At 61.9% G+C, this 106,593-nt stretch carries 128 protein-coding genes and 1 pseudogene (2 of these 129 running past the window's edge); 58 read left to right on the top strand and 71 right to left on the bottom strand.

Annotation, left to right across the window (positions count from 1 at the left end; translation table 11 throughout):
* The 5 genes from ACIP90_RS01190 to ACIP90_RS01170 all read right to left on the bottom strand — a co-directional run.
* Positions 1-1,440: the 5' portion of a DUF5671 domain-containing protein gene (locus ACIP90_RS01190; RefSeq protein ID WP_400576024.1), read on the bottom strand. It extends 300 nt beyond the left edge of the window; 1,440 of the gene's 1,740 nt are visible here — the first part of the coding sequence; its start codon is at positions 1,438-1,440; its stop codon lies beyond the left edge, outside the window.
* Positions 1,437-1,901, bottom strand: coding sequence for a hypothetical protein (locus ACIP90_RS01185; RefSeq protein ID WP_400576022.1), 465 nt, complete (start codon positions 1,899-1,901; stop codon positions 1,437-1,439). The genes ACIP90_RS01190 and ACIP90_RS01185 overlap by 4 nt, the downstream gene beginning before the upstream one ends.
* Before the next feature lie 8 nt (positions 1,902-1,909).
* Positions 1,910-2,098 carry a DUF1918 domain-containing protein gene (locus ACIP90_RS01180; RefSeq protein WP_400576020.1) on the bottom strand — a complete coding sequence of 63 codons (189 nt, stop codon included), beginning with the start codon at positions 2,096-2,098 and terminating at the stop codon, positions 1,910-1,912.
* Positions 2,099-2,181: 83 nt separating this feature from the next.
* Positions 2,182-2,535 (bottom strand): TraR/DksA family transcriptional regulator, encoded by a 354-nt coding sequence (locus ACIP90_RS01175; RefSeq protein ID WP_400576018.1) that lies wholly within the window; start codon positions 2,533-2,535, stop codon positions 2,182-2,184.
* Positions 2,528-3,052: an NUDIX domain-containing protein gene (locus tag ACIP90_RS01170; protein WP_400576017.1), complete on the bottom strand. Its 525-nt coding sequence runs from the start codon at positions 3,050-3,052 to the stop codon at positions 2,528-2,530. The genes ACIP90_RS01175 and ACIP90_RS01170 overlap by 8 nt, the downstream gene beginning before the upstream one ends.
* Positions 3,053-3,084: 32 nt before the next feature.
* Between ACIP90_RS01170 and ACIP90_RS01165 the strand changes: the two genes are divergently transcribed.
* Positions 3,085-3,594 carry a metallophosphoesterase family protein gene (locus ACIP90_RS01165; protein WP_400576015.1) on the top strand — a complete coding sequence of 170 codons (510 nt, stop codon included), beginning with the start codon at positions 3,085-3,087 and terminating at the stop codon, positions 3,592-3,594.
* Positions 3,595-3,644: 50 nt separating this feature from the next.
* On the opposite strand, the gene ACIP90_RS01160 is transcribed toward ACIP90_RS01165, so the two are convergent.
* The 3 genes from ACIP90_RS01160 to ACIP90_RS01150 all read right to left on the bottom strand — a co-directional run bounded on the left by ACIP90_RS01160 (position 3,645) and on the right by ACIP90_RS01150 (position 4,839).
* Positions 3,645-3,821 (bottom strand): CsbD family protein, encoded by a 177-nt coding sequence (locus ACIP90_RS01160; RefSeq protein WP_400576013.1) that lies wholly within the window; start codon positions 3,819-3,821, stop codon positions 3,645-3,647.
* Positions 3,822-4,132: 311 nt separating this feature from the next.
* A complete protein-coding gene (locus tag ACIP90_RS01155; protein ID WP_400576012.1) occupies positions 4,133-4,579 on the bottom strand; it encodes a DUF1810 domain-containing protein in 447 nt (148 codons plus the stop codon).
* Between the two features lie 8 nt (positions 4,580-4,587).
* Positions 4,588-4,839, bottom strand: coding sequence for a hypothetical protein (locus tag ACIP90_RS01150; RefSeq protein WP_400576011.1), 252 nt, complete (start codon positions 4,837-4,839; stop codon positions 4,588-4,590).
* Between the two features lie 377 nt (positions 4,840-5,216).
* Between ACIP90_RS01150 and ACIP90_RS01145 the strand changes: the two genes are divergently transcribed.
* Positions 5,217-6,581 (top strand): ammonium transporter, encoded by a 1,365-nt coding sequence (locus ACIP90_RS01145; RefSeq protein ID WP_400576009.1) that lies wholly within the window; start codon positions 5,217-5,219, stop codon positions 6,579-6,581.
* Here ACIP90_RS01145 and ACIP90_RS01140 read toward each other — a convergent pair.
* Together ACIP90_RS01140 and ACIP90_RS01135 are read right to left on the bottom strand one after the other, a co-directional pair.
* Positions 6,578-7,303, bottom strand: coding sequence for a DNA alkylation repair protein (locus ACIP90_RS01140; RefSeq protein ID WP_400576007.1), 726 nt, complete (start codon positions 7,301-7,303; stop codon positions 6,578-6,580). The two genes, ACIP90_RS01145 and ACIP90_RS01140, sit on opposite strands and share 4 nt — an antisense overlap.
* 134 nt (positions 7,304-7,437) lie before the next feature.
* A complete protein-coding gene (locus tag ACIP90_RS01135; RefSeq protein WP_400576005.1) occupies positions 7,438-8,655 on the bottom strand; it encodes a pyridoxal phosphate-dependent aminotransferase in 1,218 nt (405 codons plus the stop codon).
* Between the two features lie 116 nt (positions 8,656-8,771).
* Here ACIP90_RS01135 and ACIP90_RS01130 point away from each other — a divergent pair, with 116 nt between their 5' ends.
* The 3 genes from ACIP90_RS01130 (at position 8,772) to rlmC (ending at position 13,251) form a co-directional block, all read left to right on the top strand.
* A complete protein-coding gene (locus ACIP90_RS01130; protein ID WP_400576003.1) occupies positions 8,772-9,671 on the top strand; it encodes a ribonuclease Z in 900 nt (299 codons plus the stop codon).
* A gap of 215 nt (positions 9,672-9,886) precedes the next feature.
* Entirely contained in the window at positions 9,887-12,046 is a 2,160-nt protein-coding gene (locus ACIP90_RS01125; protein WP_400576002.1) for a glycogen debranching N-terminal domain-containing protein, read from the top strand.
* A gap of 80 nt (positions 12,047-12,126) precedes the next feature.
* Positions 12,127-13,251, top strand: coding sequence for a 23S rRNA (uracil(747)-C(5))-methyltransferase RlmC (gene rlmC / locus ACIP90_RS01120; RefSeq protein WP_400576000.1), 1,125 nt, complete (start codon positions 12,127-12,129; stop codon positions 13,249-13,251).
* Between the two features lie 30 nt (positions 13,252-13,281).
* Here rlmC and ACIP90_RS01115 read toward each other — a convergent pair whose 3' ends face one another.
* From ACIP90_RS01115 to ACIP90_RS01105, 3 genes are all read right to left on the bottom strand, one after another.
* Complete coding sequence (locus tag ACIP90_RS01115) at positions 13,282-14,259, bottom strand: dienelactone hydrolase family protein (protein WP_400575998.1); 978 nt, start codon at positions 14,257-14,259, stop codon at positions 13,282-13,284.
* A 250-nt stretch (positions 14,260-14,509) separates the two neighbouring features.
* Positions 14,510-14,926, bottom strand: a complete 417-nt coding sequence (locus ACIP90_RS01110) for a CBS domain-containing protein (protein WP_400575997.1) — start codon at positions 14,924-14,926, stop codon at positions 14,510-14,512.
* 32 nt (positions 14,927-14,958) lie between these two features.
* Positions 14,959-15,432, bottom strand: coding sequence for an SRPBCC family protein (locus ACIP90_RS01105; RefSeq protein ID WP_400575995.1), 474 nt, complete (start codon positions 15,430-15,432; stop codon positions 14,959-14,961).
* Between the two features lie 498 nt (positions 15,433-15,930).
* Here ACIP90_RS01105 and ACIP90_RS01100 point away from each other — a divergent pair, with 498 nt between their 5' ends.
* From ACIP90_RS01100 to ACIP90_RS01080, 5 genes are all read left to right on the top strand, one after another.
* Entirely contained in the window at positions 15,931-16,257 is a 327-nt protein-coding gene (locus ACIP90_RS01100; protein WP_400575993.1) for an ArsR/SmtB family transcription factor, read from the top strand.
* Complete coding sequence (locus ACIP90_RS01095) at positions 16,254-17,033, top strand: cation diffusion facilitator family transporter (protein ID WP_400575992.1); 780 nt, start codon at positions 16,254-16,256, stop codon at positions 17,031-17,033. Before ACIP90_RS01100 ends, ACIP90_RS01095 begins: the two co-directional genes overlap by 4 nt.
* Entirely contained in the window at positions 16,963-18,159 is a 1,197-nt protein-coding gene (locus ACIP90_RS01090; RefSeq protein WP_400575990.1) for a tetratricopeptide repeat protein, read from the top strand. The genes ACIP90_RS01095 and ACIP90_RS01090 overlap by 71 nt, the downstream gene beginning before the upstream one ends.
* A 119-nt stretch (positions 18,160-18,278) precedes the next feature.
* The gene (yidC, locus tag ACIP90_RS01085; protein ID WP_400575989.1) at positions 18,279-19,253 is read left to right on the top strand and encodes a membrane protein insertase YidC; all 975 of its coding nucleotides are present in this window, start codon (positions 18,279-18,281) and stop codon (positions 19,251-19,253) included.
* Positions 19,254-19,304: 51 nt separating this feature from the next.
* Positions 19,305-19,703 carry a nuclear transport factor 2 family protein gene (locus tag ACIP90_RS01080; protein ID WP_400575988.1) on the top strand — a complete coding sequence of 133 codons (399 nt, stop codon included), beginning with the start codon at positions 19,305-19,307 and terminating at the stop codon, positions 19,701-19,703.
* Between the two features lie 48 nt (positions 19,704-19,751).
* Here ACIP90_RS01080 and ACIP90_RS01075 read toward each other — a convergent pair whose 3' ends face one another.
* The 4 genes from ACIP90_RS01075 to ACIP90_RS01060 all read right to left on the bottom strand — a co-directional run bounded on the left by ACIP90_RS01075 (position 19,752) and on the right by ACIP90_RS01060 (position 23,727).
* On the bottom strand, positions 19,752-20,627 hold the full coding sequence (locus tag ACIP90_RS01075) for a carbohydrate ABC transporter permease (RefSeq protein WP_400575986.1): 876 nt from the start codon (positions 20,625-20,627) through the stop codon (positions 19,752-19,754).
* On the bottom strand, positions 20,624-21,505 hold the full coding sequence (locus ACIP90_RS01070) for a carbohydrate ABC transporter permease (RefSeq protein ID WP_400575984.1): 882 nt from the start codon (positions 21,503-21,505) through the stop codon (positions 20,624-20,626). The genes ACIP90_RS01075 and ACIP90_RS01070 overlap by 4 nt, the downstream gene beginning before the upstream one ends.
* A gap of 3 nt (positions 21,506-21,508) precedes the next feature.
* Positions 21,509-22,864, bottom strand: a complete 1,356-nt coding sequence (locus ACIP90_RS01065) for an extracellular solute-binding protein (RefSeq protein WP_400575982.1) — start codon at positions 22,862-22,864, stop codon at positions 21,509-21,511.
* A 572-nt stretch (positions 22,865-23,436) separates the two neighbouring features.
* Positions 23,437-23,727 carry a hypothetical protein gene (locus tag ACIP90_RS01060; RefSeq protein WP_400575980.1) on the bottom strand — a complete coding sequence of 97 codons (291 nt, stop codon included), beginning with the start codon at positions 23,725-23,727 and terminating at the stop codon, positions 23,437-23,439.
* A 280-nt stretch (positions 23,728-24,007) separates the two neighbouring features.
* On the opposite strand from ACIP90_RS01060, the gene ACIP90_RS01055 reads away from it, so the two are divergent.
* Positions 24,008-24,754, top strand: a complete 747-nt coding sequence (locus tag ACIP90_RS01055) for a VOC family protein (RefSeq protein WP_400575978.1) — start codon at positions 24,008-24,010, stop codon at positions 24,752-24,754.
* Positions 24,755-24,814: 60 nt separating this feature from the next.
* Here ACIP90_RS01055 and ACIP90_RS01050 read toward each other — a convergent pair whose 3' ends face one another.
* Positions 24,815-25,309 carry a hypothetical protein gene (locus ACIP90_RS01050; RefSeq protein WP_400575976.1) on the bottom strand — a complete coding sequence of 165 codons (495 nt, stop codon included), beginning with the start codon at positions 25,307-25,309 and terminating at the stop codon, positions 24,815-24,817.
* Between the two features lie 422 nt (positions 25,310-25,731).
* Between ACIP90_RS01050 and ACIP90_RS01045 the strand changes: the two genes are divergently transcribed.
* Entirely contained in the window at positions 25,732-26,586 is an 855-nt protein-coding gene (locus ACIP90_RS01045; protein WP_400575974.1) for a sigma-70 family RNA polymerase sigma factor, read from the top strand.
* Here the strand turns inward: ACIP90_RS01045 and ACIP90_RS01040 are convergent.
* Entirely contained in the window at positions 26,568-26,804 is a 237-nt protein-coding gene (locus tag ACIP90_RS01040) for a hypothetical protein (protein WP_400575973.1), read from the bottom strand. The two genes, ACIP90_RS01045 and ACIP90_RS01040, sit on opposite strands and share 19 nt — an antisense overlap.
* Before the next feature lie 396 nt (positions 26,805-27,200).
* Between ACIP90_RS01040 and ACIP90_RS01035 the strand changes: the two genes are divergently transcribed.
* Positions 27,201-28,025, top strand: a complete 825-nt coding sequence (locus ACIP90_RS01035; protein ID WP_400575971.1) for an alpha-amylase family glycosyl hydrolase — start codon at positions 27,201-27,203, stop codon at positions 28,023-28,025.
* Entirely contained in the window at positions 27,944-28,537 is a 594-nt protein-coding gene (locus ACIP90_RS01030; RefSeq protein WP_400575969.1) for an alpha-amylase family glycosyl hydrolase, read from the top strand. The genes ACIP90_RS01035 and ACIP90_RS01030 overlap by 82 nt, the downstream gene beginning before the upstream one ends.
* A gap of 151 nt (positions 28,538-28,688) precedes the next feature.
* Here the strand turns inward: ACIP90_RS01030 and ACIP90_RS01025 are convergent, their stop codons facing one another.
* Positions 28,689-29,534, bottom strand: coding sequence for a hypothetical protein (locus tag ACIP90_RS01025; RefSeq protein WP_400575968.1), 846 nt, complete (start codon positions 29,532-29,534; stop codon positions 28,689-28,691).
* Complete coding sequence (locus tag ACIP90_RS01020) at positions 29,518-31,281, bottom strand: FAD-dependent oxidoreductase (protein WP_400575966.1); 1,764 nt, start codon at positions 31,279-31,281, stop codon at positions 29,518-29,520. The genes ACIP90_RS01025 and ACIP90_RS01020 overlap by 17 nt, the downstream gene beginning before the upstream one ends.
* Before the next feature lie 243 nt (positions 31,282-31,524).
* Here ACIP90_RS01020 and ACIP90_RS01015 point away from each other — a divergent pair, with 243 nt between their 5' ends.
* Positions 31,525-31,887 (top strand): UBP-type zinc finger domain-containing protein, encoded by a 363-nt coding sequence (locus tag ACIP90_RS01015; protein ID WP_400575965.1) that lies wholly within the window; start codon positions 31,525-31,527, stop codon positions 31,885-31,887.
* 109 nt (positions 31,888-31,996) lie between these two features.
* Positions 31,997-32,096, top strand: a pseudogene (locus ACIP90_RS01010) (nucleoside deaminase); the annotation flags it as partial.
* A gap of 11 nt (positions 32,097-32,107) precedes the next feature.
* On the opposite strand, the gene ACIP90_RS01005 reads toward ACIP90_RS01010, so the two are convergent.
* The 3 genes from ACIP90_RS01005 to ACIP90_RS00995 form a co-directional block, all read right to left on the bottom strand.
* Entirely contained in the window at positions 32,108-32,716 is a 609-nt protein-coding gene (locus ACIP90_RS01005) for a DUF3841 domain-containing protein (RefSeq protein ID WP_400575963.1), read from the bottom strand.
* Positions 32,717-32,865: 149 nt separating this feature from the next.
* The gene (locus ACIP90_RS01000; protein ID WP_400575961.1) at positions 32,866-33,069 is read right to left on the bottom strand and encodes a hypothetical protein; all 204 of its coding nucleotides are present in this window, start codon (positions 33,067-33,069) and stop codon (positions 32,866-32,868) included.
* Between the two features lie 101 nt (positions 33,070-33,170).
* Complete coding sequence (locus tag ACIP90_RS00995; RefSeq protein ID WP_400575959.1) at positions 33,171-33,644, bottom strand: hypothetical protein; 474 nt, start codon at positions 33,642-33,644, stop codon at positions 33,171-33,173.
* A 74-nt stretch (positions 33,645-33,718) separates the two neighbouring features.
* Here ACIP90_RS00995 and ACIP90_RS00990 point away from each other — a divergent pair, with 74 nt between their 5' ends.
* Positions 33,719-33,997 (top strand): hypothetical protein, encoded by a 279-nt coding sequence (locus tag ACIP90_RS00990; RefSeq protein ID WP_400575957.1) that lies wholly within the window; start codon positions 33,719-33,721, stop codon positions 33,995-33,997.
* Positions 33,998-34,272: 275 nt separating this feature from the next.
* Here the strand turns inward: ACIP90_RS00990 and ACIP90_RS00985 are convergent, their stop codons facing one another.
* The 4 genes from ACIP90_RS00985 to ACIP90_RS00970 form a co-directional block, all read right to left on the bottom strand.
* Positions 34,273-34,476, bottom strand: a complete 204-nt coding sequence (locus ACIP90_RS00985; RefSeq protein ID WP_400575955.1) for a helicase associated domain-containing protein — start codon at positions 34,474-34,476, stop codon at positions 34,273-34,275.
* A 453-nt stretch (positions 34,477-34,929) separates the two neighbouring features.
* On the bottom strand, positions 34,930-35,346 hold the full coding sequence (locus ACIP90_RS00980) for a hypothetical protein (protein ID WP_400575953.1): 417 nt from the start codon (positions 35,344-35,346) through the stop codon (positions 34,930-34,932).
* On the bottom strand, positions 35,346-35,840 hold the full coding sequence (locus ACIP90_RS00975; RefSeq protein ID WP_400575951.1) for an HAAS signaling domain-containing protein: 495 nt from the start codon (positions 35,838-35,840) through the stop codon (positions 35,346-35,348). Before ACIP90_RS00975 ends, ACIP90_RS00980 begins: the two co-directional genes overlap by 1 nt.
* Entirely contained in the window at positions 35,837-36,187 is a 351-nt protein-coding gene (locus ACIP90_RS00970; protein WP_400575949.1) for a PadR family transcriptional regulator, read from the bottom strand. The genes ACIP90_RS00975 and ACIP90_RS00970 overlap by 4 nt, the downstream gene beginning before the upstream one ends.
* Before the next feature lie 550 nt (positions 36,188-36,737).
* Here ACIP90_RS00970 and ACIP90_RS00965 point away from each other — a divergent pair.
* A complete protein-coding gene (locus ACIP90_RS00965; protein WP_400575948.1) occupies positions 36,738-37,514 on the top strand; it encodes a hypothetical protein in 777 nt (258 codons plus the stop codon).
* 325 nt (positions 37,515-37,839) lie between these two features.
* On the top strand, positions 37,840-38,391 hold the full coding sequence (locus tag ACIP90_RS00960; protein WP_400575946.1) for a hypothetical protein: 552 nt from the start codon (positions 37,840-37,842) through the stop codon (positions 38,389-38,391).
* A 919-nt stretch (positions 38,392-39,310) separates the two neighbouring features.
* On the opposite strand, the gene ACIP90_RS00955 is transcribed toward ACIP90_RS00960, so the two are convergent.
* Positions 39,311-39,745: a hypothetical protein gene (locus tag ACIP90_RS00955; RefSeq protein WP_400575944.1), complete on the bottom strand. Its 435-nt coding sequence runs from the start codon at positions 39,743-39,745 to the stop codon at positions 39,311-39,313.
* 680 nt (positions 39,746-40,425) lie between these two features.
* Here ACIP90_RS00955 and ACIP90_RS00950 point away from each other — a divergent pair.
* Positions 40,426-41,232, top strand: a complete 807-nt coding sequence (locus tag ACIP90_RS00950) for a response regulator transcription factor (protein ID WP_400575943.1) — start codon at positions 40,426-40,428, stop codon at positions 41,230-41,232.
* A 114-nt stretch (positions 41,233-41,346) separates the two neighbouring features.
* Here the strand turns inward: ACIP90_RS00950 and ACIP90_RS00945 are convergent, their stop codons facing one another.
* Positions 41,347-41,778, bottom strand: a complete 432-nt coding sequence (locus tag ACIP90_RS00945; protein WP_400575941.1) for a hypothetical protein — start codon at positions 41,776-41,778, stop codon at positions 41,347-41,349.
* A 709-nt stretch (positions 41,779-42,487) separates the two neighbouring features.
* On the opposite strand from ACIP90_RS00945, the gene ACIP90_RS00940 reads away from it, so the two are divergent.
* Positions 42,488-42,838: a response regulator transcription factor gene (locus ACIP90_RS00940; protein WP_400575940.1), complete on the top strand. Its 351-nt coding sequence runs from the start codon at positions 42,488-42,490 to the stop codon at positions 42,836-42,838.
* 51 nt (positions 42,839-42,889) lie between these two features.
* On the opposite strand, the gene ACIP90_RS00935 is transcribed toward ACIP90_RS00940, so the two are convergent.
* From ACIP90_RS00935 to ACIP90_RS00925, 3 genes are all read right to left on the bottom strand, one after another.
* Positions 42,890-43,315, bottom strand: a complete 426-nt coding sequence (locus tag ACIP90_RS00935; protein ID WP_400575938.1) for a GIY-YIG nuclease family protein — start codon at positions 43,313-43,315, stop codon at positions 42,890-42,892.
* Between the two features lie 489 nt (positions 43,316-43,804).
* Entirely contained in the window at positions 43,805-45,658 is a 1,854-nt protein-coding gene (locus tag ACIP90_RS00930) for a zinc-ribbon domain-containing protein (protein WP_400575936.1), read from the bottom strand.
* Positions 45,659-45,788: 130 nt separating this feature from the next.
* Positions 45,789-46,169 (bottom strand): hypothetical protein, encoded by a 381-nt coding sequence (locus tag ACIP90_RS00925; RefSeq protein ID WP_400575935.1) that lies wholly within the window; start codon positions 46,167-46,169, stop codon positions 45,789-45,791.
* 174 nt (positions 46,170-46,343) lie between these two features.
* Between ACIP90_RS00925 and ACIP90_RS00920 the strand changes: the two genes are divergently transcribed.
* A complete protein-coding gene (locus tag ACIP90_RS00920) occupies positions 46,344-47,093 on the top strand; it encodes a hypothetical protein (protein WP_400575933.1) in 750 nt (249 codons plus the stop codon).
* Between the two features lie 103 nt (positions 47,094-47,196).
* Here the strand turns inward: ACIP90_RS00920 and ACIP90_RS00915 are convergent, their stop codons facing one another.
* Positions 47,197-47,574: a hypothetical protein gene (locus ACIP90_RS00915; protein ID WP_400575931.1), complete on the bottom strand. Its 378-nt coding sequence runs from the start codon at positions 47,572-47,574 to the stop codon at positions 47,197-47,199.
* Positions 47,575-47,705: 131 nt separating this feature from the next.
* Here ACIP90_RS00915 and ACIP90_RS00910 point away from each other — a divergent pair, with 131 nt between their 5' ends.
* Both ACIP90_RS00910 and ACIP90_RS00905 read left to right on the top strand, forming a co-directional pair.
* Positions 47,706-48,119: a DUF4304 domain-containing protein gene (locus ACIP90_RS00910; protein ID WP_400576759.1), complete on the top strand. Its 414-nt coding sequence runs from the start codon at positions 47,706-47,708 to the stop codon at positions 48,117-48,119.
* A 163-nt stretch (positions 48,120-48,282) separates the two neighbouring features.
* Complete coding sequence (locus ACIP90_RS00905) at positions 48,283-48,936, top strand: helicase associated domain-containing protein (RefSeq protein ID WP_400575930.1); 654 nt, start codon at positions 48,283-48,285, stop codon at positions 48,934-48,936.
* Between the two features lie 91 nt (positions 48,937-49,027).
* Here the strand turns inward: ACIP90_RS00905 and ACIP90_RS00900 are convergent, their stop codons facing one another.
* The 3 genes from ACIP90_RS00900 to ACIP90_RS00890 all read right to left on the bottom strand — a co-directional run bounded on the left by ACIP90_RS00900 (position 49,028) and on the right by ACIP90_RS00890 (position 50,854).
* Positions 49,028-49,891: a hypothetical protein gene (locus ACIP90_RS00900; protein WP_400575928.1), complete on the bottom strand. Its 864-nt coding sequence runs from the start codon at positions 49,889-49,891 to the stop codon at positions 49,028-49,030.
* Between the two features lie 120 nt (positions 49,892-50,011).
* The gene (locus tag ACIP90_RS00895) at positions 50,012-50,572 is read right to left on the bottom strand and encodes a hypothetical protein (RefSeq protein WP_400575927.1); all 561 of its coding nucleotides are present in this window, start codon (positions 50,570-50,572) and stop codon (positions 50,012-50,014) included.
* Positions 50,573-50,599: 27 nt separating this feature from the next.
* Entirely contained in the window at positions 50,600-50,854 is a 255-nt protein-coding gene (locus tag ACIP90_RS00890; protein ID WP_400575925.1) for a hypothetical protein, read from the bottom strand.
* A gap of 40 nt (positions 50,855-50,894) precedes the next feature.
* Here ACIP90_RS00890 and ACIP90_RS00885 point away from each other — a divergent pair, with 40 nt between their 5' ends.
* From ACIP90_RS00885 to ACIP90_RS00875, 3 genes are read left to right on the top strand one after another with little or no spacing between them, the layout of a single operon-like run.
* On the top strand, positions 50,895-51,350 hold the full coding sequence (locus tag ACIP90_RS00885; RefSeq protein WP_400575923.1) for a hypothetical protein: 456 nt from the start codon (positions 50,895-50,897) through the stop codon (positions 51,348-51,350).
* An 8-nt stretch (positions 51,351-51,358) separates the two neighbouring features.
* Positions 51,359-52,393, top strand: coding sequence for a DUF4113 domain-containing protein (locus ACIP90_RS00880; RefSeq protein ID WP_400575921.1), 1,035 nt, complete (start codon positions 51,359-51,361; stop codon positions 52,391-52,393).
* 39 nt (positions 52,394-52,432) lie between these two features.
* On the top strand, positions 52,433-52,744 hold the full coding sequence (locus ACIP90_RS00875) for a hypothetical protein (RefSeq protein ID WP_400575920.1): 312 nt from the start codon (positions 52,433-52,435) through the stop codon (positions 52,742-52,744).
* Between the two features lie 1,047 nt (positions 52,745-53,791).
* On the opposite strand, the gene ACIP90_RS00870 is transcribed toward ACIP90_RS00875, so the two are convergent.
* A complete protein-coding gene (locus ACIP90_RS00870; protein WP_400575918.1) occupies positions 53,792-54,250 on the bottom strand; it encodes a hypothetical protein in 459 nt (152 codons plus the stop codon).
* Positions 54,251-54,382: 132 nt separating this feature from the next.
* Between ACIP90_RS00870 and ACIP90_RS00865 the strand changes: the two genes are divergently transcribed.
* Positions 54,383-54,949: a hypothetical protein gene (locus ACIP90_RS00865; protein WP_400575917.1), complete on the top strand. Its 567-nt coding sequence runs from the start codon at positions 54,383-54,385 to the stop codon at positions 54,947-54,949.
* 202 nt (positions 54,950-55,151) lie between these two features.
* Here ACIP90_RS00865 and ACIP90_RS00860 read toward each other — a convergent pair whose 3' ends face one another.
* Positions 55,152-56,465 carry a hypothetical protein gene (locus ACIP90_RS00860; protein ID WP_400575915.1) on the bottom strand — a complete coding sequence of 438 codons (1,314 nt, stop codon included), beginning with the start codon at positions 56,463-56,465 and terminating at the stop codon, positions 55,152-55,154.
* Positions 56,466-56,841: 376 nt separating this feature from the next.
* Between ACIP90_RS00860 and ACIP90_RS00855 the strand changes: the two genes are divergently transcribed.
* Both ACIP90_RS00855 and ACIP90_RS00850 read left to right on the top strand, forming a co-directional pair.
* A complete protein-coding gene (locus ACIP90_RS00855; RefSeq protein ID WP_400575913.1) occupies positions 56,842-57,252 on the top strand; it encodes a hypothetical protein in 411 nt (136 codons plus the stop codon).
* Between the two features lie 787 nt (positions 57,253-58,039).
* Positions 58,040-58,711: a hypothetical protein gene (locus ACIP90_RS00850; protein WP_400575911.1), complete on the top strand. Its 672-nt coding sequence runs from the start codon at positions 58,040-58,042 to the stop codon at positions 58,709-58,711.
* Positions 58,712-58,987: 276 nt separating this feature from the next.
* Here ACIP90_RS00850 and ACIP90_RS00845 read toward each other — a convergent pair whose 3' ends face one another.
* The 3 genes from ACIP90_RS00845 to ACIP90_RS00835 all read right to left on the bottom strand — a co-directional run bounded on the left by ACIP90_RS00845 (position 58,988) and on the right by ACIP90_RS00835 (position 62,484).
* The gene (locus ACIP90_RS00845) at positions 58,988-59,887 is read right to left on the bottom strand and encodes a hypothetical protein (RefSeq protein WP_400575910.1); all 900 of its coding nucleotides are present in this window, start codon (positions 59,885-59,887) and stop codon (positions 58,988-58,990) included.
* 293 nt (positions 59,888-60,180) lie between these two features.
* On the bottom strand, positions 60,181-60,588 hold the full coding sequence (locus tag ACIP90_RS00840; protein WP_400575908.1) for a hypothetical protein: 408 nt from the start codon (positions 60,586-60,588) through the stop codon (positions 60,181-60,183).
* A 966-nt stretch (positions 60,589-61,554) separates the two neighbouring features.
* Complete coding sequence (locus ACIP90_RS00835; protein ID WP_400575906.1) at positions 61,555-62,484, bottom strand: GNAT family N-acetyltransferase; 930 nt, start codon at positions 62,482-62,484, stop codon at positions 61,555-61,557.
* Between the two features lie 446 nt (positions 62,485-62,930).
* Here ACIP90_RS00835 and ACIP90_RS00830 point away from each other — a divergent pair, with 446 nt between their 5' ends.
* Positions 62,931-63,296: a nuclear transport factor 2 family protein gene (locus ACIP90_RS00830; RefSeq protein WP_400575905.1), complete on the top strand. Its 366-nt coding sequence runs from the start codon at positions 62,931-62,933 to the stop codon at positions 63,294-63,296.
* Positions 63,297-64,295: 999 nt separating this feature from the next.
* Positions 64,296-64,688: a hypothetical protein gene (locus tag ACIP90_RS00825; protein WP_400575903.1), complete on the top strand. Its 393-nt coding sequence runs from the start codon at positions 64,296-64,298 to the stop codon at positions 64,686-64,688.
* Positions 64,689-64,844: 156 nt separating this feature from the next.
* Here ACIP90_RS00825 and ACIP90_RS00820 read toward each other — a convergent pair whose 3' ends face one another.
* The 3 genes from ACIP90_RS00820 to ACIP90_RS00810 form a co-directional block, all read right to left on the bottom strand.
* Positions 64,845-65,291, bottom strand: a complete 447-nt coding sequence (locus ACIP90_RS00820; RefSeq protein ID WP_400575901.1) for a hypothetical protein — start codon at positions 65,289-65,291, stop codon at positions 64,845-64,847.
* 220 nt (positions 65,292-65,511) lie between these two features.
* A complete protein-coding gene (locus tag ACIP90_RS00815) occupies positions 65,512-66,123 on the bottom strand; it encodes a hypothetical protein (protein ID WP_400575900.1) in 612 nt (203 codons plus the stop codon).
* A gap of 548 nt (positions 66,124-66,671) precedes the next feature.
* Entirely contained in the window at positions 66,672-66,902 is a 231-nt protein-coding gene (locus ACIP90_RS00810) for a hypothetical protein (protein WP_400575898.1), read from the bottom strand.
* 553 nt (positions 66,903-67,455) lie between these two features.
* On the opposite strand from ACIP90_RS00810, the gene ACIP90_RS00805 reads away from it, so the two are divergent.
* Together ACIP90_RS00805 and ACIP90_RS00800 are read left to right on the top strand one after the other, a co-directional pair.
* The gene (locus ACIP90_RS00805) at positions 67,456-68,271 is read left to right on the top strand and encodes a hypothetical protein (protein ID WP_400575896.1); all 816 of its coding nucleotides are present in this window, start codon (positions 67,456-67,458) and stop codon (positions 68,269-68,271) included.
* A gap of 347 nt (positions 68,272-68,618) precedes the next feature.
* A complete protein-coding gene (locus ACIP90_RS00800; RefSeq protein WP_400575894.1) occupies positions 68,619-68,942 on the top strand; it encodes a hypothetical protein in 324 nt (107 codons plus the stop codon).
* A gap of 64 nt (positions 68,943-69,006) precedes the next feature.
* On the opposite strand, the gene ACIP90_RS00795 is transcribed toward ACIP90_RS00800, so the two are convergent.
* Positions 69,007-69,678: a hypothetical protein gene (locus tag ACIP90_RS00795; RefSeq protein WP_400575892.1), complete on the bottom strand. Its 672-nt coding sequence runs from the start codon at positions 69,676-69,678 to the stop codon at positions 69,007-69,009.
* Between the two features lie 536 nt (positions 69,679-70,214).
* Positions 70,215-70,640: a hypothetical protein gene (locus tag ACIP90_RS00790; RefSeq protein WP_400575890.1), complete on the bottom strand. Its 426-nt coding sequence runs from the start codon at positions 70,638-70,640 to the stop codon at positions 70,215-70,217.
* 792 nt (positions 70,641-71,432) lie between these two features.
* Between ACIP90_RS00790 and ACIP90_RS00785 the strand changes: the two genes are divergently transcribed.
* Together ACIP90_RS00785 and ACIP90_RS00780 are read left to right on the top strand one after the other, a co-directional pair.
* Positions 71,433-72,011 (top strand): hypothetical protein, encoded by a 579-nt coding sequence (locus ACIP90_RS00785; protein WP_400575888.1) that lies wholly within the window; start codon positions 71,433-71,435, stop codon positions 72,009-72,011.
* Positions 72,012-72,202: 191 nt separating this feature from the next.
* Positions 72,203-72,418: a hypothetical protein gene (locus ACIP90_RS00780; RefSeq protein WP_400575886.1), complete on the top strand. Its 216-nt coding sequence runs from the start codon at positions 72,203-72,205 to the stop codon at positions 72,416-72,418.
* Positions 72,419-72,532: 114 nt separating this feature from the next.
* On the opposite strand, the gene ACIP90_RS00775 is transcribed toward ACIP90_RS00780, so the two are convergent.
* Complete coding sequence (locus ACIP90_RS00775; RefSeq protein WP_400575884.1) at positions 72,533-72,895, bottom strand: hypothetical protein; 363 nt, start codon at positions 72,893-72,895, stop codon at positions 72,533-72,535.
* A gap of 321 nt (positions 72,896-73,216) precedes the next feature.
* On the opposite strand from ACIP90_RS00775, the gene ACIP90_RS00770 reads away from it, so the two are divergent.
* Positions 73,217-73,543 carry a hypothetical protein gene (locus ACIP90_RS00770; protein ID WP_400575883.1) on the top strand — a complete coding sequence of 109 codons (327 nt, stop codon included), beginning with the start codon at positions 73,217-73,219 and terminating at the stop codon, positions 73,541-73,543.
* A gap of 125 nt (positions 73,544-73,668) precedes the next feature.
* Here ACIP90_RS00770 and ACIP90_RS00765 read toward each other — a convergent pair whose 3' ends face one another.
* Positions 73,669-74,595, bottom strand: coding sequence for a hypothetical protein (locus ACIP90_RS00765; protein WP_400575881.1), 927 nt, complete (start codon positions 74,593-74,595; stop codon positions 73,669-73,671).
* 528 nt (positions 74,596-75,123) lie between these two features.
* Between ACIP90_RS00765 and ACIP90_RS00760 the strand changes: the two genes are divergently transcribed.
* Together ACIP90_RS00760 and ACIP90_RS00755 are read left to right on the top strand one after the other, a co-directional pair.
* A complete protein-coding gene (locus ACIP90_RS00760; RefSeq protein ID WP_400575879.1) occupies positions 75,124-75,549 on the top strand; it encodes a hypothetical protein in 426 nt (141 codons plus the stop codon).
* Positions 75,550-75,615: 66 nt separating this feature from the next.
* Positions 75,616-76,155, top strand: coding sequence for a hypothetical protein (locus tag ACIP90_RS00755; protein ID WP_400575877.1), 540 nt, complete (start codon positions 75,616-75,618; stop codon positions 76,153-76,155).
* A gap of 123 nt (positions 76,156-76,278) precedes the next feature.
* Here ACIP90_RS00755 and ACIP90_RS00750 read toward each other — a convergent pair whose 3' ends face one another.
* Positions 76,279-76,917 carry a hypothetical protein gene (locus tag ACIP90_RS00750; RefSeq protein ID WP_400575875.1) on the bottom strand — a complete coding sequence of 213 codons (639 nt, stop codon included), beginning with the start codon at positions 76,915-76,917 and terminating at the stop codon, positions 76,279-76,281.
* A gap of 197 nt (positions 76,918-77,114) precedes the next feature.
* Here ACIP90_RS00750 and ACIP90_RS00745 point away from each other — a divergent pair, with 197 nt between their 5' ends.
* Positions 77,115-77,267, top strand: coding sequence for a hypothetical protein (locus ACIP90_RS00745; RefSeq protein WP_400575873.1), 153 nt, complete (start codon positions 77,115-77,117; stop codon positions 77,265-77,267).
* A gap of 243 nt (positions 77,268-77,510) precedes the next feature.
* Here ACIP90_RS00745 and ACIP90_RS00740 read toward each other — a convergent pair whose 3' ends face one another.
* The 7 genes from ACIP90_RS00740 to ACIP90_RS00710 form a co-directional block, all read right to left on the bottom strand.
* On the bottom strand, positions 77,511-78,041 hold the full coding sequence (locus tag ACIP90_RS00740; RefSeq protein WP_400575871.1) for a hypothetical protein: 531 nt from the start codon (positions 78,039-78,041) through the stop codon (positions 77,511-77,513).
* Positions 78,042-78,171: 130 nt separating this feature from the next.
* The gene (locus ACIP90_RS00735) at positions 78,172-78,573 is read right to left on the bottom strand and encodes a hypothetical protein (protein ID WP_400575869.1); all 402 of its coding nucleotides are present in this window, start codon (positions 78,571-78,573) and stop codon (positions 78,172-78,174) included.
* Between the two features lie 136 nt (positions 78,574-78,709).
* Positions 78,710-79,174 (bottom strand): hypothetical protein, encoded by a 465-nt coding sequence (locus ACIP90_RS00730; protein WP_400575867.1) that lies wholly within the window; start codon positions 79,172-79,174, stop codon positions 78,710-78,712.
* 167 nt (positions 79,175-79,341) lie between these two features.
* Positions 79,342-79,956 (bottom strand): hypothetical protein, encoded by a 615-nt coding sequence (locus tag ACIP90_RS00725; RefSeq protein WP_400575865.1) that lies wholly within the window; start codon positions 79,954-79,956, stop codon positions 79,342-79,344.
* 386 nt (positions 79,957-80,342) lie between these two features.
* Positions 80,343-80,603, bottom strand: a complete 261-nt coding sequence (locus ACIP90_RS00720; protein ID WP_400575863.1) for a hypothetical protein — start codon at positions 80,601-80,603, stop codon at positions 80,343-80,345.
* Positions 80,604-81,251: 648 nt separating this feature from the next.
* Positions 81,252-81,524 carry a DNA gyrase subunit A gene (locus ACIP90_RS00715; RefSeq protein ID WP_400575861.1) on the bottom strand — a complete coding sequence of 91 codons (273 nt, stop codon included), beginning with the start codon at positions 81,522-81,524 and terminating at the stop codon, positions 81,252-81,254.
* Positions 81,525-81,660: 136 nt separating this feature from the next.
* On the bottom strand, positions 81,661-81,873 hold the full coding sequence (locus tag ACIP90_RS00710; RefSeq protein ID WP_215052111.1) for a DUF4177 domain-containing protein: 213 nt from the start codon (positions 81,871-81,873) through the stop codon (positions 81,661-81,663).
* Positions 81,874-81,969: 96 nt separating this feature from the next.
* On the opposite strand from ACIP90_RS00710, the gene ACIP90_RS00705 reads away from it, so the two are divergent.
* Positions 81,970-82,632: a helicase associated domain-containing protein gene (locus ACIP90_RS00705; protein ID WP_400575860.1), complete on the top strand. Its 663-nt coding sequence runs from the start codon at positions 81,970-81,972 to the stop codon at positions 82,630-82,632.
* Positions 82,633-82,819: 187 nt separating this feature from the next.
* Here the strand turns inward: ACIP90_RS00705 and ACIP90_RS00700 are convergent, their stop codons facing one another.
* Complete coding sequence (locus ACIP90_RS00700; RefSeq protein ID WP_400575859.1) at positions 82,820-83,773, bottom strand: GlxA family transcriptional regulator; 954 nt, start codon at positions 83,771-83,773, stop codon at positions 82,820-82,822.
* Positions 83,774-83,875: 102 nt separating this feature from the next.
* Here ACIP90_RS00700 and ACIP90_RS00695 point away from each other — a divergent pair, with 102 nt between their 5' ends.
* The 6 genes from ACIP90_RS00695 (at position 83,876) to ACIP90_RS00670 (ending at position 89,115) form a co-directional block, all read left to right on the top strand.
* Positions 83,876-85,246 (top strand): alpha/beta fold hydrolase, encoded by a 1,371-nt coding sequence (locus ACIP90_RS00695; protein WP_400575857.1) that lies wholly within the window; start codon positions 83,876-83,878, stop codon positions 85,244-85,246.
* Between the two features lie 130 nt (positions 85,247-85,376).
* A complete protein-coding gene (locus ACIP90_RS00690) occupies positions 85,377-86,216 on the top strand; it encodes a glycoside hydrolase family 16 protein (protein WP_400575855.1) in 840 nt (279 codons plus the stop codon).
* A 93-nt stretch (positions 86,217-86,309) separates the two neighbouring features.
* Positions 86,310-87,032, top strand: coding sequence for a DUF2306 domain-containing protein (locus ACIP90_RS00685; RefSeq protein ID WP_400575853.1), 723 nt, complete (start codon positions 86,310-86,312; stop codon positions 87,030-87,032).
* Entirely contained in the window at positions 87,029-88,006 is a 978-nt protein-coding gene (locus ACIP90_RS00680) for an NAD(P)-dependent alcohol dehydrogenase (RefSeq protein WP_400575851.1), read from the top strand. Before ACIP90_RS00685 ends, ACIP90_RS00680 begins: the two co-directional genes overlap by 4 nt.
* 258 nt (positions 88,007-88,264) lie before the next feature.
* Positions 88,265-88,684: an Hsp20/alpha crystallin family protein gene (locus ACIP90_RS00675; protein WP_400575849.1), complete on the top strand. Its 420-nt coding sequence runs from the start codon at positions 88,265-88,267 to the stop codon at positions 88,682-88,684.
* Positions 88,685-88,917: 233 nt separating this feature from the next.
* Positions 88,918-89,115 carry a hypothetical protein gene (locus ACIP90_RS00670; protein WP_400575848.1) on the top strand — a complete coding sequence of 66 codons (198 nt, stop codon included), beginning with the start codon at positions 88,918-88,920 and terminating at the stop codon, positions 89,113-89,115.
* A gap of 62 nt (positions 89,116-89,177) precedes the next feature.
* Here ACIP90_RS00670 and ACIP90_RS00665 read toward each other — a convergent pair whose 3' ends face one another.
* Positions 89,178-89,333 carry a hypothetical protein gene (locus ACIP90_RS00665; RefSeq protein WP_400575846.1) on the bottom strand — a complete coding sequence of 52 codons (156 nt, stop codon included), beginning with the start codon at positions 89,331-89,333 and terminating at the stop codon, positions 89,178-89,180.
* A 260-nt stretch (positions 89,334-89,593) separates the two neighbouring features.
* Here ACIP90_RS00665 and ACIP90_RS00660 point away from each other — a divergent pair, with 260 nt between their 5' ends.
* From ACIP90_RS00660 to ACIP90_RS00645, 4 genes are all read left to right on the top strand, one after another.
* Positions 89,594-89,908, top strand: coding sequence for a hypothetical protein (locus ACIP90_RS00660; protein WP_400575844.1), 315 nt, complete (start codon positions 89,594-89,596; stop codon positions 89,906-89,908).
* A 100-nt stretch (positions 89,909-90,008) separates the two neighbouring features.
* Positions 90,009-90,548: a hypothetical protein gene (locus ACIP90_RS00655; RefSeq protein ID WP_400575842.1), complete on the top strand. Its 540-nt coding sequence runs from the start codon at positions 90,009-90,011 to the stop codon at positions 90,546-90,548.
* Positions 90,549-90,635: 87 nt separating this feature from the next.
* Positions 90,636-90,857: a hypothetical protein gene (locus ACIP90_RS00650; RefSeq protein WP_400575840.1), complete on the top strand. Its 222-nt coding sequence runs from the start codon at positions 90,636-90,638 to the stop codon at positions 90,855-90,857.
* Positions 90,858-91,079: 222 nt separating this feature from the next.
* Positions 91,080-91,652: a hypothetical protein gene (locus ACIP90_RS00645; RefSeq protein ID WP_400575839.1), complete on the top strand. Its 573-nt coding sequence runs from the start codon at positions 91,080-91,082 to the stop codon at positions 91,650-91,652.
* 168 nt (positions 91,653-91,820) lie between these two features.
* Here ACIP90_RS00645 and ACIP90_RS00640 read toward each other — a convergent pair whose 3' ends face one another.
* Positions 91,821-92,075, bottom strand: a complete 255-nt coding sequence (locus ACIP90_RS00640) for a hypothetical protein (RefSeq protein WP_400575837.1) — start codon at positions 92,073-92,075, stop codon at positions 91,821-91,823.
* A gap of 40 nt (positions 92,076-92,115) precedes the next feature.
* Between ACIP90_RS00640 and ACIP90_RS00635 the strand changes: the two genes are divergently transcribed.
* On the top strand, positions 92,116-92,571 hold the full coding sequence (locus tag ACIP90_RS00635) for a hypothetical protein (protein ID WP_400575836.1): 456 nt from the start codon (positions 92,116-92,118) through the stop codon (positions 92,569-92,571).
* Positions 92,572-92,667: 96 nt separating this feature from the next.
* Positions 92,668-93,612: an endonuclease/exonuclease/phosphatase family protein gene (locus tag ACIP90_RS00630; protein ID WP_400575834.1), complete on the top strand. Its 945-nt coding sequence runs from the start codon at positions 92,668-92,670 to the stop codon at positions 93,610-93,612.
* A gap of 44 nt (positions 93,613-93,656) precedes the next feature.
* Here the strand turns inward: ACIP90_RS00630 and ACIP90_RS00625 are convergent, their stop codons facing one another.
* The 4 genes from ACIP90_RS00625 to ACIP90_RS00610 all read right to left on the bottom strand — a co-directional run bounded on the left by ACIP90_RS00625 (position 93,657) and on the right by ACIP90_RS00610 (position 95,758).
* A complete protein-coding gene (locus ACIP90_RS00625) occupies positions 93,657-93,947 on the bottom strand; it encodes a hypothetical protein (protein WP_400575833.1) in 291 nt (96 codons plus the stop codon).
* 37 nt (positions 93,948-93,984) lie between these two features.
* Entirely contained in the window at positions 93,985-94,548 is a 564-nt protein-coding gene (locus ACIP90_RS00620) for a hypothetical protein (protein ID WP_400575831.1), read from the bottom strand.
* Between the two features lie 139 nt (positions 94,549-94,687).
* On the bottom strand, positions 94,688-94,909 hold the full coding sequence (locus ACIP90_RS00615; RefSeq protein ID WP_400575829.1) for an endonuclease NucS domain-containing protein: 222 nt from the start codon (positions 94,907-94,909) through the stop codon (positions 94,688-94,690).
* 600 nt (positions 94,910-95,509) lie between these two features.
* Positions 95,510-95,758 (bottom strand): helix-turn-helix domain-containing protein, encoded by a 249-nt coding sequence (locus ACIP90_RS00610; RefSeq protein WP_400575827.1) that lies wholly within the window; start codon positions 95,756-95,758, stop codon positions 95,510-95,512.
* A gap of 167 nt (positions 95,759-95,925) precedes the next feature.
* On the opposite strand from ACIP90_RS00610, the gene ACIP90_RS00605 reads away from it, so the two are divergent.
* Genes ACIP90_RS00605 through ACIP90_RS00590 form a run of 4 tightly spaced genes read left to right on the top strand, consistent with a single transcriptional unit; the run spans position 95,926 to position 98,413 of the window.
* Positions 95,926-96,357, top strand: coding sequence for a LexA family protein (locus tag ACIP90_RS00605; protein ID WP_400575825.1), 432 nt, complete (start codon positions 95,926-95,928; stop codon positions 96,355-96,357).
* A gap of 59 nt (positions 96,358-96,416) precedes the next feature.
* Positions 96,417-97,697 (top strand): Y-family DNA polymerase, encoded by a 1,281-nt coding sequence (locus ACIP90_RS00600; RefSeq protein WP_400576756.1) that lies wholly within the window; start codon positions 96,417-96,419, stop codon positions 97,695-97,697.
* A 41-nt stretch (positions 97,698-97,738) separates the two neighbouring features.
* Positions 97,739-98,119 carry a hypothetical protein gene (locus tag ACIP90_RS00595; RefSeq protein ID WP_400575823.1) on the top strand — a complete coding sequence of 127 codons (381 nt, stop codon included), beginning with the start codon at positions 97,739-97,741 and terminating at the stop codon, positions 98,117-98,119.
* A gap of 9 nt (positions 98,120-98,128) precedes the next feature.
* Positions 98,129-98,413 carry a hypothetical protein gene (locus tag ACIP90_RS00590; protein WP_400575821.1) on the top strand — a complete coding sequence of 95 codons (285 nt, stop codon included), beginning with the start codon at positions 98,129-98,131 and terminating at the stop codon, positions 98,411-98,413.
* Positions 98,414-99,076: 663 nt separating this feature from the next.
* Here ACIP90_RS00590 and ACIP90_RS00585 read toward each other — a convergent pair.
* The 7 genes from ACIP90_RS00585 to solA all read right to left on the bottom strand — a co-directional run bounded on the left by ACIP90_RS00585 (position 99,077) and on the right by solA (position 105,894).
* Positions 99,077-99,754: a GntR family transcriptional regulator gene (locus tag ACIP90_RS00585; RefSeq protein ID WP_400575820.1), complete on the bottom strand. Its 678-nt coding sequence runs from the start codon at positions 99,752-99,754 to the stop codon at positions 99,077-99,079.
* A gap of 287 nt (positions 99,755-100,041) precedes the next feature.
* Positions 100,042-100,713, bottom strand: coding sequence for a haloacid dehalogenase type II (locus ACIP90_RS00580; RefSeq protein ID WP_400575818.1), 672 nt, complete (start codon positions 100,711-100,713; stop codon positions 100,042-100,044).
* A gap of 57 nt (positions 100,714-100,770) precedes the next feature.
* The gene (locus ACIP90_RS00575) at positions 100,771-101,901 is read right to left on the bottom strand and encodes an ABC transporter ATP-binding protein (protein WP_400575816.1); all 1,131 of its coding nucleotides are present in this window, start codon (positions 101,899-101,901) and stop codon (positions 100,771-100,773) included.
* Positions 101,898-102,689, bottom strand: a complete 792-nt coding sequence (locus ACIP90_RS00570; protein WP_400575814.1) for an ABC transporter permease — start codon at positions 102,687-102,689, stop codon at positions 101,898-101,900. The genes ACIP90_RS00575 and ACIP90_RS00570 overlap by 4 nt, the downstream gene beginning before the upstream one ends.
* Positions 102,686-103,465, bottom strand: coding sequence for an ABC transporter permease (locus ACIP90_RS00565; protein ID WP_400575812.1), 780 nt, complete (start codon positions 103,463-103,465; stop codon positions 102,686-102,688). The genes ACIP90_RS00570 and ACIP90_RS00565 overlap by 4 nt, the downstream gene beginning before the upstream one ends.
* A gap of 101 nt (positions 103,466-103,566) precedes the next feature.
* Positions 103,567-104,670 (bottom strand): ABC transporter substrate-binding protein, encoded by a 1,104-nt coding sequence (locus ACIP90_RS00560; protein WP_400575810.1) that lies wholly within the window; start codon positions 104,668-104,670, stop codon positions 103,567-103,569.
* A gap of 72 nt (positions 104,671-104,742) precedes the next feature.
* Positions 104,743-105,894: an N-methyl-L-tryptophan oxidase gene (solA, locus tag ACIP90_RS00555; protein ID WP_400575809.1), complete on the bottom strand. Its 1,152-nt coding sequence runs from the start codon at positions 105,892-105,894 to the stop codon at positions 104,743-104,745.
* A 257-nt stretch (positions 105,895-106,151) separates the two neighbouring features.
* On the opposite strand from solA, the gene ACIP90_RS00550 reads away from it, so the two are divergent.
* On the top strand, positions 106,152-106,593 hold the 5' portion of the coding sequence (locus ACIP90_RS00550) for a haloacid dehalogenase type II (RefSeq protein WP_400575807.1). 233 nt of this gene lie beyond the right edge of the window; 442 of the gene's 675 nt are visible here — the first part of the coding sequence; the start codon lies at positions 106,152-106,154; its stop codon lies beyond the right edge, outside the window.

Here is a 106,593-nt window from a genome sequence, read left to right as displayed (position 1 = left end):
CCCGGACGGCTCCCCGGACGGCGGGACCGCCCGTTCCCGCCGCCAGACACCGTAGTGGTACGCCGCGACCAGTCCCGTGGCCGTCAACAGGCCGAGCGGGGTGCGCACCCTGCCGAGCAGGCTGCCCCGGCCGGAGGAGGCGTCGAGGAGATGCTCAAATGCCAGGTAGCCGATCACCAGCAGCGCGATGAGCGCCACCACGGCACTGATACCGAAAACCACCACCAGGTAAATGCGCTGGCCCCGGTGCTCAGACGGCTCAAGGCTCCTCTCATGGATCCGCTGGTGGTGCCGCGGGTGCAGAGGGTCCCACGTTTGCCACCAAACCGGACCGCCCACTGACAAAGCGCTAAGGCCGCCCAATAGCAGCGTCCGCAGGCCTGTTCCCGCGAGCGCGGTTTCCGCCAGCCCGAGTGACGCATTCACCACCACGCCCACCCCTGAGGCCGCGGCGACCAACGCGGCACCGGCCGCCAGCAGCCGGGGCGCCTGGCGCATGGCCCCTGGCCGGTGCCCTGCGAGCGCAGCGTGATAGCGCCAGACCATCGCGCCGATCGCGGCCGCCGCCACAGCGGGACCAAGTGGCTCCAGGAGCTGCGGGAACGGGCCCGAGCGGTCAAAGGCCAATCGGAGCAGCACATAGAGCGAGGCGATTGCGCCCGAGAGTGCGAGGATGCAGCCGCCAAGGACACCGACGACGGCAAGTGCCACGTTGGCCAGGCCCGTTGTCAGGAAACGTCCGCGGCCACGGATCCAATGCCACCACCAGAGCACGGCTCCACCGGCCGCCCAGACCAGAGGCTGCAGCACCGGGATCCACCAAGGGTTCCCGACCGACTGCGTTCCGGTGAATCCCTGAAGTCCGGCATCGAGTAGGTTTCCCAGGGCCGTGGCAGCCCCGCCTGCGCCGATCAACAGCCCGAACACTGAGCCCACCACGATGGGCACGCCGGCCAGGTGGCGGGGCCCTCTGGCCGGATGCAGCCACATCCACCGGTGCCATACCCAAACCAGGGCCCACACCAGGCCGGTGGCTGCTTCCGAATACCACTGCGGCTCCTCACCGCCGATAAGCGAGGAGGCCAGCCCGAGAAGTGCAGTGGCGAACGTGATGAGGGCGACCGCATAGACGCCGGCGACGTAGAGGCTCCAAGATAGCGCGGCCCTTTCCCCGCCCTCGCGTAGCCGTCGCCACACTGCCCACCAGAGCATGGCCGCGAGCGTGCCCCCGACCAAAGCGAAGGCGAGCGACCTGGCGAGCCCGCCGACGTCGCCCTCCGCAAGCGAGGTGCCGCTGGAGAACAGCCGCCCCAGCAGGCCGCTCAGGCCCGATGCCGCAATCAGGACAAGGGCAAACAGGAGCAGGAAAAGTATCAGGCGGCGGACAGTGGTCAGCGCCGAGTGCTGTGGCAGGGCCGTATCCGGCCGGACAGTGCTCATGGGCGCACAGCAGCGGCCGGGCAGATGGTGAACCGCCAGGGGGCGGTTTTCACGAGCCACCGCCCGCCGACCTTGACGAGGTCAAACACGTCCTCGGTCTCATATTCCTGGCTTCCGAACGGACCGCTTCCATTCGAAACCGCGATGGCCACGTGGACATCCGCGGAGTCGGCGCGTTCCGTCGTTGACAGCAGAGTGACCCGCAGCCCGCTGCGGGCAGCGTGCTCTACCGGGCCGCACGGCCGCCCCGACCGGTCTGCAAGGTAACCTGACGCGGTGGCTTCGTCGCCGTCGAGCACCGCGGCGGCGTAGCGCTGCACAACGCCCGCGGGCGTCCCCTCGTCCAGTGGTTCCGGCTGGCCACGGAAGAAAACCGCAGCCAGCGCCACCACTACGAGGCCGGCAATGACGGAAAGGATGACGATCAGGATCCGATCGGGTCGCCTCGCGGGTTCGCGCACCGCAGGAGCTACGTAGTGCGGTGCTCGACGGCGAAATCGCCGCCGGGATACAGGATGGTCTCGTGGCCGTCGTCGAAGCGGACGTGGTACGGCGGAGTTCCGTTAGGGCCACGGACTTCCAGGATCTCCCCATGCCGGTCCGACGATTCCACCGTCCGGCCATGGATGATGATGCGGTCTCCTTGGGCTGCCTCCATGGCAATCACCTCCCAGCCCTAGCGTACGATTTCCGGCCCGGCTTCGGAACAGCCTGTAAGCCGGATGTTTCTACTCCCGCCGCTCAGGCCCTGCCTCGTGCGTGCAGGATGCAAAACGGCGTCCAGGGCCGGGCTTCGAGCCTGCCCTCCGCGATCTGTTCACCGCATATCGCACACGAGCCGTAAGTGCCGGCAGCGATCCGGTCCAAAGCTGCCTCAACCTCGGCAAGGCCGGACCTGCTCTGGTCCAGCAGCGCCGATGCCTGGGAAAGTTCGAAGGCGATCGTGGCGCCTTCGGGATCGTGTTCGTCGTCCACGTTTGAGTTCTGCCGGGCCACGTTGGCCGAGGCTATGTCTGCGCTGAGCGCGGGCAGCAGCGCGAGTTTCCTGGCCCGCTCCTCCTCCAGGAGCATCCGGAAGCGCGCGACGTCAATCATGAAGCACCGGCCGCTCGTGGTCGAGCAGTTTCTCACTGAGCGCGGGCCAGGACGCTGCGAAAGTGGGATGCAGGTTCAGCCGCGCCACGTTCCCGACCGGGATCCATCTCAGTTCAATGCTCTCGGGGTCGCTGATGGCCGGCTCGAACGGCTCTACGACCCGGACGGCAACCGTGGTGTAGGACCAGTAGCCGACGTCGAAGACGGACGTAAACAGAACCCTGACGTTGCCCTCCGGGACAGCGGCTTCCTCAAAGGCTTCGCGAAGCGCCCCGGTGACGGGATCCTCCCCCTCGTGGAGCGCACCGCCGGGCAGGCCCCAGGTTCCGCCATGGTCGCTCCAGACTGCGCGATGCTGGAGCAGGATGCCCTTCCCGGGGTCATGGGCCAAGAGCCCGGCGGATCCAAAGCGTCCCCAGAACCTTCCGCGCTCGCCCTCCACCCATGCGTCGCCTGGGTCGCGTGGGCCAAGCGGTCGGCGGGGATCTCCGGGCGGGGCAGGCACGATTCTCTCCATCGTCCCAGTCTGCCTCATGGGAAGATGCTTTGATGAGCCTCCGGCTAGTGCTGATTTCCGACACCCATGTGCCCAAGCGGGCACGGGGACTGCCCGATCAGGTGTGGGCCGCCGTCGCCAACGCGGATGTCGTGTTCCATGCCGGTGACTGGGTGACTGCGGAACTGTTGGACGAGTTTGAACGCCGCAGCCGGAGGCTGGTCGGCGTATACGGCAATAACGACGGCGCCGAGCTCCGGCGGCGTCTGCCGGAAAGGGCCAGCATCTTTCTGGAAGGCTTACGCTTCAGCATGGTCCACGAGACGGGCCCCGCGAAAGGGCGCGAGGAGCGCTGCGAGGCGCTCTTCCCGGACTCTGACATCCTGGTGTTCGGCCATTCCCACATTCCCTGGGACACGACCTCCGCTGGCGGGCTGCGCCTGCTGAACCCCGGCTCGCCGACGGACCGCCGCCGCCAGCCGGTGTGCACGTACATGACGGCCGCCGTCGACAGCGGCCGCCTGCTTGATGTGAAACTGGTGGAGGTCAGAAAACCCTCCTAGCAGCAGGAAGCCCCGCCTGCAACGGCAGGCGGGGCTTCGGTCAGATCAGATCAGTCGCGCTTGAAGGCATCCTTGACCTTTTCGCCGGCCTGCTTAAGGTCGGCCTTGGCCTGATCAGTCTTGCCTTCGGCTTCCAGGCCTTCATCGTCCCTGGCCTTGCCAGCGCCCTCTTTGGCCTTGCCACCAAGCTTCTCTGCTGCGTGATCAATCTTGTCGTCCAGACCCATGACACTGTCCTTCCGTCCGCGTAGCCCGCTGGCTGCGGGCAGGCTCGTGCTTCAAGTGTAGAACCGCCGAACAGCCCGGTGAAGGAGGATAGGATTCCCTCTAAACCTTGGGAAGGCCCCCTCTTTGCGGGGTCTGGTGCAACCACCAGTTCGGGTCCGGGCACCGGGCTTTTCCCAAGACGCAAAAGGGACACTGGCGGTGTCCTGAAGAACAAGGGAGCCGCGACCCGTTGATGAAGGACTGCCGGGTCCCGGCGCATCCTCCCCCCTGATGCGCAGGGACCCGGCGAGCTCCCTTTCGAACCGCACTCTCAGTCCAGCTCGCGCTGTTTCTTCAGCAGCTCGTCCGTAGCGGCGTCCGGCTCTCCCTCGAAGAAGCGGCTGAGTACCTGCTTGAATGCAGGCTCCCCCGGCGCTGCACGGAGGAACAGGGTCACGGATGAGTGCAGCTTCCGTGCATCGGTCCTGCCAAAAACGTCTTCTGCCGTTTGGTCCTTGAGCGCTCCGACAGTATCAGCGCACTCGATCAGCCGCGGGCCGAGGACAGGGTGCTGCAGATAGGCAGTGGCTTCCTCCAGTGAACGGATGGCATACTTCCTGGATGTGGCGCTCTGCCCGAGTCCTGCGATCTGGGGAAATATGAACCACATCCAGTGACTGCGTTTGCTGCCGGTCTGCAGCTCGGCGAGCGCCTGGTCATAGGTGCCGCCACTGTTTTGGGCCGTTACGAAGCGGTCCAGGTCAAAGGGATCCTCCACTGCAGCTCCTACGTTGATGCGTCCCGCTCGATCTCGTCGGCGAGGGTGTCCACGTCCTCCGGGCGCATAGAGATGCCGGCGCCATCGAGGCGCTCCTGCAGGACATGATTCACGTCGTCATCGACGACGTGGCCGAGGCGGATATCGTCACGGATTTCATCCGCGATGTGCTCTACCGTCTCCGGAGCAGCCGGGACCTGCGCGCCCGGTCCGGGCTCATCGTCAAAATAGCCAGCGCCAGTGGCTGCGGAATCAGTCATACCCCATCGTGGCCGCGCCCCGCGGCGGCGGTCAATCCCCCAGATGGCACTCGGGAGGAGCTGATGTCCGGTGAGGATCCGTTCACTCAGCCGTAATGCTGCCGCTCCTGTCCGGGCCTCACCGTGGCGAACTCCCGGTTCCCGTGTTTTCGCGGACACGTACGAGGAGTGGCCAGGAGCGCGAGCACACCCGAGGGCTTTCGTTAACATGCCCGAAACAGTCCGGTCACGCGGGCTTTACGCAAGGTCCGATTCCGAAACTTTGACGAAACGCAGCCAGCCCCGCCCTGAAACAAAGGTCGACAAGTATCGACGAGGGGAAAACGGCGGGCATCAACGGAGCCCGGTTGGCTACTGTGATGCGAAGGGACACACCGGTGGAACTCACTGCTGGAAACATCTGGATACTGCTGTCGACGGCGCTCGTTCTGCTCATGACCCCTGCCCTGGGCCTGTTTTATGGGGGCATGACGCGGGCGAAGGCCTCGCTCAACATGATCATGATGAGCTTCGTATCAGCAGGCATCGTCGGAATCGTCTGGGTTCTCTGGGGCTACTCGATGACCGGCGGCGAAGGCATCATGGGCCTCTTCGGCAATCCGTTCGCCAGCTTCGGGCTGACCAACCTTGCCGGTACGGACCTCATCAAAGCCGGCTACAGCGCCACGTTCGCCATGCTTACCGTCGCCCTCATCAGCGGCGCTGTCGCCGACCGGGCGAAGTTCACGGCATGGGTTGTTTTTGTTCCTCTCTGGATCACAGCCGTCTACTGCCCCCTCGCCTTCATGGTCTGGGGCGGCGGCCTCATGAGCCAGGGCGGAGCTGTCACTGCGGCGTTCGGCCAGGTCATTGACTTCGCAGGCGGCACCGTCGTCGAAATCAGCTCCGGGAGCGCCGCATTGGTCCTCGCCCTCATCGTCGGCAAACGCCACGGCTTCGGCAAGGACCCCGGCCACCGGCCCCACAACGTCCCGTTCATCATGCTCGGCGCGGCCCTCCTGTGGTTCGGCTGGTTTGGTTTCAATGCCGGTGCAGCCACTACCGCCGAGCAGGCCGGACTGATCTGGATCAATACCCTCGTGGCCCCTGCCGCCGCGCTGCTCAGCTGGCTCGTCACCGAGAAGGTCCGCCACGGCCACCCGACGTCCCTCGGTGCCGCGTCCGGTGCCGTCGCCGGTCTGGTGGCGATCACCCCGTCCTGCGCAAACATCAGCCCCCTGGCCGCGGTGGGCCTGGGGCTGGTGGCTGGGTTCGCCTGCGCCATGTTCGTGGAACTGAAGTACAAGTTCGGTTTCGACGATTCCCTTGACGTCGTGGGCGTGCACCTGGGCGCCGGGCTGGTCGGAACACTGGCGCTGGGTTTCATCGCCCTGCCGGTCGACGGCGCGGGCGGAGGTCTCCTCTATGGTGGCGGCTTCCAGCAGCTCATTGCCCAGACCGCGGCGACGCTCATCACCCTCGGACTCTCGGTCCTCATGACGGCCGTCATCGGCATCGCGATCCACAAGACCATCGGCTTCCGGGTCAGCCACGAGGACGAGGTCACGGGCGTCGATCTGTCCGAGCACGCCGAGACTGCGTACGACTTCGGGGCACTGGGGCACGGCCACTTCCACCCGCTCCCCCAGCACCTCGACCCGGTGGCGACAGCGTCCCAGGAGGCGCCCGTCCCGTCTGCAGCGACCGAGGCCGTCGAAGCAGGGGCCGTGTCCGTCGAAGAGCCCGAGAAGGTCAGCGCCTAACCACGTCTTTGAGCGGCGCGCGAAAGCCGCAGCTCGGGCCGGCTTTTCGACACTTCATCGAGGACCAGCGCGATCGCCTCCCGGGCAGCGACGCCGTCGGGTCCGGGAGCTGCAGGCTCCGCGAGAATGAACGCCGCCCGGCTGGTGAACCTGTCCCAGTCACCCCCACCCTGCTGCAGGGCACGCAGCGGAGCGAGGAGGGCGGCGCGGCGCAGCCACACGTCGGATTCACGCGCCCACCGGTCGAGCACCGCCTCAGCGCGACGCCTGCCCTGCGCGTCGATACTCTCCATCAACGGCCCCACCACGTCGACGGCCAGGGGGTCGACCAGTGCGCGCAACCGGCCGGTTCTGACAAAGCCTTCAATGCGGGTCAGATCCGAGTTCCTCAGAAGCCGCACCTTGGATTGCAGGAGAACCGCGGCTGCGAGGCGGCGTTCAAAGACCGGCTCAGCCCATAGCTCGGAACTCAACGCGGTGACGTCATCGTGCGTCAGGTCGGAGTGACGGCGGAGGGCGTCTCTCACTGCGCCCCGCACCGCACCAACGGAGGACCCGTAGAACTCAAGCCGGACGCCCTGCTCGTCACCATCTTGGAGATCACGGCTCTGCAGATGCCCGTCCTGGGAACGGCCACCATATGTTCGGCGCATCTCGTCGGCCCTGTACCACGCCCCCTCCCGCTGCAGGGCGCGGTCGATGAACTCGCCAGCCTCACTCACCTGTTCATTCTGCGCCGTCCGTCTCCGTGGCGGCCAATCCGCATCCGGGAAGCCACTGGCCTTGGCGCGAAGTCCGGCCAGGCAAAACAATCTGCGACCACGGCCATCCGGTCTGTTGACCTCCGGGGCTCCCGTCAGCTGTTGCGGTATGCGGCCAGGAAGGTTGAGATCCTGCGCACTGCTTCTTCGATATCCTCCACCGATGGCAGGATGACGAACCGGAAGTGATCCGGCTGGGGCCAGTTGAAGGCCGTTCCGTGCGACACCAGGATCTTTTGGTCGCGGAGCAGCTCAAGGACGAACTGCTCGTCGTTTTTGACCGGATACAGTTCAGGATCGAGCCGTGGAAACAGGTACATGGCTCCCGCGGCGGGCACGCACGTCACTCCTGGAATGGCTGTCAGGAGTTTGTGCGCACGATCGCGCTGTTCACGCAGCCTCCCCCCGGGCCGGATCAGGGCCTCGATGCTCTGATAGCCGCCAAGACAGGTTTGGATCGCGTGCTGGGCAGGGACGTTGGGGCACAACCGGAGGGAAGCCAGCAGCTCGAGCCCTTCGCGGTAGGCCAGTGTCACGGCGTGCGGGCCGGTGACGGCCACCCAACCGGCGCGGTAGCCGGGCATGCGGTATGCCTTGGAAAGTCCGCTGAAGGTCAGGCAGCAGACGTCCTCTGCGACGGAGGCAGTGTGAATGTGCTCGGCATCCTCGTAACGGATTTTCTCGTAGATCTCGTCCGAGAAAAGCACGAGGTTGTGTTTGCGGGCCAGGGCGGCGAACTGCTCCAGAATATGCCGGGGGTAGACGGCCCCGGTGGGGTTGTTCGGGTTGATGATGACAATCGCTTTAGTGCGTTGGGTGATCTTTGACTCGACGTCGGCCATGTCCGGCCACCAGTTTTCGCCCTCGTCACACAGGTAGTGCACCGGTTTGCCGCCTGTCAGCGCGACAGCTGCGGTCCACAGCGGGTAGTCGGGAGCCGGGATGAGGACTTCATCCCCGTTTTCCATGAACGCCTGCAGGGTCATGGAAATGAGCTCGCTGACGCCGTTGCCGATGAAGATATCCTCGACGCCGATCTGCAGGAGGCCTCGGGTCTGGTAGTACTGGGAAATCGCCGTGCGCGCCGAGAAGATGCCCTTGGAATCGCTGTATCCCTGGGCCCCCCGCAGATGATGGATCATATCCACGACCACGGATTCGGGCGCCTCCAGTCCGAACTCTGCGGTGTCCCCGAGATTCATTTTGAGAATCCGGTGGCCCTCGGCCTCCATTTGCTTCGCCGTTTGAAGCAGTGGCCCCCGCAGTTCATAGCGGACATTCTGAAGTTTGCTGGAGAGCTGCATCGGACGCATGGTTGATCTTTTCATAAACCTCCGGAGACGGCGTTGAAGGCAGGCGGTTTTTTGCAGCAGGCATGAGCAGGATGACGGGTGGCCATGCCTCGCTAACCAGTGAGAGACTCGGTTTCATGCGTGAACTGGTCGTGCTGGGCACCGCCTCCCAAGTGCCAACCCGCGCCCGCAATCACAACGGCTACCTGTTGCGCTGGGACGGCGAGGGACTGCTCTTTGACCCGGGAGAGGGCACGCAGCGGCAAATGATCCACGCAGGAGTTTCGGCCTCCCAAATTACGCGCATCTGCCTCACCCACGTCCACGGCGATCACTGCTTCGGGCTGCCCGGGGTGCTGTCACGCATGGTGCTGGATGGTGTGACGCACCCGGTCCATCTGCACTATCCCGCCACCGGCGACGACGTCGTCCGTGCGCTGGTGTCCGTCGCCTCCCCCGGCTTGGACCTGCGGCTGCAGCCCCACGCCGAGGCCGGGCAGATCGCCCCGGGCCTGGACGTGCAGCCTCTGCGGCACCGCATTGAAACCTTCGGCTACCGGCTCAGCGAACCTGACGGCCGCACGTTTCTGCCTGAGGAGCTGAAAGCGGCGCACATAACCGGCCCGGACATCGGGCGGCTGCAACGCGAGGGGAACCTTGACGGCGTGCGGCTTGAGGACGTGAGCGTGCCCCGGCCGGGCCAGCGCTTCGCCTTCATCATGGACACCGCTCCCTGCGAGGGCGCCGAAGCGCTGGCCGACGGCGTGGACCTGCTCGTGGCCGAATCAACGTTCAGTGATGACGACGCATCCCTGGCCACGCAATATGCCCACCTCACGGCTGGCCAGGCCGGTGACCTGGCGGCCGTTGGCGGCGCCGAAACGCTGGTCCTCACCCATTTCTCGTCCCGTTATGGGGACACCGGCCTGCTTGCGGACCAAGCAAGGGCACGGGCGGACGGCGCTGCGGTCATTGCGGCCAATGATCTCGACAGGATCAGCTTTCCCAGGCGGCGGTTAGCGTCCCAATCCTTGTAGTCCCGCCCAAGGGAAGGTTGTATCCAGGCAGAGCGCCGCGCCGGTTCCTGCCCTGCGTTCCTGGCTTGAGGGTTCCGTCAGCACTTCTGGCGAGGGGCACCCATCCCGCAACAGGCAGGCAGGCGTAATGTCGGTTAAACAGGGTAAAGGGGCGACCGAGGGTTGATGGAGCCTGCTGTCGCGCCGCGCCCTGCCAGTCGATTGAAGGAGTGCGGATGGCTGGGTGGAATGCTGACACGGCTGCCGGGCCTGTAGGCGCCGGAACGATCACTTTGGTGGAGGGTTCCTCCTTCTGCATCTCCCTCGTCAACGGGGATATCCATCCGCAATACCAGCATGGAGTCTTCCATGAGGACTCCCGCATCGTGTCCGGCTGGAGCCTGACCATTGACGGCGAGTCGATTGAGCCCCTGGCGGCGGAGATAAAGGAACCGTACAGGGCGCTGTTTGCGGGGCGTGCTACCCGTTCAGATGGGTATGCGGACAGCCCGTTGATCGTGGAGCGGTTGCGCGAGGTGGGTTCCGATATCCAGGAGCAGGTCACTATTCGTAATTACTCTGCGGAGCCGGCCGAATGCGTTATTTCGGTAAAGCCTGAAGCTGATTTCGCGGATCTTTTCGAGGTCAAGGAGGCCCGGATCCGGCGGCGTTGGGAAGAAATGCGGCAGGTGGACGGTGATTCGCTGACCATCCGTGCCGTCTGGCAGGATGTCCGGAAGGGGCTCCTTGTCCAGGCTCCTGGAGCCGACGTCACACAGGACGCCCTGACTTACCGGGTGTCCGTCGCGCCGCACAGCCAGTGGAGTACCGTCCTCACCGCCGTCCCAAGCAGCGAGGCAGCAACTCCTCCCCCGCCGTCGTTCATCCATACCGAAGGCGGGGACTTGTCCCCCCGGGACCACCGCCGGCGCGAGTGGGTGGCGAAGATTCCCAAACTGCACATGGGCAACCGCTCCATCGAACGGACCCTGCAGCGCAGCTATGACGACTTGGGCGCGCTCCGCATCGAAGATCCGAGCCATCCGGAGCGGATTGTCGTGGCAGCTGGAGCTCCCTGGTTTATGACCCTGTTCGGGCGGGACTCATTATGGGCTTCCAGCATGGCGATGGCGGTTGATCCGTCCCTCGCCCTTGGCACCTTGCAAACACTGGCGGACCGCCAAGGCCGCACCGTCGATGGGATGAGCGAGGAGGAGCCCGGCAAAATCCTGCACGAGGTCAGGCTTAACGCCTCCGGCGCACTGGTACTGGGCGGAAAGCCCGCCTACTACGGAACTGTCGACGCCACACCCCTGTTCGTCTGCGTCCTCGGGGAGCTTAGCCGCTGGGGATTCGCTCCGGATACCATCGCCGCACTGCTGCCACACGCAGACCGGGCACTGGACTGGATACGTGATTACGGAGACAAGGACGGTGACGGGTTCGTCGAATACGCGCGCCTCAACCCCCGGGGGCTGGTCAATCAGGGCTGGAAGGACTCCTGGGACGGGATCAATTTCGCCGACGGTACACTGGCCGAGCCCCCGATCGCCCTATGCGAGGTCCAGGCGCAGGTCTATGCCGCGTATATGATCCGCTCCAAACTTGCCTCTGACGCCGGCGACGCAGCCCTGGCGGCCGAGTACCGGAACCGCGGGGTGCAGCTGAAGAAGCAGTTCAATGAACGGTTCTGGCTCCCCGACCGTGGCTACTACGCCATCGGGCTGGACGGGAAGAAGCGGCCGGTCGATGCATGCGCCTCCAACATGGGACAGTGCCTGGTGTTCGGCATTCTCGATGAGGACAAGGCGCCCCTGGTGGTCGATCGGCTCATGTCTCCCGAGATGTTCAGTGGCTGGGGGGTGAGGACCCTGGCCAGCGACATGGGCGCCTACAACCCCGCCAGTTACCACAACGGGTCCGTCTGGCCGCATGACAACGGGATCATCGTCGCTGGCCTGATGCGCTACGGTTTCGTGGAACAGGCGCAGCGGATCTCAACCGCACTCTTTGAGGCAGCGGAGTACTCCGATGGCAGGCTGCCGGAACTCTTCTGCGGCTTCAGCCGGGACCAGTTTGCAGGGCCTGTGCCTTATCCGGCGGCGTGTTCCCCGCAGGCCTGGGCCGCGACCACTCCTCTCGTACTGATCAAGAGCCTGATGGGCTACCATGCCGACGTTGCCAACGGCAGTCTGTGGATGGATCCTGCACTTCCGGAATCCTACGGCGACCTGCATATCACCAACGCGCCAATGGCCGGCGGACGAATCACGATTGACGTTTCCGGTACTGCCGCGACCGTCCATGGGCTCCCCGAGGGGATGACGTTCCATCACGGAGCCCGGCCATGGCTAACCGATCTGGCGGCACAGGACAGGCTGTCCGGAAAAGCCTAGTCAGCAGGATTGGTTGGGAAGACCGGGGACTGACTGTGGAACCACGGGACGTTCCGCGGGAAAAGTAGAATTGCAACATCATGCAATGCTCCTACTTTGATGCTGCCCGCTGCCTTTCCTGCACACACATGGGCCAGCCGTATGCCGAACAGCTAGCAGCCAAAGAGCTGCACTGCCGAACGCTCCTCGCCGGCCACAGCTCGCTGCAATGGCTGCCGCCGGTGGGCAGCCGCGAGGCTGGTTTCCGCAACAAGGCCAAGATGGTGGTCGGTGGTTCGGTACGGAATCCTACCCTCGGTATTCTCGACACCGAGGGGCGGGGTGTGGACCTGCGCGAATGCGGGGTGTGCTCGCCCGGCCTGCAGGCCTGCTTCCCTGCCTTCGCTTCGTTCATCAGCCAGGCCCGGCTCACGCCTTATGATGTGCCAAGGCGCAGCGGCGAGCTCAAGCACCTGATTGTCACCGAATCCCCGGACGGCGAACTGATGCTGCGCCTGGTCTTGCGGTCAGAGAACCTGATCAACCGCATCCGCCGTCATCTGCCCTTCTTGCTGGAAGCGGTGCCGCAGCTGAAGGTGGTGTCCGTCAACCTGCACCCGGAGCACAAGGCTGTGCTGGAAGGCGACCGTGAGGTGGTGCTCACTGAGCAGTCAACGCTGCGAATGCGCGTCAATGACCTCGACCTCCACCTGAGGCCGCAGAGCTTCTTCCAGACCAATACCGAGATGGCCGCTGCCCTGTACCGCCAGGGAAGCGAATGGGTCAGTGAAGTCGCGCCGGCTTCCGTCTGGGACCTCTACTGCGGTGTTGGCGGCTTTGCCCTGCACTGCGCCGACCCGTCCCGGGACGTCATCGGCGTCGAAACCAGCCGGGAAGCCATCACCAGCGCCGAATTGAGCAGCAGGGACGCGGGCCTGCAGAGGGTTCGATTCCAGTCCGGCGACGCCACAGCCTTCGCCGTTTCCACAAGCCCGGAGCCCGAACTCGTGATCGTCAATCCTCCGAGGCGGGGCATCGGCAACGAGCTGTGCGGCTGGCTGGAATCCTCAACCGTGCAGCATGTGGTCTACTCGAGCTGCAATGCCAAGTCGCTGGCCCGCGATCTTGCAGCCATGCCCTCGTTCACGGCACGGCGCGTCCGGCTGCTGGATATGTTCCCCCAAACTTCCCACTACGAAGCCATGGTGCTGCTCAAAAGGTCCTAGTCGCACAGGCGGACGTTTGAGCCCCGTGCCTTAGACGTACCGTTCGAACCACGCCAGAGTGTCGTTCCACGCGGCGGTCGCCTGTGCCTCGTTGTAGCGCTCTCCGGTGTCGTTGTGGAACGCGTGGTCGACGCCGGGATAGACCTTGATCTCGTGGCGGACCTCTGTTGCGGCGAGGGCGTCCCGGAGGGCCGGCATGGCGCCGGTGATCCGGTCGTCGAGTTCCGCATAAACACCAAAAACCGCCGGTTTGATGGCCGGAACTTTTTCCAAATCCGGCGCAGGCCCGTAAAACGCCGACGTTGCCTTAAGACCTGTCAGCTCCGTCGCCGCCTGCCAGGTGATGCCGCCTCCAAAGCAGTAGCCGGTCATGGCGATGCGGCCCGAGTCGACATAGTCCTGTGTGTTCAGATAGTCGAAACCGGCTTTGAAGTCGGAGACGTGGCGTTGGGCTCCTGCCTTGGTCAGCGCACCGGGTACGGCATCCCGGTCCAGCCTGGCAGTGCCGCCCTCGCGGCTGAGCAAGTCCAATGCGAGCGCCGCATACCCGGCCTTGGCGAAGCGGCGCGCCACGTCCTGGATGTGGGGCGTTAGCCCGCGGTTTTCGTGGCAAACCAGGACGGCAGGCCCGGGCCGGTTCCCCTGTGGCCGGGCAAGGTACCCGCTGATGTTGGTGGCGCCCGCAGGTACCTGCACGGTCGCCGTCAGCATGCCGGCGGCACCTTCCGGAACAGACAGCGGACTCTTGGCCCCAGGAACTGCGCCTGCGGTGGCAGTTCCTCCGCCCGGAGACGGGGTTGTCGGTTCGGGGGTTGGCATGGGGTCGGTGCTGCGCGGAACCTCATTTGGAGTGCAGCCCACCAGCAGCATCGCCGCCGCAGCTGCGCCCATGCTGCCGGTAATGAAGGCCACCCGACGCGTGAAGGTGCGTCGGCTCATGGTCCCGGCGCGGTAATCGTCGAAAAACTCCTCGATCAGGTACTTCTCGAATTTGCCTAGCTGCGTCATGAGGGCCTCCGTCAGTGTGAAGGTATCCTCCTCCGAAGTCATTCACCCGGCAAGGGCGAAGCGCCGGTCTGGGGACGACCCATGGGAGCCCGAGGAGCTCTCACCCCGGCCAAGGACGCGCTGGCGCGGTGTAACAAAGCTGAGGATGCAGGACAGGTTCCCGGCCAGGCAACGGGCGCCATGGGCGCGTGTACGGGTTGGTACAGCGCAGCCCTGGCGCCCGGTGGACCCGGCCGGATGAGGGTTCTATTTAGTAGAAGGAGATGAGTTCGACGAGCTCGCCAACCCTGTCCTCAGGGTAGTTGCGGGCGATGTCGGCCTGGCTGAGCATTCCGACCAGGTCATGGCCGTCAATGACCGGCAGCCGACGGACCTGGTGTTCCTGCATCGTCCTGATCGCTTCCTCGATGGAATCGTCGGCGCCGATGGTCACAGGCTTGCCCTGGCCAAATTCCCCGGCGGTGGCGGTTCGGGGGTCGCCGCCGTCAGCGAGGCACTTGATCACAATGTCACGGTCCGTGAGCATGCCTTTGAGCCGGTTGTCCTCACCGCAGATGGGCAGAGAACCGACGTCGAGGTCCTTCATTTTCCGCGCAGCCTGTTCCAGGGTTTCCTTTTCACCGACGCATTCAACGCCGCCGGTCATGATTTCACGCGCAGTGGTCATGGCATTCTCCTCAGATGACCCGACAGAGGCTTCTACATCTGCCCGGTGGGGCCGGTGTCCTCGACTTCTCCACGCCAGGCTCCGGTTTCGGTGCCGCGTGACTCGATGAAGTCCTTGAATTTACGCATGTCGGCTTTTACTTGCATTTCGTCGATCTTCAGGGCCGCACCTGCTTTCTCGGTGAAGGTTTCCGGCGCCCATTCAAAATGGACCTTAACCTTGGTGTGATTGGCATCGAGCGGCGTGAACCGGATGATGCCGGCATGAGACTTGCCGTCGGTGCTGCGCCAGGCGATCCGGTCGTCCGGCTCCTGGTCGACTATTTCCGTATCGAATTCCCGCTGCACACCAGCGACCTTGGTAACCCAGTGGTTGGTTGTATCGGTCAGTTGGGTTACGGATTCAACTCCGGACATGAACTGCGGGAAGGATTCGAACTGTGTCCACTGGTTGTAGGCCGTATGGACCGGAACATCGACATCAACGGTCTCTTCAACGGTTTGCATTTTCTTCCTCCTGTCAGTGAGGGACGGCCCGCGAAAAACGGACCGGTAGCGGGCGCCGTTCTGCCGGAACAGCACCCCTACTCCTGAAAGGTAAATCCGCTGGCTGTCTGTGTCCAGACCCTCCAAGTCCATGAACAGCCCGCGTGAAACCACCGAGTAAGACCGTCCTCAGCAGCCATGTTCCACCTGGCAGTCCGGCACTTCCAGCGCGGATCCATCTCTTGCGGCAGATGTTCCTGTTTAACCATGGGCCAAAAGTGGTTGGCGGCGTAGGCTTATTTCAGGCCGGCGACGGACGGTCTGGTGGTTTCCCCCATGCCACGTAGACTCCCAGCCCGCCGCCGGTCTTTGCGAGTACGGATCGGGGCCAAGCCCCATACCAGCCACCGTGCCAACCCGCGCCTGCCCCACTTTTCGGCCTGCGTTTTCGGCCTGCGTTTTCGGCTGGCCCGCAATACACGATTGCCTGAATACACGCTTGAGTGTACTTTTGGGTCCATGGAAACCCTCACGCACGCTCCGGTGCTCGCGCGGTTTGGCTACGCTGTCTCGGATCCGACCCGGGCCCGGATTCTGCTGGCGCTGGCGGACGAGCCAGCCTACCCGTCGGATTTGGCCGACGCCCTGGGAGTGTCTCGGCAGAGCATGTCCAACCATTTGAGCTGCTTGCGCGGCTGCGGCTTAGTGGTGGCCGCCGCGGATGGCCGGCGCACCCGGTACGAGCTTGCCGACGCCCGCTTGGGCCATGCGGTCAAGGATCTGATCGGCGTCGTGCTGGCCGTTGACCCTGCATGCTGCGCGCCCGATGGGACGTGCGTCGCATGAGCACTGCCACACCGACCGTCCCGTCGCCCGCCCGCCGCGCCGTCTTGAGCCGCCGCGTCCGGATGTTCGCGGCCGCGACGATCACGTACAACATCGTCGAGGCCGTCGTGGCCCTCTGGGCCGGAAATGTGGCGGACTCCTCGGCGCTAATCGGATTCGGCCTGGATTCGGTGATTGAGGTCGCGTCTGCGGTGGCTTTATCTTGGCAGTTCTCTGCCAAGGATCCGGTGAAACGAGAGCACCTGACCCTGCGGATCATCGCCATATCGTTCTTCGCCCTTGCCGCCTTTGTCACCGTGGATTCCGTGGGGTCCCTGACGGGCGGTGGCGAAGCCCGGCATTCCACGCCGGGCATCGTGATCGCGGCCGTCAGCCTGGCCATCATGCCGATCCTGTCATGGCTGCAGCGGCGTGCCGGGCGGGAGCTTGGCTCCAGGACGGCTGTGGCGGATTCCAAACAGACCCTGCTGTGCACCTACCTGTCGGCAGTCCTGCTGGTCGGTCTGGTGCTGAACAGCGCCATGGGATGGTGGTGGGCCGACGCCGGTGCTGCCTTGGTCATTGCCGGGATCGCCGTCCGCGAGGGCATCAATGCCTGGCGCGGCGACGTCTGCTGCACCGTGCCGCTGGCTGCACCTGCCGGCGTCGCTGCTGAAGACGGCTCTCCTGAAGAGGATGACTGCTGCGGCACGGATCGGCCGGGCAATGGAGGAACTGGGACGGGCTGTTCAAAGACCCTCATGCCCGGCAAACCTGTGCACTCTCAGGAACGCTGACCGGGCTGAGCGTCAGGTCCTACTATTTCAAGGACGTGGGCATAGTTCTGTGCAGCTTTGGGGCAGCGGCGGCAAGACGCCTAACGGCGACCCGAACGACGTCGATCCCGACGGACCGCGTGACCTGCACCTGAGGGTATCCCTCCTAAAACTGGATTCCCGGCCGCATACTGGACGGATGGGGAGACACAGCTGGGCCGGTTTTGGGAAGAAACGCAAACCTCAGGACGTGTGGTCGGAGTGGAAGGCCGCGGACGAGGCAGGAGACGAGGCCGGCGCGGCCAGGCTTGCTGCCGAATTGCTGCAGCTGACTCCGAACTCCTATTACAGCTGGTTTCAGGCCGGTATCCTGTCCAAGGCCCGTGGCAATTGGCCAGAAAGCGCGGAACGCAACGCTCGGGCCGTTGAGCTATTCACTTCCAAGGACGCTGAGGAGTTCGACGGTGCCAACCCCGCGGCTTGGAATTTAGGCATCGCATCAACAGCACTGGGCGATTGGGCCACGGCCAGACGCGCCTGGGCAGCCTATGGCATCGATCTTCCCGGAGAAGGTGCTGAACCGATCGATGTGGACTGCGGCATGGCGCCAGTCCGGATCAATCCTGACCGCCCCAGCCTTCCTCATCAGGTCATGCCTGCAGCGGGCACTACCGAGGTGGTCTGGTGTTGGCGCCGCAGCCCGTCCCACGCGGTCATAGCGAGCGTTCCGCTTCCCGAGTCCGGCCACAGGTTTCGGGACGTAGTTTTGCACGATGGGGAACCGAAAGGAACCCGACAGCTCGACGAACGGGAGGTGTCGGTGTTCGACGAACTCGTGCGTCTGGAAGAATCCGGCCTGCCAACATGGCAAGCCGAGGTCATCGGGGCCGCACCAGAAGACCTTCAGTCGCTGTCAGACCTCCTCGAACACCGCGGGTTGGGCATGGATGACTGGTCAGGAATCAGATTGATGTGCTCGCAATGTTCACATGGTGTGCGTCGGGACGGACACGACCACAGCCCCCAAACATCAGATGCGAGCCTGCTTGGCATAGCAGGCCACGAATCCGACCTTGGCGAACTGATGGAAACATGGCTGGCCCGTACGCCCGGGATCGGCGTGCAAAACCTCACGTGGCTCTGGTGATTGCCCGAGCGTAGCAGCCGGGGTGCGCGTAGTCTGGGGGCAAAAGCCTCAGGGCCGCCCAGGGCGGCGGCGAGCACGCGCAGCTGCCCTGGGGTGAGCCTGATGAACAGGGGTATTGCATGGACTTTTTTCAAACGGTCATGTTTCCGTTCAACTGGTTCGTGTCCATCATCATGGTGGGCTTCCATGAGGGGCTGAGCATCATCGGGTTGCCGCCGGCCAGCGGCTGGACGTGGACGCTGTCCATCATCGGGCTCGTGCTGGTGATCCGGGCAGCCCTGATTCCCGTGTTCGTCAAGCAGATCAAGGCGCAGCGGGGCATGCAGCTGCTGCAGCCGGACCTGAAAAAGCTGCAGGACAAGTACAAGGGCAAGAAAGACCCGCTGTCCCGCCAGGCCATGGGTCAGGAGCAGATGGCCCTGTACAAGACGCACGGCACTAACCCGTTCTCCGCCTGCCTGCCCCTCCTGATCCAGATGCCGTTCTTCTTCGCGCTTTTCACTGTGCTGTCGGGCATAAGCACCGCCCGTGACCAGGGCAAGGGCATTGGTGCGATGAGCCACGCCCAGGTGATCCAGTTCGATGACTCCACCATCTTCGGCGCCCCGCTCTCGGCTACGCTGCTTCACAATCCCGAAGGCAATCCGACAGCGGTCACCATCCTGACTATCGTGATGATCCTGGCGATGACGGCCTCGCAGTTCATCACGCAAAAGCAGATCATGGCCAAGAACATGTCTGAAGAGGCCATGGCCTCCCCGTTCATGCGCCAGCAGAAAATGATGCTCTACCTCCTGCCCATCGTGTTCGGTGTGGGCGGCATCAACTTTCCCATCGGTGTCCTGATCTACTGGACGACGACCAACCTGTGGACCATGGGTCAGCAGTTCTTCGTCATCCGCCGGATGCCGACGCCGGGTTCCCCCGCAGCCAAGGCCCTCGCCGAGCGCCGCGCCGCGAAAGGCCTCCCGCCAGCCCCCTCCCCTGGAAGCAAGAAGGCCGACGTCGAGGCAGAGGCTGCCGCTGCGATCGCACACGCCCATAGCCAGCGCAGCCAGCCGCAACGCAAGAACAGGAAAAAGAAGCGGAAGTAGCGCTTGCCGTTTGGCTCTCGCAGCGACTTTGTTGCCGGAGCATACTGAGGTATGAGTGACTCCGACGAATTCCTTGCCTGGGTGAAGTCCGCGTTGTACCAGGCGGAAGTCGCCCTTCACAACGGTGACGCCGCCCCGCGACGGGCGCTATGGTCCCGCAAAGAGCCCGTGAGCATCTTGGGAGCGTGGCGCAGCGCTGTTGGTCAGCGTGAACTGGACGAGCTGTTCACGGGCCTTGAAAGGCAATTCTCTGACTGCACGTCGTACAACTTCGATTTGCAGGCCTATGACGTCGTAGGTGACGTGGCCTATACCGCAGGTTTAGAGCACACTTCAGCATCAGTCGACGGCCAGCCACGCAGTTACAGCCTGCGGGCCACGCAGATCTATCGCCGAGAAGGCGGCGAATGGAAAGTGGCCCACCGGCACGCAGACACCGTGGTTGAGTGACGTCGCGCCCGGCTCGTTGCGGTGTCGACGACATCGGCTGACCGCGGGTTAGCCCCGGACCGCCCCGGACAACGCGAACGATCCGCCGGACCCCCGCGCCACCAAAACGTACAGGACCAGGACCGGAACCGAATAGAGGATGGAGAATGCGGCCAGCTCACCGTAGGCGATGGCGCCATGCTGGCCGAAGAAGCTGAAGATCGAAACGGACGCGGGCTGTTTCGATGGGGACAGCAGGAGTATGAAGGGCACGAAAAAGTTGCCCCAGGTCTGGATGAAAACGAAGATGAACACCACGCCCAGCCCCTGTCGCATTAGGGGCAGCACCACGGTGCGCAGGGCCGTCAGCCCGGAGGCACCGTCCATCCAGGCGGCTTCCTCCAGCGAGACGGGCACCGTGTCCATGAAGTTCTTGGTCATCCAGATGGCCATTGGCAGCGCCGTTGCCGCCATAAAGAGAACGGTTGACGGCATGGAGTCCAGCAGCCGCAACTGGACGAACAGGCCGTAGACCGGAACCATGATCGCGGTGATGGGCAGGCAGGTCCCGCACAGGATCGAATACAGGAACGGCTTGTTGAACCTGGACTGGAACCGGGAAAGCGGGTAGGCGGCCAGCACGGCAGCCGCCAAGGTCACCGCTGCCGTCCCGCCGGAGAGCAGGAGGCTGTTCCAGAGCGGCCTGAGCAGCAACTCCGGCGTGATGACCGCCGCAAAGTTGGTGAGCGAGGCGTTAGCGGGCAGCTGTGTCTGGTAACCGGCGTTGGTATCCAGCGAAGCGAATACCAGCCACAGCAGCGGCAGCAGAAAGCAGGCGCCGATCAGCAGCAGCGCGGCATCTGCCGGTGCACTGGCAGTGCTGCGCTGTGGCGAGGTTACCCGCCCCTTAGCGGTCCGCCGGGCCGTCTGTTCCGCCGTCGTCATCGGCTGTCCCCCTTGAGCAGCCGGACGTAGGCAATCCCGAACACCAGGCCCAGGACAATAAGCACGGAGGCGATCGCGGTGCCGTAGCCTATGTCGCCGAACTTGAAGGCCTCCTGATAGGCAAGGACCGGCAAAGTGGTGCTTGCATTGGACGGTCCGCCGGCCGTCATCACCCAGATCAGGGTGAAGACCGCCAAAGTCTGGAGGGTCACAAGCATCAGGTTCGTGGCGATGCTGGACCGGATCAATGGCAGCGTGATGAACACCAGCCGCTGCCGGCCGGAGGCGCCGTCCATGAGGGCGGCCTCGGAGATGTCCTGCGGCACCTCGGCGAGGGCCGCCCGGTACACCAGCATGGAGAAGGCCGTGCCGCGCCAGATGTTGGCGAGCACCACGGCCACCATGGGGAACGCGTACAGCCAGTCGGTACCTGCCCAGCCCGCACCCGCGAGCAGCTGGTTGAACGTCCCGTCCTTGCTGAAATAGGCGTAAGCGGCGAACGCTGCAACAATCTCCGGAAGCACCCAGGCCGCCACCACGGCGGTGCCCACGACGGCGGACACGGGCTTCCGGGCACGCGTCATCAGTCCGGCAATCAGCAGTCCCAGCAGATTCTGGCCCACGATTGCGGACGCCACCACGAAAACAACTGTCAGGATTATTGACGCCGGGAATGCGGAGTCGGTCAGCAGCCGCGCGTAGTTCTCGACGCCGGTCCAGGCCGGATTCCTGGCGTTCCGGCCGGTAAGGGCCGCATTCGTGAAGGATGCGTGGAAGGACCACAGGACGGGCGCCGCGAGGAAAAGGAGGAGCAGCAGGACGGACGGCACGACCGGCAGCAGCCGGAGCTGCTGCCGGACGGACTTGCGGGCACCCATGCGCTATTTCTGCAGGACCTTGGCGTCACCCACCTGGTCCCTGATTGTCTTGTCGTACTGCTCTGCTGCCTCCTGCGGCGACAGCGTACCCGTGATTACGGCTTCTGTGGCAACCTGCACGGCCGCGGAGACCCGCGGATAGTCCGCTGTTGCCGGACGGTAGTGGGTGACGGAAACGAGTTCTGACACGTCCTTGACGAACGGGTTGGCCGCCAAGTAGTCGGGTTCGGCGGCAACGTCGGACCGGACCGCGATTTGGGAACTCGCAACGGTGAACGCCAGTGAGTTCTTCTTGTTCAGGGCCGTGGCAAGGAACTGGAAGGCCTGGTCCGGATTCTTCGAGTCCGCACCGACAGCCAGGGTCCAGCCGCCCGACATGCTGACGCCGCCCGGCTCCTGGCCGCGCTGAGTGGGGAACTTAGCCACGCCCATGTCTTCGGCGTAGCCTGCCCACTCGTAACTGCCGCCCTTCTGCCAGAACGACGGCGCGTATGAACCTTCCACGACGGCCCCCATTTTGCCCTTCGGCAACCATTCGCCGAAGACCTTCTTCCAGACGTTCGCGTCGAGCGCCTCGGCAGGCGTAACAGCCAGCTTTTCGTCGTAGAGGGTTTTCAGGAAGGCCAGCGAATCGGTGAAGCCCTGCGAACCGACCACCCACTTCTTCTCCTGCTGGTCATACAGTTCGCTGTCCGTGCCATACAACAGCTCGTAGAAGCTTTGCATCACTGTGCCTTCACCGGTCGCCTTGCCGGCGTACATGTTGAAGGGAACCACGGACGGATCCGCGGCTTTCATTTTGCGGGCAGCGTCGAGTATTTCATCCCAGGTTCGGGGCTGCCACGGCACGGCGATCCCTGCCTTTTGCAGGACCTTCTTGTTGTACCAGATGCCGCGGGTGTCAGTGCCCAGCGGGACAGCGTAGATGCCGCCGTCGTCCCCGGTGCCGGCAGCTTTGACGGCTTCGCTGTAGGTCTTCCAGTCGTCCCATTTCTCAAGGTAACTGTCCAGCTTCAGGAGGTATCCGGCGTCGACGTCCGACCGCACTTTGAAAGTATCCTCGTAAAAGACATCCGGTGCGGTTTCCGCTGATCTCAGGGCCAGTGCAAGCTTGGTGCCATAGTCGTCGTCGTTCGCCTCGATGGGTTGCAGCTCAACGGTGGTGCCTTGATTAGCGGCTTCAAATTCCTTCTTGGCATCCTTGAACAAGGTGTCGAGGGCGGTAAAGGAGTCTGTCTTTTGGTAGACGATCTTTAGTGTCCGGTTTTCTGCGGCCGGCTGTTCCGGGGAACAGGCCGATGTTGCCAGCAGCACTGCCGCAGACAGCAGTGCCACAAATGTTCTGGCAGGGCGGTGCATGACGCTCCAATCTCTCCGAGCGGCTGCAGCCCCCAATATCCTCCAGCTGGCCCCAGCCTCTATGCAATTTCAGGTGAATATCGCCCACTGGCTAAGCGGCGGGAGCCGGTCCTCAGCCTTCAAGCACTAGCCTTCAGCCGGGAACCTCCCCAGCCTCTCTGACAGAGTATCCCTTTCCCGTCAGCAAATTGCATTTGCTTGGGCAGCCTCGGCGCGGGTGTCGCCCCAATTGATTCCTGCCCGGTGCGGGTCAAGCGGGACCGTCTGTGCGCTGGAGCGGTCCGCGACGGCAGCGGTCGGGGCGTTCAGAAGTTCGCGACCTCACCCGCCTGCCGGCCCTGCCCATCCGCCGAAGTTGCCCGCTCCTCCTCCGCTGCCTCGGTCGTCATCCTTGCCGCACCGCAGACAGCGCTTATACAAGCTCCCGTCTTCGGTGTGTTCGACGTGCCATTCGTGCCGAATGTTCAGCTTGCACAGCAGGGCCCTTAACATGACCTTCTCCGATCCGGGTAGGCAGCCGCTCTGGCAATTCAATGATGGCCTTCGCGCCGCCTCTGGAGAAGAAGCTGCCCCTACGCCCTCCCGGGTTCGCTGAAGAAGCTCTTCGGGTCGTCGGCGCCGAGCAGGTCGTGATGGAACACGATGGCATCCACCGGGCGGGTGTCCAGGAACAACACCGCAACCGTACGGGAGTGCACGATGGTGTAGCGGGTCAGGCCTTCCACCCAAGAATGGATCCCTGTGTACTCATAAACGTCCAGCCCGTCACCGAGCAGGCCACGCTCCACGAGAAGGTCGTAGACCACATTCCAAGCGAGATCCATCAGGTCATGGATCGCAGCTTCCACTGTTGGTGCCGTCATACGACCATGATCTCGCCGGCCGCTGACAGTCTTGCGAAGCTGTCTGGCGTGTCGTCAACTCTGCCGGTCGTCATGCCACGCGGGGTTGGATTGCTTAGTGCGCGTGATGCCCCGCCTGCCGACTGGCTCTCCGTTCGTGGCGTCGTTCCCGCCTCTCATCGCGGTCCACACGGGACAGCAACACCAGGATCGTGCCGACCCAGATGACAAGAAATAGAAAGACAAGAGCAATCGCTTCCGGGCTGCCCATACAACAATGTTATGTCCGGAGGGGCATTACATGGGGTGGCAACCAGACATTGCTAGGTCAGCGAAGCTTCCAGGCATCTTTACAGGATTCGACTTCGGCCGCGGCGGGCCGGCTGAATGGCAGCGATTCGCACAGTTCCTGTGGATACGACGAAACGTTGGCACGCAATCCGCCGCCTCGTCAACACTGCAGCGCTTCATTGGTCAGGAAGCTGGCGGCCAGGATCGCCGCGCCGTCTGCACCGTCTGCACCGGTTCATTCTGGGCCCGCCGTGGGTACTATGCGTCCATGACTGGTGACGACGCAAGCGGACCCATCGACGGCGTTCGGTACGGGCACACGAATCTGATCGCGCGCGACTGGCGCCGCCTCTCCGACTGGTACGTGCGTCTCTTCGGATGCACGCCGGTTCCACCGGAGCGCGACTACTCGGGGCCTGACCTCGAGCGGGGCACCGCCGTGCCGAACGCCGCCCTCCGGGGCGTGCATCTGCGGCTGCCCGGGCATGGCGATGACGGACCGACGCTCGAGATCTACACTTTCGCCTCGACGGACGGAGCGTCGGAAGTGGGCATTGACCGGCCGGGCTTCCGCCACATCGCCTTCGCGGTTGCGGACGTGCAGGCCGCTCGGCGCCGCGTCCTCGATGAGGGCGGGAGCTCGGTCGGCGAGGTCGTCACCCTCACGACAGCCGACGGGCGCCGGGTCACCTGGTGCTATGTCACCGACCCCGAAGGCAACGCCGTCGAGCTGCAGAGCTGGGCGCCACCGGCCTGAGCAGGCCCTGCGAACTCCTCAGCTCTTGGCCACGATCCGCCAGCGGACTGGTTCGGAATCTCAATCGTGTTTCGTTGCGGGGCTTCGCATCCCGCTGTAGGCTACCCCGGCCCCAGCCAGGAAAATCAGGACGGCGAGGTAGACCGGGCCGAGGTGCCCTAGGGTGGCCAGGCCCCACGGGTAATGCGCGGGGAGGGCCACCGCGAGTCCGACGGTCGGGACCACAACGGCTGTGGCGAAGGCCCACCATTCTCCCCGGCGCACCCCGTACCAGGACAGTCCTGCGATGGCCAGCCCGGTCGCAGCGATGAAGCCGCTCAGCGCAATGTGCAGATGGCTGATGTAGTGATGCAGCTGCGGGCTGAATGCCTCAACCTCCACCATCCCCTTGTCCACTTCATCTGGGCCGATACCCAGCTCGAGGAAGGCACCCGTAAAGTTCAGTCCCAGGAAGACCGCGGCGTACGCAAGGAAGGCCAGCCCGGCAAGCGTCATAAGAGCGGCTCCCGCCCGGAGGCGGGCCTGGTTCGCCGGGGTAGTTTGGACGGCAGGCATAGCAACCACGCCTCTCTTATTCATGTAGGTACTCGATAAGAGCCTCTGATCTTGTGCCTGTCAAGAGAGACCCGAATAGGAGGCGCGCGTGGGGTTAGGAGGCGCGCGTGGGGTGCGAGCAAGAATAGGACGCACTCGTTGACGCTCTCGTGGTGTGCGCCCACACGAAAGCCGCGCCATCGATCACCTGAAGACGCCGTTGTTCCAACTTAGTTGGCCAAGGCCATGGCTTTTCTCCCCCACTGGTCAATGATCGCGGCCCCTTCCGAGTGCAGGTCTGCCGTTGCGGAGAGCAGCACGAACTCCCTCAAACCCGCGTCCGGCTAGGCCGGAAGCAACGCCAACCTGATCACTGGGCGTTACACCCGGACAGTACGCTTTGTCATTGACTACGACGAAGCAACCGGACAAAGTGTGACGGGATGACTGAACTGACTGAGATTTTCGAGGACGAGCGTCCGCGGCTCCTCCGTTTGGCCGGGCGGATCCTTTCCGATCATGCCGAAGCCGAGGACATTGTCCAGCAAGCGTGGTTGCGCCTCGCCTCGACGGCCGATCAGATCGAGAACGTCCCGGCATGGCTGACAACCGCCACCACTCGACTGTGCCTCGATCGGTTGCGAGCCAAGACTCCGGTGCCCCAGGAGGAGGTCGAGGACGCCGCCGAGGCGCACCCGGACCCGGCCGACGAGGTGGCCCTAGCCGACACCGTCGGCATCGCTCTGCAGGTCGTGCTTGACCGGCTCACACCTCGGGAGCGGGTGGCGTTCGTCCTTCACGAGAGCTTCGCGTTCGATTTCGCGACCATTGCCGCGATCCTTGACGCCAGCCCCACCTCGGCCCGAAAGCTCGCCTCGCGGGCTCGTGCCAAAATCGCCCAGCCGTCCCCCGGCGCCGCAATCGTTGACTGGCAGGTCGTCGACGCCTTCCTCGCTGCGGCACGCGAGGGCGACTTCAGCCGGCTACTCGAACTGCTCGCTCCCGAGGTGGTCATCACCGGCGATGACGCCGCCGTCGCACTGGGCACCCCGCAACGGATCGCTGGACGCCACCACGTGGCTGAGTTTTTCAACGGTGCCGCCAAGGCAGCATTCGGGGTCTTCCTCGGTGATCGGCCCGGCGCGGCCTGGATCCACCGGGGCCAAGTCAAGGTTGCCTTTGACTTCACCATCGTCGGCGGCGTCATCACCGGAATCGTATTCCGGGCAGCACCCGAGGCACTCGCCTCTGTGCGGCGCCGGCAGGGGGACGTCCCGGCTCAGTCCTCCGGCAGCTGAGCGAAGGCCCTCTTCGTCTCGCGGTACCAACCCAGTGCAGCCAGCGGCCTGCGCCAACGCCCCTTCATCTCCTCGTGGGCCGGTTCATGCGCGGTATCACCAGCCCGGACGGTCTCACGGAGGTGGCGGTCCTGGGCCTTGATCACGACATCGGCGTTCTCGCCGCGCAACTCGAAGTCGCACGGGCCGCCGAGCTGGCTGCAGGTCATTGTCTTCATGGTTCTCGTCTCCTTTGGTAGAGGGGCGCCTTCACCAACGGGCTATCAGCGCCATCCACACTTATGACGATTGGCCAGGCGGGAATGTGACCACCGTAAGCACGACCCCTGTGCCCAGCGAAGAAGCCTGCACCGATGGCGTATACACCGTTGGTCGTGCGGTAGTTCAGCGAGAATACGCAGTCCCGCGTCAGCAAGGGCCTCGGCATTTCTGGTCGCTCGAGTTGGTTTCTGGCATCTGAAGGTCTTCCCTTGCTCTCATCGACAACAGCAACAGTGAGCCGGCAGAACTGGAGGACCCCTGCATGATCATGGTGCCGACGCGCCTGATGTGACCGCGCTGCTGTCCTGAAGCAGAATGGACCGAGACCCGTCCCCGAGGAAAGGCATACAGCCATGGCAGAACCGAGTTGGGTTCAGCACGTCGTGTGGTGGCACGTCTACCCCTTAGGCTTCGCCGGGGCGGACAAGGAAGCGCTGCCGGCCGGTGCACCGGCAGAACACCGGCTCCGCAAACTCATCCCGTGGCTGGACTACGTGGTAGAACTCGGATGCTCCGGTATTGCCCTTGGACCGGTCTTTGCCTCAGAAACCCACGGCTACGACACGACGGACTACTTCCGGATCGACCCCCGGCTGGGCGACGACGCCGATTTTGATGAACTTGTCCGTGAAGCCCACTCCCGCGGCCTGCGGGTCCTCCTGGACGGGGTGTTCAACCACACTGGCCGTTCCTTCCAGCCCTTTCAGAACACCTTGGCCCATGGCCCGACGGCTCCTACCGCCAGCTGGTTCCAGATCAGATGGCCCCAGGACGGATCCCTGGCGGCAGAACCCGACTACGAGGACTTCGAGGGCCACCACCACCTGGTCGCACTCAATCACGACGAACCCGCGGTCGCGGATTTCGTCACGGCAGTCCTGAAACACTGGCTGGGCAGGGGCGCGGATGGCTGGCGCCTGGACGCAGCCTACGCGGTGCCTTCGGCTTTCTGGACCACGGTGCTGGCTTCAGTGCGCGCCGACTATCCGGATGCGTACTTTGTGGGCGAGTACATCCACGGCGACTACGCTGCCGAGGTACGCAACGGCACTCTCGATTCTGCCACCCAGTATGAACTCTGGAAAGCGGTCTGGAGTTGTCTCAACGAATCAACTTCTACGAGCTGGCGTCCGCGCTCGAACGCCACAACACCTTCCTGGACGGCTTCGCACCGCTGACGTTCGTCGGAAACCACGACGTCACCCGCATTGCCAGCAAGCTCGAAAACCCAGAACTACTGCCACACGCCCTGGTGGTCCTTTTCACCGTGGGCGGCACACCGTCGGTGTACTACGGCGATGAGCAGGCGTACCGGGGCATTAAAGAAGACCGCGCCGGCGGCGACGACGAAATCCGGCCCACCTTCCCGCCTCACCCGTCAGAGCTTTCCCCGCTGGGCAAGGACATCTACCGGCTGCACCAGGAGCTCATCGGAGTACGACGGCGGCACGCCTGGCTGCACACCGCACGCACCAAGGTGCTTTCACTGAGCAACGAACACCTCGTGTTCGAGTCCACCGCAGAAAACCAGAACCTCGTGATTGCCCTGAACCAAGCAGCCCAGCCCGCCGAACTCAACGTACCGCCCACAGCCTCGGTCCTCCTGTCCGGGAACGGCCACCTGAACGCGAACACCAACAATCTGACACTTCCCGCCCGCGGCTGGGCGATCCTATCCCCCAGCACCTGACCACGCAGGCATGAAGAAGCGGCTGATCCGCTGAAGGCCTAGTTGCCCAGGCTCAGAAGTTCTTCGGTGCCAGGTGTTGGGTGGTCGGGGCCCCGACCAGTCCGGACGATCAAGCGTATGCGGGAAGGTCACTCACGAAATTCCGGCCGGACTACCGGCCACGGGAAAGTGCGAGTGCCCATCCGCCGGCCACTCCAATGGCAAGTAGTACGGTTACGAAGCCGATCGCCGGCGCGCTCGGCCATGTCAGGGCGTCGCCATACCGCAGCAGGGCAAGCACCTGCAGAATGACGAAGGCAACGGAGGTTAGCGCTACGGGGCGGACGGTGCGAAGGTCGCCGCTCAACTGGCCCTGCGCAGCCGCCCACCCGAGACCGACCAGCCACGCTCCGATCGCCCTCGCTGTGAGCTCGGACAGTGGCCACGGCCACCATGTCGCGGCAGGAATGGGTACTGCCAGGAGCGCCACGCCATATAACAGCAGTACCGCGGCGATGCCCATCAGGAGCAGCCGGAGCGCAGGGGGTAGCACCGGCCGTCCCGCCGTTATGGATTTCGTGGCAGGACGCCAGGACCGAATCTGCATCCAGCTTATGACGAGCATCGCCACGGGCACGATGGCATAGATTGCCAGCCACGCCCAAGTGGCCACTTGGGCGGTGGGGGCAGTGTCTGGCGACAGGTGGAATCGATCGAGATGAAGCAGGGTGACTCCGAGGGTCAATGTCGTGAAGACGAACACGGGCCAGACTGCGAGCCTCGCTGAATCCCAATTCGCTGAGCGTGCGCCCGTCACCTCCAGGCCGGCACTCGACCAATATGCCGCCCCGAGGAAGACCGCGGTCATGGGCGGATTGACTGTCCACGCGAACCATTCCTCAGTCCGGAGCGGAAAAACGAACAGCACGAGCCCGGCAAGGAACACGAGGAATGCAGCGATGTAAAGCAGCCACCGCATCGGCGGAATCAACGGTGTGACCTCAGGTGGAGTGGACATCACCGGGCAGTTCTTCGGGTGCGGCTGCCTCAACAGGGGCGGGAGGCGAGGCAGGCAGGGGGTTCTCGGCCAGGTAGGTGTGAAGCATCGAGACCACGGTGGCGCCGTCCCCGACTGCGGTAGCCACTCTTTTAATCGAACCGGCCCGCACGTCGCCGATCGCGAAAATGCCGGGCATGCTGGTTTCCAGCGCTAATGGCGACCTGTCCGGCTTGGTGGACCCGGCGTCACTGACATCCCGGCTGGCGCCCGTGCGCAGAAAACCGGCTGGGTCACGCTCTACCGTGTCGGGCAGCCAGGAGGTCCGCGGCACCGAACCAATCAGCACGAACAAACCGCCCGCTTCGATCTCCTCGCTCGGGGTTGCTTCGGCTCCGGATGCGGCGACCTTGACGCCGGCAAGGAATCCGTCGTGATCGCGGGCCCCCACGATCACGGTGCTGTAGCGGATCGCAACGTTCCGGGTGGCTTCTAGTTGGGAGATGAGGTAGTCCGACATACTTGCCGACAGGGTGGGTCCGCGCACCAGCAGCGTCACCTTCTTCGCGTACTTGGCAAGGTGCAAAACCGCCTGTCCGGCCGAGTTGCCGCCACCCACGACGCAGACGTGCTTTCCGGCCATCGACGGCGCCTCGGAGACTGTGGCGCCGTAGAAGACGCCTCTGCCGACCAGATCCTCCAGCTGAGGTATGCCGAGGCGACGGTAGTCCACTCCGGCGGCCACCACGACTGTGCGGCACCGCACGACACTTCCATCGGAAATCGACACAGCGTATAACGCCCCATCCACGCGGACCCCCTCCACCTTCCGCATGAACAGGAAGTCCGTGCCCAAGGTCCAGGCCTGGTGAAATGAGCGGTAGGCCAGGTGGGCGCCGCTCACACCGCGGGAGAAGCCGGGGTAGTTGCGGATCAACGAACTGGTGCCGGCCTGGCCTCCCACAGCCTCACCCTCCACCACCATGGTGGAGAGGCCCTCGGAGGAGGCATACACTGCGGTCGCGAGACCCGAGGGACCGGCTCCCACAACCACCACATCGAAGATCTTGTCCGCCGGTGGCGGTCGAGTCACCCCCATCGCTTCGGCGATCTCCAGGTCACTGGGGTTCTCGAGGACAATTGGTGAAGCGGTGAACTCCAGCACCATGACCGGCAGCAGGGGGTCGCGCAGGTCCAGGCTCTCCAGGGTCCGTTGCGCGGTCTCGGACCCCACAGGGTGGAAGCCCACCGGGATGTGGTTTCGACTCAAGGAATCGCGCAACATATGAGTCCTTTCGTCGCCTACCTCCCCGATCAGCCGGACCGCCTCGAACCCGACCCCCTGGGCCAGGTGCCAGTCGTCGAGGGCGTCGGTGACCGCCCCATGGAATTCTTCGTCGCGCGATCGTTCGGGACGTATGATCACCAATTCGGCGTACCCCTGCGCGATGGCCCGGAATACAGTGGGGGCGCTGGCGAAGTCACCCCATGTCACCACAACACCACGCTTGGCTGCCGGGTGGAAGACATAGGCACGCCGCAGGAAATCGAGTCCACCGCGGTCAGCCGGACCGTAGCATCCGAGGATGAGGGCGACCTGGCGATTCCAGCGCCGGAGCCCCTCAAGCACCGCCCGCCCGTGGGCGTGGCCGGCGCAGGCCACCACCTCATAGTCGGCACCGTACCGTCGACGTAACTCATCTCCAAGAACGCGCCGAGAGGTCGGGTCTGTGGTAGCAATCAGCATGACCGGAACCGAGTCATCCATGGCCGCCGTCTTTCCGGATCTATGGTTCGGTGACGCTCAGGATACTCGCGCCAAGACATTGGGGACAAGGGGTGCTTGTTGCCTCCGGGAAGGTCCTTCGCCACCGGTGTCGGAGTTGTATCGGGCCCCGGTTGCCGCCTCGATTCCATCATTCCTAAGGCGAGCAGATTCTGCCAGAATGGCTCCCGGGGTGGGCAAGCGGGATTACCTGAGCAGAACCGGAGCGATGGAAATGGAGGATCCATGGAGGATCGCCCTATTCCAGGGATCAGCCTCGCCGCCACACCCAGTGGAACAGGATGTCTGGAGTGCCTCAGCGGTGACGGCCCAGGCTGGTGGCTACATCTTCGCCGCTGCGCCCAATGCGGCCACATCGGATGCTGCGACTCATCACCCTCGCAGCATGCCAGTGCCCACGCGCGAACCGTCGGTCACCCCGTCGTGAGGTCCTTTGAGCCTGGGGAGGAGTGGTTCTACGAGCACACCACGAAGAAGTTCTTCCGGGGCCCGCGGCTTCCGGACCCTCAGTCCAGACCACTGGAGCAGCCGGCACCTGCACCGGCAGACAAGGTACCCGAAGACTGGCGAGAGCACTTACACCGGTAACCGCGGATCCAGAACCAGCCGCGCTAAGGCCGGGATTTGGCGAATCAGGATGTGTGAGATGTAGATCATTTTGGAAGAACTTCCAACGAGGACTTGACGGGATCCCGCGGGGCACTCGGTAGCGCACGGCGAAATGTCCGCCCTTCGCGCAGTGGGCCGGCAGAAAAGCTACCGGGACACCACACTCCATACCACTCTGGTCCAGTGTGATCCTCCATCCTCAGCCCTGAAGCCGGACCGCCTCCACGACGTCGTCCTCGTACAGGCAGTGCACTGTGGCCTGCCAGTTGTCGTAGCGCCCGTAGTTCCCGGGGTCCAGGAAGAACTCCCAGCTGCACTCCAGTTCCCGCCGCAGGTCCTCCGGCCAGTGCTGGTACCCGGCGTCACGTGCCATCCCGGCGGCGCGGATCCTGGTCTCGACTTCCTGGAAGGCGCGCTCCAGTCGGGCGCAGTACTCCTCGTCCCTCTCACCGGGGAGCTCAATGAGCAGCGGACTCCGGTTCAGGGCCGAATGCCAGTCGCCGAACTGCGAGAGCAGCACCCGTTCCCGTGGCATCCTGCAGGTGAGCAGAACCTCCCCCGGTGACTGCTTGCAGATCTCCACGAGATCCTGCCTCCTGATCTGTGCCCAAAACCAGACCGCCCCGTCACCCTTGGTGGGCAGCCGTGCGGCCATCTGCCGATACAGCCACCCATAGGCATCGGCATGCAGCGGATCCACGCGGGACGGATCGGGCACGAGCGCCCCGGTGGTAAGGAGGCCTTCGAAGGCTTCCTCGGTCTGGATCGTGTGCAGCAGCAGCTGGTCTGCAGAGAGGTTATATCCCATCCGCCCCCTCGGGACGGCCTCCGCGGGGCGGGCTCTGGTGATTGGAAATGCAGGCACTGCACCATCATCACGGAGGACACCGACAGTGAGAGCCGCAACGGCGGTGGTGTCCCCCGATTCGTAGTTCAGTACCTACCCAAGCAGGGCGTTCAGATGAATGCATACACCGGAAAGATCTCGGGAATCAGCGATTCCGTCTGGCCGGCCGGGGCAATCCCCGGGCCCTTCCCGTGATGTGCGCCGGCGTCACTCGTGGGCTCGTGGGCCAGGCCGATGTCCTGGACGTCGAGGAACTCGTCCTCGGAGCTGTGCGCGTGGCTGATGACGGTCGAATACATGGCACTGTCTGCCATTCAGCTGGCCCCCTCAAGACTTCAGCCGGGACCTCCCCCGGGCCTACGTCACAGAATAGCCCCTACCGGCCTTGAAATTGAGGTTTTCATCAATCCTGCAATTACCCGGACTGACGCCTTCGCCAGTGGTGCACCTGAAAGGCCAGCCAGACGGTGCCCGCGATCGGCAGCAGCAGCGGGAACACAAACTGCTCTTGGCTAATGACGACCGCGACACCATAAATGACCCAGAGCACGCCTGTGATGACGGCCGCGGCGATCAGCGATTTGCGGGTGACCGGATAAGAGGGCAGCTCGATCCCTTCGGCGCGCAGCTGGCGTGTTTCCAAGACGGCCGCCCGGATAAGCGGAACGAAGACGGCGGCCAACACGGCTAGCACGAGCAGTGCCCGCCATGGCTGCGGAACACCCGCTGCCTCAAAGGCAGATCCTAAGAGCCCGCCCAGCACGAAGAACCAGAAGACCAGTGCCCAGCCCGCGAGACGTCTTCGTTTCGGCGGCATGCCCTCGAGTGAGTTCGGCGGCCAGGATTGCCACTCATACTTGTTGCCGTCTTTGCCTGCCCCCGTTGCCATAGCCATAGAGTAGCCGTGCTTCAACTGCTACAGTCTCGGCATTGTCAGGTAGAGCGGCGGGTAGGAGCGGGCACATGGAATTCGTCGTGATGTATAGCCTCAGCGAGGGCATCGATGGCTCACGCGTTCTTGAGACGTATCCCCGCCATGAGGCCTATTTTGAAGCGTTCCGTGCCGGTGGCGGCGGGCTCCTCGCACTGGGCCCGTTCCAAACAATGGACCCGGCCGGTGCATCGATGGGGATATTCACCTCGCGCGAGGACGCTGAGCGCTTCATCGCCGGTGATCCGTTCGTTCTTGAAGGGCTCGCCGTTCCACGAATCCTTGGGTGGGACTGCGTGCGCTTCGACTAAGTGACCGCATGAAAACGCGGAACAGCAGTCGGAGGCGAGGGCGTGCAAATCCGAGCGTCACGGACTTGCCATGGCTGATCAAAGTTAACTCATGCCCCTTCTCCTCACCCTTGCCCCCAGTAAACTCCGTCGGGTATACGGCCGCCAATCGGGGCCCGGACGAGGCAGTGGGAGGCAATGATTGATGCGCAGATTCAGCCAGACGGACAGCGGCGGAGGATCCTCCATCCCAAGAACAGGGATTTCTCTCCGGAGCGTGGAAGCGCCCTGTCCAGCTAGAGGCCGAGTTCCCCGCGGCGGGCCTTGCACCGCTGGGTGTGCAGCCAGACGCTGAGGTCGTGCTCTTCGCCGGTGACAAATGCTTTGTGTCGTGGCCAGTCATTTCCCGCTGCCCGGTATTCGCTCAGGGCTGTGAGCCGTTCCTGCCACCGGTCCTTGTCAGCTTCGGCGCGCAGCTTATCCTCCCAACCCGGAAGCACTGCCAGACCCTCCCTGAAGGCCGGTACGAGCGTCCCGGCCCGCACATCCTAACGCCTCCGCTGAAGCCACGTCGCCAGGGTCCGTTCGGAAGTGCTCTCTGCGTTCGTGGACGGGTATCGTCCCGTCTCCTGAACCATGGCCACTAGCTGCTGCATGCGCTCCCGGCCCTGGGCCGTCACCATGATTTTCCTGGCGGCAGCCGCTTCGTGCGCAGGCCGCAGTCCTGGATCCGCGGCGGCGGCGACACGCAGGTGGTATCCGACCGTCGAGGCAGGGGCTTTTACGAGTTCAGCGATCCGTGCCCTGGTGAGGCCGCCCCGTTACATCAGCACCCACTCCTGGTTCGGAGCCGCATCCCGCCTTGTATTTCGCCACGGGAACCATCCTGCCATCGGGGGTGAACATGCCGGATGAGGCCAGCGACGAAAAGATCTGAGTCTTCCCCAGGACGCCTAGATGTGCCAGCTGAGGGACCGACGCTTTGCGCGCCCCCCTGCGAGGAGGACCAGTGCGATAAACGAGGCTATTCCCACAGCACCCATGGCCACGCGCATCCAGGCCGGTAAACCCCACAGCTCATGGGACGGCGACTGCAGCCCGAAGACCCCGGAGATCAGCAGGTAGCCTCCTCCCGCTGCGAGAATCACCGATGAGACGATCAGCATCCACAACTTGGCCGTCCGGTTCGGTGCGAAGTTGTCCGCGTACTCCCTTGGGTTTCCGAAGACGGCGGTGGGATCCTCGCCGGAGTCGGCGATGGGGCTTTGGACCTCGCGCACGATCTGTGTCGTTGCTGCTGCAGGAACGCCCCGGAGTTCGAGTTCTTCCGTCAGCTCGGCTGCATACTCTTCTTGCGGCGTCTCAGTCACTACTGGCAATCCTTCCGGTCATGACCGCCGTGTCGCGGTACTCGAGCATCAGAACCTGCCTGCATCTGCCAGGTGCCGTTCTCCTGCGGGGCGCGGCGAAGATCGGCAGCTATATGTTCCGGAAGCTGCCGCTGCAGCACATTGCTCCACGCGATCAGGGCGAATGTCACGAGGACAGTTGCCCCAAGATAGATCAGCGTCCCGGGGAAGCCGAGGGATATGCCGAGGACCTGCCCGGTGAAAACCTTCACGCCGATCACAACCATCAGCACGCCGGCAGCAAGGTAGGCGACTTTGGATCCGCGGGAAACCGTGTTCCCCTTCGGGAGCCGGGCCGCGTACTCCTTGGGACCGCCGAAGGCATTTTCAGGACGGTCTCCCGTCTCCTGCAGGTGGCCATGGAGTTCCCGAAGCACATCAGTGACCTGGTCCTCGCTGAGCTTGCGCTGGCGGAGTTCCAGCGCCAGGGCTTTGAAGTACTCCAAAGTGGTCATGCCAGTCTTCCTTCCAACGTCAGTACTGCCGATACCCTTGCCGTGAAGTCCTGCCAAGCGCCGGAGGTCTCGCGCAGCCAGGCTTCTCCCTGGGGGGTGATGCTGTAGAACTTGCGGCCCGGGCCTCCGCTGCCTTCACGCCATTCCGAGCGCAGTCGCCCCTCAGCCTCGAGCCGGTTGAGTACCGGGTAGACGGTGCCGCCGACGATACCGGGCAGGCCCCGCGCGTCCAGATCCTGAACAAGCTGGTAGCCATAAGTCTCGGTCCTGCTCTGAACCAGCTTCAGGATGCACGGCGCCAGGACAGCTCTAGTCCAGTCGCTCGGCCACTTCGGTTCATCGGTCATGACTAGAGTCTACTCACCACTAGTCTATGTGGCTATCTACCTGGTTACCAAGGGTGCATAGCGGCGGGTAGGCGTAGGGTGACGCCATACCTGTAGGAAGGTCGGGCGCCGACAATGATCGAACAGAATTTGGCAGTTGCCTCCGGTGCCGAAGGGGGTCAGCGGCGGCGGCGTAGAACGACACCGCGAGCAGGAGGCAGACGACAGCGGTGATGCAGACAGCCGGTGTCATGCGTACCGGGACAAGTTCATTCGCGTTGTGGGTGACGTTCCACAGAACCCGTCGGTAGCTGTCGCCCCGCGATCGGGGGTCCGTCGCGCTGCCGTTGCCACGTGCGCATTGGATTCAGATTCCCTGGGTCCGCGGCCCGCCGGCCGGCCGCCCTAAACTATTGGCATGGGCGAGGTTGGCGCATGCCCCTGCAGCACGAGGTACCGTCCGGTTGCGCGGCGACGGCTTGCTTCATTGGCGGCAGCTGCCCTGGCCCTTTCAGCCTGTACGCCGCCGAATCCATCAACGGTTTCTGAACCGCTGCCGATAACGGTGGAAGTGAACCAGTCCCGCGACCAGTACGGCAAGCAGGCCATCCAGCTCCTGCTCACCAACGTGTCCGGCGGCCCCCTGACGATAGCCGCGGCGCAGCTCACGTCGCCCCTGTTCCGCGGTGACATCCTGTGGGAGCCGACGCGCGGCAGCTTTGAACTGCTTCCCGGCCAGCCCACGAGCCTTCCGGCCCGGCTTCCGGCGGCCGCGTGCGGCGACGGGGCCAGGTCATCAGCGGAACAGCCCGTTGCCACCGTCCGGTATTCGGCGCCTGGCGAGGTGGATGTCTGGGAGGTGAGGTCAGCCGCCGACGATCCCTTCAGAGTTCTTGAGCGGAACAACCGGGAGCTGTGCCTCGCCGCGGAGGCCGCCGCTGTGGCGGCCATCGTCCTGGATCCCCGCCTTGAGGTCGCGCCGGACTCGCGCACCGCCGTCATCCGGATGGTCATCACCCCGAGGGAGCCGACCGGGGCCCAGCCGGACACGACTGCAGGGTCGCTGACGATTACGAGCATTGACGGGACCACGCTGCTGGCCGAACCGGACAGTGGTCCTTGGCCGCGGAACATCCAGGTCAAGCAGGGTGATCCGCCAACTGAGATACCACTGGTGATCAGGCCGGCCCGCTGTGACCCACACGCCGTTGCCGAGGACAAGGTGGGCACCCTGCTGCCGCTACGCGTTAGCTTGCGAGGACAGGAGGGGCTGCTGAAGATCGGAGCCGGATCTGCATTGCGAGGGCAGATCTATGACTTCGTTACGGCCGCCTGCACCCAAGAATGAGAGAGCTGCCGGCAGTCGAGGTCAAAGGCTAGAGCCGGATTCAGGTTTGCTAAAGCCGAACGGCCGGCGTGTTGAACGAGCAGCGTTCCCTGTCGGATCACACCTCCGGCGCCTATCGCCCTGTTACCGGCGATAACAGGCGAGTTGAGAAAAGGGCACGAACGTCTTTCGACGGCCCCGAAACGGGCCCCGGATTTACGCTCCCGTGATCGGTTTTTCGGCGTCTTAACGGTTGTACGAAGAACCGGAAACATCCCTCGTTTCGAGCTTTTGGCGCTCCTACTCTGGTGTCATCCAATCACTCACACCCGAAAGGGGTACCCACATGAAAAAAGTAAGCGCCTGGCTGACTGCCATCATCATGGCTCTCGGGCTGGGCCTGCTGGCGCCGGGGTTCGCCTCTGCAACCCCTTCCTACTGCGGACTGGCCTGGGGCTCGCTGGCCAAGACCAACCAGGCCATGAGCACCGCATCCATAACCAATGTTCGCTCAGGAAAGTACTACTGCTTCGACCGCCTGGTAATCGACATGAAAGGGAAGGCAACCGGCTACAACGTCCGCTACGTCTCAAGGGTTGTCCAGGCCGGGTCCGGACTGCCCATCAAGCTAAGGGGCGGTGCATTCCTGCAGGTCACGGCCCACGCACCCAGCTATGACAGCACCACTGGCAAGGCCACCTTCGTGCCGGCGAACCGCTCCGAGGTAACCAACGTTTCCACCTTTAAGACGTTCAGGCAGGTTGCCTGGGCAGGCAGCTTCGAGGGCCGCACCACCCTGGGCCTCGGCGTCCGCGCCCGGCTGCCCTTCAAGGTCTTCACCCTTGCAGGTCCTGGCAACGGATCCAGGCTCGTGATCGACGTCGCTCACCAATGGTGACAGCAGATAGAGCCAGGTAAAAAGCGGTGCCCCGCTCCCAGGGGAGGCGAGGCATTCGCTTTGCCTGCATCGGGCGGCAACCCCCCTCCATGGCTGGATTGGCTAGGCGCCTTGGCACTGCCCTTCACCGTCCCATCACCTCCAAGACATCGAAGACCGTGCGGAGCAGCAGCCAGGGCGAGGCTGCACGCCGCGATCCATAGTCCGGCGCTTGCCGGACGGCAGGCGGAACGGTGCGCTGGCCTGCCGTGTTCAAGCGATCTGGCAGTTCACTGGAACGGGCCGAACTAGGTTCAAGTCGCGGAACGGTCCACAGCCCTATCCGGGCAGAAACCCAGGCAGACGCTTGCCCTATCGGATTGATCGGAGCTCGGGCGGGCACTAGTGGTAGGCGATGAAGTCCCACTCGAACGCGGTGAGCCTGCTGACGTTGTCTTTCAGGAACCATGCCGATAGCATCTGAACCTCGTCGTCCCGCCAGCGCGTCTGGCCGTCTCCCCCACCGCACCCAAGTGATCTTGAGGCGCTTTCCAGCCGGACCAAATGGATTGTCTGTCTTCTTGTGAGATTCCGATCTAACTGGACCATTCCGGGAAGTTGAGCCCACTGTTCGCGGGAAGTTTTGGATCACCGCATAAGGCCTTTGTTCCAACCTAGTTGGCCCTTTTCAGAGACGATGGCTCCAGCGGCTGGCCGTTTAATTGCTGATCTTCGTTGATGTGAATGACAGACTCATGGCCGGCCCCGCACGTCCAACGATCACAAACTGAACCGAAGCAACACCCTCCACCAGGAAAACCGTGAGAGGCCGACGATTTCGGCGTCTCACGGTTTTCAATCCGCCTCAAGAGGGACTTCGGGAGAACGGGCTCAGCGTCTCCGTCGAAGAACTTTCTACGTCCACTGTCCTTTCATGCAGTCAGCGGCAGGTAACTGTGTTGCTGTCCACTCGCATCTCACCGCCAGCGAAGACATAGTCGGCTTCATAGACACAGGTTTCTCCGGTCCCGCGGAACGTCAAGGTATCAGTGACGTGGTAGCTGTATCTCACCATCTCCCCGGGTTCGAACATGTACTGCACGTGGCCGGTACTAACTGCCTTCTCCGTGGTTCCATCGGTGTAGGCCACCGTGTAAGCGTTGCGTGCTTGGAACTGGACGATCAGGCGCCCACTGGGCGTTTCTACCCTGTTCTCTTCGAAATGCTCATGGGCGCAGAAGGTGAAAGTCTCTAACTCTTGGCAGTAGGAATTGTTATAGACAGTAGCGGCGGCGGATGCTGGTGGGGCTCCAAGCAGTAGGAGTGTTCCAATAGCAAGGACCAGGGCCGCAAACTTTCGACTATTTCTGGGCATGATCGGTCTCCATTGAATTGTGGAAAATCAGAACTGAACTAAGCGAAGTGGTGATTGCCTGCATCCAGCAATGCGGATGCGGTGGAGATGAACGAACTTATCCGTTCACGGCAGAGTCACAGGACGTGACGGGCAACGCTGCTTCATTTTGAATGTGCCCTCAGGGACGGTTTGCGTGCAAACGTACAGTCAGCTCCCCAGGCCTGGTTAGTTCTGGGGTTCCGAGATCCTACGGATCTCGACGCACAGTAACGAGCATGCGGTGTGCAGCATGTCTTGGAACCTGACTGTTATCCCCAGACGACTATGAACAAGGCTGTGGACCGGCAACCCGTGACTCCGTCGAAGCGGCGACTTCCACTACGAGTCCGAAGTGAATGGTGACATGCATGAAACAACTCGCTCTCGCCCCTTCTGCATGGCAATGGTTACGCGCCCGACGAACGCCGCTGCCGTCCAAAGCCGCGTCATGCTAGTCATTGTGAGTTTCCTTCGGTTATATAGGCGGCCGCAGCCCTGAGATCACGCTCCTTGGATCGCATGCTGCTAAACCCAGATTACGAAGGTGGACCAATTGGCTCTATACGCACTTCTACGTACGTTTGGACTGGTGGTCAGCACCCTACTCAGGACACTATTTGCTTGTATCGCCACAGCACGCTTGCATCTACAATTCAGGCGTGGCTCGTAATGATGCGCAGTACCGCATGTGGCTGGAGCTCGTTGGAGAAATCCTCCAGCAGCCATCTGGGCCGTCCTTGCGACACGAGGAGCAACTCCTCGAGCTCCTGAATCAGTCGTTCAATGCTGTGTGCTCTTCGCGCAACCGTGTGAGATGTGACTGGGAGAACCACGTCCTCGCTCTCAGTCCCCGGAATTACATTCCCAGCGAGCCGCCTGTGGACTACTACGACTTCAGGCAACAACCGCTGTTGCGGTGGTATGTGCTTACCGGACAGACCGGACCCCAGTCATTGGAGCGAGTTCCTGACGCTCTGGCCAGCTCCAGACTAAAACAGGCGTGGGAGGAGTTGGCCCGCCCCTGGAACGTGAACCAGCAGTTGTCGATACCGTTGCAAATAGGCGGAGGCGACCATAACACCTACATCATCCAACGCCCTGACCGTGACTTCACCGAGCAAGAGCTTGACTTGGCCAGACTACTGCAACCAATCCTGACCGGCCTTGCCCACCACCTCGGGCTTGCGCCGGCTAGTGCCGAAGCGTCCGCCCAGAGTTCCAGGTACGGTTTGACGCTTCGCGAGATGGCGATCCTGACTCTACTTAGCAAGGGGCTGACCGCGGAGAGTCTGGCGAGGCGGCTTGGCATCTCGCCGCGCACCGTTAACAAGCATTTGGAACACATCTACCGCAAGTTGGATGTCTGCGACCGTCTGATGGCAGTACAACGAGGCCATGAATTGGGCCTGATTACAACGTCACCTGACAATCTTCATCTCACTCAGCCCAACCAGGACACACCTTGATCTATCGCCGAGAACCGGCCTCAAGTATGAGTTCAATTTGACGCGGAAACGCCCCCGGCGCACTTGCCGGGGGCGCCCCCATTACCTTTCCCGCCAAGGGGATTGAACTCCCGCCTATCTGGAATTGCGAAGCTGAATGGCGAAGGCCTCTACATCTTCTGCCCCGGTGTAGAAACCCGATTCATCGGTGTAGAACGCACCCACCCGCACAGTGGCAGGGCCCGGTACGTAGCCGGTGTCACGTGCGAAAACAAGGTACTCCCGAGTTACTTGGCCATCCGAGGGGCAGGTGAACTCTTCCTGCATCGAGTTGTCGTTAATGCGCCCACCTCTAGTGTTCTGGATGACATTTATGCTTGCACTGATTCTCTGCCCCTCGAAGTCGCAATCCACAGTGTAGGTTCCCGTTACTGCGGTTCCCCTACCGATGATCTGGCCATTACTTGCAGAAATAACCTCCGCTGCCTGTGCGGGAACTGCACCTACTCCCATCAATAGGGCACCAGCCGTAACGACTCCTAAGACAGACTTCTTCCAGGCTTCCATGACAACCTCCAGGTGTGCCGGTCCCCCAGCTAAATCGGTTTGATCTCATTGAATATGTCAGCAGGATCTTTGCGACCGCCCTTGGTTGTGGTCCCATTGCCTGCTAGGACAAGAGTAAGAAGCAGCTGTATTCGCCCCAATACGCACTTATACGTACACGTGGATTGGCGCCAGCGCCGGCACAGGAAGCATTTTTCTTGTGTCGCCCAAGAGCACGCAGGTTTAAAATTCTGGCGTGGCCCGCAATGATGCGCAGTACAGGACGTGGCTGGAGCTGGTTGGAGAAATCCTTCAACAGCCACTTGGACTGTCCTTGCGACATGAGGAGCAGCTCCTGGATCTCCTTCTGCAATCATTCAACGGTGCATGCTCTACGCGAAACTGTGTGAACACTGAATGGGTGGACCACATGGTGTCTAGTTGGCCCCGGGATTATCTTCCTGACGTACCGCCCGGGGACTTTACCCCCGATGCGACGCGGCAACCGCTACTGCGTTGGTATGCAGTGACAGGGCAGACAGAACCGCAGTCCCTGGGACGTATTCCTAATTCAGTAGCCGACAGCCGGCTGAAGTGGGGATGGGAGGAAGTCGTCCGGCCTTGGGGCGCGACTAACGAGTTGTCCATACCGATGCAGCTGGGCGGATGCGGCCAACAGGCATACGTAATCTCCCGACCTGACCGTGACTTCACCGAGCAAGAGCTTGACTTGGCCAGACTGCTGCAACCAATCCTGACCGGCCTTGCCCACCACCTCGGGCTTGCGCCGGCTAGTGCCGAAGCGTCCGCCCAGAGTTCCAGGTACGGTTTGACGCTTCGCGAGATGGCGATCCTGACTCTACTTAGCAAGGGGCTGACCGCAGAGAGTCTGGCGAGGCGGCTCAACATCTCGCCGCGCACCGTAGAAAAACATCTGGAGCACATCTACCGCAAACTGTACGTTTGCGACCGTCTGATGGCGGTCCAAAGGGCATATGAGCTGGGACTATTGGAGCCAGCCGCGGCCACTTTCCTGCAGAACCAACATCCCGAACTCGAGACGCACGAGGACGGCGAATAGAAGGTGGCTCACCGGCATGGGGACACCGTCATCGGGTGACAGGCTGGGCTGCTAGTTCAGGTTCATGCCGAACTGCCGTGTCAGGAGTGCCCGCTTGAAATGGGCCTCGGCTGCGTCGACCTGCGCGGCCGGAGCGCTCGGCGAGAAGACCTGCAGGATGCTGAACTGGAAGTGCTGCCGGTGCCGTGCGTCGGTGGCGGCCAACTCCCGGAGGGCGACGTTGCCTCCGTGGCCGTTCCTGGCGTACTCGCTCCAGCGGCCCAGGAAGCGTTCGGCGCCGTCGGCCTTCCCCACATACAGCCGGCCCGTACTGGTGTCGGCGATGAGGTAGATGCCCTGCACGGAGCGGAGGGCTGTCTGCCACTGGCCATAGCGGTCGTCGGTGATGACGGCCTGGAGTTCCTCGAAGCTGACTAGGAGTGAATCGAATCCCGGGAACGGAACGCTGGACGGGTCGGAGATTTCGACAACTGTCATAGCGGTTGCCTGGTCCCCTGTCTTTGCCCAGTTGACCGTGTCCTTGGTCCACTCAATGACCAGCCGGTCCGCCAGGGCAGCGAACACCGGGGTGGGCCGCAGGTCGAAGAAGCGGCGGCCCTCGGTGCGCTCTGCAGGACCTCACCGTGGTTCTCATGAGCGGTAATGAGCCGTGCACGCCGGCCGGTCGTGGCGAGGAAGTTCAGCCAGATCCTGGGCGGGGTCGCCGGCAGCTTGCTGTTGCGGATGCCCTGTTCCCGCACGTATGGCAGCAGGCTGGGTCCCATCGCGTCCGCCCGTGTTTTCAACCCATCTGGCTTGAGCGTGTGCCGGATGACCTGCACGTCCTCTGGCGCCAGCCCAGTGGCCTGGAAGAGATCTCCGAGGCTCAATTCGCCCGAGTTGCCGTTATTCATGCCTTACCTTCACTTCAGTCATTGCCGCCGGATCCCGGAACGCATCTTTACAGTTCCGGAGATCCCGGGGAGCTTACAGCTCAGCGGATTCTAGCCCGCCCAGCCATGATGAGATTTCCTCCATGGCTTTTTGTGGCTGAGGGGCAGCGGAGTACACGCGAACCTCGAGGTAGCGGGCGCTGTTGATCTCCAGCGGCGGCAGGTCGTCTTCCCGCAGTCGGACCACCAGGTAGCCGGCGGCCAGCAGGTCGGCAGTCTTCCGCACATCGGTCATTACCTTGGCAGGTTCCTTGTGCCAGTACGCTCCGTCGTACTCTACGACAAGGAGACGGCCGTCGACCCGGACGCTGATGTCCGCCGACCATGACTTGCGTGTCGTGAACGCCTTGTCCCGCAGTACGGCACCGGAGCGTGCGCCGGCGAAGCATTCCTCCGCGGCGGCGTGGTGGGCCAGTTCGACCTTGGACTTGCCGACCTCCCGACATTCAGGGCACTCCGCCCCGTTCGAGCGGACGCCGAGGGAGCTCGTCCAGACATGCGCAGGGTTGGTGGCGCAGATCCATTCCGGGATGAAAGAGATCGAAGCATAGGGTCGGACGTGCCAGGCACCCAAGGGATTCGCCGGGCTCCACTCGGCTGCGAGGCCGGGATCCTGCCACGCCAGGGAGCCCAGGATGGTCCGGCACTGCGGACAGCGCAGCCTCTCGTACTTGTCCCGGTCACGGGGCGTGGCCTCCCACTCATGCCCGCAGCAGTCTGCCAGCCACCAGACGGTGCGCTTCGAATCCCAGACGACGTCCTGCGCGGTGAGCTTGCCGTTGCGCGTCGGGTGCCATTGCGAGGCGATCTCCGGCAGGGTGTCGGCCAGCCAGTTCTTCTGGGACTTCCGCGCCTCCCCGCCCCGGCAGCTCGGGCAGCCCGATTGCAGGAATGTAAGGGGGCTGATCCTTGGGTGGTGGCCGGCAGGGCAATGGAAGCGTCTCAGTCTCCAGTCCCCGGTGACCATGACGGTCCGCGGGTCGGCTTCATCCGCCCAGGCGGCCGCCAGTTCGGGGACGTCAGCGACGGGTGTCGCCTGCCAGCGTTCGTACTCCTTGGCCCATGCGGCCTTTCGGATGGCGCTGCAGTCCGGGCAGGAGGCACGTCCTGCAGTCATCTCGAGGACCTTGGCGCTGAAGGAAAGCTGGCACGCGGGGCAAATCCAGTGGCAGGTCCGCGTTGCCCGAAGGGTTACCGTGCGGAATGTCTTCTCGTCGTTGCGCTCATGGTCCCACCAGCCGAGGGCAGCATCGCCGGAGTCGGCGAACAGCGCCTTGGCCGTGTTTGGCCTTGCCGGATTGGCCGACCGGATATTACGGGCGGGGGCTGCCATGGCTGGGGCCGCGGTCGGGGTGGCGGAGCGGACGTTGCGGGAGCAGGAGCAGCCCCACCCGATGTCCCCCATGCGCTCAGCTGAGATGCGCTTGCAGGACCGGCAGCGCACGATGATGGGGTCGTTGCCGTCGTTGATCTCAACGGTGGTGGCGAGAAAGTCGTACCCGTTCGTGTCGGCATGGGCAATGATCTCCTCAGACGAATGGCTGCGTCCGGGAGTCGCCCCTCCTGACATTCCACGGGCCCACTTCGCCCACTCTGTCCAGTAGCAGGCACGGCACGTCTTCTCGCCCTGGGGGTTCTTCTCGAGCGTATAGACGAGCCTGTAGTGGGCCTCGACGCCGCAGTCCAGGCATCTGGTCAGCCGCCACGCCTTGGGCCCCTCGAACGGTTCCAGTGCAGCGAGGCCACCCTCGCGCAGTATGTCGTCGATGCAGTCCGTGCACCATGCCGGCTGAGTGCGGGTTTTGTAGGCGGCAGGATTCTTGCAGCTCTCCGTCGAACACGGCTGGCCTACCGATGGCAAGGATGAGGTGGAGAAGGTCGCTTCCATCGGTCCATCCCGTTCTGAGATATGTCTTTTGCCAAACATGCGTAGGCAGGCGATCTGACCCTAACCGCTGAGGTTCAGCATGATGAGCTACGACATTCGGAAGTAGGGGCTTCAGGTAAATTCTGTGATCTTATCGGCGCTGCCGCATTTCCGGATAGATGCTCTGGAGTATGTAGTAGGCGGGGGCGGACCGCCCTCTGTTGATTTTGAAGCTGGTCTGGAGATGCCCATCCGGGACGGAGCAACCTGGCGCAAGGTCGACGTAGATGGTCGTCACGTCCCGGATGACTTGGAGGCCGGTGGCCTTGCCTACTTCATTCAGGGCTGCATCCCGGAGCGCCGATTTTTGGCTGACACCGGCAAGCCTCATGTAGCCGGCGAACTGTGCGGGCAAAACGAACACGGCAGTAGTGCCGATGGTGCGGACGTGCTTGGTTGGCACCCGATACTTCACGGCCGGCAGGATCCCGTTCAAGCCGTCATCAGTCATCTTGGTCCTCTTCGCTGTCATGTCGGAGATCCTGCTGTCCTACCCCAAGAGAAGGGGCTGCCCCTCTTTCCAGCAGTGCCCTGTCCAGCACACCACTCCGAAGGGCAACCTCGTCAGCCAGCCTACTGATGTCGGCGCGAGGCCACGAATTGCGGTCTACGATTACGAGCAGGACCGAGCATCTAGGAGCGGAACATGATACGGAATATTCCGCCCAGCACGCCCGCCGTCGAGCATTTCGGGGAGCTGGTCCGACCAGGGAAATACGGGCACCGCCTGGCCCGTGAGATGTACGGGCTAGTGAACAAGAAGTCATCGACCCGGATTCCCGAGCACATGCTCACGGACGAGATGCGGGCTTTCCTGGCTCCGCATTACGAGGACGCTGAACTGACGGTCCACACCGACGAGTTCTGCCGCCGCCACCGGGAGATGGCACTGGAGAACTTCGACCTGAACATGGCCTTCTTCGCCCAGATCCGCCAGGACAGCTTCGACGAAGCACTGTCCGAGATGCTCCGGAAGAACAAGCGCCTTCGGCCGGTGACCGACCTGAAGTCCCTGGAGGGAGAATGGGGCGTTTACGTGCTGGTCCTGGACGAGTACCGGCAGGCCTACATCGGCCAGTCCTCATGGGACATGCGCAAACGCATCAAGGCACACTGGAACGGGACCAAGCAGTTCGACCGACTGCTGTGGGGCGGCGTCCAGGAGTCAGTGATGTCGATCGACTCGTTCCGCGCCCTGGACACGACACGGATTTTCGCCTCGCGGACCATCAACTACGACACCCTGGAGACCCGGCTCGTCAGGACGTTCCCGCCGGACTATCTGCTCAACCGCATCCACGGCGGGGCCGTGACGGGGCTCCGCGGGTTGTTCATTTCGGCAGAGATGAAGCGCCGGCAACTCGCAAGGGACACCGACGAAACATCCGACCGCTGATTCTCGGCGCTATCGGCAAGATGTTTCCGAAAAGATCCGGTTCCTTGGCCCGATCCCCCGGCAAGACCCTGAACCGGAAAGATACGGATCGCGTCGCAGACGTTCAGGGCTGGGCGTGACGCTTCAACGCGTCCAGGGTCGTCTCGGGCGATGTGTTGAAGCAGAAGGTGATTCCGGGCGATTCCGCATTGCACGCGTTGATGATCCGTTCGAAGAGCTCGGTGTACTCCGGGATCATCCTGATGCCGCCGCCGATCATCACGAGGCCGAAACGATCACGACCGAACGCCGAGCGGATCTCTGCTTCGGCCTCGTCCGGGGAAGTGCCGATCAGGCAGTTGACGGCGTCGAAGCCGGCGGCCGTAACGGCCCCGAACCCCGATTCGATCCGACCGGTCATCGTGGCCTCGTCGAGGCCAGGAGGCAGCTTGCTATAGTCGAGGGCCCGCGCGTGGATGCCGATCATGAGGATTCGAGTCATGGGCCTCATTGTGTCATTCACCGAACCCCTGAACAGGCGTCGTGGTGCACTTTGCCGCCGGGCTCCGTTGCTGACGCTATGCTCGTGCCGTGAGCATCGTTGGAGGGACTGCGCAGGACCAATTTCGTTCAATGGTAAGCACGGAGCTGGCACCGGAGCTGCGTCGTCTTGGGTTCCATGGAAGCGGCGCGCAGTACGAACTACCGTCAGCCACTCACTGGCTATTGATGGGCTTGCAGAGATCAACGTCCAGTACCGCGGATGAGGTGCGCTTCACGGTGAACCTCTCTGCAGTCGACCGCCAGGCTTGGGCGAGCAAGCGCGAGACGGAGAAGTGGATGGGCATGCGGCCGAGCGCGAACGTTTTAGGTCCTGTCACGACGTCAAAGCGTTTGGGGACACTCGTGTGGGGAGCCGATACCTGGTTTGCCGTCCGGCCCCAGCGATCCACTAAAGAGGTCGCCAGTACGGTCCTGGACGCCATTAGAGACGAGGGCATCTCATGGTTACGTGCGCAGGAATCTTCCAGTAAGTCCCGCCCATAAGCCGGTTCCCTATCGGGAGCCGCCCCGTTGACCTGCTTCTTGAGGCAGGCGGGCTGGAGAGCGTCCCATAGGACCGGTCCGGTGACGAGGCCTGATACGGCACGTTCCTTCTGCAGGTGGCAAATGGTTGGGGCAGTTCAGCCCAGCTGGCAGGATGGATCCCGTGGCGAAGGCGAGGCGGGATGCGGCTCCAAATGCGGAGTGGGTGCTGATGTACCGAGCCGGCCTCACCAGGGCACGGATCGCTGAACTCGTAAGAGCCCCTGCCTCGACGGTCGCATACCATCTTCGTATCGCGACCGCTGCGGATCCCGGACTGCGCCCCGCGCACGAAGCGGCTGCCGCCAGGAAAACCATGGTGACGGCCCCGGGCCTGGAGCGTATGCAGCAACTGGTGGCTTTGGTTCAGGAGACGGGACGCTACCCGTCCACGAACGCCAAGACCGCCCCTGAACGCACCTTGGCGACGTGGCTTCAGCGGAGGCGTGAGGATGCGCGGGCCGGGACACTGGCGCCAGCCTTCAAGGAGGGTCTGGCAGTGCTTCCAGGTTGGGAAGGTAAACCGCGTGCCGAAGCCGACGAGGACCGGTGGCGGGAGCGGCTCATTGCCCTGACCGAATACCGGGCAGCGGGCAAGGACTGGCCACGCCACAAGGCATTTGTCACCGGCGAAGAGCACGACCTGGATGTCTGGCTGCACACGCAGCGATATAAGGCCCGCCGCGGTGAGCTCGATGCACGCAAAGCGAAGGCACTCGACACCGCGGCCCCCGGATGGCGAATGGGCAGGCAGCGCGGCAGAAAACCCCAAAACTGATACTCCTCCCCTGTGCCGACCAGACATACTTCCCCTGCTCCATAGGGCCGGTGGACGTGCCGCCATGGAACGGGGGCAACAGGACCGATAGTCAGGCCAGAGTTGTGGGGTCGGAAGCGACCGGAAGCCGGGCGCCGTCCGGCCCGTCAATGACGAGCTGCACCTTGTCCAGGTCCGGCCAGCGGTCCGGGAGATCCTCTACCGGTTCCTCAGGTTCGGCGACTGTGTCGATGCCGAGGTGCTCGAGCTTACCGTCGCGGATCTGCAGCATCACCTGCAGCGGAAAGCCGTTCTCCGCCTCAAACCGTGCCGTGACAGGGAAGACCTGATGGTGCGGGACCACGCGGGGCACGTCATCGGGGACCTTGAAGATAGCGGGCGAAACAAAATCCTCGCACCAGCGAACTTCCTCGGCCTGCTCCAGCTGGGCCAGCAGGGCGTCCGCACCGGGCACAACGGCCGCCGTCAGCATGGCCGTGGCAAGGTCCCGCACAGCCGGGGTCAACGGGCGAACCTGCGCTGGTTCATCCAGGGCGGCCGCCTCGTACTCTTCCTTCCTGGCTGCGGCCCTGTCAGCCAGAAACGTCACGAAGGTCAAGGCAGCTGATCCTGCGGCCAACCACCGGCGTGGCCGCTGGATGCCGGCCAAGTTAAGCCAGCGCACCATGCGGGACTCCACCGCGTCGCCAGCGTCTGCGAACCGAAGCGTCGCAGCCGCCGCCGCGAGCCCGGCTACTGCGTTCAGGGGCACCAGGACAGTTCTGTTCCGGTCGACAGTTACTGCAGTGTAAAGACCTGTCAGGACGGCCGTGGCGGCATGAAACGTCCGGCGCTGTGCCTTGGTCAGTTTCGCAGGGTCGACAAGTGCCAGCGCGCCCATGGTGGCAGTCGACACCGCGCCGAACACCGGCGAGACAGGATCGGTCAGCGAATCTTTCCGCTTGAAAGCAGTCATGTTTGCTCCTCGGGTTTGAGCGCTAGCCTACTTCCTCAATGGCGCTGCAACATTGCGGAAAAGGGTCCGGCAGATCCCCCCATCCATTTCCCGAAACCACCATGAAAATCTAAGCGTGGGTCAGCCCCCTTCGCCCCTGACGCTGGCCTTGATGTCCTCCAGGGCGGCCAGGTCATCATCGTTCGGTTCGCTTCGAAGGATGGCGAGCGTCTGCAGCATGTAGCCCAGATCGACCGAGGTGAGCGTGTAGGTGTACGTGCTGAGCGTGAGGGTGCCCCTGTATTGGGGGTCCTCGAGGTTGGTGAGCGCGGCAGTCAGCGTCCCGGGCTCCTCCAGGAGAGGCCGGCTGGCGTCTATCTGCCAGTCGTCATCTTCCCGGCCTAGGAAGGTCGAGTACCGCGGCAGCACCAGTGACCACGGAGGACGCCGCGGCGGCGTGCCCCTGCCGGGGGCCTCCTCGACATACCCAGCGTGCTCATAACGGCCGCCCCAGGGCGCCTGAAGGAGCCGGCCTCCGCTGTCGAGGGTGACCTCCCAGAAACCGCCCGGGAAGTACCGGAACGAGCCCGTCTCGCCCTCCGCCCCGGAAGCGTCCCTGAACGTGGTGGCAAAGTCGCCGGCGACGAACCCCGGATCGGCACGGCCCAGAAGTCCGATCAGCTGCTGATGATTCGGGATCATGGAGAGAAGCGTAGCCGCATTCCCAAGCTATGGATCGCGCATGATCCCGGTTATGGCTCGGATCTGGTCCAGACGCTTCTGGTAGTACGCCGCGGCCAGGATGCTCAAAAGAGAGATGGCCAGCGATCCCCAGGCGCTCAGCGGAACGTGGCTTTCGGGCTGATGCTCGGAGATGGTCAGGGACGCGTTGCCGAGGTTGAGGATGGCAAAGAAGATCATCCAGGAGCGTGCGTAGCTGAGGTCTTCCTTGCTGAGTGCCTTGGGTTTACGCCACCTGAGCATGCCGTGACTGTAGCAGTCGGAACAGAGCTACTCTATGGCTATGGCCACGGGGGCAGGCAAGGACGGCAACAAGTACGAGTGGCAATCCTGGCCGCCGGATTCGCTCGAGGGCATGCCGCCGAAACGCAGGCGCCTGGCAGGCTGGGCGTTGTTCTGGTTCATACTGTTGGGCTCCGTCGTGGGGTACGGACTGGAGGGGCTGGGAGTTGCTGAACCGTGGCGTTCACTGCTGGTCGCCGCAGTCATGGCCGCGATCTTCGTACCTCTCATCCGGGCAGCCGTGCTCGAAGCCCGCCAACTCCGCGCCGAAGGTGCCGACCTGCCTTCGATCCAAGTCACCCGCAAAGTACTGATCGTCACGGGCGCCCTGGCCGCGGTGACCTGGATCGTTTACGCCGTCGGTGCGATAAACGGCGAGCCGGGGTCGCTTGTGCTGCCGATCGCCTGCACCGTCTGGCTAGTCTTTCTAGTCCGGCGGTGGCGAACGGGACCGTGAATGGGGATATGGCTTTCGGCGACTTCGAAGTGAAGATCACGGGCCGGTACTCGGCCTGGCTGGAGGTCTACAGCATCGACGAAGCATTCCTCGGCGTCAAAGGCACCCCAGACCAGCTGCTGAAACTCGGCCGGACCATGAAAGCGGCCGTCCGACGGAATCTCGGGGTGCCGGTCTGTGTGGGGATCGCGCCGACGAAGACGCTGGCGAAGCTGGCCAACAAGTGGGCCAAGAACAACAAGGCCTTCGGCGGCGTGCGCCACTGGGACTCCGTCCCCGCCGCGGAGCGGGAGGCCCTGCTGGGCCGGCTGTCCGTGGAGGAAGTGTGGGGCATCGCCGGCCGGCTGACCCGGCGGCTGAACGTAATGGGCATCTTCACCATCGCCGACCTGGTCCGGGCCGACCCTGTCGCGATCCGGGACAAGTTCTCGGTCGTGATGATGCGCACCGTCCTGGAACTGCAGGGAACCCCGTGCATCCCCATGGAAGAAGAACGGATCGGGCGGGACCAGCTGATCTTCTCCCGATCCTTCGCCAAACCCATCACAACGGCCGCCGGGATCAGGCAGGTCATGAGGGTGTACGGGCAGCAGGCCTCGGCACGGCTGGCCAAACACGGGCTGCAGGCCAAAGTCCTCACCGCGTTCGCCGGAACCTCTCACTTCAACCCCAACGACACCTCCTACCCGTCCGTATGTGTGCCACTGCCAATGCCCACCGCTGACCCGGTGATCCTGACCAAAGCCGGCCACGCACTCTTGCCCCGGATCGTCGAGGGCGTCCGCTACGCTCGGGCCGGGATCATGGTCACCGACCTGCGCCCGAGCGGCAACCAGGCACCGCTGTCACTGTTTGAGAACCCGCACGAGGAACGCCACATCGGAACCCTGCTCGAAGACGTCACCCGCCGGTACGGGCGCGGCTCCATCGGCCTGGGCCACGGCGGAATCCGGGGCGGGCCGGACTGGACCATGAAACGCGACATGCTCTCCCCCAGATACACCACCCACTGGGACGAACTCCCCCTCGTCAGAGCCGCCTAAAACGGCTGCTCTCTGCACCACCCAGGAAGAAATCAGCACATGACCATCACCCCTGAAGCTCCCACCGTCAACACCCCTGTGGACGTCAGGTTCACAGCCGCAGGCACTCCCCTGGCCGTCCGCTACGACGGCAAGATTTGGGCGGTGGCAGCCGAGCCGCTGCACTGGTTTACCAGGGAATCATGGTGGGAAACCCGCCGGAGCGTGCCGGTCGGCATCGGGAACGTTGTAGACATCGAACACTGGCGCGTCCAGGTCCGCCTCGGGTCGAACTCGCCGCTGCGGACCTTTGAACTGCGCCGCGATCCCCTCTCTGGGCAGTGGCTGCTGGACGCCATCACTGACAACTGATCCCAGCCCTGCGTAGCGTAAGGGCCATGAACCACGTAGCGGGGTTACCGGTTGGGCTTGCCCCGCCGGTGAAAAGTCGCGCTGCCCCGCGCCATCGCCAAGATGCCACGCGGTGGCGCATCGCACGGAACTCTGCTGTTTGAACCCAAATGGGATGGGTATATTCACTGCACTCTGTCAATCAATGGCCCATCGGCCTGTTGCTGATCAGGTGGCTGCTGCCGCACTCATCAGCTCCGGCTTACGCGCGCTCATCTGTCTCATAACTAACGGTGAGTACTCGATTTTTGCCAGAAGGTTGCAAGACATAATTTCGAGAATTGCCCTTGCCATCGCATGTCCAGGATTCCGCCGAAAATCTGTGACTGTGCAGGCGAGGCGACTATTTGGTCGTTGAGACGTCTCGTTTCCCAAGGGTTTCAAGACATAAGCCTTGCTCCAGTTCGCGGACCTTCTCCGGGCGACTAATCGGGCAGGGCATACGGGGCACTCCGAGACCCGCCCTCATCTCGGGGCGACAATGAAAGTCGATGCGCCCTTCCCTCGACCGGCTTACGGGACGTTATGCGGACGAACCTCTTTCGGACGTTTTTGAATTGCAGCTCTTGGCATTTCATGGAACCAGCCCGACAACACCCTTGCGCAGAGGACCTCACCGTATACAGGGTGCAGCGTCGGTGCGATGCTGATCGAACAAGCCGTTTGGGCTGTGGTCGAACCGGAACTTGAGGAGATGCATGTCTAGCTTTTGGAACAAAAAAACTCCCAAGATAACTCTGATAGCTTTTGTTATCGCAGACGTGGCGATGTTCTTTGCGACTAGCCCAGAGAGCCGTTGGGGCTACTGGCCGCCTGCAATTCTTCTCGTGGCCATTCTCTATACAATCCTGAACAACTTGAGAATCGACCGCTTGAACGACCAAGGAACAGTGGGTCGGAAGGCAGCGGACTGACCGACTAAACCATTGACAGCCCCTCGGTAGAAGGTTCCCATACAGGGACCGCAACCAGGCGGCGGTGAACGGACGACCGTGAGAGAGATGCTGCCTAGTCTTCGCTTGGGTCGAACACGAAGAAGTCTTCTTCCCATGCTGCGACCATCCTGGTCCGATCGAGATGTGCTGAAGCGTGAATTCTTGAGGTGCAGAATTTTTTGGCTGCGCTGAAGTCGAAGCGCTCCTGAATCAGCGCCCGATGCCTTCCCTCGTTTAGAAACCTGGGATCCGTTTCCACGAATGGCCGCGAACAGACCCTTAGCTGTAGCACCTCCGCAACCCCCCGGGTGAAATACGGTCTGAAGTAGTCGATTCCTCCGACAAGTGCCCTCAGCATCCGGTTCTCCTCGACCAAATGCACCGTGATAACGGTGGCCCAGGCATCGCCCTGCTGACCGAAATATTCTCCGGTGAAAAGCTGCTTGTCCTGGTCAGCCACTGTCCAGTCCCAGTCCGGCACGAGTTTGAAATCGCACTCTTCGTACAAGTCCTGGATTTTGATCCTGATCAACTTGCCATCACCATGAGTCACAGTTTTCCAGACCAAGGCCGTGCTGGCATCATCAGGCCCCGTTAAGGGTTCGCCAAACGTTCAAGATTCAATTCCTCCCGTCCGGGTATCAGTGCGGGCTAGGATCAAGAAATGGAAGCCGAGATAAAGAAGCCCTCGCCGCCCGGAAGGTGGGAAAAGGCACTCACTCGATCGTTCTGGTGGGTTCTCCTCGGTGGCATGTTGGTCTCCAGCGTCCTCCGTGAATCGCTCGGTTTCTGGCCATCAGTTGCACTCACTGTTGCCCTCATCGTTGCCTTTACACTCGTAGTCGCGCGACTGGCAGTGTCGGAGCGGGAGGCTCGTATCGTCCGGGACGCTGAACGCGGACTCATCGAATGCGCAATCCGCTACCCCAAGGCTCTCCCCGGTTCGCTGAGCAGCAGGTGGGAACGGGGATTCGCCGAGGTGAACAATGGAATTATCAAATTCCGGCCCCTGTTTGGCGAGATGGGATCCCCCACGGGGCAGGTGCGAGAGTTCAGCGAGCTGTCCTCCTACGGATTGCTCGACCTTCCCCCGAAGCGGCCGGCGGAGCTCAAGCGGTCCTGGAAAATCGCAGCAATTGGCACAGACAAGGGAGACCTGGAAGTAGCCACCGGAGAAGCAGGTATGAGCCTGCTCGCTGGCCATTCCGATCGCAACACTGGTCCTTTCTGAGTACTTCCCTACAAAAACAAGAACGCTCCCCGGGGCTAGTTCGGGACGGAAACAGTTCGCCGTTTAGCGTCACGACCCTTGCTCTCTGATTACGACTTCCTGACCGCATTTAGCCAGTCTCGGCGGAGAGCCGATTTTCCGCCCGGTCAGGGTTCCCGTCTGGGCTGCTTTGACAGCACCTGCAGTGGATTTTCCTGCTTCTTCACTCTTCAGGGAACTGGCGGACAATGTCGGTGGGAAAGGCGTTCAGTAATGTACGTCTGAGTTTCTTGCTGTCTTTCCAGTCATCGGTGTGGACCTCGGTGCTTCTTCCACGCCGATCCATCAGGCAGATACAGCCGCAGCTGCGGTCACCTACGAGGATGACGTCGGCCAGCTTGATCGATTTCGTTTTGCCTGATTCGAGCTTCAGCAGGTGGGTTTCTGTGAGCGTTAAGGCGGCTTTAGACGTCTTGCTTCGCCATTTCTGCTGCCCGTCGGGGGACTCTTTTGGCTTTAGGCCGTCTGTGCCGTTGTGGCGTTGCCAGATGTCATAGGGGTCCAGGGTCAGTTCCAGGGCAGCCGCGTCGGCTTTGCGGACCTTGGTGTTCTCGTCGACGGCAACGATGAGCGACCTCAAGGATGCGGTCAGTGTCTCCGACAATTCAGGCCCGGTTATCGATGCGGCCACGTCGAGCAGTGCCTGCCTGGTCGGAGTGGCTCGTCCGAGAAGGCCGTTGACTGCCATCTGGGTGAGGTAATCGGAAGCGACGGTATCGTCCCACGTGAACAATGCTTGGAGTGCGTGGTGGGCGGCCTGAAGCGCGTCTTCGGTGAAGCCCCCGGCGGCGACGTCACGGACAGCAGTGATGCTGGCCCGCAAAGCTGCGGTCGTGTTGGCCGCGACCGGGTCAAGGATGAGGTCGAGCTGGCAGCAGTCATCATCGAGCTGCGTTGTGAGAATCACGACCGAGTAGATGAGGCCGCTGGCGTGCCGAAGCCGTGCGAGCAGCTCATATCTCAGTGCCTCTCCCAGGAATGTTGAATTCCTCGACGGGACCATGAAGGACAGTGCCACTCCGCTCTTCTGCGTTCTGATCAGGGTTGGAGTTGTGATGACCGGTGCGGGCTGGTGCCGGGTGACAGGGATACTCTCCGGAAGACGAAGGTCCAGGGAGTCGGGTACCGGCCCGGTGAAGGTGACCGCCGCGTTCTCTGCCGTGAACCATCGCTGGGCCCATTCGATCGCTTCGGCCCGGCTGATGCCTGTGATCGTCGGGGAACCAAAGTGCCCGGCACCCTGCCCGTTTGTTCCGAACCGACAGGTCAGCAGGCCGCTGGATACTGTGCTGAAACCTTGGGGGTTTTCCGCTTCCATGATCGATTTTTCCAGCGCGAGATCTTCCTCGCTCACAGCTGTAAAACCGGAAACCGCGGCGGCGATGGCATTGAGGTACCCGGCAACGGCATCGGCGCCGCCACAGGCGTAGAACTCAATCGAATCCATCTGTACCGCACCGCCGTGCCACAAAGTCACCGGTTGCACCATACGGAGAACGGCATGCTCGACCAGATGAGTAATGCCAGCTAGCGTCACGGGTTCATCGCGGAATCCAACTCCAAACATGAGCGATCCGGTGAAGATACCGCCTCGATCCACCGAATACGAGGGAATGCCCTTGTGCGAACTCGTCCTCACCATCTGCCTCATGAGTCACAGTCTCCCAGACAGAGACCCGATCACTGGGCTAAACAAGAGACCCTGATTCTGGGTACCGCTACGGTCATGCGTCCCGCATGAGGTTCCTTTGATGGATAGAGCTACTGGGAGCAGGCTCTTCCTAGGTTCCCTAAGAAGACTTGAAAGAATGCAACCGTGTTGAAAGTTCGTTTTCTAATCGAGGAGCATGGCTATGCTCCTTGGCCTGACTGGGTCGTTGAACCGGAAGATGACCCGGCTATACGAGGGCGCGGTTTTCGGTCGCGCCGGCACCGCATGGGCGACTGTATTTACCTTAGGGCTGACCCATGAGAGCCACTTGCTGCAGGTCGTGTCCAAAATATTTCCTCAGCTGCCGATCAATGTCGGCATCGATCTTGGAACCTTGTTGGAGTTGCGCGTCTGTTCACCGTCCTTCCGGGAGGGGGATCCCCGCTTCCTCAGGGACGGAAAGCACATTGCCCTAGTTCAAGATGAGTTCGATGCAAACGCGGTTGAACAGTACTGCAATGCGAAAATTCGGGAGGTTTCAAAGCTGCGGGGTCCGCGACTGTATCGGGAGTTGGAGCGCAGCTTCCATCTCTTCGATCCGGACGACGACTGACCTGATGTTGCGCCGAATGCCCCGTTGGGCGTTCCGCCTCGGGAGCCGGCAGTCTCGAAACCAAAGGCTCCCGGGACTTGTACGAGTTCTCAGTTCCTGAAGCCGGCAGGACTCTGTTCCTGGGCTTCAACGGGTATGCCAGCCGGAGCGCGTCTCCCTACATCTCGTACCTCCCATGGCAACTTAGCGACGCAGCAAGGGGCACCGAAATCGGTGGCGACTACTGCTATAAGGGAGATAAGCAAATATTCGTATCAGCTGGAAATTGCAGGGGATACCGAGGGTTTCGGGACATCTTCCCTGAGGAGAAGTTATGCAGCCTAAGAGTGCAATAGTAATAGAGTCTGAGCGGACCATATTGAGAGGTGCCAAGGAATCAGCGGGTGAGTTTGAACTTTCATTTGTTCCTGACGCTTCGGCTCCGACGGCAGAGGTTTCCGATTGCGCGAAAGCCGTAGCCCGTGCACAGGAACTGGAACCAGGCATATCCGCGGGTGTTTGCCAGGCCGGAAACGGTTTCGCCCTCTTTTTCTACCCGGTACGGTCTTCGCAAGCGGAAAGGTTTCTCGAAAACTTGGCCAGCATTCTGGAGGAGTCCGGCCTAGCCGGTACTCTTCGCGCAGCCTCTGGCGAGGGCAGCAACCGGAGACTATACGAAAGAACACCGACCTACTCCGCAGTCGCCGTTGCGACTGGAGCCGTCGTAAAGCTGGGTGAACCTCCCGAATACACGCCACGATCCCCCGGAGTTAGGTGGGTGACGGGAAGCCAAGCATTCGGAAACCTGGTGAAGTATGCGCTTGACTGGGCGCGATCGGTAGGTGACGGTCGCTATCTGTTGGGAGCGGCGATGTATACAGAGTTTTGCCGTGAAGACCAGGTGGAGTCATTCGTTGCGATGGCTTGTGAAACTGTAGGTTGGGCCAAGCTGGAGGTTACCTCCGCTGCCGGTCGGCGTTTTCAAGTCGTCTTCGGGCTGGATGGTTACCTTCTCTTGCATGCCACTGCTGGAGATCTCCTTTGGAGGAATGGCGTACAGGAGCTGACCGAGCAACTAGAGCGCTTTGCCCCCGTTCTTGACTACGCGGCAGTTTGTCGCTCGGATTACGGCACGCTGTCACTGAACGACACTCTGTTTTTCGGTGGCCGTCGCCCCGAGTGGCTTGGGGGTGACCCTTCATCGACCCATTTCGTTTTTAAGACCTATGTGCCCGACATCCTGGGGGTGCAGCTGTTAGGTTCTGGACATGACCAGCTGGGGCCGCAGGATGAATGGGATGTCAAGTTTCTAGAGGGTGGAAAGCGTATAGAATCCGCTCGTGATCTTGAACTTTGGTTCGCCCAAGATGACGGGCCCGCGGGGGAGGTTGCCGAGCGCGCCCGGTCTTCGAATATGAACGCTGTTTATACTTTTCAAAGATGGTATGAGCGGGAAATGCTTATCGCATCCAAGCACTAACTCTTCGCATGTTGATGCTGAGATGGGGAGAAAATACACCGCTCACCGCTATGAAGCTCTCGACAGTCTCGCAGGTGCTCGTATTGGCGGCGTTGACTGTTCCATGCTGCAGCCGGACCGCCGGCGACCCTGGTCCTATCCGCACCGTATAAGGTTCCTTCAAGGGCGTTCTTGCGGATGGTAGCGGTCACTCAGCTTTGCTGCCTTGGTTAAGGGAGGAAGTCCCTGATTGCAGATCCAGGAGAGCCGTTAGCGTTCCGGCTCCCGATTTCTTGGCTACTTCGCCTCGGGCAGCTCCCGAGTGAACCTGTACTTCTGGTGCACTTTGCGCAGCAGTAGGGTCATGTCCTCGGCCACAAGCTGGCGGATGTCCCTCTCTTCGGTTTCCAAGATTCGGTCCCGATTGGGAAAGATCGTTCCTGTCACAGTCAAACCGGATTTTCTAATGCGGGTCGAGGTTGGAGTGTCTCCGGTATGCATCGCCAGCGCACCTGGGCAGAGGCTTCGACTCTCGGCGATGCTGAACTCCAGTAAGCGTAGTGGCCCGCTCAACCACCATTGACGCCACTCCGGGGATGAGTTCATGTCCATTTCCACTTCCCGCGCCGTCGCTCTATACAGCTGGACAATATGAGGGGCGTGCTCAAGTTGTTCCAGATAACTGATGAACTTTCGATCCGCCTCGCGGGGAGCGAGGGGCCAAGGCGTTTCGGTGCTGCGCTCATATGCGTCCTGGAAAGCGTACTTGAGACCGTTCCCTGCCATGCCCTCGAAGAAATCAAAGATCGCCGGGCGTTCCGGATGGGCCACGAAGTGAAAGTCGGCAGGCGGTGGGTCATTGCCGACAAGAACCTGGTGGAAACACCAGCCGAGAAGCCATGATTCATAGCTCATGTCCACACGTTCTGGACGGAAATTCAAATAGGGAGGACCTGTCGGATCGAATTCTTGCGGATTGCCTGTCTCTGGAACAAAGTGTGCATCGAATAATGCCTTTGGCTCCGGTCTGCCTGCCCAGTGTTTGAACAGAGCTGAGGCGCGTTGGGAGGCTTGCTCGTATAAGTCGATGATCGTTTCGGGATTCTCCGCACGCAGTCTCTTGGCCAGCGCATTGGACTGCGGGCCGGGATCGCGGTTTGCCAGGCGGGCCTCTGCCACGAAAACTTTAAGATCCATCAAGCTCCTTCACCAGAACCGAAGCCGGCCGCGAGATCTAAGGCATGGCCGGGAGCGCCGCCCATGACCGGAACCCAAGATGAGAGTACTAGGCCGGAACCTTCAAAGCGCAGCTTTCAGGGAGGGGCCGCCATGCAGCCGGACCGCCGGCGATTCTGGTTCTATCCGCACCGGACAAGGTTCCTCCAGCGGGTGGTTGACCCCACAGAATGACTCGCGTGCGTTGAGGCATGCAGCTTCGAGCATCTTGAGAGGCGGATGCGCTGGTTGAAGACAACACGGGGGTCAAAGATTTAGTCCGCAGAAAATTTTTTCATCTTCCACTCAGCGCCATTGGACAAGGGCACGTGTAGGTAGGTCCGCCCGAAGATGCGGCTTTTGCGCTCAATGGCCTTCCTCCCACTCAGAATGAAGTCGACTATTTCACTAGCGGTCTCTCTTGCAAATTCAAAGTGTTCCTCTATGTCGCTACCGATCGTCGCACGTTCGATGAACCGTGAGTCATACACGATGTCAGGAGCTTCACCACCGAGCACGACGTCAAAGGCTGGCGACTTTGGCCCTTGGAGTTTCATATGCACATGGTGTTTGCATAGATCCATTGCTCCGCTCACGCCCTCGGGTAAGTCGTCGATGATCCGCTGCACTTCTGACGCAATCTTGACTAGACCGGGGTATGGGTGCGTCTCATCACTTGTCATCCGCCGTGATTCCTCCCCTCCCGAACGGGTGTCTTCAATCTCATGCCGCCCATCGTACTGGCGAGAAGTTGCGCCACCGCATCGACCAGCGGTCACGGCCCAGAGGCAGCCACACCTACATGGTGATTCACTGGAGTGAACGTGCCCGCTGAGGGTCCCCCGAAGAGACGAAGCGCCATGTTGACCACCGGCCTGCGGGACGTTACGCGGACGGGCCTCTTTCGGACGTTTCAAGCTCAGATGGGGCAGACCCAACGGGGCGGCATTGACTAGCAGGCCTAGCGCGTCCTTTTTATTTTGCGATGCATTGCAACCAGCTTGGCCTGCGCATAGTCTCCGAGCATGAAGAGGCGGAAAAGGATGCGCCCTAGGATGGGCCGGGCGGGTGGCTTTTCCAACATTGTCGTCCGCAGTCTGAGTCACGGCTGGCAACAGTAGACGAAAGTAGTTGGCCTACGAGAAGGATGAGCACATGAATGTGAAAATGGCTAACCAAACGGGCGACTTTGGTGACCCGCTGCTTATCGTCATTCTTGCCGGCGCAGCAATGGCGGTACTCATCGTGGTCGGAGTCATTTGGCTCGTACGCTCTCGACGTAAGCAAGGGGAACACACTAAGCCCCACCGAACGGATCCCGATGGAGTTTCAAGGCATGACTAGCGCTGCTTTCATGGGCATTGTCTTGGTTGCAATTGGATCCATATCAATCTGGAAACGCGAGAGCATCTCTCGATGGACGGGACGATACTTCAGCCGTTGGGGTGAGCTGGGAAAGAGCGGAGAGCGCATAATCCGCCCGTACGTCTACGCCATCGGGGGAGCACTTTTCGTACTAATGGGAACAGCCATGGTTATCTATGCGCTCCTGCCAGCGACTTCTTGGTGACGCTACTCCTAAGCGGGGCGTTTGCTGATCTCGCCCGACAAAGTGTTCGGCAGGCGTTCCTTCGGCGATGCCGTTCCGGTCAGCTTGTGACGGTCCAGTGCTGCCTGGGGGCCACCGTCGAGGCGTCAGGATCGCGACGCCAGTCGGTAACCTCGGGATGGGCGGAGAATCCGGCCGCCAGGTAGGTGGATACGGCGCCAGTGTTAGAGCTCTCTGCGCAGACTGTGGCGCTTGATGAGCCCATCTCGCGAAGCGCCGCCGCGGCTGCACGCGTCATGATTGTGCCGTACCCGCGACCGCGGTGTTCTTGATGCACCCCCATGGGCTCGATGAGACCGGGACGCCCGGCGCCAGCAGACCATACCGCGGCGACGGCGACGGCATGGCTGTCGTCGTAGAGCGACAGGATGCGCGCGGAGTCAAGAAATGGTCCCTCCGCGGCTGCCCGCCATCCATCTACGAAGTTGCGAAGCCGCCCGTCCGGGATGGGCGTTCCGCGAAAGGCCGACCAGTGAACAGACACCCACTCATCGGTACAATCTGGTTCGATGGTCTCGATCCGGAGACCGGCAACCTCGACAGGCGCTGCCAGATTACGCTGGAGCGGTGTCCACGGCTCGTCGGGCAACCACCCCTCCTTCGCGAGTTGCTCGGAGAGAGCCCACGCGCCGCGCGCCTCGATGGTCGCGCTTCCTGCATCGAGGACACCAGTCGCCGGCTCACCGACATCCGCGACGATGCGAATGGCGAGAGACTCGTCCTGGTGCCGCGCCGGGTCCATCGCGAATCGCAACAACTGGGGGCCGTCGACGAGCGCGATCGCCAGAGCCGTGTCACCATACGACCACACCCGTGTCGCAGCGGCAGTGGCAGCAGCTCCACGGAGTGAGTACCAACCCAAGTCGCCCGGATGCAGATGTAGTGGTCCGTCGTCGTACTGCCACTGCTTCAGCACGCGAAGTATCTGATTGAGCTCGTTGACGTCCGGCGTTCTCACGTTGACATCCATGAGTCCTCGTCTCCCATTCCAACGGAGCCAAATCGCACCATCACAATCGCGCCGATCCGTATAAGCAACGCTCCGGGCGCCTATCTAGCAACGGCCGCGGAAGCCTCTCCGAGCAGACCTGCTTCGTACAGAAAGCGGTGCCCGTCGCTCAGGACGCGGCGCGTTCCCTCGTCCAAGGGGAGATCAGCCCAGCTTGAGGGAGCAATGCCCAGTTCTACAATCAGCCCTGATGCCAGCCGAAACCTGCGTTCGCGTACGGGCCCCTAATTAGCGCGGCCACGCCTCATACTATTGATCCGCCCGGAATAGGGCCACCCCCGCCGCCCCGGCCGTTGCCGTCAAGGAACCACAAGCGGGACGATGGGAACGCCGTGATGGCGAGTAGCGAGGGGGGCAGTAGGCCGCTGGAAGTTCCCAGAGCGGCCAATCACTGACACACTCGGTGAATGCTCACTCAGGACGTGCTAGATGCTGCCTTAGAACGAGCCGACGCCCTAAAGCGGCGTGACGGTGAATCTTTGGGTCGCTTACTACATCCGAAGTTCTGCTGGATCTCACACAAGGGAGACCAGTTCGATCGCGGTGCTTACCTTCGATCCAACCTAGAGGGCCAGAACACCTGGCATGGTCAAACTCTCGAACAGCCCAGTATCACGATGTTTGGTGCCACCGCCGTTCTTACCTGCATCGTTACAGACGACGTATCAACGATGGCCGGCAGGAGCCGCTACCGTATGCCCATGACTCAGGTCTGGGTCCATGAAGGTGGCAGATGGCTACTCGCTGCCGGACATGCAGGTCCGCGCCTCTAGCTTCCCAGGGGCGTGCGGGTCGGGTTGCGCGGTTGCGTTTGGGGGAACCCTTCACGGCACAAGTCGCTAGGTCTAGTCCATTTTCCTTCGGGAACCCTCATCGGACCTTCGCCGCTGTCTAATAGATTCCTGAAGGCGCTAGTCCTTCCAGATCAGGTCCATAGCCAGCAGCACGCCCAAAAATATTAACACCACGCCCCAGATCACCCCAAGAACGGCTATCCACTTCAGGATTGTGCGCTCTCGATCTTTGAAGGGGGCAAATGAATGAACAAACGAAAACAAGAACCTCGCGTACCAGTTTCGGATCAGGATGAATCCGACTCCGACTATGAAAAGTATCAACGCACCAAAGATCCGCATCTAGCGTCCTCCGAGTAACCCATAGATTAGGAACCCGATTCCCAGCAGCGCCTGGACAGAACCAATAATGCGGATGGCCACAAGTTGGCGGCGCCGGAAGGACTCCCTATCGGAGTCTGGCTTCTGATAGGAATGACTACTGGCGGCGAATCTCGAGAGCGGCCTGGATACGGCCCATGCAACGAGGCCCATTATGAGGGCAGCCAGCCCAAAGGCAAAGACACCAGGCATTCCACCCCCTCCGTACAGCTTTCAGTAGTCGATGAAGTCTATTCAGTCCCCGCTGCCCAAGACACCAGCACGTGTACAGAAATTTCGCACGTGGCCCGGTTGATGAACCTGGACCGGGACAGATTGGGCTTATCCAGGGTTACTCACCTGAGAACCCGATTGGAATCACGGAGGGATAGCCGTCGTACGGGGGCGGTTGGAGAATAGCTGCCATGGGCGGATCTATGTATGTTCGCAAGGCCAATGTCTCCGGCCATCTCTCCCTGCGGGGGCGGATGTCGGCCGAGCTCGAAGCCTTCGGACCCTATGCCGCGCGTACAGGCACCGAGGGGATCGAGCCGAGCAGTGTGTCCGCCCCTGCGCTCCCGGGCTGCGGCTGGTCAGACGGTCATCACCCAGTTTGTCATGGCATCAGGACCAGGTTCCGGCGCCGAGGTATCCGAGTGCCTGGTGACGTTCAAGCCCGACCACCCCGGCCCCTATCACGCCTCATTCCTCATTGCGGCTCTAGCCGATGAATTGTCCGAGTTCGCCAGAACACGGCTGCTTTCGGGTTTTGCCGACACCGCCAGGTCCATCACCTTGGTCCAGGGCACCCCGTATAACCTGAGCGTCGACGGTCATCCCGTTCTCGGCTGGGCACTGCTCGCGAAGGGGGCGACAGGAATAGCGGTTGATCACCATGATCGCGTTTTGATGTGGCTTGGGGCGGAGGATCGGGCGGTCATTCCTGCGACGATCAATACGAGTGACGGGGGCAGGTTTGTGATGAGCGGACGCATCATTTCGACGGACTGACCGGCCATATCGGCCAGAAGCAGCGGGCCAGAAGCCGGCGGGACAAATGTGTCTGAGCCCGGGGCTTCTAGGAGCGGTCAGTTTGGGGAACCTCAACCGGAGTTGCCTCAACGAGGAAGTTGGGCGATCATCGGACTGAGTCCAGAAACCGGGCACTCAACCTTGGCGGCTTCTGGTCTTCTGGCTGAACATGGCGGAGACAACGCCCCCGAGGGTAGCGATGATTGCGAAGGCTCCGAATACAACCGTGGCCATCGTGCCCCCAGAAACCACAACGCCGGCCAAGCAGAGCAGGACAACATAAGCGAATAGGACAACAGGTCCGTTCACCAGGCTCGACCGCGTTTGAGTACGTTCAACCACAGGGCGGGGAATCGTGAGAGCCCTTGGGCGGGGGATTTCATTGCCGGGCTTACGCATCGGGGACCTTAGCAAGAAGGCAATCAGCCAGCCGACGGCCACCAGGCCCACAAGAATGAGAGCGGTTACCGCGCCGCTGCGGAACATCAACTCCGCGATGCCCACACAGCAAACAACTGCGGTGAGGATGCCAAGGGTAAGGAGATCCTTCTTGATTCCTTGCACAGGCATTTTGGCTCCCACGGGTCATCCACGAATAAGGGCACATCGCTTGCACTTCATAACAGCATGAATCTGACGATCTGGCGATACGATTCTTCCCTCGCTTATCACGAACGTCTATTGGGACGCGTTTCAGGTCTAGGCAAGGATGGAGAGGATTTCGATGTCGAGAAGACGGTCTAGGCTGCCTAGGCTTCGTCCTATCCCTCAATATCATGGGCTGCGCGCGGCACCGTGCTGACTATGGGTTTGTCCTCCGCCGAGTTCTCGCCCTGAGCATCATGCCCATCACGGCTGCGGTGATCAGGAGCACAACTGCAGGCCCCTCCACAAGTATCCGGACGAAGATGTTACCGGCCGCAGCAGCGATCACGGCAATGCACCCGAGACCGATTCCAGCAGTCCCTAGGACAATCACGTTTCTCTTCCAGACTCTGGCATCACGGTCCGTGGCTGGCCCCCTGATCAGAGGAGGGCTTTCCGGTTCGTACAGATAGGCAGCAGTCAAACCCAGGAGCATCGAGTACAACGGTGGCAGCAACGGAGAGCGGCTCCCCGGCCCGGCTGCAAGGATGACGATGACCCCGAGTGTGATGGCTGCAGCCACGACCACGCCGAGGACCGTAAATTGTTTCCAGCGTCGCCGGGATAGGAGCAGTCCGCCGGATTTGGTCTTGCCGATCAGAATCATGGCAGCCCAGAGAAGCAGGATGGCGCACATCAGGCTCCCGCCGATCCTGAACCAAAGCTCGACCTCCGGGCGCCATGTCAAGAAAAGTCCGCCGACGGCGAGGACGATGACTATCAGAGCGAGAGGGATCCGGAGCCTGGTGTCAGACTCTTTAGATGCCATGGGCTAAGTGCATCCGTTGTTTGTTGTGCTTGTCAATGGGCGTCCCGGTTGGCATGGCGCAGCGTTCCGAACAGCGGTTCTGCACGTGCCTTTCGCACGACGTCCGCATATAAATATGGATGGACGGGACATCTCAAAGACCCGCGACACTTGCAATGAGTCCGGCGACCAGGAAACCAGCACTTAGAAGGAGGCAGATCCACAGGGGCTTATGTTCCTTGAAGCTATATGGCTCGCCCTGGCGGTGCGGATGTCTAAACCCGTAGACGAAACAGGGCACGCTCACCAAAAGGGAAACCAACATCAACAGGTTCGCCAACTGCTGCACGTCATACCCCCCTCCTGCGGTGGATCTGCGCCTACCAGCCATCATGTCTCATTTTCGTGGGAAACGAGAGAGTCTTCTGTCCTAGGTCGAGACCGCGGAAAGTCCCCGAGACGGGAGACAGCCCAAGCCGGACCTCGCGCAACGAGCAGCATGCCACGTGCCTCTTGCGGAACCTTGAGCGGGGCTTCCTTCGTGCGAGACCGTCTCTTTCCCGGAGGATCTAGTCGGAATCCGGATATTCAGTCACGAAGCCGTCATTCCATTGTTCAAAATCCAACTCTTGGGCGTTTATCTCCAATTCCCCCACCGCATCCGGGTCTTGCCGGTGAACGGCATCGAGGGCCTCTTGAGCGAGTTCCTCACTAGAGAAGAAACCTAGGAAGCAAGTAGGGTTCCCCAACTCGATCTGGTCGTCGTCCTGGACTCTATACAGGCCGAAAACAAGGGTCACCGGTTACTCCCAAATCTCGATTGGTTTGGCCAAAGGGCTGTCCAGCTCGATTCGATGAATCGCGAATCCCTCCGGGGCATCGGTGAAGCCCTCAAGCGTGGCGTGCCTCCTCAAGGAGTCTGCAGCCTTCTCTTCTGAACTGAACACTCCGATAAATTTTGTGCTCCGGCCCGCAAATAGGTCGGGGTGGATTCTGGTGTGCAGCAGAAGGAACACAGGCCCAGCCGATCGCGTCATTAATTCCCCTGACATTCCCTTGCGCGGTTAATAGTTCGAAGCCTACCGGCATGGCATGCGTAGAGGTCGTTGGTTCAGCGATGACTTTGAGTGCTGGATTCGATGCACCCGATAACGAAACGAGTCCCCCGCTTGAGGAAGGGACCAGGGACGTCACCCGTGACGCTAGCGATGCCCTAGCTTCACGGCACACTTCGCTAGGTCTAGTCCATGTTTGGTTTGGTATTCCGCGACTGAACCTTTGAAACTGGAAACATCGGAGCTGCAGCCAGGCTCGATAATCGTAGGTCATGGCGGCCGGAAGGGAATCCCGTTTATGGGCGATGAAGCCAGCTTTCATCAGCTGTTTGTCTCCCGCATTGCCATGTTTTCCTTTTTTCTGGTGTCCCTTGGCGTTGTGATTTCCGAAGGCTTAGTTCCCTTCTCGACACCATCCGGCACAATGTCCGAGGAGCTGGTCTTCTGGAGTTGCATCGGTTTGGTCGTGCTCTGGTTTAGCTGGCGAAACTGGAGACTCGGTGTCTGTCTTACTTCGGCTGAGGTCCACATAAAGGGTGTGCTCCGCGACCGGAAGATCGCCCGTGACAGTGTTTTGGACGTAACCCCGTTGGGCCAGTTGGTGTGGATAGACCCGGCTGGCAATACACGTGTGTCCCAGATAATCGCCTTTACAGATCTCGCTGGCGGGCTCGCCGGAATCGTCCGCGAGCACAACACGCGAACGCTGGAACGGCTGCGAGAGCAGCTTGTTGGGCCACCTGTGGAGTGGCCTGAATCTGCAGCGTCAGGAGAGGGCCGTAGTTACGACCCTCCAACGTATCGGCGCCGACGGGACCGGAACGGGCCCGCGCAGCGAGCCGACCGAAGGAATTTGTTTCGAGATGGTTGGCTCGCGGTTCTCCAACTTCTTGGCTGGAGTGTTGCCGCTGCAACAGCAGGCTGGTTGGCCATAGAGCCCTCTTTGTGGCTGGCGGGGCACAACTCAGACGTTCTCCGTTCGGCCTTAAGGCTTGATCCCTACACCGAAAGCAGTGCGATACAGGCCGTGATTTTCTGGGGCGTCGCTGCAGCTGCCCTTGCAGGGAACACCATCCGATTGGCGTACCTCATGTTCCGCCCTGGGCGAGGTTAGGTCCTGGTGATCCCAGCCTGGGACCACAACGGGCACAATTTCTGTAACTCGGGTTCTCTCAGGTATCGGAGCAAGCCAAACTGACTCGGACATGGTTAGCTGCCCATGGCACCATCATCACGGCGGCAAGGAAAAGCATGGCAGGAAAACACGGGCACCGTTCCGGTCGGCGGTCAGCTCCGGCCCACATTCGCATCGGCCAGATACTGCTGGCATTCGTAGAAGCGGCATTCGGGCTGCTTTCGGGCGATGGGGACTCATCCTCATCCAGCCTTGGGTACTCGCCCGCGCCCGATCGACTGCAGCGACCTTCTCGATCGAAAGTACCCGTTAGCTGGCGAAGGTCCATGAAACTCGCCGTTCCTGAACCCAGGGCGCCGGAGTCGGAATCGAGCACGTGGTCTGAACACCGCGTCGGGCTCATAATCAGTGGAGAGCAGGCTGGCCGCTACATCGCTGTTCAGCCCTCGGAACATGACGGGTGGGACGTCATGATCTCCCGGAGGCGCAGCAGTCGAGGCACCAGCGATGCCTATCAAGGCACCGCTGACCCGCGCCTACTGTCCCTACTTATGGAGTGGGATGTCCGATGGCTTCCCGTCGGAATCTACGCAGATGCCGTCACTCAGCGGTTCTTCCGGAACGCAATCGTGGCCGAGGACGGCCTCTAGCGCCCTGCCCGGTCGCGCGCATCAGACGAAACGCGGTTACCGGTTCCATCGGATGGCTGCCGGCTTAAGGGGAACCATTCACGGCACAGTTCGATAGGTCTAGTCCATGTTTGCCTTCCGGAACCCAGAACGTCGGAGCGTTTAGGTGCCCGAGAATCCTCCTTACGCGGGCAGTCCAAAGTCCTGGGACTCGTCCCTTCATTCGGATTGACGTGTCGTTTTCGCAATATCGGTTCGATCGAGCAGCCGGGTTCGCTTGCCAATGTTCAGCCACAGGATTAGCGGAGGCAATCACGGGGCGTTGATTAGCCGTGACTGGGAAGACCGCCGCGGCGGGCGTCGAGCTGATACTCGAGCGCCTGGACCTGTCGCAGTCTCTGTCGTGTGCTGGCTTCACCTTGACGGCAATGACTGCATAGAAAAGCGCACTGATCCCGTAAAACCATGCACCGTCCGGGTCAACGAATGAGTCATAGATGCTTAGGCCGACAATTCCGACCATCAAGATCGGAATCAGCCAGCGGCCAGACTTCAGATCTCGTCGCCTCTTGTTTAGTGCGGGACCCCAGTCGGCAAAAAGACTGGCGACGGGAAGCACGCCCGTGCGCAGCGCCAGCTCAAATGCCGCCATCTGCTCGTCGCTGAGCCGGGCATCGTCCTCGACGGCGACATCGTCTTTGACGACAAGCCGCCCGAGGAGCGGGGCAAGAAAAGTGACCCCAAAGGCAAAGATCACTGACCATGGCCACAGATGATCCCGGAAGGAGGATTGGGGATCGAGGGCAACTTGAGTGGCAACCCAAAGCTGGGCTGTTGCTATTAGCTGGAATGCATAGGGTCCCCAGAAACCCGGACGACTCAACTTCCGGCTCCAAGTCCTCTTCATTGCTGCATGCCCCCATAGGCAATCAACCATGTTGGCGTTCCTTGAGAGGACTCTACGCCTTCCGCGACGAGTGACAAGTGGAACGGCAACCGGAACGATCCTGATGGACTAGCCCAATTTAGGCGAAATCACTCGAGCGCTATGGCCAGCGACTGTGTCAAGCCGTTTTGGCCCCGGCTGGACGGCTTGAAGTGGACCCCGCGGATGATTGTCGAACGTAGCCGAATCCTCAATGCCTCATGGTTATGACCCCGTTGAAGGATTCCTCACTAAACGCTGGTTGGTGCGCCGGAAGCTACTACCAATCCCTTGCGCCGGCGGAGGGGCGATCGACGCCGTCGAAGGAAGATGAGACGATTCACTCCGCCAGCGCTTCGCTGCTGCAGCTAGCGTCTGCCCCAGGAGTTTCGACCGAGGCGCCACCTCGTTCCATCCGCTTCGATGATGAGCTTGCGGACGACGCCGCGCCCCAGCAAGCTTCGCCGCTCACTGATTCTGCCTCCTCCCTCGAGGTACACGAGCATCGCGAGACAGAGCTCCCGTAATGCTTTTTCTCGATATTCTTCGGCGTCCTCCTCATCGTCCTCTTCATCGAAGACCATTGTCTGCACGTCCAGCTCGGGAACGTAGGCGACCATGAATGCTCCGCCGTCGGCTCCGATGATGACTGAGCGTCCCTCGCTCATGCGGCTATTCACGAGTGAGTTGTAGGGCCAGATTTCGTGATCGGAGTTCACATCCGCCGTCACAAAATGCTCATGGAAGACGTCTGGAACGACGCGTCCGAGCATGGCTCTCATATCGATGGTCACGGTGACAGTTTCGCAGACCGACGCCGACACTTTGTAGGACTCAATCGCCCGTCTCGCACCAGGATCCAGCCGAGGAACCCCCTAATGCGGGGGTTCTCCCCTGCGCTGATGCCCGGATGTGCCGGCTGACCTCACACTCGGTGCTAAGCAAGCAGGACGGAACGTTGAACGTATGGAAGGGCGTAAGTGCAGTCACCCTAGGACGGCAGATAATCCAGCCACGATGACTGCAACAGCAAGCACCATCAACAGGGACGTGAGGCCGACGTCCACCGCGGCTAAGTCAGTTGCGCCGGCCAGTCTCGCGCCGATACCTTTCGTGCCAGATCCGGACAAAGATGCCGAAAAGCGTGAAGGCTAGGAGCGCCAGAACAAACGTCAGCCAGAGCAAGACTAGGTTGATTGGGCCCTCGCCATGCAGGAAACCTGACAGTAGGGACCAGCCCGTTATCCCAGAAACCGCCATGAGGACAAGAAGCAACCAGGATGGCGAGTTCGAAATCAAGCGTCCTAACATGCCCAAAGCCTATGGGTCTTCACACCGAGAATCTATGGTTCTACTTGAGGTACTCATTTCTCGCTACAAGCTCGACTCGCTACAGCCGCACACCGACACCGTACGTTTTGTTGGGTGCCTGAGACGCCCCAGCGTCAGTTCAGGGTCTCCGGCAGCCGATTGCGGAAGCCAGAACGGGACAGTGTGGCTTAGTCCAGCGCTGATTCACCTGAGAGCCGTAGCCGGGGGGACGCGGAGGGATAGCCGTAGCGCGGTGGCGGTTGGAGAATTGCGTCATGGGTGGAGAAATGTACGAGCGCAGGGACCCCGCTCCAAACCACTCCTCGCTCCGTGACCGCATGAGGGCGGAACTCGAAGCCTTTGGCCCCTATGGAGCCCGAACAGATACACAGAAAAACGAGCCTGGCAGGGTATCCACACCCGTAAGACGAGGTACAACCGGAGAAACGGTCATCGTACGGTTCTCCATCGCGTCAGGGCCCGGAGCCGGAGCCGACGCCCCCGAGTGCCTGGCAACCTTTAAGCCCGATCGACCCGGCCCCTATCACGCCGCATTCCTCATCACAGCCCTCGCCACCGAGATGACCGAGTTTGCCACGAGGCGGTTATTCTCAGGTCTCGCCGACACCTTGAAATCCATTAGCCTTACGCAAGGCACCGCACACAGTATCAACGTCGATGGCAACCAAGTCCTCGGCTGGGCACTATTCGCGAACGGCGCGACCGGAATAGCCTGCGAACACCGAGACCGGGTACTCATGTGGCTCGGGACTGAGCAAGCCATGATGCCCGAATCGATCTATACAAAAACCGTCGACGGTCTTCGGATGAGCGCAGGCATTATTCAAATCTAACGCTGGGACATCCTAGTTCAGTTCTTAGACGTAACGCGGAACGGGACGGTTCCGACGTGGTGTTTCCTTCGTCGTCGCGACTGCTCGCTTTCAGAGTGCCGGCGGCCGCAGCCAGCGCTCTTGACTCTTGATGTGAATCAACTGCAAGCCTAGTCTCGCCGTACAGCGTCACCTTATGAATTGGAGATCTTATGTTTCCGAAAAAAGGCCAGATCTGGACCTACCGCGAAAGAGCCAGAACTCTTGCCTTCTTCTGGGGCTTGTCGTTTATCTGCATGTTGATTGCTGGAATCTACTTCGTTTTTACTCAGTCGAACTGGATCCTGGTCATCCTGGCGCTGCTTGGCTTAGGATCCGTGGCCATGTTCTTCTTCAGTAGCGAACGCGAGCACCGTGACGAACCTTAACCTTGGGTACCTCAATCGGATGCGCAGAACTCCCCATGTCCTAATCTGCTGGGCCGTTCGTCCCATGGGGAACCCTCAAGGAAGCGATTTAGGGCGAACCAAGAAGCTTGGTGATCACTGGGAGAAGTATCCTTCGGGATCCGGGCTCCATAGTTCTGTGGCCTCTTCCAATGCTCTGTCGATGTCTTCGCCCGCAATCGGGAAAACGCACTCAATACCCTGTTCCGGCCACCGGAAAGCCATGGATAAGGCGGATCCGGTGATCTCTTTGTCGAACCAAAACGTAATGGTCCAAAACGAGTGGTGACCTTCGTGCGTTACGACCTCGGCCAGGGATGCCGTGGACTCCTCTTGTTCCAAGGTCAGCTGCGGTCCAAGGTCCGGCTTGTTCCATAGGTAGGAGCCCGACTGTTTGCTCAGTTCCCGTTGCATGTCCAGGGACAACGGGCCGCGAAATCTCACACTGATCTGGGCCATTAGACCAAAGGGGTACACCTCGGCGTAATTGAGGGTGCAAGCCCCGCCGCTTGGACGAATGACTCCTTGACCAGCAATCAAGCCTGGGAACCAGTGTTGTGGTCGTCTCGGCATGCGTCCTCCAACGTCTCGTGGGGAGTGCTCCGTGTGCCCCCCAGGGGATGAAACGGTCACTCGACTGCACTCACAGTAGCCCGCTGGCCCCTCTGACAAAAGGAACCCTCAGCGCGACACCTGGGTGCTGAAGGCACGATGGGGATCGCCCGTTGGGCAGGCATTGTTCATTGGTACCAAAGCAGAGCGGCCCCCTAGGCTGATCGCATGGAACGACTGTCCAATCCGCAGCAGGCCATCCTTCAGCAAATTGTTGAGCATGCCGGGAATCTCGCATCCGTGTTGGAGTCTCAGTTCACTTGCTGCACAAGTAAACCCATGGAGGGTTGCGGAGAGTGCTTCGAGATTGAGGTTACGGGAGATGTTCCGCGCCTTCCGGAGGGTACTGAATGCCCGCTTGGCTTTGCCGTCCTCGAAGGTACCGGCGCCCTCTCCATAGAACTCTGGCATGAAGACGGACTGGTCAACGGGTTGGAGGTCAACTCATACATTCACCCTCATGCGGCGCTGACCGATCTCGTGATCGTGGACTAGATTTTCTCTCAATTCGTTATTGAAGATCCTGCCCAAACCGGGGGATTCCCCAAGAAGACCTTGAGGACACGATTTCAAAGCGTAACCTCTACGGGAACGTTTTCGGGGACCGAGTGACGGCAAGATCATGGTGTGTGCCATGCCCGCCCGTGGCGGTATCGCGTTGCTATTCCCGGCAGACCGGCGGGTGTGAGGTCCACGACGTCGAAGACTCCGTGCTCGTGGGGAGGTAAGAACTCGGGTTCGGCCCACTGTGGCACCCCTGCGTCCGCGGTTTCCAATTCTTGGGCCGGATCGACGCTTGGACTTGCTGCTTCCATCACGTTACCGGTCCTCTGGACTGGGATCCCGCCGAATGCGTGCCCGGCGAAGGCGAGAAGCCCCGTACGGGCCTCGGGAGGCTCGGTCTCTCGGGAAGGCAGCATGGAGCTCTTGTCCCATAACCAGGCAGCGCGGGCAAGGGAGCGAAACGTATCGTGGTCCAGGGAATTGACAGCATCAATCCCGTGCACCGGGCAGTAGTCACTGGCCGGGATGCTGTCGGCGCTCCATTCCTCCTCCTCGCCGTCAATGTCGCGGCGTTGAGCTTCCGAGCGGCAGAAGCAACCAGGCGCATCGCCTTCTTCCGGGTCGATGCCGTTGCCATACGACGGATCCAGGCCCGGCGCCCAGACCGGTCCCCCGGCACAGGGCACCGTCCAAACCGTTTGGCGTGCCTGCCAGTGCGCCCACCACCGCCAAAGGTTCTTGCCCCCCGCAATCACTGTCAGCGCCGTCGCCGGACCGGCAAACTCAGCGACGATGGGTTCGAAGGAACCTCCATCCGATGGCGGGACCTGGTTTACCGCGATGGACCACTGAACCGCGAACCAGCCCCACAGCACAACCGACAAGCCGGCCAGTCCCGCGGTGACCCAGCGTCCCTGGATCAGGGCACGGCGTTCGGCCGAGAGCGCGTTCGGTCCCACCTGCACCGTCGAGCCGTCTTTCAGTCGTTCCGCGAGCTGCCTGATTGCTCTCAGCTGCCGGGACGAGGACCTGGCCTCAGCCACAGCCAACACAAACGCCCCCACGGCCCCAACTGCCCAGACGGGAGCAGACGCAGCCCCTAGAGCGCTATGCAGTCCCGCGCAAACTGTCAGAAGAATGACCAGTCCGAAGGCACTCGCCCTACCCAATGCCCACCCCAGTAGTGCAAACAGTGCCGCTCCAGCCGCCGCAACAGCACCGACGACATTGATCGGGACGAGCGATTCCTCCCAGGAGAGCGCCGGTTCCTCCCATCCCCGATCAACCACGAAGGCGAGAGCAATGGTGACCAAGCCGGTCAGCCATGCCGCCAAAGCGGGCCGGAACGCGGAACGTCGCCTGGGCAAGCCGATCCAATCTGACTTGCTTGGGCGGACCAGATCTCGGACGTTTTCCATGGCATTATCCTGCCCGGTCACCGCCCCGTTCCACGAACCCTGACCGGGCAATCGGAGGGTCCTAAAGGGATCCCTCCGCGTACCAGCTTTGGGACGAGGATAAAGTGATCGCATGAAAGCGCCGACTGAAAGTTGTCTTGAGCAGGTACGAGCGTGATCGAACTTCCCACTCTCATTGCCGCACTGTCGAGCGTCCTTCCTCCCCATGTATCAATGACGCAGCGGCCAGACCCGATGTATCCGCAGGACGTTCTCCTCGAGTGGAGACCGAAATCCGAAGGGGCCAGCATCCTCGATGTTGGTTGGGAAGCAGACGGCGGCGACATCCAGATCGCCTTCGGCACCCGATACTTCGATCTACATCCGCCGAAGAAGGGTGCACCAGATGAGCGGCTCGATACCATCCTCGAGTACGCCGAAGCCATTTCTTTGGGTCGGCTCGTCACCTTCAGCGAAACAGAAGGGAGACGGCGAGTGGAGACGACCGTCTTTGGCTGTCGATCCGGCCCGCGCTTCTACAGAGCTCATGGAAGAGCAACGGGCGAACCCGACATCTACCTTCCTTACGCGCCATGGTGATGGAGAACGTCCGGTTGAGGATGCCCAAAGGGGCTATAACGCTGCGCGGCGGAGAGGAAGTAGGCGTTGATGGAGGACCAAGGCATAAATCCTGTACCTCGAAGCTGGCCCGAAAAGGCTCAGGACCTGAATCTCGATGTCCTTGTCCTGATACCGGTCCTCACAGCGGTGTTTCAGACCTTGCAGGACCCCATGGGGTTCTGGCCAGCTGTCGCCATCGTCGCTCTCATTTTTGTTGTCATGGTCTTGCTCCTCGGACTGCTTATAGCGCCGATAAGAAGAAAACGGATGGCACTGGATGCAGAACACGGAGTTTTCGAGTGCACTCATCGAGAAAGGGGATCACCGCTTAGACGTAAGTGGGCCACTGGATACGCGAAAGCCGAACCCGGGAGACTTCTATTCCAAGCAAAGACAGGAATTACAGGTTCTCTAGCAGGTCCATTGGTCACCTATACAGAACTCGACGTGGTCAGCCAGCCGACGAAAGCGCCATGGGGTATTTTTCCACGTGGAAGAGTAATTGAGTTGAGTACAGACAAAGGGACCGTGGAGCTGGCTGCTTCCGCATCAAGCATGGATCTGCTAATCAAACGATGCCCTTAGTGATGGTTGAAAAGCCCGTCCTACCCCGGCCTTACTGAACTTCTCGTGGACCCCAACTTGTCTACAGGAACATCACTCCGGCCGCCGCAAGGCTGACGCCGGACGCAGCGACTTGCGGCGTTCCTAATCACTCTCCGAACTCACGAAAGAGGAGGTGTTCTCCAGGAACCGCCCCGCCTGACGAAACTGCCAGACGACGGCGACATATCCGGCGAGAAATAGCCCGAGACACAGAATGAAGACGACAATGAGGGCACCGCTGGCCCGTGAGTTCAGGATCTGCGCTGCGAGCAAAAGCAGATAACTCGGACCTATCAGCAGGAAAAGCGCAAGGGACTGACGGGCCTGAACAGCGGCTCCCCGAGTAACTGTCAACTGCTCCTGCACGGGGGTTATCCGCCCGCTGATCTGCCTACTGACGGTCTTTTGTTCCTGCTTGTTCAGCCAGCTCACTGCTGCGGTCCGTTGCGGACGAACTTGGGGTTTAACCCTTTTGCGCGCATAAATGAAACCGGCGACCCCTGTGCCTAGCGAAGCGAGGAGAAGGCCCATGAGCAGATGGGTAGGCCATTCTTCCCGGAAATTTCCGAAAATGAGGAGTGAAATGAGGAAACCGATCCCGGTAAGAAGAAGGACGCCCACGGGAAAGTGGAAAAGGAAATATGTGCGAAGAGCCCGGCTGATTCCGTAGTCAGTGATCCCCTCAGCGACACCCGCGGCCGTGGCCCAGCGATCCGCCGTTTCAGCATCAGCATCAGTCACCGTGACCATCCCATGAACAAAGAACCCCGCAGTACTTGTAGATCCAACGGTGCGCTGCGGATAAGGACTTGTCTATAGGAACATCTCCGCAGGCCGCGATGACGCTGCCGCGGGCGCAGCCACGTCCAGCCAAACCCGCAGGAACTGCCACTACTGTGAAAGGACACAAGCAGTCCTACAGCAGGCAAGGAACCCCCGTGGCCGACGAGATCTGCATGACCGAGGACGATACCGTCACCCCCGGCCCGAGCCCAATCGAAGACTTCCTGGAGCTGCGCCTGCTCACCGCTGGCCCGCCTACCGGCCCCGTAGACTTTCCCCTGAAGGACTACCGGCTCGACGAGCCGTAACCAATGCAGCGCTGCCGCTGCAAACCAGATTTCCTAATTCTGTATTAGCGGCTCCATTTGAGCTTTCGAAGCCGCCGCCGTGACGGGTTTCCAGAGACCGGGCGCCAGTGGACTCCTGCAGATTTCCTGTCCCTGGGGGCCTCGCAAAAGAATGGCTACCAGTTGGCCGGGGCTTCTAGGCGGGTCAGTTTGGGGAACCCTCATCGGGTTTGAGGCCAGCCGCAGACGACGTAACTCCTTGAGTCAACGAACTCTCTGGATTCGGCTAGGTGCCTTGCTTGGAAGACGTACCGACCAGCCCATCCGTGCAATTGTTTTCCCTGAGTCTGCGAGACGCCACGCTGATTCTTTAATCTGCTCATCGCGCAGCCAATCAAGGCGTTCCACCGGCCGCTGAAGTTGGCGAAGTAGCCAGGCGGCAGCGAACGTACCGTACGTTTCCGGCGCCTCGACCAGGCCGATTACAGTGAGTCCGTCGCCGTCGTACACGTGGTTGTCAAGGACATGAGAATCGCCCCATTCACCTTCCAGAGCTCGGCCGTAGGGGCCTTCGTTCCAGTAGCCGATCTGAAGCGTACAGGTGCCGCGCGGGACGTCGATTCCGGGAACGTTGAGAGTTACGACTATGGGTTTCATGCGGGCGAGCACCGTGAACGAGCCGAGCTGGACGTCGGGAATGGACCACGCGGAAATTCCGCGGGCGATTCCGCTAAGGAATTTCGCCTCTTCGGGCGTGCGGGGTGGATCTCCGTCAAGCTGTCCCTGAGCCATCATGCTGAGAGCCTAATCCAGTTGGGTGGACGAACATCTACTGGGCGTGAAAGGAAATTAGCCAGTGGCCGTACGAAGGACGAACCCTCAACGCGACACTTTCCGTACCGGCCTAGGCTTTTCGCAGGGAAAGCTACGTATTCCGGTTGTACGGTTCCACGCCATGTTCCAACTCCACCCAGAGCCGATCACGGTCGGGGCCGGTAACGGCTGTTGCGTCGAGCCTGAAGTCGAGGTGGGTTTGAGGATGGGAGGTGACAAAGTACCCGCCCCGCAGTTCCTCCGCAGCGGGCCAGTCGGGACCGTAGTCCTCTTCTAGGTATTCGTGCTTCCCATCGAGCCAGTGCACTTGCGTCCACATCCGCTCCTGCTTCAACCAGAAGACGGGGAACGACCGCATAGGCATGACACCGGTGGTAACCCATCCCATAGCTTCGCCGTTCAGCGACAGTTCCCACACCCCATCTCGAAAAGCATCCAGACACGGGTCCTTCGGCCAGTCCTCTTCATCGAACCATTTGTCTAGCCATGCCATAGGCCAGTTGTAGCAGCCCACGCCCCGAGCGACCAAGCACCGCGAACGGCCCTGCAATGCGGCGCAAGCCGAACCCTCAACGAATCAGGAGGTCCGCCAGTGGCCAGGAACGAGCAGGTCGTGAGCTGTGAAGCCTTTAGTCCATGACTTCAATCCTGGCTTTAACACCCTCGGCTTTTACGCCCGCCCGGAGGATTCTTACAAGCCGTTCATCATCGTCGCCCATGAAGTACAAGTCGAAGCTTGCTTCACCAACGCCATCACCGTCATACACGCCGGCATTCTGCGCGCTCACTCGCTGTTCAAGACTGTCAGCCCGGCGCTGATAGGCCGTTCGCTCCGCTTCTGTTCCGAACTCGGACGATAGAGGGAGATGCACAACCACCTGGGCGTCGAAGGCGGGACCAGCCTGCGTACGCTCCAGCTTTCGCATCATGTAATAGATCTGGCCCGCCGTGCCAAGGACTCCCAAAGCGAGCAGTGATCCGCCCCATCCCCGCGATCCGGTCAAGAGCAGAACGATTCCGGCCAACAGCGGCAGAGGTGGCCACCATAAACCGCTGAACCACAAGAAACCCAACAAGTCCGCCTCCATCTGCAACAGGAACTGAAGAAGTGTAGCCGGAACCCTCAATGGACAAATTAGGTGAGACGGTCAGTCGCACACCCTTCGTCGAATTGTTTCTGCTCTTTCATCGGGCCAAGACGGCCCCCTACAAGGGCCAGGTTGCGTCTGGAGGGACCATCCTAGGCAATGCCATGGGTTGACTACGGGTTCGCCCTCCGCCGATTTCTCGCCCTGAGTATCGTCCAAAGGGCGGCGGCTATGGCCAGGAGCATAACTGCAATCGGCAGCAGGAGTGGCAGCGCGAAGATGTTACCGGCCGCTCCGGCGATACCGGCGATGCACCCGAGACTGATTCCAATAATTGCTAGGACAATGGCGGTTCTCTTCCAGGCTCTGGCGTCACGGTCGCTTAGATCTGGTGCCTTGAATAGAGGAGGGCCTTCCGGTTCGTGCAGATGAGCAACAAACAAAGCCAGGAGCATTTGGACCAACGGTTGCACCAGCGGGGAGTCTTGATCCGGCTGTGCTGCGAGGATGGCGATGACCGCGATCGTGATGGCCACGGCCACAACGACGCTGAGGACGATGAAATACTTCCAACGTCGTCGGGTTAGGAGCAGCCTGCCGGATTTGGTCTTTCCGCCCAGGATCATGGCGGCCCAGAGAAGCAGGATGGCGCACAGCAGGCTCCCGCTGATCCTGAACCAAAGCTCGATCTCCGGGCGCCAGATCAAAAAAAGCGAAGCTATGGCGAGGGCGATGACTACCAGAGCGACAGGGATCCGGAGCCTGGCGTCAGTGTCTATAGATGCCATGGGCTAAGTGCATTCTTGGGTTGTGCTCTTGTCAATAGGCGCGAGGGCTGGCCTGAGCGGTGCTCCGAGTGCTGTGGATGGGCCATCTCTCAAGGTCTGATATACAACAGAAAGGTCGCAGCGAGGAAGCAACAAACAGACAGAAAGAATGGAATCATCATGAGTTTTTGTTTGCTGCTATATGGCTCGCCCTTGGGCGCCGGGTTTTTCATCAGGTAGACCATGGTTATCGAGCCCAGAAGGACGCTCACCATTATCAACAGGTTCGACAAGTACATGTCACACCACCTAGGCAACTGCTTTGGGCCGCCGGGGGAAGAGTCAGCATGTGCCCGCCATCCTATCCGGCAACGGGACTGTCGGCGCCACCAGCATCATGGCAAGGGTCAACCAACGGTCAGGCTAAGCACGATGGCCAGCACTCCAAGGCAAAGGATGGCAACACCGATGAAGACAACAAACTTGGAACCCGGGGGCGTGCTGGTGATAGTCGGTGGTGTGCGGCCGGCGGCTTCGTAACGTTGGGCCGTGGTGTCGTACCGCTTCTGAATCACGGCCGCGGCTGCTGAACGGAATGAAAGTACCGTCGCGCCCAAAAGAATAAAGACAATACCCAGGACAAGTGCTGCAATCTGGAAAGGTGTCATCGACGTATCTCCTTACCAATTGAGATTCAGGAATGAAGCAACAATCAAACCTAGACCCATAAGGACTGCCACAACCCCAACGGAGGCCACTCGGCCTGGAGTAGAATTACGGGCAGTCTGCTCACCATACTTACCAAAGCCGGCACGCTGGGCATCAGCATTGGTTCTGGCTATGCCGCTCCTTTTGACTAATATCCCAATTCCTATTGCCAGGCTAAGCACGCCACCCAATAGAGCCGGCCAGAAAATGGTCATGTCGTTTCCCTAGGATGCTAGCGGCTACTGCATTGCGAGTGAGCCTACTGCCCCATGTGACTGGAGTAAATGGCGACGCAAGCACGGTGCACCGCCTCATAAGGGTGCCGCGTTTCATGCCCCGGACGAGGGCGCCCAAACCTCGACGCTACTTTCGTCCAGTCAGGGAACAGCCTCAGCCTGCGTAGACGTCGTAGGAGAATGTACGGGCAGCCACCGACGCCGGCGGCGGAATCCGATGTTCCTGTTCTGGTCATTTCTCCCCCAACTACTGGCAGCCGGTGCCGCCGCTAATTCACCTAAAGCATGCGGAAGGTTGACGTACAAGTAGTACGGGCTTGGCAACACTGAGCCCTCACGGGGAACCAGTAATCGACGGAGAACACGAAGTCCTCAGCGACCATCAGGCAACTTTGATCTAAGTTCTTCTGCACGGGATGCGAGAGCCTGACGCTGGTCTCGGGTGAATCTTCTAGCCTGCAGGTCGAGGACTGCCCGGCTGCCCAGCTCTCCCACACCCAACAGCTGACCCAGCCGACGGATTGCTTCGTCCCGGCCCTCTGAATCCTCGATCGTCTGGAAGACCTCGTTACGCCGATCCATCGCCTGTACCAGGGCATAGAGGATCATCAATTCTTGCCTGGTCTGCCGCTCATCCTCATCCATGCGGCGATTCTTGCACGACGGAAGTCATTGGGCATTGCGTCCAGTTGAGGATCGTTTACTGGGCACCTTACGACAGCGAACTGTCTCGCCGGAGCGCGGGCCATGCAAACGCCGCAGCTCGTTTCGCGATGTGCAATTATCCGAGGCTCTCGAACACCAGCGTTGCCTGGATGCGGTCGCCGCCGCCGATCATTCCCTTACTCCCACTGCTCGCGGTGGTTATCGTGTGAAGTCGGTAGCCCTTCGCGGCCTGATCGTTGATGGCTTTCTCCAAGGAGGTCAGGTTGCCCGAACCAGTTCCCCACAGTTTCTCTTTGAGGATCACTTGCAGGACGACATACTGCTGCATGACAAGACTTCCTTCCGTTGCTGGCCAATTGGGGGCAATGCTACTCGATGCGGCGGGGGCGCTCCTCCGGTCACCACTGATGGCAGGATGGTTCCCGTGGCGAAGACAAGGCGCGATGCGGCTCCGAATCAGGAGTGGGTGCTGATGTACCGGGGCGGCCTCACCCAGGCACGGATCGCCGAGCTCGTTAGAGCCCCTGCCTCGACGGTCCGGTATCACCTTCGTATTGCCGCCGCTGCGGATCCAGGACTGCGCCCCGCGCACGAAGCGGCTGCAGTCAGGAAAACCATGGTCACTGCCCAAGGCCTGGAGCGAATGCAGCAGCTGGTGGCCATGGTTCAGGAGACGGGACGCTACCCGTCCACGAACGCAGAGAGCACTTCCGAACGCACCTTGGCCTCATGGCTTCAGCGGCGGCGTGAGGATGCGCGGGCCGGGACACTGCCGCCGGCCTTCAGGGAGGGCCTGGCAGTCCTTCCGGGCTGGGAAGGCAAGCCCCGTGCCGAAGCCGACGAGGAAAGATGGCAGGTGCGGCTTACGGCCCTAGTCGCCTATAGGGCAGCGGGCAATGACTGGCCACGGCACAAAGCATTCATCACCGGCGAAGAGCACGACCTGGGCGTCTGGCTGCACACCCAGCGGTACAAGGCCCGCCGCGGGGACCTCGATCCCCAGAAGACCGACGCCCTGGACGCCGCCGTCCCCGGCTGGCGGACAGGCAGGCCGCGCGGCCGGCGGGCCGGAAGCCACACATCCTGACAGCGTCGTGCCGCGGTTTTTCTCTGAACCGGCATTCGGCCGCGGCGGCAGCACCGAGAGCAATGGAAGCCGTTTGGGGCACGAACAGACCCTACCTGCGGACGGTGGCCGCAGGTAGAACGATGGACACACCCGAGTAAGGCAGGAGAGCGCATTCTCTTTAAGAGTCGACCACGGTGGGAGGGGTCTAGGCTGGGGCAGCTTTCCGGTTCCTGCCTTGGTAGAGGCGGCGGTAGCTTGAGGGTGTGGTGCTAAGTTTCCGGGTGAAGTGGAGCCGGAAATTTGCTGTTGTGCCCAGACCAGTCCTGGTGGCAACTGCCTGCACCGTCAGGTCGGTGGTTTCCAGGAGCCTGCACGCTTCGTCTACGCGTTGATCGTTTAGCCATCTCAAAGGTGTCATTCCTGCTTCGGCCGTAAATTTCCGGATGAAGCTCCTGGATGCCCAGCCGGCATGGGCGGCCATATCGTTCACTGTGAGCGGTTCAGCGAGGTTCTGCCTCGCCCAGGCGCAGGTGTCGGCGAAGATCGCCAAGGGGGCAGCGACCGCTCGTTCCATGAACTGGACTTGGCCTCCTTCCCTGTGGGGGGCCACTACCATCCGTCGTGCAATGCTGTTAGCCGCTTCGGTTCCGTAGTCCTTGCGGACCAGGTGCAGACATAGGTCTATGCCTGCCGCGACCCCGGCGCTGGTGCTGACGCTGCCTTGGTCTATGTATAGGACGTCTGCGTCGACGTCGACGCCCGGGTACAGGGTTTGAAGGCGTTCGGCGTTTCTCCAGTGGGTGGTTGCCCGCTTGCCGTCCAGGAGACCGGCGGCAGCGAGGGCGAAGGCGCCCGTGCATACCGACACCACGCGGGTTCCGCTGGCTGCTGCCTGACGCAGGGCCTCGCAGACCTCGGCGGGTGGATCGTGGAGCGGGGCGTAGCCGGGCACCACGACTGTGTCCGCGGACAGGAGGGCGTCCAAACCATCGAGGGCTTGGATGGAATACCCGGAGGTCGTCGGCACCAGGCCGGGCTGGGCTGTGCAAACCGTGAAGGAGTACCGTCCCCGTTCATCCTCGTGGCCGAAAACCTGCGCCGGAATGGCAAGGTCGAAAGCGACCACGTCCGGCAGTGCCAGCGCGACGACTCGGTGCATAGGCCCACTGTAATCAGTAATGGCACCAGGTGGGCAGAATCCTTTCCATACAGGGCATTTTTACCGCGCCTTTCCATTGCCGGTGAATGACAGCATGGGCGCATGACAATCTTTCCGCCGGAACATGAAATGACGGCCACCGCTCCCACGAGGCCCACGTCCAAGGGCCAGGACCGTCAGCCCGGCCCTGATCCTTCGCAGAATGGACACCTCGGCTGGATAGTGGCCGGCTCGTTGGTTGCAGGGGTCCTCTCTGCACTTCTGCTGGCCGGCGCCCCGTACATTCCGGCTACTGAGAGCGGCGTGACCGGCGCCATCCTGCTGGGGCTTGCGCTGGGATGGGCCATGGTTGCGGTGCTGTCGGTGAGGTTCACGGATCAACCGCAGAGGTGGGCCGTTGCTCCGGCTCTTTTCATGGGCCTGGGCGGCGTCCTTCTGGTGGCGTTCGGCTCCCCAATGCAGGAGGCGCTCACCTGGGTATGGCCCCCCGTCTTGCTGATGTTAGCGATATGGATGGTCGTCAGGGCTCATCGGCAGCTTCGCAGTCGGAGCGGTCACGTGCTGCTTTACCTAGTGATCGCGATGCTGGTTCTGTCTTCGCTTGGTAGCGGCTTCGAAACAGTGCGCGAAGCGGCGAACCCAGTGGCCTCCCCAGAGCAGGGCCAGTTGATCGACGTAGGCGGACACCGCCTGTACCTGAACTGCACCGGCTCAGGCAGCCCTACCGTCGTAATCGAACCGGGCGCCGGCCTCATGTCCTCTGACCTCGCTTTGATCGCACCGGCCGTTGCCCGTGACACCCGGGTGTGCGTCTATGACCGGGCAGGACGTGGGTGGAGCGATCCGGCGAACACTCAGAACGCGCCCCAGGACGGCGCGCAGATCGCGACCGATCTCCACACATTGCTGCAGCGCGGAAACGTTCCGGGACCGTACGTGCTGGCGGGGCATTCGTTCGGCGGTCTCTACGCACTCACTTTCGCTGCCCGCTATCCCCAGGATGCAGCCGGATTGGTTTTGGTGGACTCGACTGCACCGGCATCGGACCCGGAATCAGCACCAGGTTCGGACTCTGAGGACACGATGAACCGTGTCTCCGCACTGGTAGCCGGCGCAGCACGACTTGGCCTCGGCCGGTTGCTAGGCGTGGCACCCAGCCACCTCCGGAGCACCGTTGACGAGTACATCCGAGCCGGCTCCTCGGCGCAGCAGGCTGCCGCTCTAAGGAGCTTCAGTGACAAGCCGCTGCTCGTCCTGACAGCAGGCAGTGGGAGCCAGCCCGGCTGGGCCGCATTGCAGGAAGCCCTCGCCTCAATCTCGACCAACAGCCTGCACCGTGTCATCAACGGATCCACCCATGCGTCATTAATCACCGACCAAGAGGACGCGGCCGCGACCACTCAGGGGATCCTCGACGTCGTCTCCGCCCTGCGGTCTACAAGCCCGCTCACCCCACAGGACCCAGGCCGGTGACTCCCTCGTCGAGGGAAAGCGGCACCTCCTCGAGGCCGAGGTTTCCGTCTTTCACCGCTGGCTGGAACAGGCCTGGGCATGCCCACGTAAAGTGGGATGGATTTCACGCAGCCTCTAAAGGAGGGCGCAGGTGAGCAAGGACAGTGAGCGCATGGCCAGCAATGGAAACGTCACAGGCCAGCAACTGGACCGCAGCCAGTATGTTCTGGAGTTCAGTGACACTTTTGAGGGACCCGATCTGGACAGCACCAAATGGATTCCGAGCTACCTCCCGCAATGGAGCAATTCAGAACTAGCACGCGCCAGGTATCACCTGGATTCCGGAATGCTGGCCCTGATGATCGAAGAGGACCAGCCTCCCTGGTCCCCCGAACACAATGGTGGTCTTCGCGTTTCCAACCTTCAAACCGGGGTCTTCTCTGGGCCGCTGGGGAGCACCATCGGCCAGCACAAGTTCACAAAGGGGCTTAGGGTCTCCGAGGCCCAGAAAGAGCAGCGCCTGTACACCCCGCACTACGGACTTATTGAAGCCCGCGTTGCTGCCATCGCCGACCCCTCCTGCATGGTGGCCCTGTGGATGATCGGCTTTGAAGACGCCCCGGAACAATCGGCCGAAATATGCATCTTCGAAATTTTCGGCTCCGACATTGGCCCTAACACTGCAACAACCGGACTCGGAATACATCCGTTCGGCGACCCACTCCTGCACGATGAGTTCCTGAAAATCCAGCTAGCTGCCGATGTAACCGACTTCCACACCTACAGTGCTGACTGGACCCCGGACTGCGTCAACTTCTACTTCGACGATCAATTCGTTGCCAAAGTCGAGCAGTCCCCCAAGTACCCGATGCAGCTCATGCTCAATGTCTACGAGTTCGAAGGCGGGCCCCCCTCCCCTTATCCAAAAAGGTTCCTTGTCGACTGGGTCCGCGGTTACCGGCAGGCAGAGGCTTCTGGGGCACGGACTTAGGGCTATTGTGGCGGTCATTCGATGGCGATACGTTGAGCCAGCGAGCAAGCAACCAGCAGCCCTAGCGGGCTTCCTACCGAATGAGGATCGCCCGTGAAAACCACCAGCAAAGCGCCCCATGTTCCCGGTCCGCGGCCCCAGACGCTCAACCGCTGGATTGTGCCTGCGGCCCTGATCTTCCTCGCCCTCATCCCCCTGATCGCGGGAGGAGCCCGCCTCGGCGAGCTGGCCGGCGGCGCCGAGATCACGCCGCGGAACGAGAGGTTTTTCGACTCACCCATCCCGGTGGTGGCCCATGTCCTGAGCGTGACTGTCTATTCCCTCTTGGGAGCTTTTCAGTTTGCTCCGTCGCTTCGCCGGGGCAGACGCTCCTGGCACCGGGCGGCCGGCCGCCTCCTGATACCCGCCGGGCTGCTCACCGCCCTAACGGGGTTGTGGATGGCGCTTTTCTACGCGCTGCCACCCAGCGACGGGCTCTTCCTTCTCATCCTGAGGCTGGTTTTCGGCACCTCAATGACGGCCAGCATCGTCCTGGGGATCCTGGCCCTCAGGCATCGGGACTTCGCCCGGCACGGCGCCTGGATGACACGCGCCTACGCGATAGGAGTCGCAGCCGGCACCCAGGCCCTGATCCTCATCGTCCCGGAACTCGTGTCCGGACCCCCCGATGTCACCCTCCGTGCTCTCCTCATGGGGGCCGCCTGGATTATCAACCTGGCCGTCGCCGAATACGTCATCCACCGCCGCCGGCTCCCGGCACGCGCCTCCCGCCGATCGGGCACCACCGCGACAACCAGCCAGGGGTTGTCACGGTGAGGGCCGCAGTGTATCGGCAGTACGGCCCTGCTGAGGTTGTCGGCCTTGAAGAGGCCGCCAAACCATCACCGGCAGCTGGGCAAGTGCTTGTGAGAGTTCATGCGAGCACCGTCAGCGCCGCAGACCATCGCGCCCGGACACGCGACGTTCCCCGCGGCCTGCTGATCCCCACCGCCCTTGCCCTTGGAGTGTTCAGGCCGCGAAAACACATCCTGGGCATGGACGCCGCCGGCGTCATCGGGGCAGTGGGTCCATGCGTCACCGCCTTCGCGCCCGGCGACGAGGTGATTACGTGGCTGGGAGCCAGGTTCGGCGGGCATGCCGAGTACGTGGCAGTTCCCCACGACGGTCCGATCACCGCAAAGCCGCGCAATATGGGCTTCGAGGAGGCGGTGACCTTGGTTTTCGGCGGGCTCCCCGCCCTTGGTTTCCTGCGGCAGGCATCCCTCAAGCCCGGTGACGCAGTCCTGGTCAACGGCGCGTCCGGCGCCGTCGGCACCGCAGCAGTGCAGCTCGCCAAACACCTCGGGGCCGAGGTCACCGGCGTATGCAGTAGCAAGCACAAGGATCTGGTCCTGTCGTTGGGCGCAGACAACGTAATCGACTACACCACGCAGGACTTCGCCGCCGACGCCAGGACGTACAGCGTCATCATGGACTGCGTCGGCAACGCTCCCTTCGAACGGGTCAACAAGCTGATCAAACCCGGCGGGGCGCTGCTGCTGGTAGTTTCTGACCTCAAAGGAGCTCTGCTCGGCCCGGTCAGGACCCGGAGGAGCGGAAAGCTCATCACGGCCAAGGCCGCCAAACCCACCGCCGAGCACCTGTCGTTCCTCGTCACCCTGGCGGAAGCGGGCGGATACCAACCCGTCATCGACAGAACCTACGACCTCTCCAACATCGTTGAAGCCCACCGCTATGTGGATGCAGGACGAAAAGCGGGAAACGTCGTCGTCCGGGTGCCAGTCAGCTGACCAAAGGCATCGTTCCAACGAGTGAGTTGCCACAGAGAACGCGGCCCGTTCGCAGCCATGGTCTGCCTTGTCTTCGGCCCGACTCACCCCTGGTTTGCGCGGCATTTCGCGGCCTTGCGCCTGTGGGCATGGACTTCATGGTCCACGAATCAGAGGCATTTTGTGAGATGCAGCCTCTTGTCAGCTTGTGGCCCCGGTGCTATTAAATCTATGTCAGCGGATATAGATCCGGTCACTCGATGATCCAGGAGGTATGCCATGTTGATGAGCGATCCGTTCCGCCAGCTCGACCGGCTGACGCAGCAGGTGTTCGGCACGACCGCCCGTCCGGCCGCTATGCCCCTGGACGCCTGGCGTGAAGGCAACGAATTCGTGGTGGCGGTTGACCTGCCCGGCGTGGAAACCGAATCCATCGACGTGAATGTCGACCAGAACGTTCTGAGCATCCGCGCGGAATGCGCGCATAAAGCAGGCGACGGAGCCGACTACCTTGCTGCAGAGCGGCCCCACGGTGTCTTTAGCCGGCAGCTGATCCTGGGCGAAACGCTGGATACGGAGAACGTGAAAGCCGCCTACGACGCTGGCGTCCTTACGCTCCGCATCCCGGTGGCGGAGAAGGCGCAGCCGCGCAAGATTGAAATCGAGACCAAGGGCGGCCAGCAACAGATCAGCGCCTAACAGACCGGGACGGGATGCCCGTTACACGCTAATGCTGCCTATTGGGCGATTGGTATCGGTAACGCCACCGCGCCTTGTAGCGCACATGCAGCAGCAACGCACGGAACATCCCGCCCGGCGGTCCCCGGCCGTGAATGCGGCCGGGGAACCGTTCCATCGCCGCCACAACAGGACTCGGCGACGGCGGGCAGCTACACAAGCTCCGCCCGTGGCATCACGACCAGGAACACGTCATGCTTGCCGAGCATCAACACGACGCCCCACGCCAGCTACAGCAGCTCCACGTAGGCGATACTGTTCGGGCCGACGGGGCGGAGTTCAAAATCACCGCCACCGAACACCGCCGCGGCATTGTCCTGCTAGAACTTGAAGCGCCGGACGGGGAGCATGCGACTCTCATCGGAGTGCCCGGCGCCCCGCTCCCCTTCTAGGCACGCGCTCCCCTTCTGGGCTGGCTGGACCGTTACGTCGCCTGCCCGAGGCGGCTATGGCGTCAGTTCCCGTTCTGGGATTCGCCGTTTTCGTCTTGGGCCACGACCTGGTTTGCAATGAAGTCGACACGGTCGGCAGCTGTCAAAGTCTCATCGTTCTGAATCGCCTCGACATCCTCGCCGTCAACCGCTGACGGATCCGGATTTGCATCTGTCACCTTGATCACCCCTACATGAATCGTGCCGGTATATGAGCGCCCGTGCTACGAGACGTGCCGCGTTCATTCGACACCCCGCTGCGCGTGTCGCCATTGTATGCGGCAGGGCACCGCCCACCATGAGGAATTTCCAGGCGGATCGCCCGGGGCTGCCGCCACCAGCTGCAGCCACACTAGCACTGTGAATTTTCTATGGAGCAACGAGAACATCGTCCCTGGCGCGACGGTGAGCCACGGGAGCTCGTGGGCTAGGCCTACATGTGCACCCTGCAGCGGAACTCCCCCGCTTCGTTGAACGGATCGTTCGCACCGTCGCCATCCAGGACTACGATCTGGTCCTGGATGCCTCGCGGAGCCTGAAGACGAAATCGCGGCTGGTCGGGGCGCTAAGGATGAACCAGCTGTGCACCGAACTCGAGTTGGCCTTGGCGCTGGCTGACTGGGCGGCCGCAACAGACGTCGCACGGGACATCGAACTCCACCTTCCGCACCTGCTGAAAGCCCTCGTCAGGTGCCACATCTCAGGCACCGCACCCGGCGGCAGGGGGTTGCTCCAGACCGCCATGGCGTCCTGATCATGCCTCGGATCCGGAAGCTATCCGGCAACGGCAGGCCCTGTCCTCCGGCCCAGCTTCAATGGTGGCTCCCGCATGCCGCTGCCGGTAGGCTCCGGGCATGGGGTTCATTGGAGGGAAACCGGTCCGCGGCATGATGTTGGTGGTCTTCACCGTCTCGGCAGCTGTCTTGAGTGCCTGTGCGTACACGGACGACGAGGCGGGCACTTCGGCTGCCCCGTCGGCATCAACTTCCCGGCCAGCCCCGCCCCGCCCGCCGACGGCCGATCCCGCCCTTGCCAGGGAACAGGCAGGCAACCAGGCGCAGCTAGACCGGATCCTTGGCCCCAGGCCCTCCGACCTTGTGTTGGGCGGCTCGGGTGGACTTAGTGGCGACGGGCACCGCGCCTCGCTGCCTGGCCTGTCAAAGGGAAGCTACCTGGTCACCTCTTCATGCGTAGGTGTCACAAATGCGGCCCTCCTCATCGCGCAGCCTGACCGTCGCGGAGGAACAAACTACGAACTCGAACTTAAGTGCGGAAGAACCGGGGGCATGATCGTAAAGCTGGAGACAGGCCCGGTCTTCGCCCATCTCGTACCCACAACCACAGAAGAGAGCCGTGCATCCGTCGCCGGCTTCTGGATGGTCCCGGCACCATAGACGGAGTCACACCCGCCAGGCACTGTCAGAAAGGAGACACTCATGCACTTCAAACAACTTTTTCGCCGCAGGACTAAAGCCCCAGGCATGCCCGCAACCGAGCCCGCAGGCACGTGCGAGGCCACCCAGCTGGCGCAGAGCGAGGACCTGCAGGAGGCCTGGGCTGAACTGACCGCAGCCGCCAAAGGCTCCAAGGTGATGAACTTCCACGCCTGCACCCATTCCGGGGTGCCGTGGGGCCAGGACCCAGCAGCTGTCCGTCTTCTGGCCGCCATACTGCGTGAACACCCGGCGGACGCCGGTGAATGACATGGGCCCCAACATCTATCTGGCGGCCGTTGCTTGCTTCATCTTGGCCGCGGCATGCTCCGCAGTCGGGGTAACCATCCGGCAGAAGCAACGGGGCCAGCCCACCCGGAATGCCCGGCTGGACGCGGCCAGGTTCCGGTTCGCAATGCTGTCAGGGGCGGTGTTCAGCCTGTCCGGAGCAGCCCTGATGTTCAGTACCCTTCTTCCCTAAGGTCAAGGATCATGAGCGTCAATAAAGAAGAAGGTGGCTGGCGCGCGCTGGTGCGGCGTTCGCCCAACTGGCTGATCGTCGTTGCGATCGCCGTCGTGTACACCGCCCTGATTCTGGGCATGGATTTCCTCAAGGGCGAGGAGATCGAGCCCGAGAAGGCCGCCCTCACAGCCGTCCTCGGACTGGGTCTCGGCTGCTTCGCCATCTGGATCAACCGCTGGAAACAGGCCCGGGACCGCAGGCAACCGCAAGGAGCGCCCACGGCAACAAATGTTCAGCAGGCCATTTCCAGTGGCCAGCTGCCCGAACATGCCACTGCCGAAGAGTGGCTCCCCGAGTTGCAGAAGATCGTTCGGCAGGAGAGGCACTGGGCCTGGGGTGGACCGCTCTTCTTCGGCCTGTTCACTGCCATGGGGATCTTCCTCATCTTCGATGACCCAGCACATCCCTGGTTCGGCGTCTTCGTCTCGGCCTGCTTCTTGGGAGCTGCCGTCTGGTACCCGATCTGGGTACGGCGCCGGCGCGCCAGGATAAATGGACTGATTGCCGACCTCGTGAACAAACCTCCAGAGCCAGCGACGTGAAACTGCTGGGAAACGCCGGCCCGGCGGTCACTCATCCTCCGGCCCGGAAGCGTCTCTGAACGTGGTGGCAAAGTCGCCGGCGGCGAACCCCGGAGCGGCACGGCGCAGGAGTCCGATCAGGTGCTAATGGTTCGGGATCATGAGGAGAAGCGTAGCCGCATTCCGAAGCTATGGATCGCGCATGATCCCGGTTATGGCTCGGATCTGGTCCAGACGCTTCTGGTAGTAGGCCGCGGTCAGGATGCTCAAAAGAGAGATGGCCAGCGATCCCCATGCGCTCAGCGGAACGCGGCTTTCGGACTGATGCTCGGAGATGGTCAGGGACGCGTTGCCGAGGTTGAGGATGGCAAAGAAGATCATCCAGGAGCGTGCGTAGCTGAGGTCTTCCTTGCTGAGTGCCTTGGGTTTACGCCACCTGACCATGCCGTGACTGTAGCAGTCGGAACACGGCTACCCTATGGCTATGGCCACGGGGGCAGGCAACGACGGCAACAAGTACGAGTGGCAGTCCTGGCCGCCGGATTCGCTCGAGGGCATGCCGCCGAAACGCAGGCGCCTGGCAGGCTGGGCGTTGTTCTGGTTCATACTGTTGGGCTCCGTCGTGGGGTACGGACTGGAGGGGCTGGGAGTTACTGAGCCGTGGCGTTCACTGCTGGTCGCCGCAATCATGGCCGCGATCTTCGTACCTCTCATCCGGGCAGCCGTGCTCGAAGCCCGCCAACTCCGCGCCGAAGGTGCCGACCTGCCTTCGATCCAAGTCACCCGCAAAGTACTGATCGTCACGGGCGCCCTGGCCGCGGTGACCTGGATCGTTTACGCCGTCGGGGCGATACAGGGCGAGCCGGGGTCGCTTGTGCTGCCGATCGCCTGCACCGTCTGGCTAGTCTTTCTGGTACGGCGGTGGCGAACGGGACCCTGAATGGGGATAGGGTTTTCGGTGACCTCGAAATGAAGATCAGGGGACCTTCTGCCTGCCTACGGGGCCGGCGAAAGTCAACGTGATTCGATGGGACCCATGACTACCGCTCCCCCGGCTTCCGTCACCCAGGGCCTGGCCAGGCTCTCGCGGGCCTTGGACGCGACCATCCCGGCCAGAACAGACACCAACCTTCTGGTCGCGACCTGGAACGTTCGGGCGTTCGGCGATGTCACCGCGAAATGGGCGGCCGGGCCAAGGGACTCCCCCAAACGGGACTGGCATGCGGTGGCGTGCATCGCCGAGGTCATCTCCCGGTTCGACGTCGTCGCCCTGCAGGAGGCCAGGCGCAGCACCAAGGCGCTGCGGTTCCTGCTCGAGCGGCTCGGCCCGGCCTGGCGGGTGATTGCCTCCGACGTCACCGAAGGTTCCGCTGGCAATGCGGAGCGCCTCGCCTTCCTGTACGACAGCGACCGGGTCCAGCCCTCCGGACTGGTCGGGGAAATCGTCCTGCCGGCCCTCGGGAGCGACCCGGCCCGGCAATTCGCCCGCACCCCATACTTCGCCGGTTTCAGCCGCAACGGTACGGAATTCACCCTCGCCTCCGTCCACGTCCTGTGGGGCAAGAACGCCGCCGAGCGGCTTCCCGAAGTCACAGCCTTCGCGCAGTGGATGCGGGCGTGGGCGGACCGGCCCAACGACTGGAACCACAACCTGATGGTCCTGGGTGACTTCAATTTGGACCGCATCGGCGACCCGCTCTACGAGGCCTTCGTCGCCACCGGGCTGTGGCCGCCCACGGAGCTGAACACGGTGCCGCGGACCATCTTCGACGACAGCGGAGCCAACAACTTCTACGACCAGATCGCCTGGTTTTCCGAACCCGACGGCACCCCGCTGCTGGACGGCATCACCTACAACCAGCGCGCCGGATCCTTCGACTTCATCCCGCACGTGATGACCGGGCTGACGAAGAACGAAATCTCCTGGCGGATTTCCGACCACTACCCGCTTTGGACCGAATTCCGGCTTACCGAGGGATAGCCTGGCCACTGCTTGTGCCGCCGTGCGGTGCTCTTTTCTACTGGCTACAGCGCCCGACCCCGACGGTCCCAATCAGCCCTAATAGCCTCTTCCTCGTCCCAGAAGCGGCCATCATGATGGCGAAGGTACAACAGGAACGCGAGATAGGTAACGGACAGGAATAGCAGGACGAGCGATAAGTAGTCCCCCAGATCCCAGACAATCCCCATTAGAAGATTCCCAACCACTATCACCAGCTGCAGCCCAGCGATGATCGACCACAGGACGAACTGAACGCGGAAGCCACCCCGGGTCATCCTCGGCTGCAGCCGCTTGCGCCCTTCAGCCTCTGCCATAAGCCGAGCGTAAGACATTGACAAAGCTCGGAACAGATCAGGCTGACTGTGGGCCCCCGAGCCGTTCTTCAAGCAGCTTCAAGGCGGCATCACCGGCCGCCAGATGCAGCACGCCCTCGTCCGTTTCCAAGGCGACGATGCTCCAGCCTCGCTTCACCTCCGCGGGCCTCTTGGCCGGCGGCTCTACCGGGCCCTTGAAGATGACATCGAAGAACGGCCTGATCGTACCGGCCGGGTCACCTTCACCGACAAGATCCGGCTGGAACCTGACCGTCCCGCGGCTCACTTCGGCGAACCCGGGCAGCCACAGGCGGCGGATGGAACCCGGGTGGGAATCCGGATAGCGGATAGCGCACTCGATGATTCCCCGTTCTGCATCATGTGCCAGACGTTCCTTCCGCTGCGGAGCCGCGAGCCGGGCAAGCAGGAAGGCGCCCAAACCAAAGGCACCGAAGGACATCGTCGTCGCCTCCCAAAACCCGAAGTTCTCACGGAGAAGGCTGGACGTCGACGTGGCCAGGAAGACCAGCAGCCCAAGGGACCGTGGCAGGATCTTTTCCCACCTGCCCCGCGGGGCAGGCCTGAGCGCCTCCCCTGCCATGCCTGCATCCTAGGCCCTACGGCAGAAAGCGGCATAGGCCCGACCCGTAAGCTTCCTTATCCCGCGGACTCCAGATGGAATTCGACACGGTACTTCATGAACCGGATGTTCCGGGCCATGGAAAGCGCGCGACGGATCTTCAGGTCATCCTCTTGGCGATGATGACGCCCTGGACGGACTGCCCGGATTCGAGCGGGGCCTCCTGGACGTAGCCCATGTAGCACTGGATCTGACCGACGACGGAGTCATTGGCTCGACCACGCTTCAGCTCGACGACCAGCAGCCGGCTGCGGTCCTTGCTGATCGCGAGGATGCCCATCGGACCGGTATCGGTCAGGTACTGCTGGCCGGTGGTTCTCATGGTCGCAGCCCATATGCTCGTAGTCGATGCAAGGGTGGTGCCGACGGGGACCCGGTCACGGAACCCCGCCACAGGCTCAGGCTTGGGTAAGGGTTTCCGCACGGCTGAGAAAACCCAGGCCCTGATGGAGTCGAAGCGCCCTGATCCCTCGCGTCGTCGCAACAACGAGCAGCCCGACAGGGAGATCTCTTTGCACAAGATGCTGGAAGGCGCCTATGAGCACGGGAACGGCCATTGGAAGGGGCGCGTCTACGTCGCGCAGAATAACGAAACCCAATTCAGGCAATACTGCCGGGTCGGGCTCCACGCTCCTTGCTGAGAGTTCGTAGAGTGGCCAGCCCGCAGCCGCCGTGACGATCGTGGCTGCTTCAATTACTTCGTCCCTGTACGCCACATCCCGGAAGGCTGCCACTGTCACCTGCGCTAGTCCATGACCCGAGTGTGTCAAAGTGTCGGTTAGCTCAAGAGCCCATTCAGCGGTATCCAACGTTGTCCTCGGATCTCAGTGGGGTAGAAAAACGACGATTTCGGATGGGCGCCTTGGCCCGGCCAGATATTAGTCGCCGCTACACACAGCGGATGGATGGGCTTTCACACCGGCTAATCTTCGGGGCCCCCGCCATCTTTCAACTCACCTGTGGCAATACGCTCGGCGGTGCGCCGGTACGCGTCAGTTATGAAGTCTTCGAGGTCGGTGGCCCCGATGCGCCACACTCCGCGGCCGCCGACCTGGATGCCCCGCAACTCGCCCGTTTTTAGCAGGGCCCGGATCTGGCTGTCGGAGACATTCAGCTCCTCCGCGGCCTGCTCGATGGTCAGGAAGCGGCGCTTCTTGTGTTCGTCGGTCACCGCTTCATCCTATGTGGGGTCTGCAGTGGCCCCAGGCCCAGAGCAAGCGCGTTACCCCGAAATGGCGCCCGTAGCCGAATATCGCGGTCGGAGTGGCCCGCGAAAGACGTTGTCAGCCCCTGGGGCTACACTTAATTATCGAACATATATTCGAATAAAGGTGTGTCATGGGCGTTGTTATTGGTCCCCGGGTGATAGATGCGGGTGCCTCGTTGTTGTCGGTGCTGGTCTCCCCGGTGCCGGTCGCGGCCGGGTACCCGTCCCCGGCGCAGGACTACTTTGACGGCCGGATCGACCTGAACCAGCATCTGATCAAGGACATCACCAGCACCTACGTGGTGCGGGTGACCGGGGACTCGATGGAGGGCGCCGGGATCAGCGACGGGGATGAACTGATCGTCAACCGGGCCCTGGAACCCGCCGACGGCTCGGTCGTCGTCGCCGTCCTGGACGGGGAACTGACCATCAAGCGTCTGCGCATCACCCCGGACGGGGTGGTGCTGCAGGCGGAGAACCCCAAATACCCGGACATCCGGGTCCCCGCACTGTCGGAGCTGACCGTTTGGGGCGTGGCCACCAGGTGCCTGCACCATGTCTAAGAGCCCCAAGCCTGGCGCGCACTTTTGCGCTGGGGGATGCGATGTCTAGGCCGGCGGTGATGCGGCGGATGCCGCAGATCGCCCATGTAGATGTGAACTGCTTCTACGCCTCGGCCGAGCGTGCCTTCGATCCGTCGCTGGAGGGCCGGCCGGTGGTGGTGCTCTCCAACAACGACGGATGCGCGGTGACCCGCTCCCCCGAAGCGAAGGCCCTGGGCATCCCGATGGGCGAACCCTGGTTCAAACTCGCCCCGCGGGCCAAGGAATGGGGCCTGGTCGCGCTCTCGTCCAACTACGAGCTCTACGGGGACATCAGCGCCCGGGTGATGGAGCTGCTGGGCCGGTACTCGGCCTGGCTCGAGGTCTACAGCATCGACGAGGCCTTCCTCGGCGTCAAAGGCTCCCCCGTCGAGCTGCTGGCGCTGGGCCGGGCCATGAAAGCCGCGGTCCGCCGGCACGTCGGCGTGCCGGTCTGCGTCGGGATCGCCCCCACCAAAACCCTGGCGAAACTGTGCAACAAGTGGGCCAAGCATAACCCCGCCTTCGGCGGGGTCTGCCACTGGGACTCCGTCCCCGCCCCTGTGCGGGAGGCGCTGCTGGGGCGGCTGTCCGTGGAGGAGATCTGGGGCGTCGCCGGCCGGCTGACCAAACGCCTGAACGCGATCGGCATCCACACGATCGAAGATCTCACCGCCGCGGATCCGGTCGCGATCCGGGACAAGTTCTCCGTGGTCATGATGCGCACCGTCCTGGAACTGCAGGGCACCCCGTGCATCCCGATGGAGGAAGAACGCATCGGCCGGGATCAGCTGATCTTCTCCCGCTCCTTCGCCACGCCCGTCACCACCCGGGCCGGGCTCCGGCAGGTCTTGTCCGTCTACGGCCAGCAGGCCAGCGCACGGCTGGGAAAACACGGGCTGCAGGCCAAGGTCCTTACCGCGTTCGCCGGGACCTCCCACTACAACCAGCACCAGGCCTCCTACCCGTCCGTGTGCGTGGCACTGCCGATGCCGACCGCGGACCCGGTCCTGCTCACCCGCGCCGCGCACGCGCTGCTGCCCGCCATCCAGGAAGGCCTCAAATACGCCCGCGCAGGGATCATGGTCACCGACCTGCGTCCCACCGGCAACCAATCCCTGCTCGAGCCTTTCGAAAACCCGCACGAGGAACGCCACATCGGCGCCCTCCTCGAAGACGTCACCCGCCGGTACGGCCGCGGCGCCATCGGCCTGGGCCACGCCGGCATCAAAACAGGCCTCGACTGGACCATGAAACGCGACATGCTCTCCCCCCGCTACACCACCCACTGGGACGAACTCCCCCTCGTCAAAGCCGCCTAACAAACACCCCCACGACCAGCACCAACCCGAAAGACACACGAATGACCATCACCCACGAACGCACCACCACCAGCCCTGCCCACCCCACACCCAAGACCGCGCCCACAACCGCGGCGCCCAAGCCTGGCGTGCCGGTGCACGTGCGGTTCACCGCCGCCGGAACTCCCCTGGCTGTCCGCCACGACGGACAGATCTGGGCGGTCGCCGCCGAAACCGTGCACTGGTTCGAACGCTGCGACTGGTGGCACACCGGCACACGAGCCGCCATCGGCTCCGGGGACCTGGTCAGCGTCGGACACTGGCGCGTCCAGGTCCGCGACAGCACCGCGGCCCCGCTGCGGACCTTCCAGCTGCGCCGCGACCCGCTCTCTGAGCAGTGGCTTCTGGAGGCCATCACTGACAGTGAGGACGCCGCTGCGTAGTGTGGGGCCATGGGACTGATCTACGACGACCCTCGCCTGGCAGCACTAACGCTGCTGCGCATCGCCGCCGAGGAAGCCGAAGGCCCCACCGAGCTCACCGGAGGCATGCAAGCGGTCCTGGACGACCTCGTGCAGCGCAACGGGGGTGAGTATTTGGCGGAGCTGGCCATCGCCCTCGCGAGGACTGGGTTCATCGCCCTCGACGAACTGGCCAGGATCACCGGGAACAACACCTCTGACCTGCTGGACGCGGTCGAGGTCGACACCCTCGAAGGCCTCGATGATGGGCTCTAGAGTCGGCGCGGGACTGCCGGCTGGGCTCGCCCCACCGGTGACTGTCGCTCTGGCCAGAGCGGTCACGAAGATGCCACGGGCGGGCGCTCTGCCAGGAACGTTAGCGTTTGAGGCCAAGTGGGACGGGTACAGGTGTGTCGCGATCCGCGACACTAACGGGGCCTCTTTGTGGTCGCGGCACGGAAAGGACAGAACCGGTATTCTGTTGGCGTGAAGCGCCTCCGTGCTGACCTTTAGCCTGGTGAGAGTGCAGTTAGCAGTGCGCGACAGGTGTCGCTCACTTGTCTGAGTATGTCGACTTCATTCAGGACCACCCAGGATTCAGCTCGACCCCACGTTCGTCGTTGCTCCAATTCTCGAGCCTTCGTGAAAGTTCGTCCGCGGCCTGGCATGGTTTCCATCGAGTCCAAGGGCAGTGTCGGTCCACTCGCCGCTGACCGTGTCGCGAGGAAGTTTCTACGGGGTTGCTGCTTCTTACGGCGCCCTCCCCGGGGCCGGTGCGTCCGCCTCCGATGTTGTGTGGACGACGGAAGTGAGCTGCTTGCATGCAGGGGTTAGCGCGGCCACGCGTCACACGTTTCGTGCCGGCGCGGATGTGGCTTTCCGGCGCCGCCCGGGGGTGTAGGCCGAGGACGTCTGAGGTTCGGCGCTTCACCGGCGGGATCAGGAGTCGCGCTGTTTACGCGCGGCTTCCAGCGTCACGATGGAGTTCTTAAGGTGCCATTCGATTTCGGCGAGATAGCCTTCCTCGTCCCGGGCCTGGATAAGGTCACGGAGCCGTCTGTGCTGCTCCAGGATGGTTTCCTTCCGTTCAAAAACGTTCTGGAATTCCCGTAGGCAGAGAAGCGTTTCGGCGGCCAGCGTGGAAAACATTCTTGTCAGCCTGGGGCTGCCTGTCGCCTGCACGATGGTTTGATGGAACTTCAAGTCCGCCGTGGCAACGTCCTGCCATTTATTGTTTTCCAAAGCGTGGAACATGCGAGCCAGGAGCGCATCAAGCTCTGCGGTCAGCTCCGTCGTGTCACCCCTGAGCACGAGCCGGCCTGCTTCCCGTTCAATGGCGGCGCGCGCCGTGTAGACGTCCTCGATGTCCTCGGGCCCAAGCTCCACCACTGATGTCCCGCGGTTGCGTGTGCTGACGAGTAACCCCTCCTGCACCAGCCGTTGAACTGCTTCACGGACCGGTCCGCGGCTGATCTCGAGCTGGGCTGCGAGCTGGACCTCATTGATACTCGTTGACGGAGCGAAGGTTCCGTCGAGGATCCGGTCGCGCAAATATTCCGCGATGAGATCGGCGGTCACTTTCCGTTGGAATGTGACTGTACCGTTGACAAGGCTCATGGCGTGTTCCCCTTCCGCTCTTCAGCATGCCGTTGATAATTCGATCAATGTCGAAATCCCGGACACGCCTGCCATATTCACTTATTCACCGCCATGACCGGAAGCGACCGATACGAGCACCAGGTCCGGAATTGCAGCTTGCCAGTCGAGGCACTCTCTCGCAACACGGTCCAGCATGCGGCCGTCCTCCGGACCTCTACCGGACTAAGACCGGTGGAGGTCCGGAGGGACCATGACCCTGGGCCGCAGCAGGCACTGCGGCGTTAGGGACAGTTACCCCGAAGTGCTCAGACACCCAGCAGCGCGGGCAGTCCGGACAGGTCGGGCAGCTCGTCGTACGGCTGGTAGAAATCGCTGCCCTTACGGTTGTAGCGGTTGATCCACACCCGCCGGATGCCGTACTTCTTGGTCGGCATGATGTCGTATTCCCAGCCTTGGGCAGCGTGGGTGATCTGGTCCATCTTCTGTGGGAGCACGCTGAAAAGATGTTCGAACGCCTGCTCCCGGGGCTTGTAGGCGCCGGCCTGCTCGGCGGTCACTACATAATCGAACTCCACGCCGATGTTGGCGACGTGGTAGGGAATCAGGTCGTTGTCGCTGTTGGTGATGATCGCTATTTCATAGCCGCCGGCCTTGAGGCGCTCAAGTGCTTCCGGCACCTCCGGGAACGCGGCGAATTTCTTGGCTTCCTCCATGAGCTGCTCATGGTCCTCGTCCTTGAAGGGCACCCCGTGCAGGAGCATGCAGGTTTCCAGGGTCTGTTTCACGATGTCTGTGTAGCGCTGGTAGGGGTTCGCGACGCCCTGGAACCGCATGACGCGGAGGTTATCCAGGAATTCCTCGTGATCGACGCCGACCAGGTCAAGCCGGTCCTTGACTATGGGCAGGGTGGCGCGGTTGAGGTCGAAGTCAACCAGTGTTCGATAGCAGTCGAACGTGACGACGGGTTTGGTAGTCATGCTTGCTTTCTCCTTGTTTCGGTAGGGAATTGGTTGGGAATTGGGTGTTCTTGGGAACTAGTCGGCGGGGACGAGCACCGAGTTTGCAGGGTCCCATGTGACGGTCGCGCTGTCCCCGGGATTGAAGAGCTCGAATGGGGCATGCAAGGGGATCCTGGCATTGATGACCAGGCCAGTGGCCGTTGTGAGCAGGCATTTCCGGGACTGGCCGAGATAGACGCATTTGGTGACGGTTGCCTCGAGGGTGTTGAGGCCCTCCGGAATCGCGGCAGTTTGGGTGGCGGGTACGACCGTCAGGTCTTCCGGGCGGATTACGACGGCGGCCGCGGAGCCCTCGGCGACTGAGCCGTGGGCGCCTTGGGTGGAGAGGCTTCGGCCTTGGTGGACCAAGGCGCCCTTTGCGTAGCTGCCCTTGATCACGGTGGATTCGCCCACGAAGTCGGCTACGAACAGTGTTTCGGGGCGCTTGTAGAGGTCTTCGGCTGTGCCGAGCTGTTCGATCCGCCCGGCGTTGTAGATGGCGATGCGGTCACTCATGGCCAGGGCTTCTTCCTGGTCGTGGGTGACGTAGACGACCGTCGCGCCGAGTTCCCTGCAGATTCGGGTTATTTCGATCTGCATCGCTTCGCGCAGCTTCTTGTCCAGCGCGCCAAGGGGCTCGTCCATCAGCAGAAGCCGGGGCTTGAAGACGAAGGCACGTGCCAGGGCTACACGCTGTTGCTGGCCGCCGGAGAGCTCGGAGGGTTTGCGCTTGGCATAGTCCGTGAGTTGCACCAGCTCCAGTGCCCCCGCGACGAGGCTTTTCCGTTCGGCACGGCCGATCTTCCTTACCCTGAGCGGATAGTCCACGTTTTCCTCAATGGTCATGTGGGGGAACAGGGCGTATTGCTGGAAGACCATGCCGATTCCGCGCAGGTGTGGCGGGACACCGGAGAGTTCCTTGCCGTCCAGGGTGATGGAGCCCTCGTCCGGGTCGAGGAAGCCAGCCACCAGGTTCAGGGTAGTGGTCTTGCCCGATCCTGACGGTCCGAGCATGGTCAGGAACTCACCGGGCCTGACATCGATGGAGACGGATTCGACCCCGCGGCTGTCTCCGTAGGATTTGCGCACGTTTGCAATGCGCAGTTCCCCGCCGGTGGCGGTCGCGGTGACGGTTGTCTTTGGTTCCGTGAGCTGTGTTGGGGTCATGGTTTCAGTGCCTTCCTGCGCGTGCCGATCAGTAGTGCGGACATGATCAGCACGATGGTGACGAGCATGACTATGGTCGCGGCGACGGCCAGTGTTGGGGACAGTTCGGTCTGTACTTGGTCCCACATGACCACGGGGAGGGTCTTGACTGTGGGGCCGGTGAGGAAGATGGAGAGGATCAGTTCATCCCAGCTCATGGTGAACGCGAACAGTGCTCCGGTGAGCAGGCCCGGTGTGATGAGGGGGAGGGTGATGCGCCGGAAGGTGTAGGTCTTCGAGGCGCCAAGGCTGGCCGAGGCATCTTCCAGCTTGCTGTCCAGGCCTTTGAGGGCGGTGGACAGCGAGATGTAGACCAGCGGGTAGGCGATCACCGTGTGGGCCAGGACCAGACCGCCAACGGAACCCAGGATCTTCCAGTCGCTGTAGACGAAGTAAAGTCCGACCGCGAGCACCACGATGGGCATGATGATGGGGCTGAGGATGAGCACCTGGATCGGGGACTTGCCGCGGAAGCGCCCGCGGATCATGGCCAGTGCTGTTGCCATGCCCAGGATGAGGGACAACACGGTGGTCAGTGCCGCGATCTGGATGCTTCGCAGCGCCGCGGAGCTCCAAAGCGGATCGGTGAAGAAGACGCCGTACCAGTGCAGGCTGAATCCCTCCGGCGGGAATTTGAGTAAAGGGCTGGCGGAGAACGACATCGGGATGACCACGAGGGTTGGCATGATCAGCAGGACGCCGATGACGCCTCCGAAGATTTTCAGCCCCAGGGGGATGTTTCTGGTCATGGCCGGCCTCCCGTGACAATGTCTTTGAAGCTCACAAGCCGTGTTCCGACGAAGAGGATTGCGAGGGTCAGCACGAGCAAGACGATTCCGATCGCGCTGCCGGTGCCGAATTGGATCTGCTGCTCGATCTGGTTGACAACGAGTTCGGACAGCATCGAATCCTTGGGGGATCCCAGCAGTGCCGGGGTGACGTAGTAGCCCAAAGACATCACGAAGACGATCAGGAATCCTGACATGACGCCGGGAAGTGACAGGGGCAGGAACACGGTCCGGAAGGCCAAGGAGGGCGTCGCGCCCAGGGTGCGGGCTGCCGGGACCAGGTCTGGTTGGATCCGCAGCATCGATGAATAGATCGGGAAGACCATGAAGGGAAGCAGTGCGTGCGTCATGCCGATAGTGACTCCGAGGGTGTTGCGCATCAGCTGGAGCGGTTCCTCGATGACTCCCATGTTCAAGAGTGCCGAGTTGATGATCCCTGTCTCCTGCAGCCATACCGTCCAGGCGTAGGTCCGTACGAGCAGGCTGGTGAAGAACGGCAGGAGGACCAGGACCATCAGCACCGCCGTCATCGCCTTGGGCGCGGCGTACATGATGTAGGCGTAGGGGTAGGCGATGGCGAGTGCGACGACCGCCACGAAAAGTGCCGTGACGAATGTCGTGACCAGCGACCGGGAATAGACCGGGTCGGTGAAGAAGATGGCAAAGTTCTGGGGACCTGGGTCCGTGAGGGCCCGCACTGCTGTTTGAATGAAAGGGAGGATGAAAAGCAGTGCCATGAATACCAGGCCGGGCCAGATCAGTGCAGTCCAGGGGGACCGTGAAGGCGAGCGTCGGGATGGCGCCGGCAAGGTCTTTGTCGGGGGCGTCATTTCCTGGATCATGCCGATGTCACCCACTTCTGCCACCGTGAGCTGACGTCTGCACGGTTGGCGTTGAGCCATTCATTGTTTGGGTTGATGCCGATGTCCAGGTGGCTCGTTGGAAGATGCTCCTTCATCTTCTTGTCCACAAGCGCCAGGGACTCCTGGTTTGTCGGACCGTAGGGGATGTACTGGGAGAGTTTGGCGTTGTTTTCTGCGGAGAGCATGTATTTGGCCAGCTTCGCGGCGTATTCGACGTTGGCTCCCCTGGGAATGACCAAGGTGTCAGCCTGGATGAAATGCTGGTTCCACTGGATGGCGATCGGAGCACCGGTTTTCTGCAGGTTGTAGACGCGCCCGTTCCAGACTTGGGCCATGGACACTTCGCCGTCGGCCAGAAGCTGGGCTGACTGGGCGCCTGTGGTCCAGAAAATAGTCTGCTTCCGGATGCTGTCCAATTTCGCGAAGGCCCGCTTGAAGTCGATCGGGTACAGGTCCTCGGGCGCCACCCCATCGGCGATCAGGGCGATTTCCAGAACCGCCCCATTCGAAAGGTTGCGCAAGGCTCGCTTGCCGGGAAACTTATCCAGATCGAAGAAGTCCGCCCAGCTCTGCGGGCCTGGCCCTTTGATGCGGTCCGTGCGGTAGGCGATGACATTGGAGAAGATCGTGTGCCCGACGACGGAATCATGGACGTACTCGGGGAGAAGTTGGCTCGTTGGCAGGCCTAGTCCCGCCCAGTCCTGCAGGAAGGTCCGGTCAGTGCCGTATCCGAAGTCGCCGGTGGCTGTCATCAGGTCCCACTGGACATTGCCGCTGGCGACCATGGCCTTCAGCTTCGCGTAATTCTTGGGGACGTCTTCCACGAGACGAAGGTCAGGATTCTGCTGTTGGAAGGGAGTGAGCCAGGCTTTGCGCTGAGCTGCCTGGTATTCGCCGCCGTCGGACACGAAAACGACGGCGTTTTCGCGCTGAGTGCCCAGTGCTGCGCAGCCGGACAGGGATAGAGCAGTGGCGCCGGCCAACCCGGCTGCCTTCAGCAGGCTGCGCCGGCTGATATTTTGTAGGGGTGGTGGAATTGGGGGTAGTGCCTCGTAACTGGTCATGATGTCGTTCGTCACCTCAAATCTTGGGTGCGGTTGGGGTTGGTTAGAGCGCGTCGTTGCGCGAATTTATGACCGGGAAGCCGATGCTCAGTAAGAACCGGTTCCTGCGGTGGTGAATTTTTGGAGGAAACCCAGGTCCACGGGGGACGGTTCGCCGAGGACCAGATTGGCGCCGATTTCACCGATTGCCGGGCACATCTTGAAGCCGTGGCCGGAGAAACCGGACAACACGATGACGTTGTCCATCTCCGGATGGGGGCCCATCCATTCCCGGCGCGACTCCGTGTAGGTTTCCAGATACGTCTCGGTCCGCATCGGGTGCGGGTCAAGGCCTGGCAGGTATCGCGAGATAGCCTCCTGGAAAGGCGCCAGTTCGTCGGGACGGACGACCCGCTCTACATCGTCGGGGTCATCGACCTCAAGATGGGAGGAATATCCGAGCCCTATTTTCATTGCCGTGTAATCGGCGGTGGGAATTCCATAGCAATATGTCGGTTCGGTCCGGATAAAAGGAAGAATTCCGGGAACATAATTCGGGTCTGCCGCAAAATGCCAGCTGGAGATCAGCCTCCTTGTTTCTATTATTTCGCGGAACTCGGGCAGGAGTTTGCTTGTCCATCCACCCGCGCTCACAATGACACGGTCGAAATGGTGTTCCCCCTCGGTGGTGGTCACCACGGCGCCGGTTCGCGTTCCCTTCACTGAGATCACTGTGGTGTCGCTGACCACGGAGGCGCCGCGCGCCTGGGCAAGCCGGGCGGCTGTTGACACGGTGAGTTCAGGGCGGACGAAGCCGCTCCGGACATCCAGAATTGCGAGATCGCCGTCGTCAAGCCCGTACTGCGGGAAGCGGCGGGCCAATGCGTCGGCGTCCAAGACTTCGTGGTCAATGCCCGTTTCCAGTGCATTGCGCAATGCTGTCTGCATCTGTTCGTGCTGCGGCGATCCCATGACGAGGGTGCCTGTCAGGGTCCGCAGCTCGCGGCCGGATTCCTTTTGGAGTTCATCCCAAATGCGGTCCGCCCGGGCGACAATCGGGCTGTAGCCGGGCTCTTCCAGTTCGATATTGCGGAAGAGGCGGTTCTCCCCACCGGCTGCCCCGCGGGAGTGGCCCGGAGCGTACGTTTCGAATCCGGTCACATCCACGCCACGCTTGCTCAGCTGCCACAGGACCTGGGCACCCATCGTGCCAACACCCACCACAGCTACCTTCATCGGAGCCACCACGCTAACCGCCACCTCGTCTAGTCGAACCCTGTGCGCTGAATCACAGATTTATGTGTCTTCAATCACGCTAGCGCCCGTCAAGATAAAGTGTCAACAGTTTGCACTTTTTAATCTGCGAACTGTTGACGATCTACAATCAGCACATCTAGTGTCAGTACAGCGCGCGCATCATGGGCTGAATTACCCGATGGAAGCCGCTGCGCAGACCACTGGACGACGGCAGGCCACACATCGGGCTCCCGTCCAAGACCAAATGAAACGGACGAATCATGGCAGAAACGAACTTCCGGCCGAAGTACATCTCTTTTGATTGCTACGGCACTCTTATCGACTTCGACATCGATCCCACCACGCGCCGCCTGCTTGATGGCCGCATCTCCGAAGAGCAGTGGCCTGCGTTCGAGAAGGTGTTCTGGGGGTACCGGTACGACGAGGTCTGTGGCGACTACAAGCCCTACGAGCAGATCCTTCAGGATTCCTTTGACCGCGCGTGCAAGCGCTTCGGCATTGGGCCGACCGAAGGTGCCGGCGCAGAATTCGCTGAGGCTGTACGCGGCTGGGTTGCCCACGAGGACGTGCTGGCTCCGCTGAAGACGATGGGCGACAACTACCAGCTGGTGATTCTGTCGAACGCAGACACCAGCTTCCTGGACATCAGCGTTCCGAAGCTCGGTGCAGACTTCCACGCCGTCTACACCGCTGAGCAGGCCC

The organism is Arthrobacter sp. NPDC093139 (assembly GCF_044754165.1).
Taxonomy (GTDB): Bacteria; Actinomycetota; Actinomycetes; order Actinomycetales; family Micrococcaceae; genus Arthrobacter.
This window is presented reverse-complemented; position numbering and strand designations above follow the sequence as displayed.

Excerpts from the sequence above, each read along its gene's own strand:
- ACIP90_RS01180 (WP_400576020.1), bottom strand. The coding sequence starts at position 2,098 with ATGGAGGCAGCCCAAGGAGACCGCATCATCATCCATGGCCGGACGGTG.
- ACIP90_RS01175 (WP_400576018.1), bottom strand. The coding sequence starts at position 2,535 with ATGATTGACGTCGCGCGCTTCCGGATGCTCCTGGAGGAGGAGCGGGCC.
- ACIP90_RS01170 (WP_400576017.1), bottom strand. The coding sequence starts at position 3,052 with ATGGAGAGAATCGTGCCTGCCCCGCCCGGAGATCCCCGCCGACCGCTT.
- ACIP90_RS01165 (WP_400576015.1), top strand. The coding sequence starts at position 3,085 with ATGAGCCTCCGGCTAGTGCTGATTTCCGACACCCATGTGCCCAAGCGG.
- ACIP90_RS01160 (WP_400576013.1), bottom strand. The coding sequence starts at position 3,821 with ATGGGTCTGGACGACAAGATTGATCACGCAGCAGAGAAGCTTGGTGGC.
- ACIP90_RS01150 (WP_400576011.1), bottom strand. The coding sequence starts at position 4,839 with ATGACTGATTCCGCAGCCACTGGCGCTGGCTATTTTGACGATGAGCCC.
- ACIP90_RS01135 (WP_400576005.1), bottom strand. The coding sequence starts at position 8,655 with ATGCGTCCGATGCAGCTCTCCAGCAAACTTCAGAATGTCCGCTATGAA.
- ACIP90_RS01130 (WP_400576003.1), top strand. The coding sequence starts at position 8,772 with ATGCGTGAACTGGTCGTGCTGGGCACCGCCTCCCAAGTGCCAACCCGC.
- ACIP90_RS01125 (WP_400576002.1), top strand. The coding sequence starts at position 9,887 with ATGGCTGGGTGGAATGCTGACACGGCTGCCGGGCCTGTAGGCGCCGGA.
- rlmC (WP_400576000.1), top strand. The coding sequence starts at position 12,127 with ATGCAATGCTCCTACTTTGATGCTGCCCGCTGCCTTTCCTGCACACAC.
- ACIP90_RS01115 (WP_400575998.1), bottom strand. The coding sequence starts at position 14,259 with ATGACGCAGCTAGGCAAATTCGAGAAGTACCTGATCGAGGAGTTTTTC.
- ACIP90_RS01110 (WP_400575997.1), bottom strand. The coding sequence starts at position 14,926 with ATGACCACTGCGCGTGAAATCATGACCGGCGGCGTTGAATGCGTCGGT.
- ACIP90_RS01105 (WP_400575995.1), bottom strand. The coding sequence starts at position 15,432 with ATGCAAACCGTTGAAGAGACCGTTGATGTCGATGTTCCGGTCCATACG.
- ACIP90_RS01100 (WP_400575993.1), top strand. The coding sequence starts at position 15,931 with ATGGAAACCCTCACGCACGCTCCGGTGCTCGCGCGGTTTGGCTACGCT.
- ACIP90_RS01095 (WP_400575992.1), top strand. The coding sequence starts at position 16,254 with ATGAGCACTGCCACACCGACCGTCCCGTCGCCCGCCCGCCGCGCCGTC.
- ACIP90_RS01090 (WP_400575990.1), top strand. The coding sequence starts at position 16,963 with ATGGAGGAACTGGGACGGGCTGTTCAAAGACCCTCATGCCCGGCAAAC.
- yidC (WP_400575989.1), top strand. The coding sequence starts at position 18,279 with ATGGACTTTTTTCAAACGGTCATGTTTCCGTTCAACTGGTTCGTGTCC.
- ACIP90_RS01080 (WP_400575988.1), top strand. The coding sequence starts at position 19,305 with ATGAGTGACTCCGACGAATTCCTTGCCTGGGTGAAGTCCGCGTTGTAC.
- ACIP90_RS01075 (WP_400575986.1), bottom strand. The coding sequence starts at position 20,627 with ATGACGACGGCGGAACAGACGGCCCGGCGGACCGCTAAGGGGCGGGTA.
- ACIP90_RS01070 (WP_400575984.1), bottom strand. The coding sequence starts at position 21,505 with ATGGGTGCCCGCAAGTCCGTCCGGCAGCAGCTCCGGCTGCTGCCGGTC.
- ACIP90_RS01065 (WP_400575982.1), bottom strand. The coding sequence starts at position 22,864 with ATGCACCGCCCTGCCAGAACATTTGTGGCACTGCTGTCTGCGGCAGTG.
- ACIP90_RS01060 (WP_400575980.1), bottom strand. The coding sequence starts at position 23,727 with ATGACGGCACCAACAGTGGAAGCTGCGATCCATGACCTGATGGATCTC.
- ACIP90_RS01055 (WP_400575978.1), top strand. The coding sequence starts at position 24,008 with ATGGGGTGGCAACCAGACATTGCTAGGTCAGCGAAGCTTCCAGGCATC.
- ACIP90_RS01050 (WP_400575976.1), bottom strand. The coding sequence starts at position 25,309 with ATGCCTGCCGTCCAAACTACCCCGGCGAACCAGGCCCGCCTCCGGGCG.
- ACIP90_RS01045 (WP_400575974.1), top strand. The coding sequence starts at position 25,732 with ATGACTGAACTGACTGAGATTTTCGAGGACGAGCGTCCGCGGCTCCTC.
- ACIP90_RS01040 (WP_400575973.1), bottom strand. The coding sequence starts at position 26,804 with ATGAAGACAATGACCTGCAGCCAGCTCGGCGGCCCGTGCGACTTCGAG.
- ACIP90_RS01035 (WP_400575971.1), top strand. The coding sequence starts at position 27,201 with ATGGCAGAACCGAGTTGGGTTCAGCACGTCGTGTGGTGGCACGTCTAC.
- ACIP90_RS01025 (WP_400575968.1), bottom strand. The coding sequence starts at position 29,534 with ATGTCCACTCCACCTGAGGTCACACCGTTGATTCCGCCGATGCGGTGG.
- ACIP90_RS01020 (WP_400575966.1), bottom strand. The coding sequence starts at position 31,281 with ATGGATGACTCGGTTCCGGTCATGCTGATTGCTACCACAGACCCGACC.
- ACIP90_RS01015 (WP_400575965.1), top strand. The coding sequence starts at position 31,525 with ATGGAGGATCGCCCTATTCCAGGGATCAGCCTCGCCGCCACACCCAGT.
- ACIP90_RS01005 (WP_400575963.1), bottom strand. The coding sequence starts at position 32,716 with ATGGGATATAACCTCTCTGCAGACCAGCTGCTGCTGCACACGATCCAG.
- ACIP90_RS01000 (WP_400575961.1), bottom strand. The coding sequence starts at position 33,069 with ATGGCAGACAGTGCCATGTATTCGACCGTCATCAGCCACGCGCACAGC.
- ACIP90_RS00995 (WP_400575959.1), bottom strand. The coding sequence starts at position 33,644 with ATGGCAACGGGGGCAGGCAAAGACGGCAACAAGTATGAGTGGCAATCC.
- ACIP90_RS00990 (WP_400575957.1), top strand. The coding sequence starts at position 33,719 with ATGGAATTCGTCGTGATGTATAGCCTCAGCGAGGGCATCGATGGCTCA.
- ACIP90_RS00975 (WP_400575951.1), bottom strand. The coding sequence starts at position 35,840 with ATGACCACTTTGGAGTACTTCAAAGCCCTGGCGCTGGAACTCCGCCAG.
- ACIP90_RS00970 (WP_400575949.1), bottom strand. The coding sequence starts at position 36,187 with ATGACCGATGAACCGAAGTGGCCGAGCGACTGGACTAGAGCTGTCCTG.
- ACIP90_RS00960 (WP_400575946.1), top strand. The coding sequence starts at position 37,840 with ATGAAAAAAGTAAGCGCCTGGCTGACTGCCATCATCATGGCTCTCGGG.
- ACIP90_RS00955 (WP_400575944.1), bottom strand. The coding sequence starts at position 39,745 with ATGCCCAGAAATAGTCGAAAGTTTGCGGCCCTGGTCCTTGCTATTGGA.
- ACIP90_RS00945 (WP_400575941.1), bottom strand. The coding sequence starts at position 41,778 with ATGGAAGCCTGGAAGAAGTCTGTCTTAGGAGTCGTTACGGCTGGTGCC.
- ACIP90_RS00935 (WP_400575938.1), bottom strand. The coding sequence starts at position 43,315 with ATGACAGTTGTCGAAATCTCCGACCCGTCCAGCGTTCCGTTCCCGGGA.
- ACIP90_RS00930 (WP_400575936.1), bottom strand. The coding sequence starts at position 45,658 with ATGGAAGCGACCTTCTCCACCTCATCCTTGCCATCGGTAGGCCAGCCG.
- ACIP90_RS00925 (WP_400575935.1), bottom strand. The coding sequence starts at position 46,169 with ATGACAGCGAAGAGGACCAAGATGACTGATGACGGCTTGAACGGGATC.
- ACIP90_RS00920 (WP_400575933.1), top strand. The coding sequence starts at position 46,344 with ATGATACGGAATATTCCGCCCAGCACGCCCGCCGTCGAGCATTTCGGG.
- ACIP90_RS00915 (WP_400575931.1), bottom strand. The coding sequence starts at position 47,574 with ATGACTCGAATCCTCATGATCGGCATCCACGCGCGGGCCCTCGACTAT.
- ACIP90_RS00910 (WP_400576759.1), top strand. The coding sequence starts at position 47,706 with ATGGTAAGCACGGAGCTGGCACCGGAGCTGCGTCGTCTTGGGTTCCAT.
- ACIP90_RS00900 (WP_400575928.1), bottom strand. The coding sequence starts at position 49,891 with ATGACTGCTTTCAAGCGGAAAGATTCGCTGACCGATCCTGTCTCGCCG.
- ACIP90_RS00895 (WP_400575927.1), bottom strand. The coding sequence starts at position 50,572 with ATGATCCCGAATCATCAGCAGCTGATCGGACTTCTGGGCCGTGCCGAT.
- ACIP90_RS00890 (WP_400575925.1), bottom strand. The coding sequence starts at position 50,854 with ATGCTCAGGTGGCGTAAACCCAAGGCACTCAGCAAGGAAGACCTCAGC.
- ACIP90_RS00885 (WP_400575923.1), top strand. The coding sequence starts at position 50,895 with ATGGCCACGGGGGCAGGCAAGGACGGCAACAAGTACGAGTGGCAATCC.
- ACIP90_RS00880 (WP_400575921.1), top strand. The coding sequence starts at position 51,359 with ATGGCTTTCGGCGACTTCGAAGTGAAGATCACGGGCCGGTACTCGGCC.
- ACIP90_RS00875 (WP_400575920.1), top strand. The coding sequence starts at position 52,433 with ATGACCATCACCCCTGAAGCTCCCACCGTCAACACCCCTGTGGACGTC.
- ACIP90_RS00865 (WP_400575917.1), top strand. The coding sequence starts at position 54,383 with ATGGAAGCCGAGATAAAGAAGCCCTCGCCGCCCGGAAGGTGGGAAAAG.
- ACIP90_RS00855 (WP_400575913.1), top strand. The coding sequence starts at position 56,842 with ATGCTCCTTGGCCTGACTGGGTCGTTGAACCGGAAGATGACCCGGCTA.
- ACIP90_RS00845 (WP_400575910.1), bottom strand. The coding sequence starts at position 59,887 with ATGGATCTTAAAGTTTTCGTGGCAGAGGCCCGCCTGGCAAACCGCGAT.
- ACIP90_RS00840 (WP_400575908.1), bottom strand. The coding sequence starts at position 60,588 with ATGACAAGTGATGAGACGCACCCATACCCCGGTCTAGTCAAGATTGCG.
- ACIP90_RS00835 (WP_400575906.1), bottom strand. The coding sequence starts at position 62,484 with ATGGATGTCAACGTGAGAACGCCGGACGTCAACGAGCTCAATCAGATA.
- ACIP90_RS00830 (WP_400575905.1), top strand. The coding sequence starts at position 62,931 with ATGCTCACTCAGGACGTGCTAGATGCTGCCTTAGAACGAGCCGACGCC.
- ACIP90_RS00825 (WP_400575903.1), top strand. The coding sequence starts at position 64,296 with ATGGCATCAGGACCAGGTTCCGGCGCCGAGGTATCCGAGTGCCTGGTG.
- ACIP90_RS00815 (WP_400575900.1), bottom strand. The coding sequence starts at position 66,123 with ATGGCATCTAAAGAGTCTGACACCAGGCTCCGGATCCCTCTCGCTCTG.
- ACIP90_RS00805 (WP_400575896.1), top strand. The coding sequence starts at position 67,456 with ATGGGCGATGAAGCCAGCTTTCATCAGCTGTTTGTCTCCCGCATTGCC.
- ACIP90_RS00800 (WP_400575894.1), top strand. The coding sequence starts at position 68,619 with ATGAAACTCGCCGTTCCTGAACCCAGGGCGCCGGAGTCGGAATCGAGC.
- ACIP90_RS00785 (WP_400575888.1), top strand. The coding sequence starts at position 71,433 with ATGGGTGGAGAAATGTACGAGCGCAGGGACCCCGCTCCAAACCACTCC.
- ACIP90_RS00780 (WP_400575886.1), top strand. The coding sequence starts at position 72,203 with ATGTTTCCGAAAAAAGGCCAGATCTGGACCTACCGCGAAAGAGCCAGA.
- ACIP90_RS00775 (WP_400575884.1), bottom strand. The coding sequence starts at position 72,895 with ATGGCCCAGATCAGTGTGAGATTTCGCGGCCCGTTGTCCCTGGACATG.
- ACIP90_RS00770 (WP_400575883.1), top strand. The coding sequence starts at position 73,217 with ATGGAACGACTGTCCAATCCGCAGCAGGCCATCCTTCAGCAAATTGTT.
- ACIP90_RS00740 (WP_400575871.1), bottom strand. The coding sequence starts at position 78,041 with ATGATGGCTCAGGGACAGCTTGACGGAGATCCACCCCGCACGCCCGAA.
- ACIP90_RS00735 (WP_400575869.1), bottom strand. The coding sequence starts at position 78,573 with ATGGCATGGCTAGACAAATGGTTCGATGAAGAGGACTGGCCGAAGGAC.
- ACIP90_RS00725 (WP_400575865.1), bottom strand. The coding sequence starts at position 79,956 with ATGGCATCTATAGACACTGACGCCAGGCTCCGGATCCCTGTCGCTCTG.
- ACIP90_RS00720 (WP_400575863.1), bottom strand. The coding sequence starts at position 80,603 with ATGACACCTTTCCAGATTGCAGCACTTGTCCTGGGTATTGTCTTTATT.
- ACIP90_RS00715 (WP_400575861.1), bottom strand. The coding sequence starts at position 81,524 with ATGGATGAGGATGAGCGGCAGACCAGGCAAGAATTGATGATCCTCTAT.
- ACIP90_RS00710 (WP_215052111.1), bottom strand. The coding sequence starts at position 81,873 with ATGCAGCAGTATGTCGTCCTGCAAGTGATCCTCAAAGAGAAACTGTGG.
- ACIP90_RS00700 (WP_400575859.1), bottom strand. The coding sequence starts at position 83,773 with ATGCACCGAGTCGTCGCGCTGGCACTGCCGGACGTGGTCGCTTTCGAC.
- ACIP90_RS00695 (WP_400575857.1), top strand. The coding sequence starts at position 83,876 with ATGACAATCTTTCCGCCGGAACATGAAATGACGGCCACCGCTCCCACG.
- ACIP90_RS00675 (WP_400575849.1), top strand. The coding sequence starts at position 88,265 with ATGTTGATGAGCGATCCGTTCCGCCAGCTCGACCGGCTGACGCAGCAG.
- ACIP90_RS00670 (WP_400575848.1), top strand. The coding sequence starts at position 88,918 with ATGCTTGCCGAGCATCAACACGACGCCCCACGCCAGCTACAGCAGCTC.
- ACIP90_RS00655 (WP_400575842.1), top strand. The coding sequence starts at position 90,009 with ATGGGGTTCATTGGAGGGAAACCGGTCCGCGGCATGATGTTGGTGGTC.
- ACIP90_RS00650 (WP_400575840.1), top strand. The coding sequence starts at position 90,636 with ATGCCCGCAACCGAGCCCGCAGGCACGTGCGAGGCCACCCAGCTGGCG.
- ACIP90_RS00645 (WP_400575839.1), top strand. The coding sequence starts at position 91,080 with ATGAGCGTCAATAAAGAAGAAGGTGGCTGGCGCGCGCTGGTGCGGCGT.
- ACIP90_RS00640 (WP_400575837.1), bottom strand. The coding sequence starts at position 92,075 with ATGGTCAGGTGGCGTAAACCCAAGGCACTCAGCAAGGAAGACCTCAGC.
- ACIP90_RS00635 (WP_400575836.1), top strand. The coding sequence starts at position 92,116 with ATGGCCACGGGGGCAGGCAACGACGGCAACAAGTACGAGTGGCAGTCC.
- ACIP90_RS00630 (WP_400575834.1), top strand. The coding sequence starts at position 92,668 with ATGACTACCGCTCCCCCGGCTTCCGTCACCCAGGGCCTGGCCAGGCTC.
- ACIP90_RS00625 (WP_400575833.1), bottom strand. The coding sequence starts at position 93,947 with ATGGCAGAGGCTGAAGGGCGCAAGCGGCTGCAGCCGAGGATGACCCGG.
- ACIP90_RS00620 (WP_400575831.1), bottom strand. The coding sequence starts at position 94,548 with ATGGCAGGGGAGGCGCTCAGGCCTGCCCCGCGGGGCAGGTGGGAAAAG.
- ACIP90_RS00615 (WP_400575829.1), bottom strand. The coding sequence starts at position 94,909 with ATGAGAACCACCGGCCAGCAGTACCTGACCGATACCGGTCCGATGGGC.
- ACIP90_RS00605 (WP_400575825.1), top strand. The coding sequence starts at position 95,926 with ATGGGCGTTGTTATTGGTCCCCGGGTGATAGATGCGGGTGCCTCGTTG.
- ACIP90_RS00600 (WP_400576756.1), top strand. The coding sequence starts at position 96,417 with ATGCGGCGGATGCCGCAGATCGCCCATGTAGATGTGAACTGCTTCTAC.
- ACIP90_RS00595 (WP_400575823.1), top strand. The coding sequence starts at position 97,739 with ATGACCATCACCCACGAACGCACCACCACCAGCCCTGCCCACCCCACA.
- ACIP90_RS00590 (WP_400575821.1), top strand. The coding sequence starts at position 98,129 with ATGGGACTGATCTACGACGACCCTCGCCTGGCAGCACTAACGCTGCTG.
- ACIP90_RS00585 (WP_400575820.1), bottom strand. The coding sequence starts at position 99,754 with ATGAGCCTTGTCAACGGTACAGTCACATTCCAACGGAAAGTGACCGCC.
- ACIP90_RS00580 (WP_400575818.1), bottom strand. The coding sequence starts at position 100,713 with ATGACTACCAAACCCGTCGTCACGTTCGACTGCTATCGAACACTGGTT.
- ACIP90_RS00575 (WP_400575816.1), bottom strand. The coding sequence starts at position 101,901 with ATGACCCCAACACAGCTCACGGAACCAAAGACAACCGTCACCGCGACC.
- ACIP90_RS00570 (WP_400575814.1), bottom strand. The coding sequence starts at position 102,689 with ATGACCAGAAACATCCCCCTGGGGCTGAAAATCTTCGGAGGCGTCATC.
- ACIP90_RS00565 (WP_400575812.1), bottom strand. The coding sequence starts at position 103,465 with ATGGCACTGCTTTTCATCCTCCCTTTCATTCAAACAGCAGTGCGGGCC.